Raw genomic sequence first — 115,343 nt, forward strand, 5'->3', positions numbered from 1 at the left:
GGTGATGCCGGGCGAAGAGCCGGGGCCGGATCAGATCATCGCCTCGAACACCTTCGGCCTCAAGGCGATGCTGGACGGCATGGGCGCAGAGGCCCGTATCCTCCCGATTGCACGCGACACGCGCGCCTCGCTGGAAGCCGCGTTCGATCTGGCGCGCGGGGCCGATCTGGTGGTGACCATCGGCGGGGCCTCGGTGGGCGATCACGATCTGGTGGGCGACGTGACCGAAAGCCTCGGAATGCAACGCGCGTTCTACAAGGTGCGGATGCGCCCCGGCAAACCGCTGATGGCGGGCCGGATGGGCGGCGCGGCGATGATCGGCCTGCCGGGCAACCCGGTTTCGGCCATAGTCTGCGGGCATGTGTTTCTGGCCCCGGCGATCCGCGCGATGCTGGGCCTCGGGGCCGAGAGCGCGCCACGCCTGAGTGCGCGCCTAGCCCATGACCTGCCCCGTGGCGGCCCGCGCGAACATTACATGCGCGCCGATGTCCGCGACGGCACAATCGCGCCTGCCGAGCGGCAGGACAGCGCATTGCTGAGCGTGCTGGCGGGCGCCAACGCCCTGATGATCCGCCCCGCCGACGACGCCCCGCGCAAGGCCGGCGACGTGATCGACTACCTGCCGCTGTAAAGGGGGCGCTGCCCCCGTCGCCGCAAGCGGCGACTCCCCCGGAATATTTCTGGCAAGAAGAAGGGCGGAACGCGCCGGAGTTGACACAAAACGGGAACATGCGTAGAACAAAACAAAACGCATGGACCCGAGGTGCGCAAAATGCTGACGAAAAAACAGCTCGATCTTCTGAACTTCATCCACAAGCGCGTGCAGCGCGACGGGGTGCCGCCCAGTTTCGACGAAATGAAAGAGGCGCTTGATCTGCGCTCGAAATCCGGCATTCACCGGCTGATCACGGCGCTGGAGGAACGCGGTTTCATCCGCCGCCTGGCCCACCGGGCGCGTGCGCTGGAAATCGTCAAACTGCCCGAGGCGCTCGGCGGCGAGGCCTCCCATGGCTTCACCCCCCGCGTGATCGAAGGCGAAAAACCGGATGTGCGGCAACCCGCCAATGCGCAACCCGTCGAAGCGGTCGGGGCGATGGAACTGCCGGTGATGGGCCGGATCGCCGCCGGTGTCCCGATCGAGGCGATTGCCCATGTCAGCCACAAGGTGGCCGTGCCCGGCGCGATGATCTCGGGCAAAGGCGAACATTACGCGCTCGAGGTCAAGGGCGACTCGATGATCGAGGCCGGGATCAACGACGGCGACGTGGTGGTGATCCGTGAAACCAGCACCGCCGACAATGGCGATATCGTCGTGGCCCTGGTCGAGGATCAGGAGGCGACGCTCAAGAAATTCTATCGCCGTGGCAACGCCATCGCACTGGAGGCCGCCAACCCGGCCTATGAAACCCGCGTCCTGCCCGAGGATCAGGTCAAGGTGCAGGGCCGTCTGGTCGGGCTGATCCGCACCTACTGAGCGTTCCACAACCGCGTGCCGGTGATCTGGCGCGCGGTCACGGTTTTCACCCCCTCCGCCGTGACATGCAGTGCCACCGCGCCCGAACGGCGCAGCATGCGCGGCTCGAACACGGTACAGGGCAGCTTGTGCTCCGGCGTTCTGTCGAAAACGATCCAGTCATGCCCGTTGCAATCGGTGGTGCCGCGCGCCGCGCGCTTGCCGCGCAGGGCAAGGATGCGCAGGCCGCCGGGAGGCGGATCGCGCCAGCGGCTGGCGGCGCTTTCCTGCACCGCGCCGTCGCCATCGTTCTCAAGCCAGTTCATCGCAACGAACCCGGCCCCGCGCGCCCGGCTCAGCGCGCGCCCCTGCGAGGTCATCACCCCGACCAATGCTCCATTGTCTGAGATCAGCACATCGGGCCGCTCGCTCTGCGCCCAAAGCAGCGCGGCCAACAGAATCGGCACAAGTCCGGCCAGCCGCGCCCGCCCCTGCCACAGCACCAGAAACAGGGCCCCCATCGCCATCAGCGGCAGAACCATCGGCGTGGGGCTGACCACCGTTCCGCGCGCCCCCTCGAGCGTGGCCACCCAATGCGCCACGCCGAGTATCCAGCCCAACCCCTGCCCCATGACCCACAGCGCCACACCCTCCAGCCCGAAGGGCAACAGGCAGGCGGCCAGCACCGCGGCGGGCATCACCAGCACCCCCATCAGGGGCACGCTCAACAGGTTGGCCAGCAAACCGTAATGCGCGATCTGGTTGAAATGCGCCGCCGCCACCGGCGCGGTGGCCAGCCCCGCCACGGCCGAGGAAATCACCACCGCCACCGCCGGGCGCAGCCAGCGCGGGCCAGGCGGCACTGCGGCATCGCGCAGCCAGCCGAACACCGCGACCAGCGCGGTCGTGGCGGCGAACGACATCTGGAACCCCGGCCCCAGCAGGGCCTCGGGGCGCAGGACCAGCACGATGACCGCCGCCACCGCCACGGCGCGCAGCGACAGCGCCCGCCGGTCGCTCATCACCGCCAACAGGGCCACCGCCACCATGACAAATGCACGCTCGGTCGCCACGCTGCCGCCGGACAGGCCCAGATAGGCCGCCGCCACCGGCAGGGCCATCAGCGCCGCCAGCTTCTTGGCCGGCACCCGCAGGCCGACCACCGGCACGGCGGCAAAGCCCAGCCGGAAGGCGGCAAAGACAAACCCCGCCAGCAGCCCCATATGCAGCCCCGAGATCGCCAGCAGATGCGCAAGGTTCGACACCCGAAGCGCCTCGAGCGTGTCCTGCCCGATACCCGAGCGATCCCCGGTCATGATCGCCGCCGCGAATCCGCCGGTTTCGCCGGGCAGCGCCGCCTGCACCCGCGCCGACAGCGCCATGCGCGCCCGGAACATCCCTTGCCCGGCCTCCGGCGGGGCAAGCGTCAGGACCGGGGTTCTCGTATAGCCCACGGCGCCAAGACGCAAAAACCATGCGTGACGCTGAAAATCGAAGCCGCCCGGCTCGACCGGGCCACCGGGCGGCGACAGATGCGCAGTCATCATCACCCGCAGGCCGGGGCGCGGAACGACAAAGCCCTGCATGCCATGCAGCGACACCCGCACGCGCGCCGGGGTCTTTTCCGGCGAAACCTCATGCAGCCGGACGCGATCCAGCGTCAGCCGCAGCGCATCCGACCCCGACCGGTCGATCCCCACGATCCGCCCTTCCACCGGCCCGTAATAGCGCCAGCCCAGAACCGGCCCGGACAGGTGATGCGCCCGCGCCCCGGCGATGCACAGCCCCGTGGCCACCATCGCCCCGGCCCAGAACAGCGGCGACAGCCCCGGACCCAAGCGCCCTGCCAGAACGGCGCACAGAACGCCCGCCACGACCAGCCCAAGGTACGCGCCCGCCCCCGGCTCGGCCCGCAGCGCGAAATATATCCCGACACCACAGCCCAGGCATACGGGCACCCAGGGAAACAGATGCCCGCGCTGGTTCAGCCATGCGGCCCACGCGTGTTGCCATAGCGCCAAGTCTTGTCACCCTTCCGCCGCGCCGATAGACAGGCCGCAACGCTAGGCCCAACCCGGTTACCGAAAGGTTAATGTCCCCCATGCCGCAAACAGTCGTGACCCGTTTCGCCCCCTCGCCCACGGGGTTCCTGCATATCGGCGGCGCGCGCACCGCACTGTTCAACTGGCTCTATGCCCGTGGCCGGGGCGGCAGGTTCCTGTTGCGCATCGAGGATACCGACCGCGCGCGCTCGACCGATCAGGCGACGCAGGCGATTCTCGACGGCATGGCGTGGCTGGGCCTCGATCATGATGGCGAGGTGATCAGCCAGTACGAGCGCGCCGAGCGACACCGCGAGGTGGCGCTGGACCTGCTGGACAAGGGCGAGGCCTACAAGTGCTTCTCCACGCAGGACGAAATCCAGACGTTCCGCGACACCGCCCGCGCCGAGGGCCGCTCGACCCTGTTCCAGAGCCCGTGGCGCGATGCCGATCCCGCCACGCATCCCGACGCGCCTTACGTCATCCGCATCAAGGCCCCGCGCGACGGCGCCACGGTGATCGCCGATCGGGTGCAGGGCGATGTCACCATCCGCAACGATCAGCTGGACGACATGGTGCTTTTGCGCTCGGATGGCAGCCCGGTCTACATGCTGGCCGTGGCGGTGGACGATCACGACATGGGCGTGACCCATGTGATCCGCGGCGACGATCACCTGAACAACGCCGCCCGGCAGATGCTGATCTATACGGCGATGGGCTGGCCCCTGCCCGTTTACGCCCATATCCCGCTGATCCACGGCCCCGACGGCAAGAAACTGTCCAAGCGTCACGGCGCGCTCGGCGTCGATGAATACCAGAAAATGGGCTATCCGGCGGCGGGCATGCGCAATTACCTGGCCCGGCTGGGCTGGAGCCACGGCGATGACGAATTCTTCACCGACGCGCAGGCGCAGGAGTGGTTCGACCTCTCGGGCATCGGAAAATCGCCCGCCCGGTTCGATTTCAAGAAGCTCGAAAACCTCTGCGGACAGCATATCGCGGCCAGCGACGATGCTGCGCTGCTGCATGAATTGCAGGGGTTTCTGGCAGCCACCGGACAACCCGCCCTGTCCGGTCCCAGACTGAGCCTGATGGAAACCGGCATGTACTGCCTCAAGGAGCGGGCCAGGACATTTCCCGAACTTCTTGAAAAGGCAGAATTTATCCTGGCCGAGCGCCCGATTCGACCGGACGAGAAGGCCGCCGCGCAGCTCGATGATGTATCCCGTAGTATACTGAAAGAATTGACGCCGCATTTGCGAAATGCTAGGTGGTCGCGCGAAGATTTGGAGGCAGCCGCAATGCAGTTCGCCGAATCTATTGACGTGAAGTTCGGCAAGCTGGCAGGCCCGCTCAGGGCCGCTCTGGCAGGCCGCAGCGCAACACCGAGCGTATTCGACATGATGCTCGTGCTCGGGCGGGATGAAACGATCGCCCGGCTTTCCGATGCCGCCTGCGAGAGTGGTTAACCTACTCGAAAGGCCGACTGTTATAGGCAGCCCGTGACGCACAGCAAGTGCGGGCTTGAAAGGGAGAACCCGAATGGCTGAAAGCACTAAAACCGCGAAGCTGACCATCGACGGCAAGGATTACGACCTGCCCGTTTACGCCGGAACCTCCGGTCCCGACGTGATCGACATTCGCAAGCTCTATGGGCAGGCGGGCGTTTTCACATACGATCCCGGCTTTACCTCGACCGCAAGCTGCGACAGCACCATCACCTATATCGACGGTGACAGGGGCCAGTTGCTGCACCGCGGCTATCCGATCGACCAGCTGGCCGAGAAATCGCATTACCTCGAAGTGTGCTACCTGCTGCTGTACGGCGAACTGCCCTCGCCCGCGCAGCTGGAAGATTTCGAATCGCGCGTCACTAACCACACCATGATCCACGAACAGATGATGTACCTGTTCCGGGGCTATCGCCGCGATGCCCATCCAATGGCGATCATGGTGGGCGTCGTCGGCGCGATGTCGGCCTTCTACCATGACAGCACCGATATCTCCGACCCCTGGCAGCGCGAGGTCGCCTCGATCCGCATGGTCGCCAAGATGCCGACCATCGCGGCCATGGCCTACAAGTATTCCATCGGTCAGCCCTTCGTCTATCCGCGCAACGATCTGGACTATGCCTCGAACTTCCTGCGCATGTGCTTTGCCGTGCCCGCCGCCGATTACGAGGTGAACCCGATCCTCAGCCGTGCGATGGACCGGATCTTTACCCTGCACGCCGATCACGAACAGAACGCCTCGACCTCAACGGTGCGTCTGGCGTCCAGTTCGGGGGCGAACCCGTTTGCCTGTATCGCCGCCGGCATCGCCTGCCTCTGGGGTCCCGCGCATGGCGGCGCCAACCAGGCCTGCCTCGAGATGTTGCAGGAAATCGGCACGCCCGACCGCATCCCCGAATTCATCGCGCGCGCCAAGGACAAGGACGATCCGTTCCGCCTGATGGGCTTCGGCCACCGGGTCTACAAGAACTTCGATCCGCGCGCCAAGGTGATGAAGCAATCCGCCGACGAGGTGCTGGATCTTCTGGGCATCGAAGACAACCCGACCCTTCAGGTCGCCAAGGAACTGGAAAAGGCGGCGCTGGCCGATCCCTATTTCGCCGACAAGAAACTGTTCCCGAACGTCGATTTCTACTCGGGCATCATTCTCGAGGCGATGGGCTTCCCGACCTCGATGTTCACGCCGATCTTCGCGCTCAGCCGCACCGTCGGCTGGATTTCCCAGTGGAAGGAAATGATCAGCGACCCGCAGTTGAAGATCGGGCGTCCCCGTCAGCTGTATCATGGCGAAACGCTGCGCGATTACGTCGATATCGAAAACCGCTGACGCAAGCGGATCAAGCCGAAAACCGGGGCCGGGATGCAGCACGCATTCCGGCCCTTTTCTTATGAGAAACAGATCGAATTTTACGGAAATTCACCATGACCGGCCGGGAAGGCATTCACCCGGTCTTTACCACCGCCCTGCGATCAATGACCCGTCGTCAATGATCGCACAGGAAACACTGTCATGGCCTTCCTCGCTCTTTTCCTCCTGGTCGGTGCCTCCCTTGCCGGAATGGTGGGGTTGTCCGCCGGTGATATCGACATCGCCGGGGGGGCCGTGGATGACGATGACGTCATGGACGGCACCGACGGGCAGGATACGCTCTCGGGCGGCAGCGGGAACGATCTTCTGATCGGGCGGGGCGGTGATGATGTCCTGTCAGGCGGGGCCGGAACGGACTGGCTGCTGGGGCTGGAGGGCGATGACCTGCTTGCAGGCGGCGCCGGGGCGGATGTTCTGATCGGCGGCGCGGGTTTCGATACCCTGATCGGCGGCGCGGGCGACGATTTCATCGAGGCCGCCAATGTGGTGGACGAAACCGCACTGGTGGCATCGCTGGACGGGCTTGAAAACCTGGGTGATATCGCCTTTGGCTATGCCCTGCCCGGCCCTTCCGACACCGGCGATATCGTCGATCTGGGGCCGGGGGACGATACCGTCGTCGCGGGCAGCGACGACTCTGTGACCGGCGGCGAAGGATCGGATGAATTCGCCCTTGGCGACTGGATCGAAGGCGGCCGGCCTGTCGTGATCGAAGATTTCGATCTGGCCGAGGATCTGATTTCCTTCGTGCATGCCGACGATCGGCCCACCCCCGACATGACGCTGGAGGTGGACAGGCAAACCGGCATGACCACGATCAAGGCCGATGGTCAGGCCGTGGCCGTGCTGCGCAACGCCAGCCCCGAATTTTCCCTGCGCAACGTCGCTGTGGGCCGCTATGCCGCCTGATGACGCGCGGTTTTCGTTTCCAGTCGGGAACCGAAAGTAGAAAAGATCATAAAAAGAACCGAAAACAGAAACAAAAACACCCCCATAGCGTGACCGCGGCGTCGAAAAATCATGGTACGATCATACCTCGTGCTCTACAAATTTCAGAGTGGATTCGGTGTGTTCCTGGGGGAATTAAAATGATCGGTTACGTGCTTTTGAGCCTGCTCGGCATCGGTGCTGCGGCGGGTATTATTATTGGTCTCGATGACGATAACGACGACGAAACCTTTTTCCGGCCCTTCGTTCCCGGCGGGGACGATCCGGCAGAGGAGCCGGACGAGATAACGACCGGCACGGAAGATGACGACATCCTGACCGGCGATGACGACGGTTCGGTGATCGAGGCGCGGGCCGGCGACGATACCGTCGAAGGCGGCGCCGGAATCGATCGGCTCAGCGGCGAAGACGGCGATGACCGGCTGAGCGGCCTTGCAGGCGACGACGCGCTGGCCGGTGGCGACGGAAACGACAGCCTTTTTGCCGATGACGGCACCGACCTGGCCTTTGGCGGCGCCGGAGATGACCTGATCTGGGGCGGGTCGGGCGACGACCTGCTCGTCGGCGGCGCGGGCGAGGACACCATGAACGGCTCGACCGGCGCGGATGTCCTGATCGGCACGCAGACCGACCTTGGCGAGGGCACCGTGGCCGATATCGAGGCCCAACTCGCCGCCTCCGGCGAAACCGACCCCGCGGCGGCGCTTCTGGCATCTCTTGCCATCGGCGGCGCAGGCAGCGACGGCGATGCCGGGGACGTGATGAACGGCGGCTATGGCAACGACAACCTGATCATCGGCAGCGACGATTCGGCCACCGGCGGCGCGGGCTCCGACAGCTTCGGCCTCGGCGACTGGATTCAGGCGGGCCGCGCGGCGGAAATCACCGATTACGACCCGGAATCCGATCAGATCGCCTTCAACTATGACGCGGCGGACAACGTGCCCGAACTGACCGTCACCGACGACGGATCGGGCAATGCCCTGATCCGGATGAACGGCGAAACCGTGGCCAGCGTTCAGGGCGCGGCGGGCAATCTGACCGCGGACGATATCGCGCTGGTGAGCTACAGCGCCGAGGCCGATACCGGCCAGGCCGTCACCGGCACGGACAATGCCGAAAGCATCGAAACCACGCCCAACGACGATCTGGTCGAGGGCGAAGGCGGCAACGACACGATCAGCGGTCTGGCGGGCAACGATATCCTGCGCGGCGGCACCGGCGACGACGAGATCGACGCTGGCGACGGCGATGACCGGGTCTTCGGCAACGAGGGCGCCGATACCGTCCTTGGCGGCGCAGGCGACGATTTCATGCGCGGCAGCGCCGGTAACGACCTGCTGATCGACGGCGACGGCGCCGACACCTTCCACGGCGACACCGGCGACGACACCATCTTCGGCAGCGGTTTCGGCGATCCGTCGGCCCCCGACCTGTCGGCCGACACCGACACCACCGGCGACCTGATCGACGGCGGCACCGGTAACGACACGCTCTATTTCGGCTTTGACGACACCGTCACCGGTGGCACGGGGGCCGACAGCTTTGTCACCACTGATGCCATCGCGGGCGACAATGCCCCGGTGATCACCGATTTCGACAATGCCGAGGACGCGCTGATCGTCTCGACCGCTGCGGGCGCGCCCCCATCCATCGCCATCGCCTACAGCCCCGGCGCCACCGCCACCGAGGGCGACGCCACCGTCCTGCTGGACGGTGTGGCCGTCAGCGTGGTTCAGGGCGTCGGCACCGGCTTTACCGCCGCCAATGTCCAACTGACCCCGCGCGCGGCGGCCACGCCCTGACGCACAAGCAAAAGGCGCGACCCCCGCTGGCCGCGCCCACATGTCCGGCGACGTTGCGCGCCGCCCTCAGCGCCCTTCGTATTTCGCCGGGCGCTTTTCGAGAAACGCCACCACGCCTTCCTTGAAATCGCGCGTCGTCCCGCAAATGCCCTGCGATTTGGCCTCGAGGTCCAGCTGCCCGTCGTAATCGTTGCTCCAGCTCTGCCGGATCGCCTGTTTCAACTGCGCGTAGGCCACGGTCGGCCCCTTGGCCAGATGCGCCGCCCGCGCCTGCCATCTGGCCTCGAACCCGTCATCGGCCACCGCCTCCCAGATCATGCCCCAGTCGCTGGCTTGCCGGGCGCTCACCGGCTCGGCGAACAGGGCCGCCCCCATCGCCTTGGCCGCCCCCATCTGGCGCGGCAGCCAATAGGTGCCCCCGGCATCCGGGATCAGCCCGATCCGCGTAAAGGCCTGTAGGAAATAGGCGCTCTCGGTGGCGATCACCACATCGGCGGCCAGCGCCAGATTGGCCCCCGCCCCGGCAGCGGCGCCGTTCACCGCGCTGATCGTCGGGATCGGGCATTCGCCAATGGCGCGCAGCATGGGTTCGTACTCGTCGCGCAGCACACGTTCCAGGTCCAGATTGGCGGCATTGCCGCCATCGCTCAGATCCTGCCCCGAGCAAAAGCACCTGCCAATGCCCGTCATCACCAGCACCCGCGCCGATTTCCCCGCCACGCCAACGGCATCGGTGATCTCGGCGCGCATCTGGGTGTTGAGCGCGTTCATCTTGTCCGGGCGGTTCAGCCGCAGAACGGCAACGCCGTCCGCAATCTCCAGCGTGATGGTCTGATAGTCTGTCACCGGGCCTGTCCCCCTGCATCCTGTTGCGATTTGCGGCGATCAAACCCGATTTCGCCCGGCAGGGAAAGCAGAACGGCGCGTCAGTCCTTCATGATCTCGCGCAGGCGCTCGGCCTCCTGATCGCTCAGCGGCTCAAGCCGGCCTTCCTCGGCCCGTTCCCGGCGGCGCAGATAGGTCCAGCCCAGACCGGCCCCCACCAGCAGCATCGCAGGCCCCGCCAGCCACAGCACGAGGTTCGATCCCGTCGCCCGCGGATTCAAAAGCACATATTCACCATAGCGATCCACGATGAATTCCACGACCTCATCGTCGCTGTCCCCCGCGACCAGACGCTCCCGCACCAGCAGCCGCAGATCGCGCGCCAGCCCGGCATTGGAATCGTCGATGCTTTCGTTGCGGCACACAAGACAGCGCAGCCCGGCGGAAATATCGCGCGCGCGCTGTTCGAGTTGCGGGTCGTCCAGCACCTCGTCGGGCTGCACCGCCCAGACCGGCGCGGCCAGCAGGCACAGGGCAAGGCTCAGGATCAGGCGTTTCATTCGGCGGGCACTCCGGCGGCGGGGGTGGATTTGCGCGCACCGGCCGCCACGCGATAGCGCCGGTCGCTCAGGCTCAGCGCGCCGCCGATCGCCATCAGGATCGACCCGCCCCAGATCCAGTTTGCCAGCGGCTTGTGATAGGTCCGCACGGCCCAGCCGCCATTGTCCTGCGGATCGCCGATGACGACATAGACATCCCGCAGGAACCCGTTATCCAGCGCCGCCTCGGTCGTCGGCATCCCGGCCACCGGGTAGAATCGTTTTTCCGGCTGCAAGGTCGAGATCACACTGCCGCCGCGCGACAGGATCATATCCGCCTGCGTGGCCTCATAGTTCGGTCCCTTGATCTCCCGCACCGCATCCAGCGTGACGGTATAGCCCGCCAGATCGAGGCTTTCGCCCACCTGCAACACGCGGATATCCTCGGCCTCCCAGGCCATGACCCCGGCAACCCCGGCCATGGTCACCCCCAGACCGGCATGCGCCACCGCCTTGCCCCAGTCGGCGCGCGGCAGGCGCGTCAGACGGCTCAGGCGGTTTTCGCCGCGCCCGGTGCGGCTCCACAGATCCACCGCCGCGCCGGAAATCAGCCATGCCCCCAGAAACAGCCCCACAGGGCCAAGCGCGCTGCGCCCGGTCTGCATCGCAAAGGCCAGCGCCCCCACCGCCACGGCCAGCAGGAACGCGCCGCGCAAGGGCCGGATGACGCGCGCCAGATTGCCCCGTTTCCACGGCAGCATCGCCCCCACCGGCAGGATCAGCCCAAGCGCCACCATGAAGGGCGTAAAGGCCATGTTGAAGAACGGCGCCCCGACCGACAGCTTGCGATCGAACGCCATTTCACTGACCAGCGGCCAGATCGTGCCGACGAACACCACGAAGGCGGCGACCGCCAGCAGCACATTGTTGATCACCAGCACCGATTCCCGGCTGACCAGCGAAAACACCCCCTTGGCCTGCAACACGTTGCCCCGCGCGGCGAACAGCGTCAGCGCGCCCACCATGAAGACCGCGAGGATCAGCAACAGGAACACGCCCCGCTCGGGGTCGCTGGCAAAGGCATGGACCGAGGTGATCACCCCCGACCGGGTGATGAACGCCCCCACCATCGAAAAGCCGAAGGCGATGATCGCAAGCAGGATCGTCCAGCTTTTGAGGCTCTCGCGCTTTTCCACCACGATGGCCGAATGCAACAGCGCGGCGGCGATCAGCCACGGCATGAAACTGGCGTTTTCCACCGGGTCCCAGAACCAGAATCCGCCCCAGCCCAGCTCGTAATAGGCCCACCAGCTTCCCAGCCCGATCCCGACGGTCAGGAAAATCCACGCCGCCAGCGTATAGGGCCGCACCCAACGGCCCCACGCCGCATCCACGCGCCCCTCGATCAGGGCCGCCACGGCAAAGGAAAACGTCATCGAAAGCCCGACATAGCCCAGGTACAGGAACGGCGGATGGAAGGCCAGGCCGGGGTCCTGCAACAGCGGGTTCAGGTCCTGCCCGTCAAAGGGCGGCACGCCCATCCGCAGGAACGGGTTGGACGTGAACAGGATAAAGGCAAAGAACGCCACGCCGATCATCGCCTGCACCGACAGCACCCGCGCCTTCAGCGTCGGCGGCAGGTTGCCCCCGAACCACGCGGCGAACGCCCCGAACAGGGTGACGATCAGCACCCATAACAGCATCGACCCCTCGTGATTCCCCCAGACGCCGGTGATCTTGTAGAGCATCGGCTTGGCCGAATGGCTGTTCACCGTCACCAGCCGCACCGAGAAATCCGAGGTGACAAAGGCATAGGTCAGCGCGGCAAAGGCCGTCGCGGTCAGCAGGAATTGCACATTCGCCGCCGGTTCCGCCACGGCCATCCAGCCGGGCCAGCGTTTATGCGCCCCCACAAGGGGCACGACCGCCTGAACGCAGGCAACGAAGAAGGCGAGGACGAGGGCAAAGTGGCCGAGTTCTGTAATCATGGGCGCATGATACGCGTTTTCACCGTGGCGGGCCAACGGGATTCGGCACGCCGCGGTGATCACATTGTCGCGGGGTCAGCGGTCGCGCCGGGTGTCGCGCCGCCGCCACTCCGCCAGCGCCGGGTTGTTTGCCGGGCGCACCGCCTCCAGCACCGTGCGCGCATCCGGGCCGGGATCGGCCACGCCGGGGCTGTCCGCGCGCAGGCTCTCGAGCCGGGACAGATTCTCCACCACCGCCGGTGTCTGCGCCAGCGTGCGCACGACCGAGCGCTGGAACTCCTGCCCTTTCAACTGATGCCGCGCCCCGAAATAAAAGCTCACGATCGCGCCCAGCAGCCACCACAGCGGCTCGGGCACCAGCGCGATTCCCTGCATCCGCGCGGCAAACCATACCGGGTCGACCATCGCGGCCACGAACAATCCCAGAGTCCCAAGCGCCAGCGCCGGGCGCGGCACCCGGTTCAGCCCGTCCATGACCCGGTCGAACCGGCCGCGCGGCGGCTGGCCGAACTCGGCGCCGAACTGGTCCACCGCCGCCGCGCGCTGTTCGCTCTCGCGCGCCGCCCCGGCCTCGGCGTTTTCGCGAAACACTTCGGCGGTCTGCGCCACCACGTTGCGCCCGTCGCCGAAGAACAATGTCACGATCCGCTCGATCATCCCCATGCCGCCACCCTTTCACGAAAGTCCTGTTCGCTCAGATGAAACCGGGGCGAAATGAAGTCCTCGGCCCGCCTGATCCAGCCCCCCTTGCCGCCCGCGCGGGTGCGGGCGTATTTGCGGCTGGCGGGCCGCCGGTCGGCCAGGGCAAGGTAATAGTTGCGCCGCGCGATCCCGTAGGCATCGGCGATATGATCCGGCGCGCTGCGCGCCACCCGTTGCGCGACGGCGATGGTTTGCGGCCCGATCACGCCGTCCACCGTCACCTCCTGCCCCATGTCGCGCAACAGCCGTTGCAGGATCTTCACCGCATTCGCCCCCGCGTTCACATACATGTCGAACACGCTGGCGCGCAGCACCGGGGGCAGCTCGTCAATGCGGGGGCGGTGGTAATACTGCGCGACAAAGATATCCTCGGCCTGCGCGCGGCTCAGGCGGCGCACATCCGCGACACCGACCGCCCCGTCGCCATCCAGATCCAGCCCAAGGCGGCGCATGGTGTGAATGGTGACGCCGTATTTCGTCGCCCCGCCCGGATCGTCCGGGTCATCCACGAATCCCCCCTCGCGGGCGATGATCTGTTTTGCGATATCCGATACGCTGAGCATGATCCGGTCCTTCCTGCCGCATGACGGGGCAAGACTGACCGTGAAAGGTTAACGACTGGCTTGAACAGCGTGCGCAGCGTGCGCTCAGCTACCGCTGGCGTGCCCGTTATACTCGCCACCCGGCTCCTGATAGACGCCCTGTTCCTTGAGCGCGTCCACCACTTCCTTGGGCATGTAATCCTCGTCGTGCTTGGCAAGAATCTCGGTGGCGCGGAACACCTCGCCGTCATAGGTGCCCATGCCGACCATGCCCTGGTTCTCCTCGAACAGGTCGGGCAGAACGCCCTTGTAGGTCACCGCCACGATAGCCCCGCCATCGGTCACGTTAAAGCGGATTTCCTCGCCCTGCCCGCGCACAAGGCTGCCACCCTCGACCAGCCCGCCGATGCGGAACACCTCGGTCGGGCCGGGCGGTTCGGCAACGATTTCACTGGGCGAGCGGAAAAAGTTGATCCCGTCGCGCATCGCGTATCCGATCAGCGCCGTCGACACGATCAACGCCAGGGCGGTCACGGCGATCACCTGCACCCTGCGTTTCTTCTTCAGCGATTTCATGGCCTTGCTCCGATCAGATCACGGGAATACCGGGGCCAGCATCAGACCTTCGGTTTCCTGAATATCTAACATCAGATTGGCATTCTGCAATGCCTGTCCGCTGCTACCTTTTGTCAGGTTATCCAGCGCCGCGATCACGATGGTCTTGCCGGGGATACGGTCGGCCACCACGCCGATATGACAGAAATTGCTGCCCCGCACATGGCGCGTGCTGGGCGCCTCGCCCATCGGCAACAACTCGATGAACGGCTCGTCATCGTATTGCGCGGCCAGCGCATCGTGAATCGCCCCGGCCTCGCCCCTGACATACCCTGTGGCCAGAATACCCCGGTTCGCCGGCACCAGGTGCGGCGTGAACTGGATGCGCACATCCCGCCCGGCAATCGCGCTGAATTCCTGATCGAACTCGCCCAGATGCCGGTGCGTGCCGCCCACCGCATAGGCGTGATAGCCCTCGGACAGCTCCGCATGCAGCAGGTTTTCCCTGAGGCTGCGCCCCGCCCCGGACACCCCGCATTTCAGGTCGAGGATGATGTCCTCGAGGTCGATCACCCCGGCAGCGATCAGCGGGCGCAGAAGATACTGCCCCGTCGCCGCGTTGCACCCCGTCCCGGCCACCAGCCGCGCGGCGCGGATCTCATCGCGGTAAAACTCGGTCAGGCCGTAAACCGCCTCCTTCTGCAATTCGACCGCCGCATGCGGATTGCCATACCATTTTTCATAAGCCGCCGGATCGCGCAGCCGGAAATCGGCGCTCAGGTCCACGATCCGCAGATCGCGCGGCAGGGCGCTGATCACCTCCTGGCTGGTCTTGTGCGGCAAGGCGCAAAAGCACAGGTCGATGTCCGCAAAGCCGATCTCGTCGATTGTCACCAGATCGGGCAGGTCCAGATGCCGCAGATGCGGAAACACCTGCGCCATGCCCTGCCCCGCCTTGGAATTCGCGCCCAAGGCCGCAATCTCCATTCCCGGATGGGTGGCGATCAGCCGGACAAGCTCGGCCCCGGTATACCCGCTGGCCCCCAGAATCGCGATTTTATGGCTCATCTCCGCCCCCGATATTGATCGGCCTGTGCCTACATGCTGGACACGCGATTGCCAAGAGCGGGCAAAACCGCGCCAGCCCCCATTGCTTCACGACAGGACACAGGCTTTACTCCCGCGCAACACAGCAAGCGCAAATCACACCCGAGCGTCGGATCGGCCAATCGCGGCCCGCGATCCTCTCCGCCCCGGAAACAGGATACCCTCATGCCCCTTTCCCAAGATCTCAAGGACACGATCGTCAAGGCGGTGAACGACGGGTTCGATGAACAACTCGACTTCACCCAAACCCTGATCCGTTTCCCCTCCACACGCGGGCAGGAGCACGAGATCGTCAAATTCATCACCGGTCAGATGGCCGACCGCGGATACCAGATCGACCAGTTCGACATGGACCGCACGGCCATCGAAAACCACGAAGGCGGCGGCAAATACAGCGACAGCCATTCCGACGCCCCCATCGTCGTGGGCACCCACCGGCCCCGGCAGGAACGCGGACGTTCGCTGATCCTGCAATCGCATGTCGATGTCGTCCCCACCGGCCCCGAGGACATGTGGAGCGCCCCACCGTTTGAGCCCCGTATCGAGGGCGACTGGCTCTATGGCCGGGGCGGGGCCGACATGAAGGCCGGTCAGGCGCAGATATTCTTTGCCCTCGATGCCCTGCGCCGCGCCGGGGTCGCCCCTGCCGCGCGGGTCCACCTGCAAACCGTGGTCGAAGAGGAATCCACCGGCAACGGCGCGCTGATGACCTATCTGCAAGGCTATACCGCCGATGCGGTCTTCATCCCCGAACCCGAAGAGGAAATGCTGGTGCGGGCCAATGTCGGCACGCTCTGGTTCCGGGTCGAGGTGCGCGGCACGCCGGTGCATGTGCGCGAGATGGGCAGCGGCGCCAACGCCATCGACGCCGCCTATCGCGTGATCGCCGCGCTGCGCGAGATCGAGAGCGACTGGAACGCCGAAAAAGCCGCTCACCCGTTTTTCGAGGACGAGGACCACCCGATCAACCTCAATATCGGCAAGATCGAAGGCGGAGACTGGGCCTCGTCGGTGCCCGCATGGTGCCGCTTCGATTGCCGCATCGCGCTCTATCCCGGCACGAAGGCCGCCGAGGCCGCGCAGGAGATCACGGACCGCATCGCCGCCTTCGCGGCGCAGGATTCCTACCTGTCCAAATCGCCGCCCACCGTCACGTTCAACGGCTTCTTTTCCGAAGGCTACGTGCTGGAGCCCGGCACCGAGGCCGAATCCGTCCTGCACTCCGCCCATCGCGGCGCCACCGGCGAGGATCTCAAATCCTTCGTCACGCCGGGCTATCTCGATACCCGCGTCTACCAGCTCTACAATCGCATCCCGTCTCTGTGCTACGGCCCGAAATCCGAAAACATCCACGGCTTCGACGAACGCGTCAGCATCGAATCGATCCGCCGCACGACCATCACCATGGCCCTCTTCATCGCCGAATGGTGCGGAACCGAGGCGCTCGGGGGGTAAGGGAAATGTTAATGCCCGGTATTCTCGCTGGCCCCGAGAACCGCGATTTTATGACTCTCCTCCGCCAGCGGTTTTATCGGCATGTGCCTGCTGCTGGAGGCGCCAGTGTCAAGAGCGGGTGGTGGCCGTCCCCCAGTTCGATGGTCTGCCTGCTCACTTGTTTTCTGTGGCATCGCGCTCGGCAGGGAAAAATACCCACAGTATGAACATGACAGCAAACGGAGACCACGCCAGCGACAGCAACCACCAAGGCCACGGATTATGTCCACGCCGCAAAGACATTTCTCCAACAATGACAAACAGCTGATAAACCAGCCAGATCATTGAAATGATCATCAAGATCACAAGAATTGCTTTAAAAGCATCGACCAAATCATGTCTCCGAGCTATTGAATTACTTAGTCAATACTCTCTCACAAACTCGAAACAGGAGCACAGAATTGTAAAGTGCTTTCACTTGTTGAAAACGTGCATATGCCCGCGTTGTCTCGCGGCTGCTTTCCAATGCTTTTTACGCACGCCCTCCGGCTCCAAATGAGAATATTTTCCACCAGAGAATTTCGGCCAATCCAGTGCCAGCCCTATTCGAACCATTTCCGCGCTCAGGTCACGACCATCGGGAAGATAACACGTAGCAACCACACGATCATATGACATTTCTGGCTCGATCTCCGCGGTAATCACCTGCCCTTTGCAAAGTTTCACCAACTCCCATTTCGCCTTTTTGCCCCACGGATGTTCCAGCTCTGGCGCGTCAATACCCGCCAACCGCAAACTGACTTTTCCGATCCGTATTGTATCCCCGTCCACCACATAGCATTTGCCTGTGAGTGTCGTTTCAAGCACGGGACTTACCGCAGGCGGCGGCGTGACGACTGGCTGCGGCGGTCTTGTGGGCCTCGGAACACTCGACTGATTGGCGCGGCGTGTTATATGCGAAACGGAAACAGAACGTGTATAGGTCTCAGTTCTTCGTTGCGTAGGACTGCTACGAAACAGCGCGCGAAATATAAGCTTAAACAAATGATTATCTCTCAACTGCAATCGCTTGATTTGTTAACATGATAAAAATTTTCGTCAAAATTTTGGCTTGAGGCCATTTTCTCTGAATACTACGTCTCATTGATTTGACTCCTCAGAACAGAGAAGCTGCCAAATCGAAGAGATTTCAGAATAGATAGTTTCGCACCGCCTCCTCACAGGCAAAGGCGGCACCATTCTCAAAAATCCGAAACATATTGAACTATCCCCCGGTTCGCGCCCTGCACGTTTCCTGATGCATTTTCAGACTTTCGCAGCAAACCATCTATTCTTCCGCCAAACGCGAAACTCACATCCCGACACCGAACATCGAAGAATGGATTACAACTCGGAATGCCGGACAGAGCATATCATTTGCGCCCCTCATGGACGCAACTCTCCCGGACACCCCCGATTTTCGTACAAAACCCGCGTACACATCGTACAAAACGTACGAAACGCTCAGGCGGCGGTAAAGGTGATCTCGCGGCGCAGGAATTGCGTGGCGCGGCTCGAGACCCGCTTGGGGTCGCCCGTGGTCAGAAACGCCGGGTCCGTCCCCTCACCCATCATGTCCGGGTGGCGCGTCAGGTAATCGGCAAGGCTCTCGGCCACCAGGTTGGCCTGGCTATAGACCTGCACATCCGGCCCCAGGGCATCCTGAAAAACGTTTTGCATCAAGGGGTAATGGGTGCATCCCAGGATCGCCGCCTCGGGGGTCGGCATCTTGCGCTTCAGCGCATCGACATGCGAGCGCACCAGCGCCTCGGCCAGAATCATGTCGCCCTCCTCGATGGCGTCCACCACGCCCCCGCAGGCCTGCGCCTCCACATCCACACCGATGGCACGAAACGCCAGCTCCCGCTGAAACGCCCGGCTGCTCACCGTCGCCGGAGTCGCAAACAATGCCACATGCTTGACCGCCACCTCGCGCGGCGGCGAATTATCACCCCACTGACGCTCGGTAAGTGCTTCAATTAATGGCACAAAAACGCCCAGAACCCGTTTGTCGCGCGGCACCCAGCTTTCCTGCATCCGGCGCAGCGCGGCGGCGCTGGCGGTGTTGCAGGCGAGGATCACCAGATCGCAACCCGCCTCCCATAACCGGGCGACCGCCCTGGTGGTCAGATCGTAAACATCATCGGCATCGCGCACCCCGTAAGGCGCATGCGCATTATCGCCGTAATAGACGAACGGCACGTCGGGCAGGCGTTTCTGCACCGCGTCCAGCACCGTCAGCCCGCCAAGCCCGCTGTCGAAAATCCCAACCGCCATGATGATCCGCGCCCCTGCGCCGCTATTCGAACTCGAAGCCGACTGCCCGTGGATCAACCGGCCTTGGGCTAAGCTCATACGTCTTGTGCCGCAGGAACGCCATAAGGGATTTGCTGTCTCCGGCACGGGCCTTCAGGGCATCGCGCCCGATGGGCTCACCCACCACGACCCGCACCGAGGTATCCATCCGCTTGCGGAACTCCTTGATCAACAGGCCCATACGCAGCGTGGTATGCAGATGGCTGGCCACCTGGAACAACCGGCTGGTATGCCCGTCAAAGAACACCGGCACCACCGTGGCATCGGATTTCGCCACCATCCGCGCCGTAAAGGCGCGCCAGCCGGGGTCCATCGGCTGGGCAAAGGGTTTCGCCGCCGTGCTGACCGTACCACCGGGGAAAATCCCGATCGCCCCGCCCTGGCCCAGATACTCCAGCGCGCGCTTACGGGTCTCGAGGTTCAGTTGCACGGCCTCTTTGGTTTCGTCGAAACTGATCGGCAGGATGATGCGGCTGACATCCTCGGCCTTGCGAAACACCTGATGCGCCAGAATACGGAAATCGCCGCGCGTCCGGCTCAGGATATGGCCCATCATCAGCCCGTCCAGAATACCGTAAGGATGATTGGCGATCAGGATCAGCGGCCCCTCGCGCGGGATACTGTCCAGCGAGCCGCCCACGACATCCAGCGTCAGGCCATAGCGTTCCACCATCACCTGCCAGAAATCCCGGCCCTGCGCGATCTCGTGCTCATATCCCCGGGCACGCTTGATCAACCCGATCCGCCCCGTCAGGTTTTCCATGGTACGGATCATCGCCCGCCCGCTGCGGGTGCGGGCGGAATGGGCATAGCTGATATCGCGCGCGATGTGCCGCTCCTGGCGCATGGGTCAATCCTGTACGATTCGGGCCTTGCGGTAGATCATCGCGACAGGAGTGACCAGATACGGTTACAGTTTTGCGACAAATGCGTGACGATCACTCCGCCGCCCGCGCCATCGGCGCGCCGCCCTGCCGGATCACCGCCAACAGTTCCTCGCGCCGCTTGGCCGCCTTTGCCTCGTTGGCCTGCTTGACCGGACCAAAACCGCGAATCTGCAGGGGCAACCCGGCCAGCGCGACCACCGCATCATGCGTGGCGTCGTCCAGTTTCGGCAGCACCTCGGCCATGTCGCGCTCGTACTGTCTGATCAGCGCGCGCTCCATCTTGCGCTCGGCGGTATAGCCGAACGGGTCCAGCGGCGTGCCCCGCAGGCGCTTCATCTTCGACAGCCACCGCAGCGGGCGTTCCAGCCACGGGCCGAACTCGCGCTTTTTCGGGCGGCCATCGGCACCGGCCTTGGCCAGCAGCGGCGGCGCCATATGGAAGGTCATCTCGAAATCGCCGTCGAACTCGGCTTTCGCCTTGTCACGGGTCGACAGAAGCAACCGCGCGACCTCGTATTCGTCCTTGTAGGCCAGCAGCTTGTGATAGCCCCTGGCGGCGGCCTCTTTCACCTCGGCGTCGTCGATCCCGTCCAGCAGCTTGCGATAGCGCTTGGCCAGCCCCTTGCCCTGATAGTCGACCAGTTGATCGGCCCGGAACGCGATCTTGTCGTCCAGCGTTTTGGGCTTTTCCACCACGTTGGGCGTCAGCAAGGCCTCCGCCTCTTCGGGAAAGGCCGCGGCCCACCGGCCCACGTCGAAGGCGCGCAGGTTGCGCTCCACCGCCGCGCCGTTCAGCGTGATCGCATCGCGGATCGCTTCCAGCGACAGGGGCACCAGCCCCCGCTGCCACGCCGCGCCGAACACGATCATGTTGGAAAAGATCGAATCCCCAAGCGTCGCCGTCGCCAATTCATGCGCATCGAACAGTTGCACGTCGTCGCGCAAACGTGCCTCGAGCGACAGTTTCAGCCGATCCGTCGGCAGGCGGAATTCGGTATTGCGGGTGAACTCGCCGGTGATGATCTCGTGGCTGTTCACCACCGCGCCGGTGCGCCCCGTACGCGTCAGCCCCAGGGTCTTGGCCCCCGCGCTCACCACCAGATCGCCCCCGATCAGCGCATCCGCCTCGCCCGTGGCCACGCGGATCGCGCTGATATCGGCAGGGTCGTTGGCGATGCGGCAATGGATATGCACCGCGCCGCCCTTCTGCGCCAGCCCGGCCATTTCCATCATGCCGGCGCCCTTGCCGTCCAGTTGCGCCGCCTGTGCCATGATCGCGCCGATGGTCACAACGCCGGTCCCGCCAACGCCGGTAATCACCACGTTATGCGTGCCGTCGATGTCGGGCAGTCTCGGCAGCGGCAGGTCGGGCAGATCGAACCCCTTGACCGCCTCCTTGCGGATTTTCGCGCCTTCCAGCGTCACGAAAGACGGGCAAAACCCCTTGAGACAACTGAAATCCTTGTTGCAGGCGGATTGGTCGATCGCCCGCTTGCGGCCCAGTTCGGTTTCTTCCGGCACCACCGCCACGCAGTTCGACTGCACCCCGCAATCGCCGCAGCCCTCGCAGACATCGGTGTTGATGAACACCCGCTTGTCCGGGTCCGGGAAGGTGCCCCGCTTGCGGCGGCGGCGTTTCTCGGCGGCGCAGGTCTGGATGTAAACAATAGCCGATACACCACTGATCCTGGTGAATTTTTCCTGAACCTCGGGCAGGTCCGCCCGCTCGTGCCAGGTGATTCCACCGGGGAACACGCTGCGCTCGGGTTCTTCCTTGGCATCATAGACCACGGCGATGTCCCTGACCCCCGCCGCCTGCAATTCGCGCACGATCCTTTCGGGCGTCAGATCGCCCTCGTTGGCCTGCCCGCCGGTCATGGCCACGGCATCGTTGTAAAGGATCTTGTAGGTCATCGTGACACCCGAGGCCACGGCCGCCCGGATCGCCAGAATGCCGGAATGGTTATACGTCCCGTCGCCAAGGTTCTGGAACACGTGATCGCGGGTCGAGAACGGCGCTTCGCCGATCCAGTTCGCCCCTTCGCCGCCCATATGGGTAAAGCCGCTGGTGCCGCGATCCATCCACAGCGACATGATGTGACAGCCGATCCCGGCATAGGCGCGCGACCCGTCCGGCAGCCTGGTCGATGTATTGTGCGGACACCCCGCGCAGAAATACGGCAGGCGCGCGGCGATCTCTTCTGCATTGTCGGATTTTTTATCTTTTTCAATGGCTTGCAAACCGGCTTTCACCCGATCCGTGCCGCGCCCTTCCTCAATCAGGATCGTGCCGATCTTTTCGGCGATCATCACCGGGTCCAGCGCCATGCGCGTCGGGAACAGCTCCTCGGAATGCATGCCGCCCGCGCCGCCCTTGTACCAGCCATAGACGCGCCGCCCGCGCCGGTCGTCGAAAATCGCTTCCTTGATCTGCACCTCGATCAGCTTGCGCTTTTCCTCGACCACGACGATCAGGTCCAGCCCTTCGGCCCAGTCGTGAAACCCCTTCATGTCCATCGGGAAGGTCTGCCCGATCTTGTAGGTGGTCAGGCCCAGCCGTTCGGCCTCGGCCTCGTCGATGCCCAGCAGGTCCAGCGCATGCACGAGATCCAGCCAGTTCTTGCCCGCCGCGACAAAGCCGATCTTCGCGCCCGGTTTTCCCCAGACACGTTTGTCGATTTTATTCGCGTTTGCAAAGGCTTCCGCCGCGAATCTCTTGTGGTCGATCATCCGCGCCTCTTGCGGAATCCAGTGATCGTTGAGGCGAATGTTCAGCCCGCCCTCGGGCATGTCGAACTCGGGCTCGACAAACTGCATCCGGTCGGCGCGGCCATCGACGACGCTGGTCACCTCGACCGTGTCCTTCATCGTCTTCAGCCCCGCCCAGACCCCGGCAAAGCGGCTCAGCGCAAAGCCGTACAGCCCGTAATCCAGGATTTCCTGTACACCGGCAGGCGACAGCACCGGCATATAGGCATCGACCAGCGCCCAGTCGGACTGGTGGCACACGGTCGAGGATTCGCCGGTATGGTCGTCCCCCATGGCCATCAGAACGCCGCCGTATTTCGAACTGCCCGCCATGTTGGCATGGCGCATGACATCGCCCGAGCGGTCCACACCGGGCCCCTTGCCGTACCAGAGGCCGAACACCCCGTCATGCTTGCCCTCGCCGCGCAACTCGGCCTGCTGCGTGCCCCACAGCGCGGTCGCGGCAAGGTCTTCGTTCAGTCCCGGCTGGAACAGGACACCGGCCTCTTTCAGGGGTTTCTCGGCGCGCATCATCTGCATGTCGACCGCCCCCAGGGGCGAGCCGCGATATCCCGTGACATAGCCCGCGGTCTTCAGCCCCGCCGCCCGGTCCCGCGCGGCCTGCATGATCATCAGGCGAACCAGCGCCTGCGTGCCGTTCAACAGAACAGGTGATTTTTCCAGGTCGTAACGGTCGTTCAGGGATACTGTATGCTTGCTCATCGCTCGCGCCCTCCCGTGCGATTGGTATGCTTATATATAGGGCGATAATAGGTCATAATTAATGACCTACAAAGGGATATTTCACGAAATTGATCAGGTAAGCCGGTGGCCATAAATGAATTTTCTGGTATTGCGTGTCCCTGTCGCCAGTGAATCGAAAGTTGCAGGAATGGATTGGGATAAACTCAGAATATTTCACGCCGTGGCAGATGCCGGCAGCCTCACCCATGCGGGCGATCAGCTGCACCTGTCGCAATCGGCGGTCTCCCGCCAGGTCCGTGCGCTCGAAGAATCGCTCAACGCCACCCTGTTTCACCGCCATGCGCGGGGGCTGATTCTCACCGAGCAGGGCGAATTGCTGTTCGACGCCACGCGCGCCATGATGAAGCGGCTCGATGCCGCCACCGCGCGCATCCGCGACAGCGAGGAAGAGGTGTTCGGCGAATTGCGCGTCACCACCACTACCGGGTTCGGCTCGCTGTGGCTGGCGCCGCGCCTGCCGCAGCTTTACAATAAGTACCCCGATCTCAAGATCGACCTCATGCTGGAAGAACGCGTGCTGGACCTGCCGATGCGCGAGGCCGATGTCGCCATCCGGATGAAGGAACCCAGCCAGGCCGACCTGATCCGCAAGCGGCTGATGAGCGTGCATATGTGCCTCTACGCCTCGCCCGAATATCTGGCGCAGCGCGGCACACCCGAAACGCCCTCCGATCTGCATCATCACCGCCTGGTCTGCCAGAATCCGCGCTCGGCACAGGTGGGCGCGGGCGCGATGCTGATCAACGAACTGATGACTCACGACATCCCGTCGCTCCTGACGGTGAACAATTATTTCGGCGTCTTGCAGGGCGTTCTGCATAATCTGGGCATCGGCGTGCTGCCCGATTACCTGACGCAGGACTTCCCCAACCTCGTGCGCGTCCTGCCCGATGTCCACTCCGTCGATGTGCCTGTATTCCTCGCCTATCCCGAGGAATTGCGCCACTCCAAACGCATCGCCGCCTTCCGGGATTTCGTCCAGAACGAGATCATCACCTACCGCAAAAAGCTCAAGGAACAGGCGGAAAGCTGACGATTTGGGCGCTTTTCAACTGAGGCATGCATGCAACGCATATCGGGCATGATGCGCTCGCAGCAATATTACCCTTGATTGCACCGCACGATCCCCCTAAATCCCGCTCGTGACGGTGATTGCTTCTGGCGTCACCATCATACCTCCCTGTTGGACTATGGCCGAGCTTAGTGCTCGGCCTTTTTTTGTGCAAATGCTGCACGTGGCTTTTCAAACCGCCCATTTCATGATCGTTGCGCCCATCGCCCGAACAGGCGTTTCAGATCACCGGCAGGTCCGGCCCCGCCATCGACGACAACAGGCGCGGCGCGCCTTCGGTGATCGCGATATTTTCCTCATGCACCATGATCCGCCCCGGCGCGGTGTCGATCCCCGGCTCCAGTGTGATCACCATGCCGGGGCGCAGTTCGGAATGATCCTTCGCCGTCAGCGACAACCCTTCTGTCAGTTGCATGCCCAGACCGTGCCCCAGACGCCCCGCCCCCTCGCCGCCGCCCACGATATCGGCCATGACACGCCAGACATCGCTGGCCCGCGCGCCGGGGCGCGCGGCCTCCAGCCCCGCCTGAGTGGCCTCGATCAGCCGTGCATGGGCGTGCCTTTGCGCCGCACTGGCCCCGCCAATGGCGAAGTTCCGGTCATAATCGCAGAAATACCCGTCACGCACCGCGCCCGTGTCCAGCATCAGCACATCGCCCACCGCCAGCGGCGCATCGGTAGCCGGTGAAATCACGTCGGCATAGCCCTGCGCCCCCGCACCGCCCGCCAGATAAGGCACCCAATCGGCCCCTTCCTCCAGCAACAGCCGCTGGAAATCCCGGAACACCCGGCTCAGCGGCACACCGGGCGCGGCGATCTCGCCGACGCGCGCGAACGCCCGCCCGGCAATCGCGCAGCTTTCGGCGATTTTCGCAATCTCGGCCCCGGACTTGATCGCACGGCACCCCGCCACGATCCCCCGGTCATCGGTGAACTCCAGCCCACTCGCGCGCCTGACCCGCTCGAAATCCGCCAGCGGCATGCGCAGGTGGGTTTCCGGCCCCGACGGCACGCCCACCGGGCCGCCCGCCTCCTGCAACGCCTCGACCAGCAGGCTCACCCCGTCATCCTCGGGGTCCGGCGCGGCCCATGTGCGGATATCCCCGACCCATGTCGCCCCCATCAGCGCCGCGCCGATCGACGGGATCACCGCCACCGGATCGCCGCTGACCGGCAGGATCAAAAACCACGGGCGGCTCGGGCTTTCCCAGAAGCGCGTCAGGAAGCCGGTGAAATAGCGCAGCTCCGGCTCGGTCGTCAGCAACAGCGCGCCAAGCCCTTCCTCCCCCATCCGCGCCTGCGCGCGGGCCAGCCGCCTGCGATACTCCCCAACCGGAAAACCCCGGCTCACGCCCCGGCCTCTTCGCTCAGGATGCAAAGAACCCGCGCCTCCTGCGACAGGTCCATCAGCCGCAGCGCCGCCAGCCCCGCCCCGCCCGACTCGGTCGTGGCAAGGCCCTGCGCGGCCAGTTCCGGCAACACCGCGCTCGCCTCGGCATCGCTGATCGTCACGAACGCATCCGCATCGCGCGCCAGCCCTTTCAGCGCGATCAGCGAGGGCGCCTTGCAATCCAGCCGCCCCATGTTCGACACCGGCCCGGCGCTCTCCTCGGGCCGCCCCGCCCGGATCGAGCCCATCAGCGCAGGCGCGGCCTCGGGTTCCACCACGACAATCCGGGGGCTGTCGCCCCAGACATGGCGGAACCACGCGGCACAGGCCCCGGCCAGCCCGCCGACACCGGCCTGCAACAGGATATGCGTGGGCGCTTGCGGCATCTGGCGCGCGGCCTCGGCAGCCATCGCCAGATAGCCCTCCATCAACCGGTGCGGCAGGTCGAAATATCCCGGCCAGGAACTGTCCGACAGCAAGGTCCAGCCCTTGTCCTGCGCCGCATCGGCGGCGGCCTGCATGCTGGCCTCGTAATCGCGGCCCGCGCGCACCACCTCGGCCCCCTTGCCGCGCAAGCGCTGCGCAAAGCCCTCGGGCACGGTATCCGACAGGTACACCACCGCCTGCGCTCCGAACACATGCGCCCCGGCGGCCACCGACAGGCCATGATTGCCCGCACTCGCCGTGACATAGGTGCGCCCGTTCAGCGCATTCGCCATGTCCCCGGCCCCGGTTGCGCCAGCCTCGTGGGCAATGACATAAGCCGCGCCAAGCGCCTTGAAGCTGCCCAGCCCCATGCGCCCGCGCTCGTCCTTGATCCAGACCCGCGCGCCGAACCCCTCCGCCTCGACCAGCGGCGTTTCCCCCGCCACCGGGCAGCGCGCCAGCAGCGCCTCGACCGCGCCCGCGTCGATACCGGGGGCCGGTGCGCCGTGCAGCACGTCTTCGGGGAGGCGCTTGCCCCGCCACGGATTGTCCAGACTGTCCATGATCCCTCCCGATGCGTCGCATCATAGCAACGCCATTCCCCCCTTCCGGTCAAGCAGGATCGCGCGGCCCCTTCCCCCGGCCCGCGCCATGCACTAATAGAGACCCCAACCGGACCACCCAGGGGGAATCCATTCACATGCAGGACCCGGCAATCACGCCCGAACTGATCGAGGCCCATGGCCTCAAACCCGACGAATACCAACTGATCCTCGATATCATTGGCCGCGAGCCCACGTTCACCGAACTGGGCATTTTCAGCGCCATGTGGAACGAGCATTGTTCCTACAAATCGTCCAGGAAATGGCTGCGCACCCTGCCCACCGAAGGGCCGCAGGTGATCTGCGGGCCGGGGGAAAACGCCGGGGTCGTGGATATCGGCGACGGTCAGGCGGTCATCTTCAAGATGGAAAGCCACAACCACCCCTCCTACATCGAGCCCTATCAGGGCGCGGCAACAGGTGTGGGCGGCATCCTGCGCGACGTGTTCACCATGGGCGCGCGGCCCATCGCCTCGATGAACTCGCTGTCCTTCGGCGAACCCGACCACCCCAGGACACGCCAGCTCGTGCATGGCGTGGTCGAAGGCATCGGCGGCTACGGCAACTGCTTCGGCGTGCCCTGCGCCGGGGGCGAGGTGCGCTTCGATCCGGCCTATAACGGCAACTGCCTGGTGAACGCCTTTGCCGCCGGTCTCGCGGATGCCGACAAGATCTTCTACTCCGCCGCCTCGGGCGTCGGCATGCCGGTGGTCTATCTCGGTGCCAAGACGGGCCGCGACGGTGTCGGCGGGGCCACCATGGCCAGCGCCGAATTCGACGAAACCATCGAGGAAAAACGCCCCACCGTTCAGGTCGGCGACCCCTTCACCGAAAAGCGCCTGATGGAGGCCACGCTGGAACTGATGGCCACCGGCGCGGTGATCTCGATTCAGGACATGGGCGCGGCGGGCCTCACCTGTTCCGCCGTGGAAATGGGCGACAAGGGCAACCTCGGCGTGCGCCTCAACCTCGAAGACGTGCCCTGCCGCGAAGAGAACATGACCGCCTACGAGATGATGCTCTCGGAATCGCAGGAACGCATGCTCATGGTCCTGCGCCCGGAAAAAGAGGCCGAGGCCAAGGCGGTGTTCGACAAATGGGATCTCGATTTCGCCATCGTCGGCGAAACCATCCCCGAGGATCGCTTCCTCATCATGCATAACAACACGGTCAAGGCCGACCTGCCGCTCAAGGCGCTCTCGGGCAACGCCCCCGAATACGACCGCCCCTGGGTGGAAACCCCGGCGGCCGATGCGCTCGACAGCGATACCGTGCCGGGCGTCGATCCCATCGACGGGCTGCGCGCGCTCATTTCCTCGCCCAATTACTGCTCGCGCCAGTGGGTCTACGAACAATACGACACCATGGTCATGGCCGACACCGCCCGCACACCGGGGCAAGGCGCGGGCCTGATCCGCGTGCACGGCACCGACAAGCTGCTGGCCTTCACCTCGGACGTGACCCCCCGCTACGTCAAGGCCAACCCCGTCGAGGGCGGCAAACAGGCCGTGGCCGAGGCCTATCGCAACCTCACCGCGCTTGGCGCGGTGCCGCTGGCCACCACCGACAACATGAATTTCGGCAACCCCGAAAAGCCCGAGATCATGGGCCAGTTCGTCGGCGCGATCAAAGGCATCGGTCAGGCCGTCGCGGCGCTGGACATGCCCATCGTGTCGGGCAACGTGTCGCTCTATAACGAAACCGACGGTCAGGCGATCCTGCCCACCCCCACCATCGGGGCCGTGGGCCTGATCCGCGATCCCGAAACCGCGATCACCGGCGAGGTGCGCGAGGGCCATGTCGCCCTCCTCGTGGGCGACACCACCGGGCATCTGGGCCAGTCCGCCCTGCTGGCCGAGGTCTATAACCGCGTCGAAGGCGATGCCCCCGCCGTCGATCTCGACACCGAGAAACGCCACGGCGATTTCATCCGCGCCAACCACGCGCTGATCAAGGCCTGTACCGACCTGTCCGATGGCGGGCTGGCGCTGGCCGCGTTCGAACTGGCCGAATCCGCGGGCGTCGGCGTGCATCTGGACAGCGACGACACCGCCTTCCTGTTCGGCGAGGACCAGGCGCGGTACCTGGTGGCCTGTAACTTCGATCAGGCCGAGGCACTGATGATCGAAGCGGGCCGCGCGGGCGTGCCGGTGCAGACCGTGGGCCGCTTTACCGGCGATACGGTGCGCTACGGCGGGTCCGAGGCCCCGCTGGACGAGCTGTCGCAACAGTTCCGCTCCAGCTTCGGCGCGCATTTCGCCTGACGATGTGATACAGTTGACGGCGGGCGGTTCTGCCGCCCGCTCTTGCGCCGCCCCCGACCGCGCTCTACATCTTCGGGAGTAGACCAACAGGAGATGCCCGCATGCCGATGCAAGCCCATGAAATCGAGGATCTGATCCGCGCGGAATTTCCCAATGCCCAGATCACCATCACCGATCTGGCAGGCGACGGAAATCACTACGCCGCCGAGGTGGTGGATGCCTCGTTCAAGGGGATGAACCGCGTCCAGCAGCAACGCGCCGTCTATGCCGCCCTCAAGGGCAAGATGGACGGCTCGACCGGCGAATTGCATGCGCTGGCCCTGACCACCAAGGCCCCCGGCTGATCCGATGGGCGCGGGCACGGTCATCGTCAGCGTGATCGCCATCGCCGTGGTCACTGCCGTGCTGGCGGTGCTGCGGGCGAAAACCGACACTCTCTCGCCGCGCGGCTGCGAACCCGGACAGGGCGATCAGCTGATCGACATCGCCTATTGCTCGGGCGGGCTGGGCGGCGGTCATGGCGGCGTCATGCGCGTCACCCGCGACCCGCAGCAATATGCCCGCGCCTTCGTGCCGCGGCATGCCAGCGGGAAACGGCACCAGACCGGAAAGTGAGCGTAACGTGCAAGCCAGCGACAGTTTCACCATCTCCCCGTTCGGACTGCCCGAAGGCCACATCCTGAGCGGGCACCCCATCATCTTCCTGCTGATCGCCCCGTTTGCCATCCTGTTCCTCTGGGCCGCATGGCTGGAATTCCGGCGCTGGTATCGTCACGGGCCTTCCATGAACCGCCGGGCGGATTTCCCGATCGACAAGACCGCGCCCAGCTACGAGCCGCCCGAACCCAAAACCCGATCCTCCCGCGATGCCGGGAAAGGACAGTCCTGAAAGGTAAACAATGACCGACGTGAAAACCCGTATCGCCGACACCGTGAAAGCCAATGACGTGGTGCTTTACATGAAAGGCACCAGGGACATGCCGCAATGCGGCTTTTCCAGCCGCGTTGCCGGGGTGCTGAATTTCATGGGCGTCGACTATGCCGACGTGAACGTGCTGGCCGACGAGGAAATCCGCCAGGGTATCAAGGATTATTCCGACTGGCCCACCATCCCGCAGCTTTACGTCAAGGGCGAGTTCGTGGGCGGCTGCGACATCATCACCGAAATGACGCTGTCGGGCGAACTGGACCAGCTGCTGGAACAGAACGGCGTCGCCTTCGACAAGGACGCCGCCGACAAGATCCGCGAAGCCAACGCCTGAAGTGTGCCGGGGGACGATGGGGGCATTCGCCATTGTCTCTAGGACCAATGGCGCACTACCCTGCCCCCGCCGCCCGATGGGCGACTCCCCCGGGCAAGAAAGAAAGGGGCGGCAAGGCTCAGAGCGGCCAGAGCACCGCCGCCAGCCCCGCCGTAAAGGCGCCCGCGCGTAGCAAGGGCGCCTTTTTGCGCACCAGGGCCCAGCTGATCAAGGCCAGTCCGAGGGCGATCTTCCCCGCCGCCAGCAGCGCGGCCCCCGGCGTGGCGGCCAGAGCGATCAGCGCCGGGTTCGCCACCATCCCGAGCGGGATCAGATAAAGCCCGATCCCGAGCGTCATCGCCGTCAGCGCCACCTTGAGCCAGTTCTCCCCGATCATGCCCGACGCGATGAACACCGCGCCGCAAACCGGCGGCGTGATGGTGGACAGGAGCGCATACCAGAAGACGAACAAATGCGCCTGCAACGGCTCCAGCCCCAGCTGGGTCAGCGCCGGACCGGCAACCGACACGCAGATCACATAGGCCGCCGTCGTCGGCACCTCCATCCCCAGCACAAGGCAGGCGATGGCGGTCAGCAGCAGCGACGGCCAGAGCATCCCGCCCGAGGCCGAGAGGATCAGCGACGTCAGCTTGACCCCAAGCCCCGTCACCCCCAGCACACCGATCACCAGCGACGCGCAAAAGATGATCGACCCGATCAGCGCCACCTGCCGCGCCGCCGTCAGCACGGCGTTTTCCGCCCGTGTCACCGCGCGGCGCAGGTCGATCCGCAGATCGCCCCCCAGCATCAGCAGACACGCCGCGCCGAGGATCGCCAGACAGGCGGCATATTGCGGCGTCACCCCCAGCCCGAACATCCCCCATAGCAGGATCGCGAAGGGCACGAGGAAAAAGGCCGAGGTTATGGCCACATCCCGCCCCGCCGGGCGATCCTCGGCGCGCAGGCCGCGCAGGTCGAAGCGGCGGGCATAGCCGTCGATCCCGATCCACACCGCCCAGAAATACAACAGCGCAGGCAGTGCCGCGGCGGCCATGATGCCCGTATAGGGCGTGCCTGTCAGCTCCACCATCACGAAGGCGCCCGCCCCCATCAGCGGCGGCATGATCTGCCCGCCCGACGAGGCCACGGCCTCGACCGCGCCAGCGATGCGCCTGGGATAGCCCAGCTTTTCCATGGCGGGCAGCGTGATCGCCCCGGTCGAGGCCACATTGGCCGAGGCCGACCCCGAGATCGACCCGAACAGCGCCGAACTGAGGACCGATACCTTGGCCGCCCCGCCCCGCAACCGGCCCGCCGCCGCCGCCGCCACGTTCATGAAGCCCTGCCCGGCCTCGCCCGCATTCAGCACCGCGCCGAAGATGACAAAGATCGACACCACGTTCACCGACACCGCGGTCAGGCTGCCCCACAGCCCGCCTTCGGCGATCACCAGCGTGCCGAGGAAACTTTCCACCGGCGTGCCCGAATGCCCGAAACGGCCCGGAATATGCTGACCATAGAGCCCGTAAAGCAGCGCCAGCGCCGCCACCAGCGGCAAGGGCCAGCCGATCGCGCGGCGCGCAGCCTCCAGCACCACGAGGATCAGGACGGCGGCGATGGCCACCTGTCCCTGTCCTTCCAGAAACCCGTACTGATCGGCCAGCGCGTTCTGGTTCCACACCACCCAGAGCGCCGCTGTGCCGCCCAAAGCCGTCAGTACCGCGCCCGAGGCCAGCGACCACCCGGCCCGGCCCCGGATCAGCACCCAGGGCAGCACGAACACCAGATGCAGCGGGCGGCTCACGAGGTTCGGCACCAGCCCGGAAAACACCAGACCGATGTGAAAAACGACAGAGGCCAGCGCGAAGCTGGCCCAGATCGCCCGCGCAGGCCCGGCCTGCGCGGCGGTGTCGGAGGTTGCCGTGCTCACTTCTGCGCGTCGGTCAGGGCGATGCCCGCCTCCTCGTAATAGCGCACAGCGCCGGGGTGGATCTTGCCGGTGATGTTCTCCATCAGCCCGGTATCCACACCGGCCCACCATTTGGCGGCCTCCGCCATCCTGTCCTTTTCCTCCCAATAGGTCTTGGTCAGCAGATAGGCGGTCTCGTCATCCATCCTGGTGGTGGTAAAGGCCACGACCGGCAGCGAGGTGGTGGTGATATCCGCCTCCTGCCCCGCATAGGTGCCCGCCGGGATCACCAGCCTGGCGCGCTCGGTCCGGGCGATTTCCTCGTCGCTCAGCGACAGAATGGTCACCCCGGTCGAGGCTGCGGCCTCGACCACGTTGGGCGCGGGCCACGACCCGGAAGTCACGAACCCGTCGATCTGCCCGTTCTTCAGCGCCGGAACCGCGTTCGACAATTCCACATCGGCAATGTTCACCTGATCCGCGATCCCGAACAGTTCAAGGTATTTCTCGCCCTCACGGGCACCGAAACTGCCCTTGCCCAGCAGGATCGTCTTGCCCGCCATATCGGCAAAGCCGGTCGCGCCACTGTCCCTGGACATCACGAAATGCATGGTCAGCGACGGGATCGGAAACAGTGCGCGAATCTCGTCAAAGGCCGGATCGCCCTTGCCTTCGAACATCGCCTTGCCGCCCTGCGCCAGCCCGACAAGGGCCGGGGGCGTGGTGAACACGTAATCCGCGCCGCGCGCACGCACCTCCATCACGTTCTGAACCGAGCCCTGGCTTTCCTCGACCGTGACGCTGATCTCGCCGCCCGAGGCCTCCTGCATCGCCTCGGCGATCTGCACGCCCATCTGGTAATAGGACGAAGCCGTCTTCGCCGACTTGTAGGTAACGCGGGTTTCCGCCTGCGCAGGCAGCGCGGCAGTGGCCGCCAGCAGAACGGCAGCGGTGATGCAACGGATTTTCATGAGGACCTCCCTGAGATTCGGCGCCATCAAACCGCTGTCGATGCGGATGGTCAATGCCCCGCGCCCCCGAAAAACCCAAGGACGCCGGGGAACGGTCCGAAAGTCTCAGGCGCGTTCCCGGCCGCCCTCACCGTCCAGCTGATCGGCCAGGGATTCCGCCCGCGCGGCGATCTCGGCCATGGCATCGGAAACCGTCTGCGGCACCACGGGCACCTCGATCTGCTGCGGCTCGGGCGCGGGGGCGTTGCGCAACTGGTCCAGTTCGGCCTCTTTCTCGGCCATCCTGTCCTCGAGCGCGCGCAGCTTGTCCTGAATGCCCGCCGTCTTGTCGGCGAGCATCAGCCCCGCCATCAGCAACATGCGCGGCTCGGGGATGCGCCCGATCTGCGCCGTCAGCACCGAGGCCTCCTCGTTCAGCATCCGGGCCGCGGCCTTCAGGTAATGCTCTTCACCGTCCTGGCAGGCCACTTCGAACATGCGGCCGCCGATTTCCACTTCAACCTCGGGCATCAGGCCTCCTCCGACTGGGTTTCGTCACTGTCCGCCGCGCCGCCTTCCAGAATCCGGGTCAGCTCGGCCAGAATGGCATCGGCCTCGGCCCGGTCTGCGGCATGTGTGGCGCGCAGCCCCTCGAGCTCGGCCAGCATGGCCTTGTTGATCAGATGCGGTTCCGCCAGGCCCCTGGCATTGGCCTCGCGCAGGGCGGCGTTGTTGTCGCGCAACTGCTGGTTGGCCTTGCGCAACGACTGCAAATCGCGGTCCAGCGCCTCGATCTTTCCGGCCATCTCTTGGCGCGCCCTCGCCGCGACCTCATCCTGCGCGTCATGCTTTTCGTGCAGCTTTTTCAGGCGCTCTTCCAACTGGGCGCAGGCCAGCCGTTCGTCTTCCAGCTGCTGCCTGAGCGTTTCCACCTCCTGCACATCGGCCCCGGCCTGGCGGTCTTCCAGGCCCTGCCCGATGCGGTCCAGCGCGGCAATGATCCGGCGCTGCAATTCGTCGATCTGGCTCATCTTGGCGATTCCCCTGCTTGCCTCGGGTCGCGGCCCTGCGAATCGCATTCGGGCCGCTTTGCAGGTAAGTCTATCGAATGGCGATGGGAAATGCGCCCCCCTATGCCGATCCGCCCCATGACAGGCCGCACCGCGCTTGATCTTTGACCCCGGCCTGATATTGAGCGCCTCAGACGCTGCCAATCAAAGGATGACCCCGTGGATATCGCCGCTCTGCGCTCTGCCAATCCCGATCACTGGAACAAAGCCACCGCAATCCGCGCGCTGACGCTCGATGCCGTCGCCGCCGCCAATTCCGGCCATTCCGGCATGCCCATGGGCATGGCCGATGTCGCCACCGTACTGTTCGAGAAGCACCTGAAATTCGATGCCGCCAATCCCGACTGGCCCGATCGCGACAGGTTCATCCTGTCCGCCGGGCACGGCTCGATGCTGCTGTACTCGCTGCTGCACCTGACCGGCTATCAGGACATGACGCTCGAGCAGATCAGGAACTTCCGCCAATGGGGCGCGATCACGGCGGGCCATCCCGAATACGGCCACGCCAAGGGCATCGAAACCACCACCGGCCCGCTCGGTCAGGGGATATCCAACTCGGTCGGCTTCGCCATGGCCGAGGAAATGCTGCGCGCCCGCTTTGGCCGCAAGCTGGTCGATCACTACACCTATGTCATCGCCGGGGACGGCTGCCTGATGGAGGGCGTCAGCCAGGAGGCCATCGGCCTCGCCGGACGTCACAGCCTCGGCAAGCTGATCGTCTTCTGGGACAACAACAACATCACCATCGACGGCAAGGTCGACCTGGCCGACCGCACCGATCAGGTGAAGCGCTTCCGCGCCTCGGGCTGGCAGGTTCTGGAAATCGACGGCCACGACCCGGCCGCGATCGACGAGGCCATCACCGCCGCCAAAAAGTCACGCAAGCCCACCATGATCGCCTGTGCCACCCATATCGCGCTTGGCCACGCGGCGCAGGACACCTCCAAGGGTCACGGGGCGCTGACCGACGCGGGCCAGCTGGCCGCCGCGAAAGAGGCCTATGGCTGGCCCTACGGCCCGTTCGAAGTGCCCGCCGAGGTGAAATCCGCATGGGAAGCCATCGGATCGCGCGGCGCAGAGGATCGCAAGGCATGGGAAACCCGCCTCTCCGAGGCCTCCGAGCGCCGGCAAAAGGACTTCGCCCGCATCTTCGCCCGCGACGTGCCGAAAAACCTGTCGGCCCGCATCAAGGCCCTGAAAAAGCAGATCGCCGAGGAACAACCCAAGGTCGCCACCCGCAAATCCAGCGAAATGGTGCTTGAGGTCGTCAACCCGATCATGCCCGAAACCGTGGGCGGCTCAGCCGATCTGTCGGGCTCGAACAACACCCAGACCGGCGACATGACGGTGTTCGACGTGGACAACCGCAAGGGCCGTTACGTCCACTGGGGCATTCGCGAACACGGCATGGCGGCGGCCATGAACGGCATGGCGCTGCATGGCGGCATCCGCCCCTATGGCGGCACCTTCATGTGCTTCACCGATTATGCCCGCCCCTCGATGCGCCTTGCTGCGCTGATGCGCATTCCCACCGTGTTCGTCATGACCCATGACAGCATCGGCCTTGGCGAAGACGGCCCGACCCACCAGCCGGTCGAGCATCTGGCGATCAGCCGCGCCACCCCGAACACCTGTGTGTTCCGCCCCTGCGACACGGTCGAAACCGCCGAAGCCTGGGAAATCGCCCTGCGTTCCACCGAAACGCCGTCGGTCCTGTCGCTCACCCGTCAGGGCGTGGCCACCCTGCGCACCGAGCACAGGAACAAGAACCTGACCGAACAGGGCGCCTATGTCCTGGCCGATGCCGAGGGCAAGCGTCAGGCGATCCTGATGGCCACCGGCTCCGAGGTCGAAATCGCCATGAAGGCGCGCGACCTGCTTCAGGCCGAAGGCATCGGCACCCGCGTGGTCTCCATGCCCTGCATGGAACTCTTCGCCGATCAGGACGAGGCCTATCGCAAACGCATCCTGCCCGCCGGCCCGGTGCGCGTCGCCGTCGAGGCGGCAGTGCGGCAAGGCTGGGATCGCTGGCTCTGCGGCGAACGTGGCCGCGAGGCCAAAGCCGGTTTCGTCGGCATGGACAGCTTCGGCGCCTCCGCCCCCGCCGGCACGCTCTACGAAAAATTCGGCATCACGGCCGAGGCCGTGGCCGACAAGGTCAAATCCCTGCTCTGAGCACGGCGCACCGATAAACAGCAAGCCCGGACGGTCCCCCGTCCGGGCTTTTTCGTTCGCTCCACGGCACGAGAACGTGCCGCTATGCCAACGATATCGCCAATCATGCAAGCCGCGCATCGCCTTCGGCGCTGTTTCGCGCACGGGAAGACCTCTCCGGTTCAATTCAAACAATAGCCGGAGGTGGTGCCGACGGCTGATTTGCCGGACAAACCGAACTTTCGCTGCGGGGTTGCGCCAATATCTGCTTTTCTGAGATACTCATTCATGCAATGTGATCACCATCGGGCCTGAAAGCCCGGGAACACCGGAGTCACATCTGATATGCCCTCTTGTCTCATTATCGGTGTCGGCAGCGGTCTGTCACACGCCATCGCAAGCCGCTTTGGGCAAGAGGGATATAACATCGGATTGGTTGCGCGGCGATCCACCGTCATAGAGCCGTTGAGCGCCACGTTAAATGGGCTTGGGGTTCAATCGGCCTGGGCTCTCGCCGACGCAGGCGATGAGGCAAGTCTGCTCGATGCGATCAACTCCATCGAAGACCAACTCGGTCCAACTGACGTGCTTATTTACAATGCCTCTGTCATGCGTCCCGCTTCCCCATCCGACCTTACAACCGACGCGTTGCGCCGCGAGATGGAGGTCAACGTTGTAGGCGCTTTCGCCGCGAGCCGCGCAGTGGCGCCCGCCATGCTTCACAAGGGATCCGGTGCAATTCTCTTCACCGGTGGTGGGCTCGCGTTGGAGCCCTACCCGGAATGGGCATCTCTGGCAGCAGGAAAAGCGGCGTTGCGCAGTCTCGCGTTCTCGCTATTCAAGGACCTTTCGCCCAAAGGGGTACATGTATCGGTAATCGCGGTGTGCGGGATCGTAGAACCCGGCGGCCCGTTTGATCCGGACAAAATCGCCCAGGAATACTGGCGACTTGCCAGCGAACCGAACGGGCTCGAAGATCGAGAGCTGATCTTTCAACCTCAGGGCACCGACCCACACTACAATGACCCTGAACGAGTGCATGAAGCGACAACCATCGTGCCGGCGCATGTTCAGGACTAGTGACCGCGCAGTTACGGGACAATTTCAAAATAGAAATACAACGTGGCGAGCGCCCCAAAGCGGCCTGCCATGCTTCCCACAGCATCCGTTACTCCGGGCTCAATCCAGACATCTGCCCTTAATCCCGCCAACATATCACCACGCGCCCCATCGCCCGGCCTCACCCCGTAATCCATCCATTTCACCTCGCTCGTTCACGGCCGTCACACCTCGCACCGACACCCCGGTTATGACGCAAATTGATTAACCGGGCGTTACCCCGATGCGCGCCGGTCTCGGCATGGCCCATGACCCGCCCGGTTTGCGCCCCTCATGGACGCAAATTTCTCCGCAGCCCCCGATTTTCGTACAAAACCCGCGTACACTTCGTACAAAACGTACGAAACGCCGCGCCAATCTCAGGCGGGCATCAGGCGGGTCCAGACGGGTTTGACGATCTTCACCCCGACGGGGATCAGGATCACCCCGAGGATCAGCCCGAACACCCCGTCCAGCCCCGCCGTGACCAGCCATTCCACCGCCCCGCGCCATTCGCCCGCGCCGTCTGCGGCGGCCACGGCCACATGGTGAATCCCGTCATAGGGCGCGGACCACCCCATCTGGTCCAGCCCGTGCAGGATGATCGACCCGCCCACCCACAGCATCGCCGCGGTGCCCACAATCATCAACAATTTCATGAAGGTAGGCATGGCATGCACGATCCCGCGCCCGATGGCCCGGGTCACGCCCAGACGTCCCCGCTCGGCCATGAACAGCCCGACATCGTCGGCCTTCACAATCAGCCCCACCGCACCATACACCAGCGCGGTGATGCCCACCGCCACCAGCGCCAGAGTCGCCGCTTCCATCCAGAAATTGCTCTCCGGGATCGCCGCCAGGGCTATCGTCATGATTTCAGCCGATAAAATGAAGTCCGTCTTGATCGCCCCGGCCACCTTGGTCTCTTCCAGATGGGTCGCGTCCACCTCCGCATGGCTCCCGTCCGGCCCCCCATGCCCTTTGCCGAATCCCAGGGCATGCGCGATCTTCTCCGCCCCCTCGAAACACAGATACGCGCCCCCCAGCATCAACAGTGGCGGAATCAGCCAGGGCGCAAAAGCCGACAAGGCCAGCCCGGCAGGTAACAGGAACACCAGCTTGTTGATCAGCGACCCGCGCGCAATGCGCCACACGATCGGCAATTCCCGTGCAGGCGCAAAGCCTTGCATGTATTTCGGGGTCACCGCGGCATCGTCGATCACCGCCCCCGCCGCCTTGGACCCGGCCTTGGCCGCCTGCCCGGCAACATCGTCGATCGAGGCGGCCGCCACCTTGGCCAGCCCCGCCACATCGTCCAGAAGCGCCATCAACCCGCTCATACTCGTCCCTTTCCTTGTCCCACACCTCTAAGTTCTTCGTTAGCGCCACCATGTCAAGCCCCGACGGGTTTGCGATAACAGTTATCGCTAACATGTTGGAAAACCGCCGAAAACGCCGTTTTTCACCTTTCAGCCAAACCTTCCCCCGTCTATATCGCGGGCAACCCGAACCCGCAGGAGATACGCATGACCATCACCGTCGGCATCAATGGTTTCGGCCGCATCGGCCGCTGCACCCTCGCCCATATCGCCGCCAGCACCCGCAACGATATCAAGGTGGTCAAGGTCAACGCCACCGGCCCGCTCGACACGGCTGCGCATCTCATCAAGTACGACAGCGTCCATGGCCGCTTTCCCAACGAGGTCACTCTTGGCGACGGCACGATGGATCTGGGCCGTGGTCCGATGCAGATGTATTCCACCTACGACATGGACGAGCTGGACTGGTCCGGCGTCGACGTGGTTCTGGAATGCACCGGCAAGTTCAACGACGGCGAAAAGGCCAAAAAACACCTCGAGCGCGGCGCAGGCAAGGTTCTGCTCTCGGCTCCGGGCAAGAACGTGGATCGCACCGTGGTCTACGGCGTCAACCACGAAGACCTGCAAGCCGGTGAGCGCATGATCTCGAACGGCTCCTGCACTACCAACTGCCTGGCCCCGCTGGCCAAGGTGCTGCACGAGGCGATCGGCATCGACTCCGGCATCATGACCACGATCCATGCCTACACCGGCGACCAGCCGACGCTGGACCGCCGCCACAAAGATCTGTACCGCGCCCGCGCCGCGGCGATGTCGATGATCCCCACCTCCACCGGTGCCGCCAAGGCACTGGGCGAGGTGCTGCCCGACCTCAAGGGCAAGCTCGACGGCTCGGCCATCCGCGTGCCCACCCCGAATGTCTCGGCGGTGGACCTGACCTTCATCGCGCAGAAAGACGTAACCGAGGCCGACGTGAACGAAGTCGTCGCCGAAGCCGCCGCAGGCCGCATGAAAGGCGTTCTGGGCTATGAGCCCGAGCCGCTGGTCAGCATCGACTTCAACCACACCGAAGAAAGCTCGATCTTCGCGCCCGACCAGACCAAGGTCACCGGCGGGCGTCTGGTGCGCGTGCTGGCATGGTACGACAACGAATGGGGCTTTTCCTGCCGCATGGCCGACGTGGCCGTGGCCATGGGCAAGCTGTCCTGAGGCACGAACTTCCCCAAGGCAATCGAAACCCCGGCGCACCCGCGCCGGGGTTTTTCATTTGCGATACGCGAAAATACGCCATCAACCCCGGTTATACGCGCCACGAATGAACCCCAGATCAATGGCCAGAGTCTCGCTCCTGCCCCATTCCTTTCCTCATCGCAGGCTACTCCCGGCCCGTGACCAACCACATGACTCAGGAAAGGACTCCACCATGACACGCATTATCGCACTGGCCCTTGCCATCACCGCGGGCACCATGGCCCAGGCCTCGGACAATTACATCAAAATCGACCCGGCCAAGATCCAGCAGATCGAGACGCTCCTCACCGAACAAGGCTACGATGTGCGCAAGATCGAAATGGATGACGGCCTGTACGAGGCCGACGCCCTCAAGGACGGGGCCCGCTACGAATTCAATCTGCTTCGGGACCTGTCTGTCATGGAGACCGAACTTGCCAAAGCCGAACAGATCAGGACTCTCCTGACCGAACAGGGCTATGACTTGCAAAAGGTCGAAATGGACGACGGCAGATACGAAGCCTACGCCCTCAAAGACGGGGTCCGTTACGAGATCGACCTCAGCCGGGACCTGACTGTCGTGAAAACCGAAATCGACGACTGACGTTATCGGGGCCGGCCTGTCCGGCCTCAACCGTCTCGGGTAAAGGACAATCCGGGGGGGCGAAAACAGAGTCCGTTTCACCGGTTGCTGACAATCGGGTTTATCGCCAATGCCATTTTTGAGCGACGACAACCGCAACCTGCGTGACTTGGGCGGCGTGCTCTGGCATCTAGGACGCAAGAATGACCGCAAAGGACAGCCGCACCATGACGAACGCCACCTCTATCGGCCTTGGCCTCCTGATCGTGGCGGGGCTGACCGTGGACGCGACGATGTATGACTGGTCCGGCACGCTGTTTCTGGCCCGCAAGCTGGCCGACCTGATTGAATGGCTGGCGTTCTGGCGCTGATTGCGCCACCTGTCCGACGCTTCTGTTGACGCATGCCCCGCTTTCCTCCTATACACGCGCCATATGATTCATGTTAGCGCTAACAGGAATATTAAAGGGAGGGTCACCATGCCGATCAGACTGGCCATCAACGGATTTGGACGGATCGGGCGCAACGTTCTGCGCGCCATTGTGGAATCGGGACGCACCGACATAGAGGTGATCGCGATCAACGATCTGGCCCCGGTCGAAACCAACGCCCATCTTCTGGAATTTGACAGCGTACACGGTCGCTTTCCCGCGACGATCACGACCACCCCGGACAGTATCGACGTGGGGCGTGGCCCGATCCGGGTGACCGCCCTGCGCGATCCGGCCACCCTGCCCTGGGGCGACGTGGATATTGCGCTGGAATGCACCGGCATCTTCACCGACCGCGACAGCGCCGCCGCACATCTGGAAAACGGGTCCAGCCGGGTTCTGGTATCCGCCCCCTCCAAGGACGCGGATCGCACGGTGGTCTATGGCGTCAATCACGACACGCTGACCAGCAACGACCTGATCGTCTCCAACGCCTCCTGCACCACCAACTGCCTCGCCCCGGTGGCCAAGGCCCTGCATGACGCCATCGGCATCACGCGCGGCTTCATGACCACGGTTCACAGCTACACGGGCGATCAGCCAACGATGGATACCGCGCACAAGGATCTCTATCGCGCCCGCGCGGCTGCCCTCAACATGATCCCCACCTCCACCGGTGCGGCGCGCGCTGTGGGGCTGGTGCTGCCCGAACTGGCAGGCAGGCTGGACGGCACCGCCATTCGGGTGCCCACCCCCAATGTCAGCGCCGTGGACCTGACCTTCGAGGCCGCGCGCGAAACGAGCACCGAGGAAATCAACGCCGTCATCACCCAGGCCGCCGCCGGGCCGCTGGCCGGCGTGCTGGACCTGACGGGCCGCGAGCTGGTGTCGTCGGATTTCAACCACAACCCGGCCAGTTCGGTCTTTGCCACCGATCAGACCCGCGTGATGGACGGCACCATGTGCCGCGTTCTCAGCTGGTATGACAACGAATGGGGCTTTTCCAACCGCATGGCCGACACCGCCGCCGTTATGGGCGCGCTACTGGCCAATGGCGGATCGGGCGGCGCCAAAACCACACGCGCCCCGGAATACGCCTGATCCGGCGCAGGACGGGCGGCACAGGCCGCCCAACCGCTTCGGTTACCTGAATTTCGCCATCAACTGCGTTTGCACGGCGGGGGTCACGAACTTGCTGGAATCGCCTCCCAGACGGGCGATTTCCTTGACCAGCTTGCTGGCAATCGCCTGGTGACTGGCATCGGCCATCAGGAACACCGTCTCGACGGAACTGTCCAGCGTCCGGTTCATCCCGACCATCTGGAATTCGTATTCGAAATCCGCCACCGCGCGCAACCCGCGCAGGATCACCTGCGCGCCCACGTCATGGGCACAGTCGATCAGCAGGTTTTCGAACGGATGGGCGACGATCTCGGTGCCGGTTTCCTCGGACAGTTTGGCGCATTCCGCCTCGATCATGGCGACCCGCTCTTCCAGAGAAAACAACGGCCCCTTGTCGCGGTTGATCGCCACCCCGATCACCAGCCGGTCCACCAGAGCGGCGGCCCGCCGGATGATGTCGATATGTCCCAGGGTGATCGGGTCGAAGGTGCCGGGGTACAATCCTATGCGCATGGGGCGGCTCCGTTATTTCGAACTGAAGGCACGCAACAATATTGCGCCCCGGATTGCAAGCCGTAGAAATACGTGGCCGGTATTGCAAGCGCCTATGTCGCAGATCGCCGGGGTCAGTGCCCCATGATCATGCCTTCCAGCGCGTCCTTTTCCATCGCCAGTTCCTGAAGCCGCGCCTTGACCACATCGCCGATGGTCACGATCCCGACCAGCTTGCCGTCCTCGACCACCGGCATATGGCGAAAGCGCCCCTCGGTCATGCGCGTCAGCACCTGATCCGAACTGTCCTGCCGGGTGCAGCAGACCGGGTTGCGGGTCATCATCGTGTCCACGGTTTCCATCAGGCACCCGGGGCCCTTCAGCGCAAGGGCGCGCACGATGTCGCGCTCGGACAGGATGCCCTCCGCGGTATCGCCTTCGCGCGACACGATCACCCCCCCGATCCGGCGCTCCGCCAGAATCCGCGCCGCGTCGGAAACCGATGTGCCGGGCTTGACCGTGATCACCCCATCGTCGCCCTTGGATTTCAGGATTTGCTGAACCAGCATACTCGGATCCTCCGCAAGAAAATGCCCATATCCTCAGCGTTTACGATCTGCGGCATTCTGTCAAGTCAGCGCCTCCAGCCGGGCCACCTCTGCGCGGGTCTCCTCGACCAGTGCGGCGGCAAAGCGATTGAGCCGCTCCAGCCGCCGGTCATCGGCATGACGCACAAGGTAGAAACTGCGCGTCAGGCTGAAATCGTCGGCCAGAATCTTGCGCACCCCGCGAAACCACGGGATCGAGAAATCATGCACCACGCCGATCCCGCCCCCCTGCCGCACCCAGTTCACCTGCACGGAAACCGAATTGGACGCCAGATTGACCCGCTCCACCCCCGCCTCGCGCATGTAGTCCAGTTCCTTGTCGAAAATCATGTCCTGAATATAGCCCACCATACGGTGGCCATGCAGGTCTTCCCGCCGCTCGATCGGCGGATGCTGGCGCAGATAGGAGCGGTGCGCCGCCAGATGCAGGTGATAATCGGTGATCTTCTGCACGCTCAGCCGCCCGGCGGTGGGCGGGCTGACCGCCACCACCATGTCGGCCTCGCGCCGGGTCAGGCTGAACAGGCGCGGCAGCGCCACGATCTGCACCTCAAGGTCAGGATTGTTGCGCGCGATACGCGCACACACCTGCGGCAGCACGAAATTCGCCGCCCCGTCCGGCGCACCGATACGGATTTGCCCCGTCAACCCGCCTGAGCGCCCGGCCATTTCCTCGGACACGCCCTCCACCGCCTGTTCCACCCGCACCGCATGGGTCATCAGGCGCTGGCCCGCATCGCTCAGCGCATAGCCCATGGGCGATTTGGCGAACAGCGGCGCGCCCAGGTCGGTTTCCAGCCGGGCAATGCGCCGCCCCACCGTCGCCGGGTCGATCCGCAGAACCCGCCCCGCGCCCGACAGGCTTTCGGCGCGGGCCACGGCCAGAAACACCCGAAGATCGTCCCACTGCATATCCATCGTCCCACCCTTTGCATTTTTGCATGACCCTTTTGAAATATTGCCCCTTTTACCGCAATATTTGCAAGACTACACTCCGCCCGAACCTGAATGGAGGGAGGATTCTCATGAAAGAACTCACGCATTACATCGGCGGCGAACATGTCAAAGGCACGTCTGGCCGTTTCGCGGATGTCTTCAACCCCGCGACCGGCGAAGTGCAGGCGAAATGCCCGCTCGCCTCGACCGAAGAACTGAACAAGGCTGTCGAAGTGGCCGCCGCCGCGCAACCCGCATGGGCCGCCACCAACCCGCAGCGCCGCGCGCGGGTGATGATGAAATTCGTCAGCCTGCTGAACCGCGACATGGACAAGCTGGCCGAGGCCCTGTCCGCCGAACACGGCAAGACCTTCCCCGACGCCAAGGGCGACGTTCAGCGCGGTCTGGAAGTCGTGGAATACTGCATCGGGGCACCGCAACTGCTGAAGGGTGAATTCACCGACGGCGCAGGCCCCGGCATCGACATGTATTCGATGAAACAGCCGCTCGGCGTGTCGGCGGGCATCACGCCCTTCAACTTCCCGGCCATGATCCCGATGTGGATGTTCGCCCCGGCCCTGGCCTGCGGCAACGCCTTCATCCTCAAGCCGTCCGAGCGTGATCCCTCGGTGCCCTTGATGCTGGCCGAACTGATGGAAGAGGCCGGCCTGCCCAAGGGCCTGCTGCAAGTCGTCAACGGCGATAAGGAAGCGGTGGACGCCATCCTCGACAACCCGGTGATCCAGTCCGTCGGCTTCGTCGGCTCGACCCCGATTGCCGAATATATCTATGGCCGCGGCTGCTCGAACGGCAAGCGCGTTCAGTGCTTCGGCGGGGCCAAGAACCACATGATCATCATGCCCGATGCCGACATGGATCAGGCCGCCGACGCACTGGTCGGGGCTGGCTACGGCGCGGCAGGTGAACGCTGCATGGCGATTTCCGTGGCCGTACCGGTGGGCGACGAAACCGCCGACCGCCTGATCGAAAAACTCGTGCCACGCATCGAAAAGCTCAAGGTCGGCCCCTACACCGCAGGCGACGACGTGGATTACGGCCCCGTCGTGACCGGCGCCGCCAAGGAAAAAATCCTCGGGCTGGTGCAGTCGGGCATCGACCAGGGCGCGGAACTGGTCGTCGATGGCCGTGACTTCCAGCTTCAGGGCTACGAAGACGGCTTCTTTGTCGGCCCCCACCTGTTCGACAAGGTGACCCCCGACATGGACATCTACAAACAGGAAATCTTCGGCCCGGTCCTCAGCACCGTGCGCGCCGCGTCCTACGAAGAGGCGGTCAGCCTGGCCATGGATCACGAGATGGGCAACGGCACCGCGATCTTCACCCGCGACGGCGACGCCGCCCGCGATTTCGCCAGCCGGATCAACATCGGCATGATCGGCGTCAACGTGCCGATCCCCGTGCCGCTGGCCTATCACACCTTCGGCGGCTGGAAGAAATCCATGTTCGGCGACCTGAACCAGCACGGCCCCGACGCCTTCAAGTTCTACACCCGCACGAAAACGGTCACCTCGCGCTGGCCCTCGGGGATCAAGGAAGGCGGCGAATTCAACTTCAAGGCCATGGACTGATCTGCAAGCCCCCGCCACGCATTGGTGGGGGCTTTTCCTTTACACCCGATGCAGGCTCTATCTGTGCGGCAGGCCGCCGCCGCTCCCCGAGGCTTGGAGATAGGCCTTGCAAGCACGGGCCTCCTTCCCTCTGGCAACCGGCAGCGCCATCTTGTACTTTTCCGGCTCCCGTCCGCCAGCCAGTTCCGGGAACAGCCCCAGCAATTCATCGCGCGCCGCGTCACTGATCCCTTCCAGGGCGACAACCCCGGGAAACAAACTTTCCGCTGGCATGCCATTGGCAATCAGAACCACGTGACGATCACACATCAGGTGATGATACTTCACTTCGGTCAGGGATCGGTTGATCCGGATATCCGTGTCATTCACCAACTGGACCGCAGGCACCAGAACCTCGTCCAGCCCGGTCAGTAACTGCACCCGCCAATCCCCCAGCATCACCCGATGCTGCTGCGAAACCCGCGTCCGCCTGTAAGGGCGCCCCTCGCCCAGGGAATCACGCTCAAGATCGACGGGACGCCATTTGTCGAAATACGGGTGTCTTGGAAGTTGCAAGGCACGCGCACCCGTCCAGATGATTTCATGCATCTCGCCATGAAAATCGGTGACCATGTCCCCAGCCCCGAGTTCCTGCACCGCACGTTCCCCGCTCGGGGTCAATATCCGTGTATCCGCAGCAAAGCAGATTGGCGTGAAAACCTGATAGGGAGCCGGCGAAATGTCGATGTTAAGCAAGAGTTCGGACAAGGCCGGCTTGCCAGCCGGGTAGTGAAAATAAACCTGCCCGCCCGCTTCGAAAACCACGACATCAACCGACGGGCCGATCCTCACGAACAGGCCGAGAATCTCCAGCCCCCCAGCGGCCGTGCCGCTGCCGATGTAGTTGACCGGCTGACCGTCGAAGGTCGAAGTTCCGTCATCGGCATTCTCCAGGAAACCGTCGTTATCCGACAACGTGCCAGCCTGTTCAGCGCCGAAAGCGGACAACACGAGGGTCGTCGATCCGGCAAGCAAATCTGCCGCAACCAGCGATCCGTCATAGGGGATAACAGATATGTCCGACGAGGCCATCAGGCGTGCCTCCCAAGCAGCTCATTCGCGATGCATCTTATTTAAATTATTCAGAACAACTAAATTACCCGTATATGGCGAAAGCATGACGAAAAGAGGACAGCCCCCACAGCGCGCTCCTCCGGTCCATGCCTTTTCTGTCGGTATTCCCTTGCCCGGTCCGGGCGGGTCGTGTTCAACTGCCTGTCAGGTCCGTTCTGCAAGGGGGGCGTGCCATGGCCCTGATCCATCCCGATTTCACCATCGGCATCGAGGAAGAATACCTTCTGGTCGACCGCGACAGCCTTGCGCTGGCCGACACCCCCGAGGCCCTGATGGAGGACTGTAAGACGCAATTACAGGATCAGGTCAGTCCGGAATTCCTCAATTGCCAGATCGAGATCGGCACCAAGGTCTGCCGCACCGTGGCCGAGGCCCGCGACGATCTCAAGCGCCTGCGCTCCTGCGTGGCGGCCTGCGCCGCCAGGCACAACCTCGCGCCCATCGCCGCCTCGTGCCATCCGTTTGCCGACTGGCGCAATCAGACCCACACCAACAAGGATCGCTACAACATGCTGGCCGGGGATCTGGCTGGCGTGGTGCGGCGCATGCTGATCTGCGGCATGCACGTGCATGTGGGCATCGACCCGCCCGACCGGCGCGTCGACCTGATGAACCAGTTGTCCTATTTCCTGCCGCACCTTCTGGCGCTCAGCTGTTCCTCGCCCTTCTGGCAGGGGCAGGACACCGGGCTCAGCAGTTACCGGCTGACCGTGTTCGACAACCTGCCGCGCACCGGCCTGCCCCCGCGCATGGAAAGTTTCGGGGAATTCGAACGCTCGGTTCAGGCGCTGGTCGATCTGGGCGTGATCGAGGACAGTTCGAAAATCTGGTGGGATCTGCGCCCCAGCCACCGGTTTCCCACGCTTGAATCGCGCATCTGCGATGTACAGCCCCGGCTGGAACACGCCCTGACCCTGGCCGCGATCACCCAGGCGCTGGCCCGGATGCTGTGGCGGCTGGCCGTGAAAAACCAGCGCTGGCGCATCTATGATCGCTTCCTTCTGGCCGAAAACCGCTGGCGGGCGCAGCGCTATGGCGTGCGCGAAGGCCTGATCGACTTCGGCCTCGGCGAAATCACCCCTATGGGCGATCTGGTCGAGGAACTGATCGAATTGCTGACCGAGGACGCCGCGTTTTTCGAATCCGTGTCCGAGATCGAAGGCGCGCGCGACATGCTGCGCTCGGGCACCAGTTCGGGGCGTCAGCGTCAGGTCTATTCCGACGCCCTGCACGCCCAGGACGATCATGACCATGCACTTCAGGCGGTGGTGCGCCATCTGATCGAAGAATTCCACGCCGATCTGTAGAGCGAACACGCAAAGCCGACCCTCCTCGCGCGGTGCAAAAGACCGACGCGATACCGACAGGTTACCGACACGGTACCGAGGCCGGTTTTCCCTGTTAAAAAAGGGCGACGGCCAAGCCTTGCGCTTGCCTGCAACACTCCTGTAAGAATTGGTTATTAAACACGCGTTCAATTCAATTCGGGAGGAGGAGGCCGCGTCATGGATTTTGCCCTGACAGAGGAACAAACCGCCATTTTCGACATGGCCCATGCCTTCGGGCAGGACAACATCGCACCCCATGCCAAACAATGGGAAAGCGACGGCACCATCCCGAAAGAGCTGTGGCCGCAAGTCGGCGAGCTCGGTTTCGGCGGGCTCTATGTCAGCGAAGAGGGCGGCGGGTCCGGCCTGACACGTCTGGACGCGACGCTGGTTTTCGAAGCCCTGTCAATGGCTTGCCCCTCGGTTGCCGCCTTCCTGTCGATCCACAACATGTGCGCCAAGATGATCGACACCTTCGCCAGCGACGACATGAAGGCCCGCGTCATGCCCGGCGTTCTGTCGATGGACACGGTCCTGTCCTACTGCCTGACCGAGCCGGGCTCGGGCTCGGACGCCGCCGCGCTGAAAACCCGCGCCGAGCGCACCAATGAGGGTTACACCCTGAACGGCACCAAGGCCTTCATCTCGGGCGGCGGATATTCCGATGCCTACGTGGTCATGGTCCGCACCGGCGCAGACGGCCCCAGGGGCATCTCGACCGTCTATGTCGAAGACGGCACCGACGGCCTCAGCTTTGGCGGGCTCGAAGACAAGATGGGCTGGCGCAGCCAGCCAACAGCGCAGGTGCAGTTCGACAATTGCAATATTTCCGCCGACAATCTCGTGGGCGAGGAGGGCAAAGGGTTCACATATGCCATGGCCGGCCTCGATGGCGGGCGGCTGAACATCTCCGCCTGCTCGCTCGGTGCGGCGCAACAGGCGCTGAACCTGACCCTGCAATACATGTCCGAGCGCAAGGCCTTCGGCAAGTCCATCGACCAGTTCCAGGCGCTGCAATTCCGCCTCGCCGATCTGGAAATCGAACTTCAGGCCGCGCGCACCTTCCTGCGGCAGGCCGCATGGAAACTGGACACCGGCGCCCCCGACGCCACCAAGTTCTGCGCCATGGCCAAGAAGTTCGTCACCGAAACCGGCAGCCATGTCGTCAATCAGTGCCTTCAACTTCACGGCGGCTACGGCTACCTTGCCGATTACGGGATCGAGAAACTGGTGCGCGACCTGCGCGTGCACGAGATCCTTGAAGGCACCAACGAAATCATGCGCCTGATCGTGGCGCGTCAAATGCTGGCCGACAGATGAGCGACGAAATCAATATCCGCAAAGAGGGGCGCGCAGGCCGGATCACCCTGACCCGCCCCAAGGCCCTGAACGCGCTCAGCTACGACATGTGCCTCGCGATGGAGGACGCTCTGGATGCTTGGGCAACAGATGACAGCGTCGAACTGATCCTCCTGGACGCCGAAGGCGACAAGGCGTTCTGCGCGGGCGGCGATATCCAGAAACTCTATGATACGGGCCGCGCGGGCGATTTCGCCTTTGGCCGCCGGTTCTGGCGCGACGAATACCGCCTGAACGCGAAAATCGCCGAATATCCCAAGCCCTACATCGCCTTCATGCAGGGCTTTACCATGGGCGGCGGCGTGGGCATTGCCTGCCACGGCAGGCACCGCATTGTCTGCGACAGCAGCCAGATCGCCATGCCCGAATGCGGCATCGGTCTGGTGCCGGATGTGGGCGGGTCGCTTTTGCTGGCAAAGGCACCGGGCCGGTTGGGCGAATACCTTGGCCTGACCGGCGCCCGCATGGGCCCCGGCGATGCGATCCATGCAGGGTTTGCCGATCATTACCTGCCGGACACCGGATGGGACGCCCTCAAGGCCGAACTGATCGAAACCGGCGACGCCACGTTGATCGAACGCGCCGCCTCGCCCGCGCCCGACAGCCCGCTTGCGGCGGCACAACCCGCGATCGACACGCTGTTCACCGCTGAAACCCTGCCCGACCTCCTCAAGGCGCTCGAATCCGACGACACGGAGATCGCGCAAAGCACGCTCAAGAAACTGTCGCGCAATTCGCCCCTGTCGCTGGCCTGCACTCTGGACATCATCCACCGCCTGCGCGCAACGCCCTCCGCCGATATCCGGCACGCGCTGGACCTCGAATACCGTTTCACGCACCGCGCCATGGAACACAGCGACATTCTGGAAGGCATCCGCGCCCAGATCATCGACAAGGACCGTCAGCCGAACTGGCAGCACGATCCGACCACCCTGCCCGATGCGGCGGTCAGCGACATGCTGGCCCCTCTGGGACAAGACGCTCTGACATTCGACAAGGAAGGATAGGCCATGAAAATCGGATTTATCGGACTGGGCAACATGGGCGGGCCGATGGCCGCCAATCTGGCCAAGGCGGGTCATGACGTCACCGGGTTCGACGCCGCCGGCGTCACCATCGAGGGCGTCACCCCCGCCGCCAGCGCAGAAGAGGCCGTCAAAGGCGCGCAGGTGGCGATCACCATGCTGCCCAACGGCAAGATCCTGCGCAGCGTGGCCGATCAGATCATCCCGGCGATGGACAAGGGCGCGGTGTTTCTGGACTGCTCGACCGTCGATGTCGACAGCGCCCGCGCCGTGGCCGAACAGGCGCAGACGGCTGGCCTTTCGGCGCTGGACGCCCCCGTTTCGGGCGGTGTCGGCGGCGCACAGGGCGGCACGCTGACCTTCATGGTCGGCGGTGACGAGGCCGGGTTTAATACCGCAAAGGAACTCTTTGATATCATGGGGCAAAAGGCCGTCCACTGTGGCCCTTCGGGCAACGGCCAGGCCGCCAAGATCTGCAACAACATGATCCTCGGCGCCACGATGATCGTCACCTGCGAAGCCTTCGCCCTGGCCGACAAGCTGGGTCTGGACCGGCAGGCGATGTTCGACGTGGTCAGCACCTCGTCGGGGCAATCCTGGTCGATGAACACCTATTGCCCCGCCCCCGGCGTCGGCCCGAGCAGCCCCTCCGACAACGATTACAAGCCCGGTTTCGCCGCCGAACTGATGCTCAAGGACCTGCGCCTCGCACAAGAGGCCGCAAGCTCGGCAGATGCGGATACCCCCATCGGCGAAGCGGCGATGAAGCTCTACGCGCAGTTCGTCGAAGACGAAGACGGGCTTGGCCGCGACTTCAGCGCCATGCTGCCCCGCTTTGAAAAACGCACGCGGAATTGATCTGAATCATATTCGCAAATCCCGATTTATCGTTAAGCTGTCCGACAGATAAACCTTTTCGGGAGTAAACCGATGTTTACAAAGAATATGGGCAAAACAGATCGCACAATTCGCGCGATCGTGGGCGTTGTCTTGCTGTTCCTCGCCCTGACGTCAATGTCGGGGGGCTGGGCTTGGGTTGCCGGGATCGTCGGCGCGGTCCTTCTGGTCACGGCCGCCATGGGCAGTTGCCCGTCCTATACGCTTCTGGGGATCAACACCTGCAAGAAAGAGTCCTGAGACTCTTCAGCACTCACGAACCGACCTCACAAGGCCGCCCCATCCGGGCGGCCTTGATCGTTTCAGCCCCATAGAAAGGAAAACAGCAGAACTCCGCCCATCCCCTGCGCCTGCCCTTGAATACCCTGCGCCACCGGCCCATTCTTCACCCCAGGAACAGGAGGCAACCATGCGCAAAACAACGCTTTTTCTGGCCATGCTGGCAACCGGCCTGACCGTATCGGTCGCTCAGGCCGATCAGCCGGGGCGCAAGGGCTGCCCTCCGGGCCTCGCCAAGAAACACAATGGCTGCCTGCCCCCCGGCATCGCCAAGAAACGCTATGGCCGTGGCGATTACATCAACGGCGACTACGTGGTGATCCGCCATCCCGGTCGTTACGGGCTGGACCCCGGCCAGACATATTACCGCGTGGGCGATTACGTCTATCGCGTCGATCGCGACACGCGCGAGGTGCTGGACCTGATCGGCGCCGTCGCACGGGTTCTGGATTAACTCAGCTCATCCATTTCAGACCGAGGTGGTCGATCGGCGACGCACAATACCCCATCCAATCGCGGTAATCCTGCGTCAGGACATATCGCATCCCCCTGGACTCCCATTTGTCCGCCTTGGCAATGGCCAGATCGGCAACATACAGTTCCGCCGCGCCCCGCCTGACGGTCGATCCAGATACGCCTACCCGGCCATTTCAGGGCGGTTATTCGGCAGCCACCCTGCGTGCGGACAGCATGTCTTTCAGGTAACGCCCGGTATGGCTGCGCTCGACCCCCGCCACCTCTTCGGGCGTGCCTTCGGCCACGATCTCGCCACCGCCATCGCCCCCCTCGGGGCCGATGTCGATGATGTGATCGGCGGTTTTCACCACATCCAGGTTGTGCTCGATCACCACCACCGTGTTCCCGGCATCGACCAGTTCGTGCAGCACCTCCAGCAGCTTCTTCACATCCTCGAAATGCAGCCCCGTCGTCGGCTCGTCGAGGATATAGAGCGTCCGCCCCGTGGATCGTTTCGCCAGTTCCTTGGACAGTTTCACGCGCTGCGCCTCGCCGCCCGAAAGCGTGGTCGCCTGCTGGCCCACCTTGATATATCCCAGACCGACACGCGCCAGCGCATCCATCTTGTCGCGGATACTGGGCACCGCCTTGAAGAACTCCTGCGCATCCTCCACCGTCATGTCCAGCACATCGGCGATGCTCTTGCCCTTCCACCGGATTTCCAGCGTCTCGCGGTTGTAGCGCGCGCCGTTGCAGGTTTCGCAGGTGACATAGACATCGGGCAGGAAATGCATCTCGATCTTGATCACCCCGTCGCCCTGACAGGCCTCACAGCGCCCGCCCTTGACGTTGAAGGAAAACCGCCCCGGCTTGTAACCCCGCGCCTGCGCCTCGGGCAGCCCGGCAAACCAGTCGCGGATCGGGGTGAATGCCCCGGTATAGGTGGCCGGGTTCGAGCGCGGCGTGCGCCCGATGGGCCGCTGGTCGATGTCGATCACCTTGTCCAGATGTTCCAGCCCCTTGATCGTCTCACAAGGCGCCGGCGTCTGGCGCGCCCCGTTCAGGCGCATGCTGGCGGTCTTGAACAGGGTTTCGATGGTCAGCGTGGACTTCCCCCCGCCCGACACGCCGGTGACACAGACGAATTTGCCCAAGGGAAATTTCGCAGTAACATTTTTCAGGTTGTTGCCCGTGGCCTTGACCACACTCAGCATTTTGCCATTGCCCTTGCGCCGTTCGGGCGGAATGGCGATCTCGCGCGCGCCTGACAGGTACTGCCCGGTGATCGAGGCCGGATCGGCCGTGATCTCCTCGGGCGTGCCGCGGCTCACCACCTGCCCGCCATGCACCCCGGCGCCGGGGCCGATGTCATAAACGTAATCGGCGGTGCGGATCGCCTCCTCGTCATGTTCGACCACGATCACCGTATTGCCCTGATCCCGCAGGTTTTGCAGCGTCTGCAACAGGCGGCCGTTGTCGCGCTGATGCAGCCCGATGCTCGGCTCGTCCAGCACATAGAGAACCCCGGTCAGCCCACTGCCGATCTGGCTGGCCAGCCGGATACGCTGGCTCTCCCCGCCCGACAGAGTCCCGGCATTGCGGCTCAGCGTCAGGTATTCCAGCCCCACATTGTTCAGAAATCCCAGCCGCTCGCGGATTTCCTTCAGGATCGCGCGGGCGATCTCGTTCTTCTGCGCCGTCAATACCTCGGGCACCCCCGCGCACCAATCATGGGCCTCGCGGATCGACATCTGCACCACCTGCCCGATATGCAGACGCTCGTCCTGCCGGCCTCCGGCGGGACCGATCTTCACCGCCAGCGCCTCCTGGCGCAGGCGATACCCCTCGCAAGTGCCACAAGACCGGTTGTTCTGATAGCGCTCGAACTCCTCGCGGATCCAGTTGCTGTCCGTCTCGCGATAGCGCCGCTCCATGTTGGGGATCACCCCCTCGAAGCTGCGCGTCACCTGATAGACGCGCCCGCCCTCGTCATAGCGAAACGGGATTTCCTCGTCGCCCGACCCGTACAGGAACACCTGCTGCACATGTTTCGGCAGGTCCTTCCACGGGGTGTTCTGGTCGAACTCGTAATGTTTGGCCAGCGCCTCGATGGTTTGCAGGAAATAAGGTGATTTGCCCTTGCGCCACGGTGCAATCGCCCCGTCGCTGATCTTCAGGGTCGCATCCGGCACCACCAGCCGTTCGTCGAAAAACAGCTCGGCCCCCAACCCGTCGCAATCCGGGCAGGCCCCGAACGGCGCGTTGAAGGAAAACAGCCGCGGCTCGATCTCGGGGATGGTGAACCCGCTGACCGGACAGGCGAAATTCTCGGAAAAGGTGATCCGCTCCGGCTCACCCTCCTTCGGCGCGGTTTCCAGAACGGCGATCCCGTCCGCCAGATCCAGCGCCGTGCGGAAACTGTCCGCCAGCCGTGTCTCGATCCCCTCTTTCACCACGAGGCGATCCACCACCACGTCGATGTCATGGCGGTATTTCTTGTCCAGCTTGGGCGGATCGTCCAGATCGTGAAACGCCCCGTCCACCTTGACCCGCTGGAACCCCTGCTTGCGCAACTCCAGCATTTCCTTGCGGTATTCTCCCTTGCGGTCGCGCACGATGGGGGCCAGCAGATAGGCGCGCGTACCCTCTTCCATGGCCATCACCCGGTCGGCCATGTCCTGCACCTGCTGCGCCTCGATGGGCAGGCCGGTGGCGGGCGAATAGGGCGTGCCGACACGGGCAAAGAGCAGCCGCATGTAGTCGTAAATCTCGGTCACCGTCCCGACGGTCGAGCGCGGGTTCTTGCTGGTGGTTTTCTGCTCGATGGAAATCGCCGGGCTCAACCCGCTGATATGGTCCACATCCGGCTTTTCCATCATGTCCAGAAACTGGCGCGCATAGGCCGACAGGCTTTCGACATAGCGCCGCTGCCCCTCGGCATAGATCGTGTCGAAGGCCAGCGACGACTTGCCCGAGCCGCTCAGCCCGGTGATCACCACCAGCTCGTTGCGCGGAATATCCACGTCAATGTTCTTGAGATTATGCTCGCGCGCGCCGCGCACCTCGATATGCTTCAGCTCAGCCATCAGGACCCCCGTCAACGGTGGTTAACAGATAGTGGACGATGCGCCGGGTTCCAAGAAAATTCTGCGAACATTGCGCGAACATTCGCCGGGCCTGCCCGCTATTTCCGCGCCAGAGCCCAGGAACAGATCGGAAAATCCGGCTCGTCCGTCAGATCGTCGCGCCCCCGCTCATAGGCGGGCGGCCAGGGCGTTTCGAAATTGCGCAGCGCGGCGGCCCGGTTACCCCACTGCCGGGCCGTGATCCTGTCCTCGTCGAACCCCGCTTCGATCAACAGGTTCTTCAGACCCCGCGCGCTCCAGCGCGAACAATCCACCGGATCGCCGTGATAGGGGATGAAGAACGGCACCGCGACCCAGAAATACCCGCCGGGGCGCAGCATCTCCAACACGTTGCGCGTGGCGGCATAGGGCCGGTCCAGATGCTCCCACACCTGATTGGCGAGGATCAGATCGAAACTCAGAACGTCGCCATCGCGCCCGCGATAAGGACCCGCACAAACATCGTATTTCGGATAGCGAAACCGCTCATAGCTGCGAAACGTAAACCGCCGTCCGAACTTGCCCGACACTTCGGCGGCGTCCATATCGGCCAGCGGCAACTCTTCCAGCCAGTTGCGCGACATGCGCTGCATCACGACCCTGTTCACACTCGGCACAATTCACCTCTGACTGACACGGAAAGGGGGCGCTCCCCCTCCCTTTCTTCTTGCCCGAAATATCCCGGGGGAGTCCGGGAAAATCCCCGATTTTTCCGGACGGGGGCAGCGCCCCCGAGACCCGGTTCAGATATGGATCACCCGGTCATAGGCGTCCAGCACCGATTCATGCATCATTTCGCTCAGCGTCGGGTGCGGGAACACAGCCTGCATCAGGTCTTCCTCGGTGGTCTCCAGCTGGCGGCCCACCACATAACCCTGGATCAGCTCGGTCACTTCCGCGCCGATCATATGCGCGCCCAGCAACTCGCCGGTCTTCTCGTCGAACACCGTCTTGATCATGCCCTCTGGCTCGCCAAGCGCTATCGCCTTGCCGTTGCCGATGAACGGGAATCGCCCCACCCTGATCCTGTAACCGGCCTCTTTCGCCTGCGCCTCGGTCAGGCCGACGCTGGCCACCTGCGGCTGGCAATAGGTGCAGCCCGCGATGCTGTCGGGTTTGACCGGATGCACCGTCTGCCCGGCGATCATCTCGGCCACCATCACACCCTCGTGGCTCGCCTTGTGCGCCAGCCACGGCGCCCCGGCCACGTCACCGATGGCATAGAGCCCCTCGACACCGGTACGGCAGTATTCGTCGGTCACCACATGGGTGCGATCCACCTTGACGCCCAGATCCTCCAGGCCCAGCCCCTCGGTATTGCCGACGATCCCGACAGCGGAAATCACCGTGTCGAAATCGTGCTTTTCCACCTTGCTGCCCGCTTCGATATGGGCGGTTACCTTGCCCTTGGCGCGGTCCAACTGCTTGACCATGGCCTTTTCCATGATCTTCATGCCCTGTTTCTGGAAGGATTTCTTCGCCATGCCGGAAATCTCGGCATCTTCCACCGGCAGGATACGCTCCATCACCTCGACAACGGTCGTCTCGGCGCCGAGCGTGTTGTAGAAACTGGCGAATTCGATGCCGATGGCGCCCGATCCGATAACCAGCAGTTTCTTCGGCATATGCGGCGGCATCAGCGCGTGCTTGTAGGTCCAGACCTGTTCGCCATCGGCTTCCAGCCCCGGCAGTTCGCGGGCGCGCGCGCCGGTGGCCAGCACGATATGTTTCGCCTCCAGCTCCTCGGCCCCCTTGTCGGTCTTGACGCTGACCTTGCCTTTGGCGGGCAGGCTCGCTTCGCCCATGATGATCGTGACCTTGTTTTTCTTCAGCAGGTGCCCGACGCCCGAGTTCAACTGCTTGGCCACCCCGCGCGAGCGTTTGACCACCGCCTCCAGATCGTATCCGATCTTGTCGGCCTTCAGCCCGAACTCCCCGGCGCGGTGCATCAGGTGAAACACCTCCGAACTGCGCAACAGCGCCTTGGTCGGGATGCAGCCCCAGTTCAGGCAGATACCGCCCATATGTTCGCGCTCCACGACGGCCACGTTCAGGCCCAGTTGCGCCCCCCGGATCGCGGCGACATAGCCGCCGGGGCCCGCACCGATCACGATCAAATCAAAACTTTTCGCGGCCATGACCATCTCCGTTTTCAAATTTAGTTTGATATTAAACTATCTCCGCAACGATCACAACGCAGGCCGCACCCGGCCACGTCCGATCCCGGCTTGCAGGATGGCAAACCGTTGGCGCAGGGCAAGATTTTTTTGCATGTCACAGCAAAACACCGCCTGCCATGGGGCGCAGAGGCGCTGCCATGGGGCGCAGAGGCGGCGTTTTCAGGGTGGTCACACCCTCTTTCCCGGTAAAACGGCGGCCCCCAGGCTCAGGCCGCAGCCCTGGCCTGCAATTCGCGCAGCGTGGCGGCATAGCCCCCATCGGCAACATAGGCCCGCTCCGGCGAGGTCGATGCGCGCTCCAGCGCCTCGTTGCGATAGGGGAAACGGCCGAACTTGCGGATCACCTCGCGATGCGCACGGGCATGCAACAGGTTGCTTTCGCCGGTCTCGGGCATCCGCTGGCAGATCAGGCGCACGCAATGCTCCTGGTCGCACAGGTTCTCCGAATGCATCAGCGGCAGGTAAAAGAACTGGCGCGCGGGCTCGTCGATGCGCAGATCCCACTTGCGTTCGATCGCCGATTTGGCGGCGGCCAGTGAGGCGCGGTCGCTGGCAAAGGCACGCCCCTGCCCCCGGAACATGTTGCGCGGAAACTGGTCCATCAGGATGATATAGGCCAGCGTCCCGCTGGGATAGGTCAGCCACAGCGAATACGCGCCCTCGCAAGCCTTGCGCCAGGCCTCCTCGAACCGATCGCGAATTCTGGCATCCAGCTCTTCGGACACCTCGTACCAGCCCTTGGGGCCGACGTCATCCAACCAGAAACTCAATACGTCCTCGGGCGCGATCATCGGTTTTCCTCCCTGCCATGGGCGCACTGCACTGTTACAAAAATGTTAACTGAAGATTCGCGTTCAGGGACAGTCACTTATTGCTACAGTCACAACAATACCGTGACGTTAGCGCAATCAACTGCCCGTTTGCGTGCTTTCCTCGTCCTCCTGGGCGGTTTCGATGGCATATTCCTGCGCAAATTCCACCGCCACCGGCGTGGCCGAGGCGACAACCGGCGCATAGCTTTCGGTCTCGCCCACCGAAGGCGCGGCACGCTGCGTCATCCGATAGGCGGCATAGCCCGCCATCGCCAGCATCAGCACCGCGATGAACAGGAAAAAGCCCTGCGGCCCCACCACCTCCATGATCCAGCCGGTGATCAGCGGCCCGGCCACCGCCCCCAGCCCGTTGATGAACACCATGCCACCGGCGGCGGCGGCCATGTCGTCATGCTCCAGAAAATCGTTGGTATAGGCGATCAGCAGCGAATAGAGCGGGTTCGACATCCCCCCGATGGCGAAGGCCGACACCAGAAGCATCGGGTAAAAACCCCCCAGCAGAAACCCGAGCATCCCGCCCAGGCCACAGATCAGCGCCGCGGAAAAGATCAGGACGCGCCGGTCCATGCGGTCCGACAGCCAGCCGATGGGATATTGCAACAGCAGCGAGCCCACAAAGAACGCCGAAACAAAGGTCGAAATCTGCACCACGCTCAGCCCGGCCTCGGCGCCGAACACCGCGGCCATGCCGAACTGCGCCGAAAACACGCCTCCCAACAGGAACATGCCCACACAGCCCAGGGGCGAGGTTTCCAGAATTTCCCGCAATGTCATGGGCTTGGCCGTCCCAAAGGCCGGGGTCGGGCTGACCGACAGCAGGATCGGCGCAAACGACAAGGACACCAGAACCGACGGGATGATGAACAGGATGAATCCCCCCGGATCGCCCACCAGCATCATCGCCTGCGCGCTGACGATCCCGACCATCTGCACGATCATGTAAAGCGAAAGCGCCTGCCCGCGCGTCTCGTTGGTCGAGGAATTGTTCAGCCAGCTTTCGGCGGTCACGTACACGCCGGAAAAACAGAACCCGATCACGATGCGCCCCGCCCCCCATGCGATGGGGTGCGTCAGCGTCGGATACAGGATCATCACCGCCGAGATCATCGAGGCCAGTGCCGCGAACACCCGCACATGCCCCACCCGGCGGATCATCTCGGGCGCCATGCGCGATCCGAACAGGAAGCCGACGAAATAGCCCGCCATGACCAGCGACATGTGAAAGGTCGAAAACCCTTCCATCGCGCCGCGAATCCCCAGCAGCGTCCCCTGCATGCCATTGCCCACCTGCAACAGCATCATGCCCAGCAACAGCGCCCATGCGCCCGACAGCACCTGAATCATCGCGTTTTCCTTCCACAAGACGGCCCCGGCCTTATCCGGGGCTCCCTGATCGCGCGCCCGCCGTGCCAGCAAATCAGCCGGGGATCAACAGTGAAGCATCCCCATAGGAAAAGAAGCGGTAATCCCCGCGCACCGCATGATCGTAGATCGCCCTGATCCGCTCGGGGCCCATCAGGGCCGACACCAGCATCATAAGCGTCGATCTGGGCAGATGGAAATTGGTCATCAGCGCATCGGTGACGCGAAATTCGAATCCCGGATAGATGAAAATATCCGTCTCGCCCCGCCACGGGGCGATCTGCCCGGTGCCGCGCGCCGCGCTTTCGATCAGGCGCAAGGCCGTGGTGCCCACCGGGATCACCCGTCCGCCCGCGGCCTTCGTCGCGGCGATCTCGGCGGCGGCGGTCTCGCTGACCTCGCCCCATTCGGCATGCATCTTGTGGGTGGTCACATCCTCCACCTTCACCGGCAGAAACGTGCCCGCCCCCACATGCAGCGTCACGTGGCTGAACGCCACGCCCATCTCCCGCAATTCCGCCAGCAGCGCATCGTCGAAATGCAACGAGGCCGTCGGCGCGGCCACCGCGCCGGGGTTGCGCGCCCAGACAGTCTGATAATCGGTCTTGTCCTGCTCGTCCGCCGCGCGCCGCGCCGCGATATAGGGCGGCAGCGGCATCGCCCCCGCCTCTGCCAATGCCGCGTCGAACGCCGCGCCCTCAAGGTTGAAGCGCAGCCGCGCCTGCCCGTCTTCCCTGGCCAGCAGTTCGGCCTCCAGCCCGGCGGCAAACTCCACCACCTCGCCCTCGCGCAGCTTTTTCAGCGGCTTGACCATCGCCGTCCACGTGCCGTCGCCCCCCGGCTCCAGCAGCGTGACCTCGATCTTCGCGCGGGTCTCGCCCTCGGGGCCGAGCCGACGGCGCGCCCCGCTCAGCCGCGCGGGGATGACGGCGGTATCGTTCAGAATCAGCCGGTCGCCGGGGCGCAGCCACTGCCCCAGATCGCGCACCACCGCATCGGTGATCGCATCCCCCTCGGCCACCAGCAGGCGCGCCGATGTGCGGGGCCGCGCGGGCCGCGTCGCGATCAGCGCCTCGGGCAGGTCGAAATCAAAATCGCTCAGCTTCACCGGTCGTTCTCCCGCAACGCGGGGCTTCCGGGGCCGTCCTCGCCCGGCGGCGGGCGGCGGAACAACTGCCGGAACACGCCCGGTGTCAGCACCGACAGCGGATTCACGTCGACATCGGGGTTTGCGGCGGTTCCGCGCAGGGTATAATTCATGCCAACCAATCCCTCGCCCCGCCGGGTGAACAGCCCGCCCATCCCGTTCAGCATGAAGAACGGCGACACGACGCCCTGCATATCCATGCGTCCGCTGTTCAGGTCGTAATATCCGTCCATCGAAATCCCCATCGACGCGCCCACCGCGCTGCCCGACAAAAGCGTCAGGTGATCCGGTGTCAACTTGAAACGCGCGATCACCTCGCTGAAATGGATGCCCTCACCCGACAACTGCTCCAACAGGCCGATCACGCTGATCGTGTTCAGCAGTTCGGCCATCGCGGGGGCATCCTTCAGCCGCACGTTGCGCACGGTCAACTGCCCGTCATAGACCCCGGTTTCGCCCGTCGGCACCAGCGCCAGGTCCATGCGCCCGTCACGCGCCTGTTTCAGCAATCCGGCCGCCGCCATGACGCCCCCGGCATCCCCGGACAGGATGCGAATCGCGCTGTCCCCCGCCTTGGGCAAAATCGCGCCCTGCACCGCCGGGCCGCCATTGACCCTGCCGGTAAAGCTGCCGCTGGTGCCCTTGCTCATATCGAAATCCGCGCGGAACCCGGTCAGGGCGATCCCGTCTGAAATCTGCAACCGATCCAGCACCAGCGAGACCGGCCCCGCCCTCTGCGCGGGATCAGAGGAGGAACCGCCCCCGCCGCCACCCGCCCGCGGGCCGAAACTGCTTTTCCGCAAATCCAGCGTGCCGCCGCTGACCAGAACCTGCGGCACGCGCGCCGCGCCCCGCCCCACCAGTTCGACCGGCGCGCTGAACCACTCTTGCAGCCGCACGCGGTTGAATCGGGCGCGCTCCAGCGTGCCATCGGCATTCAGCACCACGTCGCCCTGCGCCTGCAACCCGCCCGCATCCAGTGCGATCCGGTCGATCTGCGGCGGCTGGCCCAACTGCCCGGTCACCTCCAGATTGCCGCGTGCACCCTGCGCGAAATTCCAGCCAAGCGCAGGCAGCGCCAGCCCCACGCCCGCAAGGTCCGAACGCAGCTCGAACGCCCCCGGCGCTCCCCGCTGCAATGTTATGTCGAGATCCGCCCGCCCCGCTCCGCTCAGACTGCCGGGCGGCAGGCCGATGCCGAATTCGTCGGCAAAGCGTTCCGACAATTCGATGTCCCCGGTCAGGTGACTTTCCCCGCCGCCCTCCGGCCCCAGAGCACTGCTCCACAGCGCCGTCACCGGCACCCGGCCGATCCGGCCCTCGCCTTCGATGCTCAGCCCGTCATTGGCGGCCCTCAGCGTCAGCTCCGGCGCGGCCAGCACCCGCCCCTCGACCAGCGTTTCACTGCGCACGTCGCGCAACGTCCCGGCCACGTCAAAGGCCACCTCGTCGGGCTGCAAATCGGGCTTGAGCAGGAAATCCAGCCGCCCCGCCACCTGCGCCCGCCCATCGGCCAGCGTAACCGGCATGCCCGCCTTGGTCATGAAGCGGAACGGCTCTTCGTCCAGCAAGGACAGCGCGGCGGTGATCGTGCTGTCCGTCCTGATCCGCGCTTGCGCCGGACCGCGCTTGATATGCACGTCGGGGATGATGAAACTGGTGCCCGCAATGTCGATCCGCCCGCCCTGCGCGGCACCGATATGCCCCTGATCGGCGGTGATCGCGAAGCGGTCGGCAAACAATGACGCATGCCCCGACGCCCCGACGATATGCGGCACCTCCTTGATGAACCGGGTTTCCAGCCCCTCGTAATCGAACCCCAGAAACAGGTCCGGGCGCTGTCCCGGCTCGATCCGCAGGGCGAATTGCGCATTGCTCACCGACGCGCGGCGCACGTTTTTACCGACCCATTCGCGCGCCTTCGGGGCCACGTCGCGCAGCGGCCACAATTCCAGCAACCGCTCCAGCCCCAGATGATCGCGCCATCCGTCCAGCGCCACGCGCCAGCCCTCGGGCCCGGCCGACAACTCGCCCTCGAACAGCAGCCGCTCCTCGCCATCGCTCAGCGCAAGCTGCCCGATACTCAACTGAAACGGATTCATCCGCAGCCGCAGATCCATCATCGCCGCGTCCAGTGAAACCGGCTGCGCAAAATACCGCTCCGGGCTGGCGGTCAGGTCCGACACCCTGAACTGGCCCAGCAATTCCCTTGGCCAGCCCTCCTCCATCCCCACCAGATGGGCCTGCCCGTTGATCCGCGCCTTGACCCACTGGCTGTCCACCGTCACCTCGTCGAAACGCAACAGCTGTTGCGCGGGATCGTAGGTGAAATAGGTCCGCGCCTCGCTGAAGGCCACGGGCCTGGCCCCGGCATGGGGCTGAACCGCCCCGGCCCCGATATCCAGTGTGGCCGACAGCCGCGACAGCGCCCCGCTGTCGTTCACCGAGGCCCGCACCGATCCCGAAATCGGCGCATCCAGCGCCGCCAGCCAGCTCAGCGCCGGGTTCTGCCCGGCAATGTCGCGCGCCGGCATATCCTCGAAACTGACGCCAAGTTCACCCGCGACATGGCCGATCCGCCCCTGGTAATTCATCTCCAGGGTCGTGGCATAGGCGCGCGCGCCCAACAGGGCGAACCCCCCGCGCAGGGTCAGGTCCTCCCCGTCGCGCGTCAGGGTCACGCGCCCGCCATCCACGCTCCAGGCCCGCCCGGCGCGGGCATCTTCGTAGCGCAGGCTCAGATTGTCGGCATCGACAATCCTCAACTCGGCGAAATGCGGGCGCTGCAACAGATCGTCCATATGCCCGACCAGCGCGGCCATGTTCGGCGCGCGTTCGACGGTCGGGGCGGCCTCGCCCACGGTCAGCCCCACCGCCCCGTCGGTGGATCGGCGCAGCGTCAGGCGCGCCCCCGACAGGGCGATTTCGGCGGGTTGCAGCTTGCCCTGCAACAATGGCCCAAGCGCCACCCGGCTGCGCGCATTCGACAGGCTGGCCAGCGTCACGCCGCTCGCATCGCGCAGTTCGACGCCCCGCAGGCTCAGGCGCGGCACCCAGTCGCTGTCCATCAGAATGGCCATGTCGGCAAAGTGCAACGACATCCCGTCCATATCCCGGTTGATCTTGTCCGTGATCCGGCTGCGCAGCCAGTCCGGCGCGGCGATCTCGCGGCCCACCGCGAAATTCAACGTCAGCCCGGTCGCCAGCATCACCACCAGCAGCACGCCAAGCAGCCACGGACGGGCCCGCCGGGCCCGGCTCTTGCGCTCGGTTCTGTTCAAGGGGTCGTCCATCTGTTTCAGAAATCCAGGCTGTGTCGCCTGCTGCCTGCTTGTTGCCTTTTCTCCGGCGCGTCCTGCTCTAATATGACGGGGACGGCAACGCATAACAAGGAGAGCCCATGCCCGACACCGGCCAGACCGCCCCCGATTTCACGCTGCCCCGCGACGGCGGCGACCAGATCACCCTGTCCGCGCTGCGCCCCGCGCCCGTGGTCCTGTTCTTTTATCCCCGTGACGACACGTCCGGCTGCACCAGGGAGGCCATCGCCTTTACCGCCCTGCAAGGAGAATTCGAGGCCGCCGGGGCCCATATCCTGGGGATTTCCAAGGATACCGTCGCCAGGCACGACAAGTTCCGCGACAAGCACGATCTCGGGGTGCCGCTGTTGTCGGACGCCGAGGCCGACATTTGCGAACAATACGGCGTCTGGAAGGAAAAGAGCATGTACGGCAAGAAATTCTGGGGAATCGAACGCTCGACCTTCCTGATCGACGGGTCCGGCCAGATCGCCCGCGTCTGGCGCAAGGTCAAGGTGCCCGGCCACGCCGAAGAGGTTCTTCAGGCGGTGAACGCCCTGTGACCGGGACAACGCTGACGCAAATGGCGGTGGAGGTTCTGACCACCGCCGACGGGCGCGAGAAAACCGCGCTGTCGCGCCGCCATGCCGCCGCGTGGTTCGCGGCGCGCGAGGCTGGCCATGACATCCCTGTCGGCACGGCCACCCCGCCCTTGCGCCCCGCCCGGCCCGAGCGCCCCGAATTGCTCGATCCGCGCGACGTACCGCGCCGCCGCCCCGGCAGCCCGCAGGGACGGCTGGCGATCCTGCACGCCGTCGCGCATATCGAACTCAACGCCGTCGATCTGCACTGGGACATCATCGCGCGTTTCGGCCATGTCCCCATGCCCATCGGCTTCCATGACGACTGGGTGAAATCCGCCGATGAAGAATCCAAGCATTTCAACCTGATATGCGACTGTCTTGAAGCGAACGGCAGCCATTACGGCGCCCTGCCGGCCCATGCCGGCATGTGGCGCGCCGCCGAGGACACCGCCCAGGACCTGATGGGCCGCCTGGCCGTGGTGCCGATGGTGCTCGAAGCCCGCGGGCTCGACGTCACCCCCGGCATGATCGGGATTTTCGACAAGGCGGGCGACACCCGCGCGGTCGAGGCGATGAAGGTGATCTACGCCGAAGAGGTCCACCATGTCGCCTATGGCTCCAAATGGTTCCACTTCCTGTGCGGCCGTCACGATCTGGACCCCAAAGAGGTGTTTCACGATCTGGTCCGGCGCTATTTCCACGGCCCGCTGAAACCGCCCTTCAACGAGGAAAAGCGCGCCGAGGCCGGATTGCCCCCGGATTTCTACTGGCCCCTGGCCGATGGGCCAGCCGCAGAAAGCTAGTCAATCCCTTGCGGATCGGCGGTTTTTCGCCGGGACAGCGACATTTGGCCCAAATCCGCGAATCAGCCGGGCAAAAACCTTGCTCTAACGTAAAGCACTCGGTAATCCATCCGGCGAAGGCGCGTGGTCACAGAAGATGACCAATCACTCAGAACAGCGCCGCGCGTGAGAAGGGTTGAATAGGGACTGGGAACTTGCGGACACGAATGGCGATCAGGGTACACACCCTGCTTGAGAGATATTTCCCCGAACGCCGGGTTTTCCTGAAATCCGATACCGACACCCGCTTCATCCGGCTCCGGCCTCTTCCGCAACTTCTGGCCTCCCTCGGCGCATCCGCCATCGTCGCCTGGGCGATCATCGCCACCGCCGTCCTGATGATGGACAGCATCGGGTCTGGCAATTTCCGCGAACAGGCCAAGCGCGATCAGCGCACCTATGAAAACCGCCTGAACGCGCTGGCCTCCGAACGCGACATGCGCGCCTCCGAGGCGCTGGCCGCACAGGATCGCTTCAACTCGGCGCTGGAACAGATTTCGGTCATGCAGTCCGAGCTTCTGGCCTCCGAAACCCGCCGCCGCGAACTGGAAACCGGGATCGACGTGATCCAGAAAACCCTGCGCCGGACGATGAAGGAACGTGAAACCGCCCGGCAGGAAGCCGAACAACTGGCCCTCGTACTCGAAGATCAGGGCGCAACCCCCGGCGATCAGGACGAAACCGCCGCCGACGGCACGCTCGATTTCCTCGCCGCCGCCCTGGCCGACACCGCCACCGAGCGCGACATGGTCACCGAAAACGCGCAGACCGCCCTGCTGCAAGCCGATGAAATGGCCGCGCAGATCAGGTTCCTCGAAGACCGCAACGATCAGATCTTCCGCCAGCTCGAAGAGGCGATGACCATCTCGGTCGAACCGCTGGACAAGATGTTCCGCGCCGCGGGCCTCAACACCGACAGCCTGCTCGACACCGTGCGCCGGGGCTATTCCGGCCAGGGCGGGCCGCTCGTGCCGCTCAGTTTCTCGACACGCGGCGAAGACCCCTCGCCCGACGCCATGCGCGCCAACCGCATCCTCAACCAGATGGACCGGCTGAACCTCTATCGCATCGCCGCGCAAAAGGCGCCCTTCTCGATTCCGCTCAAGGATTCGTTCCGCTACACCTCGGGCTACGGCATGCGGTGGGGCCGGATGCACAACGGCACCGATTTCGCCGCCCCGCACGGCACCCCGATCTATGCCACCGCCGACGGCGTCGTGACGCATGCGGGCTGGCTTTCGGGTTATGGCCGGCTGGTGAAAATCCAGCATGAATTCGGTATTGAAACGCGCTATGCTCACAATTCACAGATCTTCGTGAAAAAAGGGCAAAGAGTTTCCCGCGGGCAGAAGATTTCTGCTATGGGCAATACTGGACGTTCCACGGGCACGCATCTACACTATGAGGTCCGTGTCGGCGGCAAGCCCGTCAACCCCATGATCTATATCAAGGCTGCTAAAGATGTTTTCTAAGAGCAAAATCAACGAACCCGGCCCCAAGGCTGACGACAGCGCCCGCAAAGCACCCGGCGCCGAAGCCGCGCAGGCCGCACGCCCCGAAAGCGCCGGCACCGAATTCAAGGCATCGGCTCCCAAGGCCAAGCCCCCCGCATCGGTCCTCTCCTCGGACCTGCATGTGACCGGCAACCTCAAGACCACCGGCGACATCCAGGTCGAAGGCACGGTCGAGGGCGATATCCGCGCACACCTGCTGACGGTCGGCGAAACCGCCACCGTCAAAGGCGAAGTGATCGCCGATGACGTGGTGATCAACGGCCGCATCGTCGGCCGTGTGCGTGGCCTCAAGGTCCGCCTGACCTCGACCGCCCGCGTCGAAGGCGACATCATCCACAAGACCATCGCCATCGAGTCCGGCGCCCATTTCGAAGGCTCGGTACAGCGTCAGGACGATCCGCTCAACGCCAACAAGCCCGGCCAGAAGCCCGCCCAGGGTCAGGCGCAGGCGCAACCGAGGCCCGCAGGCGAAGCCGCCAAAGGCTGACGCCCGCCGCGATACGCGCATCAAAGGCGCCCTGCCCCGGCAGCGGCGCCTTTTTCATGTCCACTTGCCCCTTGCGCCGCCCCGCCGCAACCCGCATTCTGCCGCCCATGAGCCAGCCCACCTGGGGCCTTGTCGCCACGATCAAGGCCGAGACCACCGATATCCTGAACTTCGCCGCGCACCATCTCGATCTGGGCGCGCACCGCCTGCATATCTATCTGGATGCCGACAATCCCAGGGCCTTCGCCGCGCTCAAGGCGCATCCCAAATGCCGCGTCACCCTGTGCGACGACGGCTACTGGAAACGCCGGGGCAAACGCCCCGAGGCGCATCAGCCCCGGCAATCTATGAACGCCACCCATTGCCTCAACAAACGCCCGCAGGTCGATTGGCTGGCCCATATCGACGTGGACGAGTTCCTCTGGCCCGCGCCCGCCACGCCCCTGCCCGATCAGCTCGCCGCCCTGCCTCCCGGCACCCGCAGCGCCCGCATCCGCCCGGTCGAGGCCATGGCCCCCGATCCCGCCGATCCCCCCGCGCCGGGGCATGCATGGTTCAAGGGCTGCTCCCGCTATCAGGGCGAACGCCGCGACCAGACGGCACAGATCTACCCCACCTACGGCCCGCACCTGCATGGCGGATTTCTCAGCCATGTGGCGGGCAAGGTGTTCATCCGCACCGGCCAGCCCGACGCCGCCCTGCGAATCCACAACGCCTTTTTCGACGGCGCCAGGGATTCGGACCCAGCCACCCTGACCGATACGCTCCTGTGTCATCTGCACGCGCCCGACTGGAACCGCTGGCGCGCCGCCTACCGGTTCCGGCTGGAACAGGGATCGTATCGCGACGGGCTGAAACCGCCGTCCTCGCCCACCGGCGATGGGCTCAGCATGAACGCCCTCTTCACCCTGCTCGAATCCGATAACGGCGAAGCGGCGCTCGAATCCTTCTTCACCGAGGTCTGCACCGCCACGCCGGACCTGCGCGACCGGCTGGCCCGGTTCGGTCATCTGCACGACATCGCGCTCGATCTCGATGCCAAACGCGCCCGTCATTTCCCGAAATACGTCTGAACTGTTGCCTTTTTCGCAACAATACCTACATCCTGCGCAGGATCGTATCCTTGATCCGAGGTCGCATTGACCCACCCCCCCGCTTTCCGGTAAACGCAGAGTCAAGGGTCACAGATGTGACAAACCACAGGGCCACACGGGCCCGACCCTGAACAGACGTGCGGGCCAGGAAAGTGTCCGCAAACTACGGACACACATGACAAAATTTTCCGATCTGAACCTGAACCCCAAGGTCCTCAAAGCCATTGAAGAAGCCGGTTACGAAGAACCGACACCCATTCAGGCCGGCGCGATTCCCCCGGCCCTCGAAGGGCGCGACGTTCTGGGCATCGCCCAGACCGGCACCGGCAAGACCGCCAGTTTCACCCTGCCCATGCTGTCGCTTCTGGCCCGTGGCCGCGCCCGCGCCCGGATGCCGCGCAGCCTCGTGCTCTGCCCCACGCGGGAACTGGCCGCACAGGTGGCCGAGAATTTCGATACCTATTCCAAACACCTGAAACTGACCAAGGCGCTGTTGATCGGCGGGGTCAGCTTCAAGGAACAGGACAAGCTGATCGACAAGGGCGTCGATGTGCTGATCGCCACACCGGGCCGCCTGCTGGATCATTTCGAACGCGGCAAGCTCTTGCTGACCGGCGTGCAGATCATGGTGGTGGACGAAGCCGACCGCATGCTCGACATGGGCTTCATCCCCGACATCGAACGCATCTTCAGCCTCACGCCCTTCACCCGGCAGACTTTCTTCTTCTCGGCCACCATGGCGCCCGAGATCGAACGCATCACCAACACCTTCCTGCAAGCGCCCGAACGCATCGAAGTGGCCCGTCAGGCCACCGCCAGCGAAACCATCGAACAGGGCGTGGTGATGTTCAAACCCTCGCGCCGGGATCGCGCCGACAGCGAAAAGCGCAAGGTGCTGCGCGCCCTGATCGACGCCGAGGGCGACAAATGCACCAACGCCATCGTCTTCTGCAACCGCAAGGTCGATGTCGATATCTGCGCCAAGTCGCTCAGGAAATACGGCTATGACGCCGCCCCGATCCACGGTGATCTCGACCAGTCGCAGCGCACCAGAACGCTCGATTCCTTCCGCAACGGCGAGTTGAAGATTCTCGTCGCCTCGGACGTGGCCGCACGCGGGCTCGATGTGCCCTCGGTCAGCCATGTGTTCAACTACGACGTTCCCGGCCATGCCGAGGATTACGTTCACCGTATCGGCCGCACCGGCCGCGCCGGACGTGACGGCAAGGCGATGATGATCTGTGCGCCCCGTGACGAAAAGAACCTCGAAGACATCGAGCGCCTGATCCAGAAAGAGGTGCCGCGCCTCGACAATCCGGTCAAAGGGGCCGCGCCCCAACCCGACACCACGGACGAGGCCAGGGGCGACGACAAACCGCCGCGCAAAACGCGCAGCCGCCGGAAACCCAAAACCGACGAGGCCGCGGCCCAGACGGTCGAAGCGACAGACAACAACGCCCCGGCGGCCCCCGACACCAAACCCGCAGAGGACAATTCGTCCTCCAAACCGCGCCCGCGCCGGAGCAGCGGCGGTCGCGGCAGGTCGGACGCTGGCGGCAAGCCGGTCGTCGGGATGGGCGATCACATGCCCAGCTTCATCGCCCTCAGTTTCGACGAACGCCGCACCGGCTGAGCCTGCGCACCGCACCTCACCCCAAGCGCATCACGATTAAAAAAACCAGCCGCAAAAACGGCTGGTTTTTTGTTTTGCGTCCATGATGGATGCACGTTTCGCGATGAGGGCCGAGTTTCGTACAAAACCCGCGTACACTTCGTACGTTTTGTACGAAACTACGCGCTCAACCGGCTGATGATCACCGTCACCTCGGGGCGCTTGCCAATCTCGGTCTGCGCCGACTGCCGCGTGATCTTGCGCAGCCCCTCTTCCAGCTTCTCATCGTCGGTCATGGTCTTGCGCCCGGCCCGGCCCATGAACTGGCTCAGGTCTTCCTCCAGCACATCCACCAGCGGCGCGCGGCTGCGCCCTTCTTCCGGTAAGCCTTTGATTTCACACCAGGGTTCGCCAAGCGGCTCGTCATCCTCGTCAAGAATGACATTGACCATCACATGCCCGTTCAGCGCCATGCGAATGCGGTCGCGCACGATCCCGTCCAGCGCCCCGATCTTGATACTGCCATCCAGATAGACGCGCCCGGTCTCGACATAATCGCAGATCTCGGCCCGCTTGCCCGTCAGGTCCACCATCGTCCCGTTCACCGCCAATATCCCCTGACGCCGTTTTTCCTTGGCCAGTTTGACATGCTCACGCAAGTGACGGTGTTCGCCATGCATCGGAACCACAACATCTGGTTGCAACAGATCCTGCAACGCCTCCAAATCGGGGCGGTTGGCATGGCCGGACACGTGGTACTTCCCATCGGAATCGTCCACCACATCGACGCCCATCTCACTGAATTGATTGATAATTCTGATGACGCCACGTTCGTTTCCAGGGATCGTTTTCGAGGAAAACAGGAACGTATCCCCCTCTTTCAACGTGATCCCCTGATACTTGCCCTGCGCCAGTTGCGCACTCGCCGCGCGCCGCTCACCCTGACTGCCAGTGACGATCAGCATCACGTTCTCGCGCGGAATTTCCTTTACTTCCTCGGGGCTTATGGTCTTCGGAAAACTGGTCAGAACGCCGGTTTCGACGGCGGCCTCGATCATCCGCCGCATCGCCCGCCCCAGCAGACAGACCGAACGCCCGGCCCTGTCCGCCGCCTCGGCCAGCGTCCTGACCCGCGCCACGTTGCTGGCAAAGGTCGTCGCCACCACCATCCCCTTCGCGCCTGCAACCAACGCCTCGATATCCGGCCCAAGGGTACTTTCAGAACGCCCTTCATGTGCATTGAAAACATTGGTAGAATCGCACATCAGCGCCTTGACGCCCGACTCGGCCAGACTGCCCCACAGCTCGGGATCGAACGCCTCTCCGACCACCGGGTTCGCGTCGATCTTGAAATCCCCCGAATGCACCACACGGCCCGCAGGCGTGTCGATCACCAACCCGGAACTCTCTGGAATCGAATGGGAAATCGGTATGAACCCCACGCTGAACGGCCCCGCCTGCGTCACCTCGGGCCAGGCCGAAACCGTGCGCACGGATTTTTCGGAATAGCCGAACTCCTCCATCTTGCGCCTTGCTATATTGGCCGTAAACGCCCGCGCATAAACCGGCGCACCGAGATCTTCGTAAAACTGCGCCACCGCGCCGACATGATCTTCATGGGCATGGGTGATGAACACCGCCTCCAACTGGTCGCGCCGCTCGGCCAGCCATGTCATGTCGGGAAAAATAAGGTCGACACCGGGGCTTGTGTCCATATCGGAAAAGGCCACCCCCAGATCGACAAGGATCAACCGTTCCTGCCCCGGTTTGCCATATCCGTAGACATAGGCATTCATGCCGATTTCGCCCGCCCCACCGAGGGGCAGGTAGATCAGTCTGTCACTGCTCATATAGTCTCTGCTTTCTTGTTATAGTCGTGAATCACGGTCAGGCCGTGCATCGTCAGGTCGTCTTCGATGAAATCGAACAGCATCTCGCCCTGCGCAAACAGCGGTGCCAGCCCACCGGTGCCGATGATGCGCATCGGCTTCTCATATTCGGCGCGGATACGGTCGCAAATTCCGTTCACAAGGCCCACATAGCCCCAGAACACACCTGATTGCATGCAATCGACGGTGTTGGTGCCGATCACCTTTTGCGGTTTGGTCACATCCACATGCGGCAGCGCCGCCGCCGCCATGTGCAAGGCTTCAAGGCTCAGGTTCACTCCCGGCGCAATCACCCCGCCCACATAGGCCCCGTCATGCGCCACGACGTCAAAGGTCGTTGCGGTGCCGAAATCCACAACGATCAGATCCCCGCCATGCCGGTCGAACGCCCCGGCCGAGTTCACCAAACGGTCAGGCCCCACCTGCGTGCCCGGATCGACGCGCGGCGCATGCGGCAACCGGCATTCCGGTTTGCCCACCACCACCGGACGGCACCCAAAGAACCGGTCGGCGAAAACCCTGAGGTTGAACACCACCCTTGGCACAGTGGACGAAATGATCACATCCGTGATGTCCGCGTCGATCCCGTAATGTTTCACCAATGTGGAATACCATGTGAAATAGGCATCCGCAGTGCGTGCATGATGGGTCGAGGTGCGCAAGGTGCACAGAAATTTCTCTCCGTCCCAGATCGAAAAAACAGTGTTCGTGTTGCCGCAATCGATGGCCAGAAGCATGGCGCGTCCCTCAGAAAAAGACCTCAGCCGCCGGGATGGCATGCCGGGATTTCGCTGTTGTTAGAACAAGATTACCGGCCTCGTCCACTGTCTCGAACGTACCGGTGAATTCGTCCCGCGCCGTGCGCGCGGTAATGACCTCCCCCAGTTTTGCGGCGCGATCCAGCCAAGCGGTGCGAATGGGCGCAAAGCCGTAGGTGGTGAATTGCGCCTCGTAACGGGCATAGGCCGGGGCAAGCAGGTCGAGGAATTCCTCGGGGGTTACCTCTGCCCCGGTCTCGGACAGCAACGAGACAGGCCGCAACGCCTGCGGCTCGACCTGGTCCGGGGACGGGGCCTGCGCCAGGTTCACGCCGATCCCGATCGCGAAATACGACAGGCCCGCCGCGCTGCCCGCGCTTTCCAACAGGATACCGGCCAGCTTGCCACCGTTCAGCAAAACGTCATTCGGCCATTTCAGGGTAAACCCTTCGGCACGGCCCGTGGCGGCGACAAAAGCGTCATAGAGCGCCAGCGAGGCCACGAAAGACCGCAGCGCCACCTGATCCGGGCTTTCGGTAGGGCGCATCACCAAAGTCGCGGCAAAGTTGCCTTGTGGGTTTGTCCATGCGCGCCCACGTCGCCCGCGCGCCGCGGTCTGGCGCAGGGCGAGTATCCACTCCGGGCCGGTCAGATTCGGGGCGATACGCGCGGCCTCGGCATTGGTGCTGTCCACTTCGGCCAGCACCCTGCGGCCCACCCCATGCGGCCAGGCGGCCATATCATGCGCCATGTTCATCGTTCTCCCGATGCTGGCGCCCCAAAGGGACGCCCACAAACAAAGCGACGCGCCCGAGGCGCGTCACCTGTTCAATCCACCCAGTGCAAGCGTCAGTTGACAAGGGTCGCTGCCGCAGCCTGAGCCATGCCTTCGACACCGAACATGTTGATGATCCCCAACAGCATCAGCGCCGCCGACACCATCAGGAAACTCCATTGCACGGGCGACCGGGAGGTTTCCAGCGGCTCTCGTTCTTCGCCGAAATACATGTAGTAGACGATGCGCAGGTAGTAGAAGGCACCGATCACCGAAGCAATCACGCCAGCCACCGCCAGCCAGGCCAACCCGCCCTCATAGGCGGCGCGCAGCACGTAGAGCTTGCCGAAGAAGCCCAGAAGCGGCGGCACACCAGCCAGGCTGAACAGCAGGATCAGCATGGCAAGGGCGCGGGCCGGATGGGCGCGCGAATACATGTTCAGGCTTGCGATCTCGGTGATCGGCTGGCCGTCACGCTCCATCGACAGGATAAAGGCGAAGGTGCCGATATTCATGGTCACATAGATCGCCATATAGATCAGCATCGCCTGCACGCCAAAGGCATCGCCCGCCGCCAGCCCCATCAGTGCATAGCCCATATGCGCGATCGAGGAATAGGCCATCAGGCGTTTGATATCGGTCTGCCCGATTGCCGCCACGGCCCCCAGGAACATCGACAGAAGGCTGAGCAGTGCAAGCACCTGCTGCCAATCGCCTACGACGCCGCCAAAGGCATCGTGCACCACACGGGCAAACAGTCCCATGGCCGCAACCTTGGGCGCGGTCGCAAAGAAGGCCGTGATCGGCGTGGGCGAGCCTTCGTAGACATCCGGCGTCCACATATGGAAGGGAACCGCCGACACCTTGAAGGCCAGACCGGCGATCACGAAGACCAGCCCGAACAGCAAGCCAACCGGCGCCTGCCCTTCGGCCGCTTCGATGATGCCCGAGAACAGCGTCGTTCCGGCATAGCCATAGGTCAGCGATGCACCGTAAAGCAGCAGCCCCGAACTGAGCGCGCCAAGCACAAAGTATTTCAGGCCCGCCTCGGTGGATTTGGCACTGTCGCGGCGCAGCGAGGCGACGACGTAAAGCGCCAAGGATTGCAGTTCCAGCCCCATGTAAAGCGCCATCAAGTCCCCGGCGCTGACCATCAGCATCATGCCGACGGCAGACAGCGCGATCAGGATCGGATACTCGAAGCGCAGGATTTTCCGGCGCATCATGTATTCCTGTCCCAGCACCATGACCGCGGCAGCCGACAACAGGATCGTCACCTTGGCGAAGCGGGCAAAGCCGTCATCGTTGAACATGCCGCCGAATGCAGTGCGCGAGCCATCTCCCGTCACGCCGATCCAGATCGCCATGGCGCCCAGCAAACCGGCGGTCAGCCACAGTAGCATTCCTGCCATCCGGTCCTTGCCGGTATAGGCCGTGAACAACAGCGCGGCGATCGCATAGACCGAGATCACGATCTCGGGCAGGATAATATTCAGATCAGCCTGCATGTCTCAGGGCCTCCGTTAATGCGACACTTCGGCGATCTGGCTGGCGGCGTGCGCCTCAGCCAGGGCCGTGTCGTAGTTGGAAATCAGGGCTTCGACCGAGGGGCCGATGATGTCGGTGACAAGGCTCGGATAAACGCCGAGCAACAGTGTCATGACAACCAGCGGCGCAAAGATCGCACGTTCGCGGGTGGTCATGTCGGTGATCGAGCGCAGGCTCTCCTTGATCAGGTCGCCCAACACGACACGGCGATAGAGCCACAGCGCATAGGCCGCCGACAGGATCACGCCCGAGGCCGCCACCAGTGCCACCCAGGTATTGACCTGGAAGACACCGATCAGCGTCAGGAATTCACCGATGAACCCGGACGTGCCCGGCAGGCCGACATTAGCCATGGTGAACAGCATGAAGATCAGCGCATAGGCCGGCATCCGGTTGACCAGACCGCCATAGGCGTCGATCTCGCGGGTGTGCATCCGGTCATAGATGACGCCAACACAAAGGAACAGCGCACCCGAGATGAACCCGTGGCTGATCATCTGGAAAATCGCACCGTCGATCCCCTGCTGGTTCGCCGCGAAAATACCCATCGTGACATAGCCCATATGCGCGACCGACGAATAGGCGATCAGCTTTTTCATGTCTTCCTGCGCCAAGGCGACCAGCGAGGTGTAAACGATGGCAATGGCCGACATCCACAGGATCAGCGGGGTCATGATCTCGGCCCCGACCGGGAACATCGGCAGGCTGAACCGCAGGAAGCCATAGCCCCCCATCTTCAGCAGGATCGCCGCCAGAACGACCGAGCCCGCCGTGGGGGCCTGAACGTGCGCGTCCGGCAGCCATGTGTGCACCGGCCACATCGGCATCTTGACCGCGAAGCTGGCGAAGAAGGCGATGAACATCAGCGTCTGCATGCCGCCCACGACATGCACACCGAGGATGCTGAAGCTTTCCGACCCGAACTGGTGGTTCAGCAAGGTCACGATATCGGTGGTCCCCGCGTCCGAGAACATCGCCACCATCGCCACCAGCATCAGCACCGAGCCAAGGAAGGTATAGAGGAAGAACTTGAAGGAGGCATAAATGCGTTCCTTGCCGCCCCAGATGCCGATGATCAGGAACATCGGGATCAGGCCCGCCTCGAAGAACAGGTAGAACAGCACCAGATCGAGCGCCATGAACACGCCCAACATCAGCGTTTCGAGGATCAGGAAGGCGATCATGTATTCCTTGACCCGCTTGGTCACGTTCCACGACGCGGCGATGGTCAGCGGCATCATGAAGGTGGTCAGCAGCACGAACAGAACGCTGATCCCGTCCACACCCATCTTGTATTTGAGGCCCAGAAGCCACTGATGCTCTTCCACGAACTGGAAGCCCGTATCGTTCGGATCGAACCCGGCCAGGATGAACAGCGACACGATAAAGGTCAGCGTCGTGGCGATCAGCGCAACCCACTTGGCATTGCGCTGTGCCGCTGCATCCTCGCCGCGCAGGAAGATCGCGAGGATCGCTGCCGCGATGGCGGGGATGAACGTGGAGATGGAAAGAAGGTTGTCCATTATTCAGCCCCTCCGATGAAAGTCATCCAGGTCACCAGGACCGCGATCCCGATCACCATCGCGAAGGCATAGGTGAAGATGTAGCCCGATTGCGCCCGCCCTGCGAGGCGGGTGAAGAAGGGAATGATCCCCATGGCCACGCCATTGATCGTTCCGTCGACGACATCCCCGTCGCCGCGTTTCCACAGGAACCGGCCAAGCGCCTTGGTGGGACGCACGAACAGGAAGTCGTAGATTTCGTCGAAATACCATTTGTTCAGCAGGAACTGATAAAGCGGGCGCTGGTTTTCGGCCAGTTTGCGCGGCATCGACGGATCCCAGATATAGAACCAGAGTGCAACCACGAAACCGATCACCATGGCGATGAACGGGCTGATCTTGACCCAGGTCGGCGCGTGGTGCGCATCGTCCATCACATGATTGTCGGGGCCCATGAAGATCGCGCCTTCGGGAGCCATTGCATGGATCGCGGCGGCGGGTTCGCCACCCTCTTGCACAGCCGCCTCATCATTGCTGGCGTCAGCAGCAGCCTGATCCTCGGTGGCGGTCTCTTCTCCATGCCCGGCATCGGCCTCGGCATGGTGAACCGGAATACCGAAGAACTTGTTCACCTGGGCATGGTCCCCGAAGAAGCTGTTGTACCACACCATCCCCGAGAACACCGCGCCAAGCGCCAGAACACCAAGCGGCACCAGCATGACCGTCGGGCTTTCATGCGCGTGATCATGCGTGTGCTTGTCGCCGCGCGGTTTGCCCCAGAAGGTCAGGAACATCAGCCGCCAGCTGTAGAAACTGGTGAACAGCGCCGCGATGACCAGCATCCAGAAGGCATAACCGCCTGCCGTGCCTGCGTAAGCGGATTCGATAACGGCATCCTTGGACAGGAACCCGGCAAAGCCGAAATGGGTCAGCGGGATACCGACGCCGGTAATGGCCAGTGTCCCGATCAGCATCGCCCAGAACGTATAGGGCAGTTTCTTGCGCAGGCCGCCATAGTTGCGCATGTCCTGCTCGTGATGCATCCCGTGGATCACCGACCCAGCCCCGAGGAACAGCATTGCTTTGAAGAAGGCGTGCGTGAACAGGTGGAACATCGCCACCGAATAGACGCCCACACCGGCCGCCACGAACATGTAGCCAAGCTGCGAACAGGTGGAATAGGCGATCACGCGCTTGATGTCGTTCTGAACCAGCCCCACCGTGGCCGCGAAAAACGCCGTGGTGGCCCCGATGAAGGTGACAAAGCCCATGGCCTCGGGTGCGTATTCCATGATCGGCGACATGCGGCAGACAAGGAACACACCTGCCGTCACCATCGTGGCGGCGTGGATCAGCGCCGACACCGGGGTCGGGCCTTCCATCGCGTCGGGCAACCAGGTGTGCAGGAACAGCTGCGCCGACTTGCCCATGGCCCCCACGAACAGCAGGAAGGCGATCAGGTTGGCCGCATTCCACTCGGTCCACAAAAAGCTGAGCTGCGTTTCGGCCAGTTCGGGACCGGCGGCGAAAATATCCTCGAACCGGATCGAGTCGGTCAGGAAATAAAGCGCCATGATGCCGAGGATGAACCCGAAGTCGCCGACGCGGTTGACCACGAAGGCCTTGATTGACGCGGCGTTGGCGCTTGGCTTGCGGAAATAGAACCCGATCAGCAGGTAGGATGCGAGGCCTACGCCCTCCCAGCCAAAGAACATCTGCGCAAGGTTGTCGGCCGTGACCAGCATCAGCATCGCGAAGGTGAACAGCGACAGGTAGGCAAAGAAGCGCGGCTTGTAGCTTTCGCCCTCGCGGAAATTCTCGTCATGAGCCATGTAGCCCATCGAATAAAGATGCACGAGCGCCGAAACCGAAGTCACGACGATCAGCATGATCGCGGTCAGCCGGTCCAGCCGGATTGCCCATGACGTGCTCAGTGTACCGGATTCGATCCAGTCCAGAATATGGACGATATGGGTTTGCCCGTCATGGCCCAGAAACACGATCCACGACAGAATACAGGACAGGAACAGCAAGCCGGTGGTCAGCCACTGCGCCCCGGTCTCTCCGATGATGCGCCAGCCGAAGCCGGCGATGATGGCCCCGATGAGAGGCGCGAAAAGAATGGTCAACTCCATCGGATCAGCCTTTCATCACGTTGACGTCTTCCACGGCGATAGTGCCGCGGTTGCGGAAGAAACAGACAAGAATGGCCAGCCCGATCGCCGCCTCGGCGGCGGCGACGGTCAGGACGAACAGCGTGAAAATCTGCCCCACCAGATCGCCCAGATGGGCGGAAAAGGCCACGAGGTTGATGTTGACCGAGAGCAGCATCAGTTCGATCGACATCAGCAGGATGATGACGTTCTTCCGATTCAGGAAGAGGCCGAAAATCCCGATGACGAACAGCGCCGCCGCCACCGTCAGGTAATGTTCAAGTCCAATCATGCGTGTCCCTCCGGGCTCTGCCCGTCCGTCTTTCTTTTCAACGCGTCCCGGGCCTGACCCGGGACCTCTTCCTGTTTGCCCCGGCGCTTTTGGCCGGGAGGCCCCGGATCGGGTCCGGGGCGGGTCAAAAGCTCAGAGCCCCTGCCCCGGCTTCACGTCCTTCAGTTCCATCGCCTTTGCCGGATCGCGATACATCTGCGCCAGAACGTTCTGGCGTTTGATATCCGTGCGATGGCGCAGCGTCAGGACGATTGCCCCGATCATCGCCACCAGCAGGATCAGGCCCGCCGTCTGGAACAGGAGGAAATACTTGTCGTAAATCAGCAGCCCCAGGGCTGCTGTGTTCTCGACCCCGTCGGGCGCGACCGCACCGCGCGCCGTTTCGGCGGTTTCGGCCATATGCCAGTTGCTGTAGGCCAGCCCGAACTGCATCAGCAGGATCACCCCAATCAGCAGCGCCAGAGGCATGTATTTGGCCATCTCGGCCTTGAGTTCGGCGAAATCCACATCCAGCATCATCACGACGAACAGGAACAACACGGCGACCGCACCGACATAGACGATGATCAGAAGCATCGCCACGAACTCGGCTCCCAGCAGAACGAACAGCCCCGCCGAACTGATGAAGGCCAGGATCAGCCACAGCACCGAATGCACGGGGTTGCGGCTGATCACGGTGAACAGCCCCCCGGCCAGCGCCGAGACCGCAAACAGATAGAATGACAGTACCGTCAGGCTCATGTCTCGTTATCCTTTCCCTCGTTCTCGTCCATGACTTCACGGGCGAAATCCATCGCCCGGTTCATCGACGGAATGCCGGCGAACATCGCCATCTGCGCGATGGTTTCGGCAATCTCTTCCTTAGTGGCACCCGCTTCCAATGCGTGGCGCACCGTCATGCGAATCTGTGTATCGCTTTGCGCACCCAGCATGGTCAGCCCCGCCAGCGTCAGCAAAAGCCGCGTCTTGGCATCGAGCCCGTCCTTACTGAAGCCCTTGCCAAAAGTCATCTCCATGATGTCCTTGGGCATGGTCGGCCACAGTTTTTCCATTCCCTTGGGCGAAAACGACTCGAGCGCAGGATTCATGGCCTTCGCCATTTCCTGTGCCTGCGCCATTAAGGCCGCAAAGGGATTACTGTGATCGCTCATCGGTACGGCGCGTCCAGTTCCAGGTTGCGGGCGATCTCGGCCTCCCAACGTTCACCGTTCTCAAGCAGTTTTTGCTTGTCATAGAACAGCTCTTCGCGGGTTTCCGTTGCGAATTCGAAATTCGGCCCCTCGACGATGGCATCCACCGGGCATGCTTCCTGACAGAAGCCGCAATAGATGCATTTCGTCATGTCAATGTCGTAACGCGTGGTGCGGCGGCTGCCGTCATCACGGGGCTCGGCGTCGATGGTGATGGCCTGCGCCGGGCAGATCGCTTCGCACAGCTTGCAGGCGATACAACGCTCTTCGCCGTTGGGATACCGTCGCAGCGCGTGTTCGCCACGGAACCGCGGGCTGAGCGGCCCTTTTTCATGCGGGTAATTCAAGGTGGCCTTGGGAGCGAAGAAGTACTTCAGCCCCAGCCGGAAGCCTTTGAAGAAATCCTTGAGCAGGAAATAGCCTGCGGCGCGTCCATAGTCGATTTGCGTCATGGGTCAGCTCCTGGCGTCTTCGAACCGGGTTTGCCCGGCGGTATCGTGGCCCTGCCACTTGGTTTCATAGTCGCTTTGCAGCGCAATCTTCGGCAGGCGGGATTTCGATGTCTTTTCGATCTCGTAATAAAGATAAGTCCGTCCCGGCCCGATCTTCTTCTTCAACCGCAGGCGGCGGCCCGTGTCGGCGGGATCGCCGAAAACGACTTGCTCGTAAGGCTCTGTCGGATCCTCGGGAATGGCACGGCAGTCGATGACTTCGCAATTGCACGCGCGTTTCCAGAAGGTCCAGACCAATTCAGGATTGAACTGGTACATACCGTGCCCATACCAGCCGTTCAGCCCATTCAACGACACCAGGCGCCCACCTAGCTTCAACATCCGATAAAGCCCTTCAAGCGCCACCGGCACGTTGAAAACATGTTCCACCGTACCACCGTCAAAGATGAAGTCGAACTGGTTCTCCAGTTCTTTCGGCGGTCTTTTGTTGAGATCGTGCAAGATGCTGGCGCCCTCGTAATCCGAGAAGTCCATCGTTTCCATCTCGCCAAAGCCCAGTTTACGCATCAGGGTTTCGGCATAGCCGTCTTCCTGAAGGAAATCGAAACGCCGTGCCTCAACCCCGTTCTTTCTCAGGCTTGCCTCATAGCGTTTGGCGTCGCGACGCTTGATCTTGAACCCCTGACGGCCAAGCATGAGCGTACGGCCCTCCGGCTTGAACCGGGTAGACAGATCGACCAGCCTGTCAAATGTGACGTAGTCGACGCCCATAGTTCATCAGCCTCCGATTGCCCAACGGGCCCACATACCACCAAGCACTTCGAACTTGGCAAGGAACGACACGATCACCACCCAGGCCAGCGATAGCGGCAGGAACACTTTCCAGCCAATGCGCATCAACTGATCATAGCGGTAACGCGGGGTGATCGCCTTGACCATCGCGAAGATGAAGAAGAAGAACGCCATCTTGGCCACCATCCACAGGACGCCATCGGGCAGCCCCGGAATGGGCGACAGCCATCCTCCGAAAAACAGCAGCGAGGTCAGCGCGCACATCAGGAAAATGGCGATGTATTCACCGGCCATGAACAACAGGAAAGGCGTTGCGGAATATTCCACCTGATATCCGGCAACCAGTTCCGATTCAGCCTCGGGCAAATCGAAGGGCGGGCGGTTGGTTTCAGCCAGGGCCGAGATGAAGAACAGGAAAACCATCGGCAAATGCGGCAGCCAGTACCAGCCGAAGAATCCATACCCCGTATCTTGCGCAGCAACGATCGCACTGAAATTCATCGAGCCGGTCGAGATGATAACCCCGATGATGATCAGGCCGATGCTGACCTCATAGGAAATCATCTGCGCCGCCGAACGCAGCGATCCAAGGAACGGATATTTCGAGTTCGAGGCCCATCCCCCCATGATTACGCCGTAAACCTCCAGCGAAGACACGGCAAAGACGAACAGGATCGCAACGTTGATATCGCTCAGCACCCAACCGTCATTGAACGGGATCACCGCCCAGGCAAGGATTGCCAGCACGAAACTGGTCATCGGGGCCAGCATGAACACCGCCTTGTCGGCCCCTGCGGGAACGACGACCTCTTTGACGACATATTTCAGTGCGTCGGCCACCGATTGCAGAATGCCGAATGTCCCCACCACGTTCGGTCCGCGGCGCATCTGGACAGCGGCCCAGATCTTACGGTCTCCATAGACCAGAAACAGAAGCGAGATCATGACAAAGCCGACCACTGCAAGGCATTGCGCCACGATAATCACCGCGATCCCAAGTGGGGTTGTAAAGAATTCAGCCATCAGGTCCTCACACCATCGGTATTCCGTTTTCCGCGCAATCGGCGGCGACGACTTCTGCGTCGATTGTCTTCAATCCCTGGGGCAGCGCCGGCGAGATCGTATAAACCGCATCGCCACTCCAGATACCACCCGCTTCCTCGACATTTGTGCGCAAATGCCGGGCAAATCCGTATCCCCGGATCAGGGTATATTGCGCCGCCGCGCATTCGGCGTAGCGGCTGACATCTTCTGCATTGCGCGCACCGCCCATCGAGACCTGAAAGCTGACCAGATCATTGTCCAGCAAACGCGTCTCGACCCCCCTGTAGTCAGGTGAGAAACCGGCACCCCCGTTCGGGTCGGGCATTTCACAGCCCGACACCGCCCCGGCAAAGGCCAGCGTCATCGGCGATATGAGCGCCACGCGCCGCATCACTCGGCGGCCACCGGCGCGCTGCTGCGGGCCTTGGCGTTGGCACTGAGTTCCGCCATCAACTCGCTGGCCCGTGCGATCGGGTTCGTCAGATAGAAATCCCGGATCGTCAGGCGGAAATCGGCAGTGCCCAATTTGCCCTGCGGCAATGCCTGCCAATCGTTCTCGGGAACCTGATCGATTTTCGCCAGATGCGGCACCTCGGCCACGAGAGCCTTACGAAGCTGAACCAGGCTGTCATAGGGCAACGCCTGCCCCATCTCACCCGACAACGCACGCAGGATCGCCCAGTTTTCCTTGGCCTCACCCGGCGCGAACCCGGCGCGCAGCGCCAGTTGCGGACGGCCTTCGGTATTCACGAACAGGCCCTGTTCCTCGGTGTAAGCGGCGCCCGGCAGGATCACATCGGCGCGATGCGCGCCGCGGTCGCCATGGCTGCCCTGATAGATCACGAAGGGGCCGTCCTGAATCTCGACCTCGTCCGCGCCGAGATTGTAAATCACGTCGGCCCCGTCGATTGCCGCCGTCATGCCGCCTTCGGTGACGCATCCCGCATCCATCGCGCCGACACGCGCCGCAGCGGTATGCAGAACCATGAGTTTCGATTGCGTGTCCCCGGCCAGCTTCATGGCCGCCGCCAGAACCGCCTCGCCATCGGCTTCGTTGAGCGCGCCCTGGCCGACGATCACCACGGAAGGTGCGTCGAGAACTTGCCCATAGTCCTTGTCGAGCAGTGATTTCAGCGACTCGCGGCCCGTCCCGACATGCTCGTATTCATAGGTCAGGTCAACAGCTTCGCCCACAAGGCCAACCTGTGCCCCCCTGAGCCACGCCTTGCGAATGCGTGCGTTCAAAACCGGCGACTCGACCCGCGGATCGGTGCCGATCAACTGAATGAACTTCGCGCTGTCGATGTCATCGATAGACGCCGTGCCGACATACCCCGAACGATTGCCCGCAGGCAGGCGCGCGCCGTCAGTACGGCATTCCACGGAACCGCCCTGCCCCTCGATCAATTGCCTCAGGGCAAACGCGGCCTCGACCGGGGCAAGGTCACCCACCAGACCCGCCAGTTTGGACGCACCCTTGACTGCTTCTGCGGTCTTGGCCAATGCCTCATCCCAGGTGGCGGCGCGCAGCTTGCCGTTTTCACGCACATACGGACAGTCCAGACGTTGCCGGCGCAGCCCGTCCCAGACAAAGCGCGTCTTGTCGGAAATCCATTCCTCGTTCACGGCATCATGGTTGCGCGGCAGGATACGCATGACTTCGCGCCCCTTGGTATCCACCCTGATATTGGCACCAAGCGCATCCATCACGTCGATGGTCTCGGTCTTGCGCAACTCCCACGGGCGGGCCGTGAAGGCGTAGGGCTTGGAGACAAGCGCCCCGACCGGGCACAGGTCGATAATGTTGCCCTGCATGTTGCTGTCCAGCGTTTCCCCCAGATAGCTGGTGATCTCGGCGTCTTCGCCCCGTCCCGTCTGACCCATCTGGTTAATGCCCGCCACCTCGGTGGTGAAACGCACGCAACGGGTGCAGGAAATGCAGCGCGTCATGTGGGTTTCGACCAGCGGGCCAAGATCCAGATCATCGACCGCGCGCTTGGGTTCGCGGTAACGGCTGAAATCCACGCCATAGGCCATGGCCTGATCCTGCAGGTCGCACTCGCCGCCCTGATCGCAGATCGGGCAATCCAGCGGGTGGTTGATCAGCAGGAATTCCATCACCCCTTCGCGGGCCTTCTTGACCATCGGCGAATTCGTCTTGACCACCGGCGGCTGGCCCTCGGGCCCAGGCCGCAGGTCGCGCACCTGCATCGCACAGGAGGCGGCCGGTTTCGGCGGGCCGCCGACCACCTCGACAAGGCACATACGGCAGTTGCCGGCAATCGACAGCCGCTCGTGATAGCAGAACCGCGGGATTTCGATCCCGGCCTCTTCGCAAGCCTGGATCAGCGTCATGGCGCCGTCCACTTCCAGTTCCTGATCGTCGATGATGATCTTGCGCAGGTCAGACATGATTTCTCACTTCGCTTTCAGCAGCAGGCCAATCTGGCTCTGCTTCCGGATTTCGTCGCGGCCAAGGCTACACAGGCTGGCAGGGTCCAGATTGCTTGCGCCGCGCGCCTTGAAATAGGCGTTGCGCTTCATGCGCATCTTGGCCTTTTCCACGTCGTTGTTGATGTAGGAGTCGATCTCGGCTTCCGAATACCCCCGCTCGGCAGCCCGATCCTTGAGATCGGTCAAATAGGCGCGCGCGGTGAACAGCCGCGCCGAAATGGCATCGCATTCGCGGCGTATCTTGTCGGCCACCGCAACCACCAGAAGACCATCGTTGATTTCTTTCTCGGCGGGCAGGCCGGATTTTGCAGTGGCTTGGGCAGTGGCGGCGGTGGCCACCATCACGGCACCGAGAATCAGGGATTTCATCATACGCATGGCACATATCCTTTCATTGCATCAGCAGGCCGCGCATGACGCGCCGCCCCATCTGCGGCGCAGATGGGGACCAGGGCGGATGCTATACAATAGCAAGCCTCCCAAGCCGCTGATATCAAAAGGAGTTTCACCATAGAGCGCAGCGCCCCCGGAATGTCAGACTACCGCCCGACAGCATCACGGTTCCGTCCTCGGCATCGGGGCCCTGGCTCCAGTCGATCTCGGAGGTTCCGAAATTCTGGAGGCAATACCGTGTGCCCTCGTACCGTCCCGCTTCCCGTGCGAGTTCCAGGTTCTGCTCGGCCTTGCGGACCGTCACGACAAAATCCTGACGGTCATCCGAAGCCTTCTTGGATTTCAACGGGAAATAAACACCGTCAAACGTCACCCGTTCGGTCTTCTTCGCACAGGCCCCAAGGGCCAATGCCGCCAGCAAAATGAGAGTTGTCCTGCGCATACCGCTTACTCCGCCGCCACTGCGCTGACACGACCGGATTTCTGGGCCTTGATACGGTCCTCGATCTCGTCGCGGAAGTTGCGAATCAGGCCCTGGATGGGCCAGGCCGACGCATCGCCAAGCGCGCAGATCGTGTGCCCCTCCACCTGTTTGGTCACATCGAACAACATGTCGATCTCTTCGACTTCGGCCTCGCCACGCACCAGCCGGTCCATGACCCGCATCATCCATCCGGTGCCTTCCCGGCATGGGGTGCACTGGCCACAGCTTTCGTGTTTGTAGAACTTCGACAGGCGCCAGATCGCCTTGATGATATCGGTCTGCTTGTCCATGACGATCACAGCCGCCGTACCGAGGCTCGATCCGACCTCGCGCAGGGCGTCGAAATCCATAACCGCATCGCGCATGTTCTCGCCCCGCACACAGGGCACCGACGAACCGCCCGGAATCACGGCCTTGAGGTTGTCCCACCCCCCGCGAATACCGCCGCAATGCTTGTCGATCAGCTCTTCGAAGGTGATCGACATCGCCTCTTCGACGACGCAGGGATTATTGACATGGCCGGACACCGCGAACAGCTTGGTCCCCGCATTGTTGGGCCGCCCGAACGAAGCGAACCAGTCCGGTCCGCGCCGCAGGATCGTCGGTACGACGGCAATGGATTCCACGTTGTTCACCGTGGTCGGGCAACCGTAAACGCCAGCCATTGCCGGGAACGGCGGCTTCATGCGCGGCATGCCCTTCTTGCCTTCGAGGCTTTCCAGCAGCGCGGTTTCCTCGCCGCAGATATAGGCCCCGGCCCCGTGATGCAGGTAAAGATCGAAATCATAGCCCGATTTGCAGGCGTTCTTGCCGATCAGCCCGGCCTCGTAAGCCTCATCGATCGCGGCCTGCAATGCCTCGCGCTCACGAATGTACTCGCCGCGGATGTAGATATAACAGGCATGCGCGTTCATCGCGAAAGACGCGATCAGACATCCTTCGACCAGGGTGTGCGGATCATGACGCATGATTTCGCGGTCCTTGCAGGTGCCCGGCTCGGACTCATCCGCATTGACCACCAGATATGACGGACGCCCATCACTTTCCTTGGGCATGAACGACCATTTGAGACCGGTCGGGAACCCCGCACCGCCACGGCCCCGCAGCCCGCTGGCCTTCATCTGTTCGATGATCCAGTCGCGACCGTTTTGCAGGATTTTCGCCGTCCCGTCCCAATGTCCACGTGCCTTGGCCCCGTTGAGGGAGCGGTCATGCATCCCGTAGAGATTGGTAAAGATACGGTCTTCGTCCTTGAGCATCCGTTATCACCCTCGGTTATCCCGGCGCGTGCGCCAGATTTGATAAGTTACCACCAAGGCCCAGATCAGGGCCGCGATGGCAGCAAGATCGAACAGAAAGACAAAGCGCACCGGCCAGCCCATCTGCCCTCCCAGCCATTGGGCGCCCATCCAGACCAGCATCGTCACGGCAATCACCACACCCACGGCGCGGCCCTTGCGTGCCAGATGCATATCGGTCGAACGGTCTCCCATCGTTTCGTTTCACTCCGTCAATATACGTCGCCGTCTTCGACGCGCTTGGAGAATTCTGTGTCACTGCCCCCGGCCAGAATCCGGGCCTGTTCGACCCAGTTGTCGCGGCTGACGCGCCCGCGGAAACCCTTGAGGTTGGCATCGACCCAAGCCACCTCATCCACGCCCCAACCGGCGATCTGGTCGAAGTGGTAGAACCCCAGTTCATTACACAAGAGTTCCAGTTTGGGGCCAATCCCCTTGATCTGCTTGAGATCATCGGCATTTCCACCGCGCGGCGCGGACAAACCTTCGGGGCGGCTGCCCTCTTCGGTGCCTTCCTTGACGCCGTCGCCGTCATAATCGGGAATGGCGTCTTTCCCCGAAGCTTTGGTCGTTTCGACCGCATCGCCCGCCGTGCCCTTGGCCGACTTTGCCGCCTCGGCGATATCGCCGGTTGCATCTTTCGCGGCGCCTGCGGCTTTCTCACCGGCGTCCCTGGCCACTTTTGCTGTATCGGCCGCAACGGTCCTGGCCTTGTCGGCCACATCGGTCGCCGTGTCCTTGACCGCGTGCGAGGTCGCGACAGGCTGTCCGGCTGCCGCGCAGAAAAGGCGTGTCAGGACCAAACCCAGAAATACCGCGATGGCCGCACCGGCCAACACCGCCGCCACGAAACCTACCGCCGACGTCGTGCCCCACAGCACCAGCACGCCAACAATGGCGGCGATGGCCCAGCAAACGATGCGGCACATGCTCCAACCTTCCGAATTCGACATCACTAACTACCCCCTATTGGTGTCTAGACGGGCGCCTTCAATAGACGCCTCCTTTCTTGACCTTGGAGGAAAACTCCGTCTCCTTGCCCTCGGCCAGCAGTTTCGCCTGTTCGACCCAATTGTCGCGGCTGACGCGGCCCTTGAATCCTTCAAGGTTCTGGTCAACCCACTGCACCTCGTCCTCACTCCATTTCGCCACCTGGTCGAAATGGAAGAATCCCAGCTCGTGAAGCAGTTTTTCGAGTTTCGGTCCGACGCCCTTGATCTGCTTGAGGTCATCGGCCCCCGCTTTGCGGGGCGCTTTCATTGTACGTGGTTTCTTACCCGGCCCGGCGGCCTTGGGTTCCGCGGCAGGTTTGACTTCGGGTTTGGCCTTGGTTTCGGCCTGCGCCTCACGCTTGGAAATCCCCGTTTTATCAACGCTGGCATTGCCCGCAACTTTCGGTTTCGCGGCTCTGGCCCCCACCTCTTGGGGAGAGGCGTTCAGCTTGACGGCCGGGTCGGCGGGCTGATGGTTGGCCCCACGGTCACGCCACGGGGACAATAGCGGCACCTCGGTACCGTCGATACGCTTGATCGTGTCGCCGATATCGGTGGCCCGCTGCACGCTGGCATTGTACTGGTGCCGACCGCTTTCGAAATCCTTGAGGCTGGTCAATCCCGACGCCGGTTCACTTGCATAACGGCCATTTTGCGGGCCCGGCGTGGGCACCTTGCCTGCGGCCATCTCGTCGATGAGGCGTGCGAAACTCTCGGCGGTCAGGTCTTCGTAGTAATCCTTGCCGATCTGCGCCATGGGCGCGTTCGCGCAGGCGCCAAGGCACTCCACCTCTTCCCAGCTGAACTTACCATCCGCTGAAAGTTCATGTGCGTTCGGCGCTATCTTTTCACGGCAAACCGCGATCAGGTCTTCGGCGCCGCAGATCATGCAAGAGGTCGTGCCGCAGACCTGAATATGCGCCACACTGCCGACCGGCTGTAGCTGGAACATGAAATAGAAGGTCGCGACTTCGAGCGCGCGGATATATTGCATCCCCAGCATCTCGGCGACATATTCGATCGCCTTGCGGGTCAACCAGCCTTCCTGCTCTTGCGCGCGCCACAACAGCGGAATCACCGCACTGGCCTGACGGCCCTCGGGATACTTGGTCATCTGAGCCTCGGCCCAGGCCTGGTTTTCAGGCGTGAAGGCAAAGCTGTCGGGCTGCTCGTGGTGGAGACGTCTCAGCATCTAGGCACAGGCTCCTGTCGTCAGTTTCACACCGCCTTGGGGCAAGCGTTCGGCCTTGCCCGTGGCCAGCATGTATGAGGTGATCGCCTTGGACTGCTCGCGGGTCAGCCCCGCTTGCAGCTCGACCGGCTGATAATCGGCTTCGGTCACCATCTGGCAGCCGATGGTCGATACGGCCAGTTCATATTCCGAAATATCGGCAGGTTCGACACCTTCGGGCGGCACATCACAGGCCGCCAGCGGAAGGATACTCAGCACAGCGACGGCTTTCGTCACATAATTGATCACCGGTCGATCTCCCCGAACACAACATCCATGGTCCCGATAATGGCTGCCACATCGGCCAATTGATGCCCGCCAGCCACATGGTCCATTGCCTGAAGGTGCAGGAAACCGGGCGCGCGCAGCTTGGCGCGATAGGGCTTGTTGGTGCCATCGGCCACCAGATACACGCCGAATTCCCCCTTGGGGGCCTCGACGGCGGCATAAACCTCGCCCTCGGGCACGCGGAACCCTTCGGTATACAGCTTGAAGTGATGGATCAATGCCTCCATCGAGGTCTTCATCTCACCACGGGCTGGCGGGGTCAGCTTGCCACGCGCCAGAATATCGCCCTGCCCTTCGCGCGCACGCAGTTTTTCGATCGCCTGATGGATGATCGAAACCGATTGGCGCATCTCTTCCATCCGCACCAGATAGCGATCATAGCAATCGCCGTTCTTTCCTACGGGAATCTGGAATTCAAACTCGTCATAGCACTCATAGGGCTGCGCCCGGCGCAGATCCCACGCCAGACCGCTGCCGCGCACCATCACGCCCGAGAAACCCCAGTTCTGGATATCTTCTTCGGTCACGACACCGATATCGGCGTTGCGCTGCTTGAAAATCCGGTTCTCGGTCAGCAGGCCGTCGATATCGTCAAGAGCCTTGGGAAATTCATTGGCCCAGGTTTCGATATCGTCGATCAGGGCGGGCGGCAGATCCTGATGCACCCCACCGGGGCGGAAATAAGCCGCGTGCAGGCGCGCGCCGCAGGCCCGCTCGTAGAATTCCATCAGCTTTTCGCGCTCTTCAAACCCCCAGAGCGGCGGGGTCAGCGCGCCAACGTCCATCGCCTGCGTGGTGACGTTCAGCAGATGGTTCAGGATACGGCCGATTTCCGAAAAGAGCACCCGGATCAGCTGTGCCCGGCGCGGCACCTCGACGCCCGTCAGCTTTTCGATGGCCAGACACCAGGCATGCTCCTGATTCATCGGCGCCACGTAATCGAGCCGGTCGAAATAAGGCAGGTTTTGCAGGTAAGTGCGGCTTTCCATCAGCTTTTCGGTGCCGCGATGCAGCAGGCCGATATGCGGATCGCACCGCTCGACAATCTCACCGTCGAGTTCCAGCACCAGCCGCAACACCCCGTGCGCCGCCGGGTGCTGAGGACCGAAATTCAGGTTGAAATTGCGGATTTTCTGTTCGCCCGTCAGGGCATCGTCAAACTTGGAGCCGTCCATCACGCACGCCCTCCGTCAATCTTGTCGCGAAACGCCATGACCCACAGCAGGATCAGCGCGCCGAGAGGGATGATAGAAACCAGAGCCACCCAGCTTGGAATGCCGAATTTCGGCAACAGCCGCCAGAACGGCACCACGACCAACACGGCCATGACAACGAGGAACAGAAAACCGCCGCCGCCCATTCCGTAACCTCCGCCCATCATTTCGCCTCCTCCTGCTTTTCATCACCCGGAAGGATGTATTCCGCCCCTTCCCACGGCGACATGAAGTCGAACTGCCGGTATTCCTGAACAAGGCTGACGGGCTCGTAAACGACGCGCTTCTGCACCTCGTCATAGCGCACCTCGGTATAGCCCGTGGTCGGGAAATCCTTGCGCAGCGGATGCCCGCGAAATCCATAGTCGGTCAGGATGCGGCGCAGGTCCGGATGGCCCGAAAACAGGATACCGAACATGTCGAACACTTCGCGCTCGAACCAGTTGGCCGAAGGGTGCACATCAGTGATCGAGGGCACCATATCCTCTTCGCGCACGGCAACACGCAGGCGAATACGCTGGTTCTGGTACATGCTCAGGAAATGGTAGACCACATCGAACCGCTTGGCCCGCTCGGGGTAATCGACGGCGGTGATGTCCACCAAAGTAGAGAAACGACAGGTCTGGTCGGTTTTCAGAAACTCCACCAGTCCCACGATATTGGCCAGCGCGACATCCACGTTCAGTTCGTCATGGGTGACATCCCAACCCAGCACGCAATCGGGGCGTTTGACCTCGATATGGGCGCCCAGTTCTTTCAGCGCGTTGCTCATCGTTTTCGTCCTTTCGCGCGGCCCGTATTGGCGCGCCGTTATCTGTCAGGCGCGCTTAGCGCACGATCGTCCCGGTCCGGCGGATTTTCCGCTGCAATTGCATGATGCCGTATACCAATGCCTCGGCGGTCGGCGGGCAGCCCGGCACGTAGACGTCGACCGGCACGATCCGGTCGCATCCCCGCACAACCGAATAGCTGTAGTGATAATAGCCGCCCCCGTTGGCGCAGGACCCCATCGAGATCACATAACGCGGCTCGGGCATCTGATCGTACACCTTGCGCAGCGCCGGGGCCATCTTGTTGGTCAGCGTGCCGGCCACGATCATCAGATCCGACTGGCGCGGGCTGGCGCGCGGCGCGGTGCCAAAGCGTTCGAGGTCATAGCGCGGCATCGAGGAGTGCATCATCTCGACCGCACAACAGGCCAGGCCGAAGGTCATCCAGTGCAGGCTGCCGGTCCGCGCCCAGTTGATGATGTCCTCGGTCGAGGTGACAAGGAATCCCTTGTCCTGCAACTCGCGGTTCAACTCCTGCGTGGCGACCTCGCGGTCGACCCCGGCAGTGTTCAGTCCGGTCGCTACTCCCATTCCATTGCCCCTTTCTTCCATTCATAGGCAAAGCCGGCGGTCAGCACGGCCAGGAACACCATCATCGACCAGAAGCCCACCATCGACACGTCCTTGAAGGCCACGGCCCATGGGAAAAGCATCGCGATCTCCAGATCGAAGATGATGAACAGGATCGAAACCAGGTAGAACCGGACATCGAATTTCATGCGCGCATCGTCGAAGGCGTTGAAGCCACATTCATACGCGCTCAGTTTTTCGGGGTCGGGGTGGCGGACCGCAGCGACAACCGCCGCAAGGATGAGCACCAGACCAAGACCAATGGCAATGGCCAGAAGAACCAGAATGGGAAGATATTCCCTCAGCATCTCGTCCACGGGATGGCTCCTTTCATGCGCGTCGCGCACGCATTCAGATGGCTGTACAGACTATCGCAGGGTTTACCCCCGCCCCCGATCAGGGTCAACCGACGCAGAACATATTCCAATTTGTGAAACTGTTTGTCGTAATCAATGTATTCTACAGTACACAAATAAGGCGAATACGCTGAAGTTATACGCAGAAAACCCAGGCAGGCCTGGCTTTCAGGACAGTTGAACAGGACAGGCGCACACGCCCTGTCCGCGGGCCTGCCGAATCTTTCAGCTTGTCCAGGACGGTTTGCTCTTGCCGAAAAATGCGCCGATCCCTTCCGGTGCTTCCTCGCCCCGCCAGCACGCCGCCAGTTCCTCCACCGTGTGAGCGATAACCGAGTCGTCGATACGCGGGCCGAGATGGCGCAGCAACGCCTTGGCCCGCGCAACCGCCCCCGGCGCACATTCAAGATACGGGGCGACTTCGGCTTCGATGGCCGTATCCAGTTCGACCTCGGGCACGGCGCGGGCCAAAAGGTTCAGCGTCACCCCCTCATCCGCACCGAACCGGCGGCCCGACATGAACACGCGCCGCGCCTTGTCTTCGCCCATCCGGGCGCAGACATAGGGCCCGATGGTCGCCGGGATCAGCCCCAGCCGGGTTTCCGTGAATCCCAGCAGGATATGATCGGCCCCGATGGCCACGTCGCATACGCTGGCCATGCCCAAACCTCCGCCAAAGGCATTGCCATGCACCCGCCCGATCATGGGTTTCGGCAGGGTATTGAGCGCCTGCAACATATGCGCCAGCTTGGCGGCTTCGCTCGAACGCGTTTCGGAGTCGGCTTCGAACTGCTCGCGCATCCAGCCCAGATCTCCGCCCGCACAGAACGTCTTGCCCTTCGCGGCCAGAACGACCACGCGCACTGCCTCATCCGCAGCCAGTTGTCCTGCGGCCTGCGTCAGTTCCGCAATCATCTGCGCCGACAAGGCATTATGCTTTTCCGCCCGGTCCAGCCAAAGGGTGGCCACACCACGCGCGTCGCACTCGATACTGATGGTTTCAAACATTCCTTACCCTCCTGCAATCCCGACGTTGAGCGACCGGCTTCAACCGGTCCGCATCGCACGCGCCATGTCCGCCGCCATGTCCAGAACCGCGCGGTCAAGGCCGGTCGCATACCCAAGCGCGGTCAGACAATCGTGCACAGCCTCGGTCGCGACATTCCCCGCAGCACCAGGGGCGTACGGACATCCGCCCAGCCCCCCCACAGCGGCATCGAAAACCCGCAAACCACGCGCCAGCGACGCCTCGATATTCTCCAGCGCGCGACCGCCGGTGTCATGATAGTGTCCGGCCAGCCGGTCCGCCGGAACCGCCTGACAGACAGCGCGCAACATCGCGTCGATGCTTTCGGGGGTGCCCTGCCCGATGGTGTCACCCAATGACACCTCGTAACAGCCCATCTCGAACAGCCTGGCCGCCACACGCGCCACATCGGACGGGGCGACCGGCCCGTCATAGGGGCAATCCGTCACACATGACACATACCCCCGCACCGGCAAGCCGACGGTTTTCGCGGCCTCCATGACCGGCGCGAACCGTTCAAGACTTTCCTCAATCGTCGCGTTGATATTGGCCTTCGAAAACCCTTCCGAGGCCGATCCGAACACCGCCACCTCATCGGCTTTCGCCGCCACCGCGCCCTCGAACCCGCGCAGATTGGGGGTCAGCGCCGCATAACGCACGCCCGGTGCACGGGCGATCCCGGCCAGAACATCCGCCGAATCCGCCATTTGCGGCACCCATTTCGGGCTGACGAAACTGGCCACCTCGATACGCCGGAACCCCGCCCCGCTCAGGCAATCGACCAGGGCGACCTTGTCCACCGTCGGGATCTGGCGCTTCTCGTTCTGCAACCCGTCGCGCGGGCCTACTTCGAAAATCTCGACCGTTTCAGCCATCCCATGCCTCATAGAAATCCTGTTCATAAATCAAGGAACTCTCCGGCCTCGGCAACGACGCCTGAAATCCCTCGCGTTCGGTAATCCGCTCAAACCATTTTCCGGTTTCAGGGAAGCCCTCCAGCCGCGCGAAGCGACGCGCCATATACACAGCCTGACCGACAGCGATATCGCAGGCCGAGAACCCGCCCGTCAGCAGGTAGTCGCGATTTTCCAAAGGCGTGGACAGGCGCGCCTCGATCGCCTCATAGCATTTGCGCAATCGTGCGGCCTCAAGCTTCATGACGATCGGGCTGCGCATCGAATCTTCGTAGAGCATGATATGCTGCTGCGTCAGCGCCGCCACATGCTGACTGACGGTTTCGGCAAAATGCACCCAGACCAGCCACGCCATGCGATCCATGCTGCCCGGCAACCGGCCAAGCCCAGCCTCGGGGAAGCGTTCGCAAAGATATTCGACCATCGCGCCGGATTCGAACATCCGCTCGCCTTCGATCTCAAGCGCGGGTACCCGCCCCGCCGGCGACAGCGACAGGAATTCGGGCGCGCGCAAGGATTTATCGAAGGCATGTTCGACCACCTGAAAATCTACACCCAGTTCGTGCAGCAACCACAAGACCCGCATCGAACGGCTTTGCGGAACATGATGCAGGGTGATCATGCCGCCTCTCCTTCCTCGTCCTCGCTGGCCAGCCGGATCAGGGCCGCTCCGGCCTCGACCTGCGCGCCCTCTTCGACCAGCACCTCGTCAACCGTGCCGTCCCGCGCGGCCAGAAGCGAATGCTCCATCTTCATGGCCTCCAGCACCGCCAGCCGGTCGCCTTCTCTGACCTCCTGCCCCGGTTTGGCCAGAACCGCCTTGACCAGTCCGGGCATGGGCGCCTCGATCACATCACGATCCCCGCCAGCCATGGCCGCGCGATCCAGTGGATCGACGATATCGAAGTCCAGACCGTAATCGTCGAACACCGTCACCAGATGCCCCGACACCGCCACGTTCGCGGCCGCCTGCCCATCGAGTTGCCATCGCCCACCCACGCGCCGCGCTTCCACCGTGGTGTCACCGATCTGCACATCATGGGCCTCCGCCGACAAGCTCTGAACACGCACGGCAATCTCATCGCCCTGACGATGCAGGTGCACCGTACGGGTCAGCGGCGACCACAGGGTGAAGCCCGTCGCGCCTTCTGTTGCATCCAGCACGCCCATGGCGGCAAGGGCTGCCAGGGCGATATCGCGCGTATCCGGCGCGGGCTCAACCACCAGCATATCCAGATCGCGCGCGATCAGGCCCGTGTCGACTTCGCCGGCGGCAAACCCCTCATGCGCGGCCAAAGCCCCCAGAAAGCCGAGATTGGTCACCGTCCCCGCCACCTCGCAATCCCGCAACGCCGCTGACAGGCGGCGCAACGCGCCCGCACGGGTTGCCCCGTGAGTGATCAGCTTGGCGATCATCGGATCGTAATGCGGCGATATCTCATCACCCGCACGTACCCCGGTATCGGCGCGCGCCCCATCGGGGAACCGCAGATGCGCCAGCCGCCCCGTGGCGGGCAGGAACCCCTTGGGCACATCCTCGGCATAAAGCCGCGCCTCGAAGGCATGACCGTTGATCTGCAACTCATCCTGACACTTGGGCAGCCCTTCACCGCTGGCCACGCGCAACTGCCACTCCACAAGGTCAACGCCGGTAATCGCCTCGGTCACCGGATGCTCGACCTGCAAGCGCGTGTTCATTTCCATGAACCAGAACCCATCGGGGCGCAGCCCGCGGCTGCCATCCACGATGAACTCCACCGTCCCGGCCCCGGCATAGCCGATCGCCTCGGCGGCGCGCACCGCCGCCTGCCCCATCGCCGCGCGCATCTCATCGGTCATGCCCGGTGCGGGGGCCTCTTCGATGACCTTCTGGTGACGGCGCTGAAGCGAGCAATCGCGCTCGAACAGATGGACGGCGCCTTGCCCGTCGCCAAAGACCTGCACCTCGATATGGCGCGGCTTCTGGATGAACTTCTCGATCAGCACCGCATCGTTGCCAAAGGCGGTCCTGGCTTCGCTGCGCGCGCTGTCCAGCGCATCGGCAAAATCGCCTGCACGTTCCACCAGCCGCATGCCCTTGCCGCCGCCGCCCGCAACGGCCTTGATCAGTACCGGATAGCCAATCGCATCGGCAGCCCCCGAGAGGTGCTCGGGGTCCTGGTTGTCGCCGTGATACCCCGGCACCACCGGCACGCCCGCCTCTTCCATCAGCACCTTGGCCGCATCCTTGAGCCCCATGGCACGGATCGCCCTGGCCGACGGCCCGATAAAGGCCAGCCCCGCCGCTTCGACCGCCTCGACGAAATCGGGGTTCTCGGACAGGAACCCATAGCCGGGGTGAATGGCCTGCGCCCCGGTCTGTAACGCCGCCTCGATGATCGCATCGCCCCGCAGATAACTGTCGGCGGGGGCCGGCCCACCGATATGCACGGCCCGGTCCGCCATTGCCACATGGCGCGCGGCCCGGTCGGCATCGGAATACACCGCCACCGTGCGCACTCCCATCTTCCTCGCGGTGTCGATCACCCGGCAGGCGATCTCGCCGCGGTTGGCTATCAGGATCGTTTCAAACATCGGTTTCTCTCCTGTCGGGCAGGTTTCGCCCGCTCTTCATCTTTCCCCAAATACTCCCGCCGGAGGCATCATGCGTCGGCCCCGAACGGACCGGCATCAGGATAGGCAGAGGGCACGTCACCACTTGCCCAAGGCCTCCTGCGCCTCTGCGACCATACGCACGACGATCTCGCCCGCCGGTCGCACCTCATGGATCAGGCCAACGGCCTCACCGGCAATGCCCGGCGCACCCGCCGCATCCCCATCGGCCACAGCCCTGGCATACCCCGCCTGCGCCTGCGCCGACGCGGGACCACCCGGCACGCCCTGCCAGTGATCGGTCCAGGCGTTGCGAAGCGTGCGGATCGTATATGGCTCGGGCCATTTCAGCCCCCGTGCGATATCCGGCAGGGACGAGCGCAACGTGCGATCCCCATCCGCATCCAATGCCGCACGGCGGAATCCCGGCGCGACAAGCGCCTCGTCGCTGGCCCAGAACCGGGTGCCCACCAGCACCCCGTCGGCGCCCAGCATCAGCGCCGCCGCCAATCCCCGGCCATCGGCAATGCCCCCGGCGGCCAGCACAAGCGCACGCGCGCCCACCGCATCCACCACCTCGGGCACAAGGCTGAACGTGCCGCGCGATGCGCCATGGCCGCCGGCCTCGCTCCCTTGCGCGACGATCACATCGGCCCCGGCCTGTGCAGCATCGCGTGCGCCCTGTACCGTCTGAACCTGCACGAATACCGGCACAGCTGCGGCTTGCGCGCGTTCGGCAAAGGGCGACAGATCGCCAAATGACAGGAACACCGCCGCAGGCTTGCGGGCAAGCACGGCATCGAACAGCCCCGGTGCTTCCGCCTCGCGCTCGGCCAGGGCCCAGGTGATAAATCCACAGCCCACCGCCCCATTCCCGGCCTCGGAAAACTGCTCATCGATCCAGTCGGCATCGCAATAGCCCCCGCCGATGAACCCAAGCCCCCCGGCCCCGCTGACCGCAGCCGCCAGACGCCCGCCCGCAGCCATCGCCATAGGGGCCGACACGATCGGAGCGTCCAGACCGAACCGCTCGGTCAATCGGGTTGTAAAAACTGCGCTCATGTCACCTGTCCTGTTGCATCCACTGAGAGCCATGCCCGATTACATACGGAACACACCAAACCGGGTTTCGTCGATAGGCGCGCACAGCGCAGCGCTCAGGCTCAGCGCCAGAACCTCGCGCGATTTGCGCGGATCGACGATCCCGTCATCCCACAGCCGCGCCGAGGCGTATAGAGGGTGCGACTGGCGCTCGAACATCTCGATGGTGGGACGCTTGAACTCGGCCTCTTCCTCGGCGGACCATGCGCCCCCCTTGCGCTCGATCGCGTCGCGCCTGACCGTGGCCAGCACACCCGCCGCCTGTTCGCCGCCCATCACGCTGATCCGGCTGTTGGGCCATGACCACATGAAGCGCGGCTGATAAGCCCGCCCGGACATGCCGTAATTCCCTGCCCCGAACGAGCCGCCGACCACCATGGTCACCTTGGGTACGCGGGTCGTCGCCACCGCCGTCACCATCTTGGCACCGTGGCGCGCGATGCCCTCGTTTTCGTATTTCCGGCCCACCATGAAGCCGGTGATGTTTTGCAGGAACAACAGCGGGATCTTGCGCTGGCTGCACAATTCCACGAAATGCGCGCCCTTCTGCGCGGCCTCCGAGAACAACACGCCGTTATTGGCCACGATCCCCACCGGACAGCCCTTGAGATGCGCGAACCCGCATACCAGCGTTTCCCCGAACCGCGCCTTGAACTCGTCAAAACGCGATCCATCCACCAGCCGCGCGATGACCTCGCGAATATCGTAGGGCGTGCGCAGATCGGCAGGCACGACGCCCAGCAATTCGTCGGGATCATAGGCCGGGTCTTCGGGGCTGGCCCAATCGACCGTCGCGGGTTTCACCCGGTTCAGACCGGCCACCGCCCGGCGCGCAAGGGCCAGCGCATGCGCGTCATCCTCGGCCAGATAATCGGCAACGCCCGACAGGCGCGTATGCACGTCGCCGCCGCCCAGATCCTCGGCTGTCACGACCTCGCCCGTCGCGGCCTTGACCAGCGGCGGACCGGCCAGAAAGATCGTTCCCTGATCCTTGACGATGATGGTCACATCCGACATCGCCGGAACATAGGCCCCGCCTGCGGTGCAGGACCCCATCACCACCGCGATTTGCGGAATTCCCTTGGCGGACATATTGGCCTGATTGTAGAAGATGCGCCCGAAATGATCCCGGTCGGGGAAAACCTCATCCTGATTGGGCAGGTTCGCACCGCCCGAATCCACCAGGTAGATACAGGGCAGATTGCATTCTTCGGCGATTTCCTGAGCGCGCAGGTGCTTCTTGACCGTCATCGGGTAATAGGTGCCGCCTTTGACCGTGGCATCGTTGCACACGATCATGCATTCCAGCCCCTGCACCCGGCCGATTCCCGCAATCACCCCGGCACAAGGCGCTGCGCCATCGTACAGGCCATGCGCCGCGGTGGCCCCGACTTCGAGGAACGGTGAGCCGGGGTCCAGAAGGTTGGCCACCCGTTCGCGAGGCAGCATCTTGCCACGGCTCAAATGGCGCTCGCGAGCCGCCTCGCCCCCGCCCGCTGCGGCCAGCGCCGCAGCCTCTTCCACCACGCGGATCGCTTCAAGATGACCGTCGCGATTGGCCTGAAACTCGGCTGACGACGGAATTGCCTTGGACTGAAGCTTCATGTTGCCCCCCAGAGTGGTCGGGGCCGGTATAAAACCGCCCCGAATGTTGCATTAATGCCGCATCGCGGCGAGCGTTTCGCAATTTGACCTGAATCAATGAGAAATTGCCGGGCGGCCACCATGTTCGCGAGCACTCGCATAGGAATGGAAAGACCATGAAAAAGATCACCGCATTTACACTCGCAACCGCCCTGGCCACGGCCGCCGCACCGGCGCTGGCGCAGGAACAAGGTGATATGACTCTCGGCTTCGGCCTCGCCGCGGTGATGCCCGCCGACAAAACCAACACCACGCTGGCCGGAGACCTCAGCGTCGACGACAACGTGCGCCCGACCCTGACCTTCGAATACTTCGTCGCGGACAATATCGGCGTCGAAGTTCTGGCGGCATGGCCGTTCGAACACACCGTCAGCCACCCGACGCTTGGCAATATCGTCAAAACCAAGCACCTGCCGCCGACGATCTCGGTCAACTATCACTTCACCAACAAATCGTCGGTCACGCCCTTCGTGGGTGTCGGTGTGAACTACACCACCTTCTGGGACGACAATGCCATCGGCCTGCTGACCGGCACCCCCGTCAGCCTCGATGACAGCTGGGGCATCGCCCTGCATGCCGGTCTGGACTTCAAACTGACCGAGCGTTCCTCGCTGCGCACCGACATTCGCTGGATCGACATCGACACCGACGTGACCGTCGGCGGCTCCGATATCGGCACCGTCTCGATCGACCCGCTGATTGTCGGCGTTTCCTACGTGATGAAGTTCTGATCCATATCGGGACAGTGAAGTCAGGGGGCCGGCCATTGCGCCGGCCCCTTTCACTATATGCATGAGCCAAGCCATCATGACGTGGCCTCGGCGGTTGCGCGCGCTTTCAGTTCGCGCCGGATCACCTTGCCGGTCACGGTCATCGGCAAGGCGTCGAGAAACCCGACCTCACGCGGGTAGGAATAGCTCGCCAACCGCGCCTTGACGAAGCCCTGCAACTCCTCCGCCAATTCGTCGGACGGCGCGACACCCGGTTTCAGCACCACATAAGCCTTGACGATCTCGGTGCGCAGCGGATCGGGCTTGCCCACTACGCCCACCGTCGCCACGGCCTCGTGCTGCAACAGGCAATCCTCGATCTCGGCGGGGCCGATGCGATAGCCCGCGCTGGTGATCACATCGTCATCACGCCCCACGAACCGCAAATAGCCATCGTCCCACACCCCGCGATCCCCGGTCAGCATCCACGCGCCCCGGAACTTAGCCGCTGTCTCGTCGGGTTTGTTCCAGTAACCCAGCATCATGCTGGCCGCGCCGCGACGCACAGCGATGTCACCTTCGCCATCCGTTTCCTCGCCGCTGTCGTCAATCACGCCGATCCCGAACCCCGGCGCCGGTTTCCCGATACACCCCGGACGCGGCGGAAACAGCTGGTTGCAGGAACTGGCCACCATGTTGCATTCGGTCTGGCCGTAAAATTCGTTGATCGTCACGCCAAAGGCCTGCCGCCCCCATTCCAGCATCTCGGCCCCAAGGGGCTCGCCGCCGCTGGCGATACTGCGCAGGCCCGCGATATGCTGATCGGCCGCCTTGAGCATGCGCAGCGCCGTGGGTGGGAAGAACACGTTGCGCACCCCGCCCTCGCGCACGATCCGCGCGCAATCCTCGGGCGTGAACTTGGGCAGGCGCGCGGCCACCACCGGCACCCCAAGCGCCAGCCCCGGCATCAATACATCGAACAGCCCTCCGATCCAGGCCCAATCCGCAGGCGTCCACAGGCAATCGCCCGGCTGCCCCAGGAAATCGTGGCTCATCTCGACACCGGGCAAATGCCCCGTCAGAACGCGATGTCCGTGCAGCGCCCCCTTGGGGCTGCCCGTGGTGCCGCTGGTATAGATCAGCACCGCCGGATCTTCCGGCCCGGTTTCGACCGGCTCCAGCGGGGCCACGTCCAACGCCAATTCTTCGGAGATCAACGGCGCGGCCCCCGCGATCCCGTACAGCATCCCCGCGCCCTCGGCATCGCAGATCACCCACGCCGCCCCGGCATCGCCGACCCGGCTGGCCAGCGCATCGTGACGAAACAGCTTGAACAGAGGGATCGACACCGCACCGATCTTCCAGATCGCCACATGCGCGGCCACGCACCACGCATCCTGACTGCGCAAGACGCCCACACGATCGCCGCGCCTGACCCCACGGGCCAGCAGATCGCGCGCCAGACCGTCCGACAGGCGTTTAAGCTCGCCATAGGGGGTCTCCCGACGCCCCTGCGTCAGGTCGATGACCGCCACCCGGTCCGGCTGATCCGCCGCCCAATCGTCGCAGACCTGCGCGGCCATGTTCAACCGCCCGGGCAAGTTCCAGCGGAACTTGCCGGTCAGCACGTCATAGCTGTCACCCCGGCTCAACATGGCCGCCCCGGCGATTCTATTCGTTCAGCGCGTAATAGAACTCCACCGCCCGTTTTGCCGTCAGGTCGCGTTGGCATTCCGCACCGTAGATCACCCGGATCGACCCGCCTCCGGCGGAATCGTAGGCGCGCTGACATTCGGCATCCCGCTCCTTGATCCATTGCCGTTGAACGGCCAATAGCTGATCCCAGTTGCCGTTGGCCTGCGCCCGCGCCTTCATGGGCTTCCACCAGGCATTGAGCAGATGGTCCCACGCTGCCGTTTCGCGCATGATGCATTCGGCGATTTCTATGGTTGTCTTGCTGCGGCATGCACCGTCGATGATTCCGACACATCCGCCGATCACCCTCTCCTGCGGAGCCCCTTTCGAATAGTTGCGAACGCAGTCCTCGATCTGTGCGACATCCGACCGGCTGGCGGATTGAGCATGAGAAATTGCAGGTAAAATCAAAGTGAAAAGCAGTGCGATCCAGCGCATGGCACCCCCCATAACAATGCGGCACGACAGGTGCCACACTATCACGGATCGCCCCGGACGCACAGATGCGGCCAGAATGGTTCACCCCATGGCTCCCATCAATTCGCGCCCCACCAGCATCCGGCGGATTTCCGAGGTGCCCGCCCCGATTTCCATCAGCTTGGCGTCGCGGAAAATCCGCGCCACCGGCGCATCGTTCAGAAATCCGGCCCCGCCCATGGCCTGCACCGCCTGATGCGCCTGCACCATGGCCTGCTCGCTGGCATATAGACAGCACGCCGCGGCATCCTGACGGGTAACATCGCCCCGGTCGCAGGATTTGGCGACCTCGTACACATAAGCCCGCGCAGAATTCATCGCCGTATACATATCGGCAATCTTGCCCTGCATCAGTTGGAAATTCCCGATGGGCTGCCCGAACTGTTTGCGCTCGGCCATGTAGGGCATGATCTCGTCCAGACAGGCGGCCATGATCCCCGTGCCGATGCCCGCCAGAACGACGCGCTCGTAATCCAGCCCCGACATCAACACGCGCACGCCCTTGCCCTCTTCGCCGAGAATGTTCTCGAACGGGACTTCGACATCGTCAAAGATCAACTCGGCGGTGTTGCTGCCGCGCATCCCCAGCTTGTCGAAATGCGGGCTGGTCGAGAACCCCTTCATGCTTTTCTCGATCAGAAAGGCCGTAATCCCCCTGGACCCGGCTTCGGGATCGGTCTTGGCATAGACCACCAGCGTGTCGGCATCCGGTCCGTTGGTGATCCAGTACTTGTTGCCGTTCAGCTTGTAATGGTCATTGCGCTTTTCGGCGCGCAGCTTCATCGACACCACATCGCTGCCCGCCCCCGCCTCGGACATGGCCAGGGCGCCCACATGCTCGCCACTGACCAGCTTGGGCAGGTATTGCGCCTTCTGCTCGTCACTGCCGTTCAGCTTGATCTGGTTCACGCACAGGTTCGAATGCGCCCCGTAGCTGAGCGACACCGAGGCCGAGGCGCGCGCGATCTCTTCGACCGCGATCACATGCGCCAGGTACGACATGCCCGCACCGCCATACTCTTCGGGTACCGTAATGCCCAACAGGCCCAACTCGCCCATTTCTTTCCACAGATCGTTGGGAAAAGCGTTGGATTGATCCACCTCCGCCGCCATCGGCTTGACGCGCTCCTGCGCCCATCTGTGAACCATGTCCCGAAGGGCGTTCACATCCTCCCCCAGGTCGTATTGCATCACCGCGTTGAACATCCGCCTTGCCTCCCGCTTCCGGCATTTATTGAACACTTGTTCATTTATAGGCGCAAGAGTCGAGTCGGGTCAATCCCATCGTGGCGTCCGGCCAGTTAACCCTGGCCGATCCGACCCCGCGCACCGACGCGATACCGATGCATTACCGACGTGATACCGACACGGCGATTTTGGGGTTTTGACCTTGTTAACAAGGGGAATTCCGGCGTGCCGACTCATCCGCGGCGCGGCGGCACAAGGTTTTGTTCATAGAGGTTAAGATCAGCCCTGCGCAGCCTGATACACAGCGCCCACCTCGGCCCGGATGATCCGCGCAATCAATGCGCAATCCTCTAGGGAGAAGGTCAAAGGCAGGCGCATATCCAGAATCCCGCGCAGAATACGGTCGGACTCGGGCATCGCCTCGCTCGGCGCATAGCGCCAACTGTCATAGCGGCTGGTAAAGCCCACCGGCTCGGCCCCGCCGAACCACTTCAGCTCGACCCCCCGCTTCAAACAGCGCGCGATGACTTCGTCAATCGCGCTATCCCCCCAATCCAAAAGAAGAAACTGGATCGACGACCCGACATAGGTTTCCTCTTCGGGGCGCTCCACCACGGTCAGGCCCAGCGTGCCGCGCAGGCCGTCTTCGACCACCTTGTAACGGTCGTTCCACGCCGCGCATTGCGCATCCAACCGGGCCAGTTGCGGTCGCAGGATTGCCGCGCGCAGATGGTCCATCCGCCCGGAAACATTGGGGGTTTCGTATTTCACCCGCTCGAACACGTCCTCAGGCGGCACCGTCCCGTTGCGCCCATAGAGCATGTAAGAGCCCGACAGGATCGTGGCGCGCGCCGCGATCTCGTCTTCATCGGTGATCAGCAATCCGCCTTCGCCGGAATTCATATGCTTGTAGGTCTGGGTGGAATAGCACCCCACCTTGCCCCACCGCCCCGAAGCACGCCCCTTCCACGCCGCGCCCATGGTGTGCGCACAATCCTCGATCACGGTTATCCCGGCATCATCGCAGATGCGCATCAGCCGCTCCATGTCGCACAGATGCCCGCGCATATGGCTCAGCATCAGGATATCGGCCAGATCCGCCTTGCCCTGCAAGTCGTTGAGGTCAATCGTCAATTCCTGGGTAACGCCGACAAATACCGGCACCGCGCCGACACTCGCGATAGCCCCCGGCACCGGGGCCAGCGTAAAGGCATTGGTCAGCACCCGGTCGTCCGGCCGGACGCCGACAGCCCGCAATGCGGTGGCCAAAGCATACCCGCCCGACGCCACCGCCAGCGCGTATGTCGCCCCGGTATAGGCGGCGAACTCCCGTTCCAGAAGCGCCGTTTCCCCCGGTTCGTCCGGGGCAAGGTTATAGCGATGCAACCGACCGCTGCGCATTACCTCGAGCGCCGCGGCAATCCCGTCCTCGGGGATCGGCTCCTGCTGGGTGAAATTACCTTTGAATATCTCAGTCATGGCCCTGTTCTGAGGGGCAAAACCTGCGCGGTCAATCCGTTTACCGCAAAGCGCATGCAGAGTTCGGTATTCCCGAACATTCCCTGCACAACCATCGAACGCCCTACCCGATCAACCGGCGGGTGATATCCGGCAACTCGCTGTAATCGCTCAACAACGCGTCCGGCATCAGATCGGCCACAGAGTGCCCGTCCGGCCCAAAGGTCACCAACACCGACGGCACCTGCGCCGCCCGGCTGGTTTCACGATCGGTCACGGTGTCCCCGACCAGCAAACAGCGCTCCGGGTTTCCACCCGCCCTGCGCACCGCCTCGCGCAACGGTTCGGGATCGGGCTTGCGCACGGGCAAGGTATCCGCTCCGATCAGCGCACCAAAGGCGTCCCGAACCCCCAGCCGGGTCATCAGCAAATGCGCCAGTTTCTCGGGTTTGTTGGTGCATATCGCCACCCTGTAACCCGCGCTGCGCAACGCCTCGACCGCGTCCATCGCACCGGGATACAGCAGCGTGTGCGTGTCGATAGCCGCCTCATAGGCCTGCAAAAGCAGCGGATACTGGCGGTCCACTTCGGTTTCGCATTCCGTGTGCCCCAGACGTTCCAGCCCGAGCTTGAGCATCGCGCGGCCCCCGCGAAACGCCGTGGCGGCGTCGTCCCGCACATCCAGCTGATCGCCCACACCCATGGCGCGGAAACAGGCATTTGCCGCCGCAATCAAATCAGCGCTGGTATCCGCCAAAGTCCCGTCCAGATCGAAAACAACCGTCCGCATCGCCACCTGCCCTTTTTTGCATAGATGCGCAGTTTTCCGCGCATGGCTGACATATACCGCAATTCAGTTTGATGCACTGCCTCCTTGCGTAGCGGTGGCAACCCGATAAAACGGTCAACGCAGGAATACAAAGAGAAACATCCATGAGTACAGCCTTGATCATCCTGGCCGCCGGTCAGGGCACGCGCATGAAATCGGACCTGCCCAAGGTACTGCATCAGGTGGCCGGTGCGCCGCTTTTGGTCCACGCGATGAAAGCGGGTGCAGCCCTTGCGCCGGACCGGACGGTGATCGTGGCCGGGCATGGAGCCGAGGCTGTGACCGAGGCCGCGCAGGACTATGATGGCGACGCGCAGATCGCCCTCCAGTCCGAGCAGAAAGGCACGGCGCATGCAGTGGCACAGGCGGCTCCACTGCTGGGCGGCTATGACGGCGATGCGCTGGTTCTCTATGGCGATACCCCGTTCATCCAGCCCGAAACGCTGGCCCACATGGCCAAAGCGCGGGAGCAGCACGACATCGTGGTTCTGGGGTTCGAAGCGGTGGACCCGGGCCGTTATGGCCGCCTGAAAATGACGAGTGAAGCCCTTGAGAAAATTGTGGAATTCAAGGACGCCGATGAATCCGAGCGTGCTATCACGTTCTGCAACTCCGGTGTTATCGCGGCCCCCGCGCCCCTGTTGTTCAGCCTGATTTCAGAGATCGACAACAACAATGCCAGTGGCGAATACTACCTGACAGACATCGTGGCGCTGGCGCGCAAGCGGGGCTTGTCGGCGACAGCCGTGGCCTGCGACGAATCCGAAACGATGGGCGTGAATTCTCGTGCCGAACTGGCCGTAGCCGAGGCCGCCTTTCAGACGCACGCACGGGCAACGGCCCTTGCCGACGGGATTACCCTGACCGCCCCCGAAACCGTGCATTTCGCCTATGATACGGTGATCGGTCGTGACACGGTTATCGAACCCAATGTCGTGTTCGGCCCCGGTGTGACCATCGAATCCGGTGCGCGGATCAGGGCGTTTTCGCATCTCGAAGGATGCCACGTGTCGCGCGGTGCGGTGGTCGGTCCCTATGCGCGCCTGCGGCCCGGTGCCGAGCTGGCCGAGGATACACGCATCGGCAATTTCGTCGAGATCAAGAATGCGGTGATCGACGCCGGTGCGAAGGTCAATCACCTCAGCTATATCGGCGACGCCCATCTGGGTGAGGCGACGAATGTTGGCGCGGGGACGATTACCTGCAACTACGATGGTGTCATGAAGCACCACACCGAGATTGGCCGCAACGCCTTTATCGGGTCGAACACCATGCTGGTCGCTCCGGTCAGCATCGGCGACGAGGCGATGACGGCCTCGGGGTCGGTCATCACACGCGATGTCCCGGATGGGGCGCTGGCTATCGCCCGGGGGGAGCAAACGATCAAACCCGGCATGGCACGTAAGTTGTTCGATATTCTAAAGTCTAAAAAAGCGAAACGCGACAAAGGGGCAGGATAATGTGCGGTATTGTAGGCATCCTCGGACAGCACGAAGTTGCCCCGACCCTGGTTGAGGCCCTGCGGCGACTGGAATATCGCGGCTATGACAGCGCCGGGATCGCCACGCTGAAAGATGGGCGACTGGATCGCCGCCGCGCGGTCGGCAAGCTGGTCAACCTGTCGGACCTTTTGGTGCACGAACCGCTGGCGGGAAAGGCCGGGATCGGGCACACCCGATGGGCTACGCATGGTGCGCCGAATCTGGCCAACACCCATCCACACCGTGCCGGGCCGGTGGCCGTGGTGCATAACGGCATCATCGAAAATTATCGCGATCTGCGCACCGATCTGGCGACGAAGGGGATCGGCCACGAAACCGACACCGACACCGAAACCGTTGCCCTGCTGACCCGGCATTTTATGGATCAGGGCCTGCCCCCGGTCGAGGCGGCGAAACGCACCATCGAACGGCTCGAAGGCGCTTATGCGCTGTTGTTCCTGTTCGATGGCGAGCCCGACCTTCTGGTCGCCGCGCGCAAGGGCAGCCCGCTGGCCGTTGGCCACGGCACGGGCGAAATGTTCGTTGGCTCGGACGCCATCGCACTGGCGCCGATGACCGACCGCGTGACCTATCTGGACGAAGGCGATATCGCCGTCGTGACGCGCGAGGGCGTCACGATCACCGACGAAAAGGGAAACACCGTCGACAGGCCGGTCAAGCGTATCCGCATCGGCAATACCCGCGTCGATAAGGCCGGGCACAAACATTTCATGGCCAAGGAGATCACCGAGCAACCCGCCGTGATCGGCGATGCGCTTGGGCATTACCTGTCAGCGGACGGGCGTGACGTGACCTTGCCCGGCGACGGGCTGGATTTCAGTGGGTTCGACCGGCTGACCATGGTGGCCTGTGGCACCGCGTATTACGCCTGCCTGACCGCGAAATACTGGTTCGAACAACTGGCCGGCATGCCTGTCGAGGTCGATATCGCATCCGAGTTCCGCTATCGCGAACCGCCCGTAACCCCCAGAACTTGCGCGGTTTTTGTCAGTCAGTCAGGGGAAACCGCCGATACGCTGGCCGCTTTGCGCTATTGCGAGGGGAAGGCCGATACGATCCTGTCGGTGGTCAATGTGGATGAAAGTTCGATCGCGCGGGAAAGCGATCTAGCGCTGCCGATCCATGCCGGAGCCGAAATCGGCGTTGCCTCGACCAAGGCCTTTACATGCCAGTTGACGGTGCTTCTGTTGCTGGCCCTGAAGGCCGCCAAGGATCGCGGTGCGATGTCGGCCGATGACATGGCCGACACGCTGTCGAGCCTGCGCGGGCTGCCCGCCACGATCAATCACGCGCTTGAACTGGACGATGATTTCGCCAAGGCCGCGCGCCGTCTGTCCGAGGCGGACAACGCGCTGTTCCTGGGCCGGGGGCTGATGTATCCGCTTGCCCTTGAGGGCGCGTTAAAACTAAAAGAAATCAGCTATATACATGCCGAAGCTTATGCATCCGGAGAGCTGAAACACGGCCCCATCGCGCTGATCGACAAAAGGATGCCCGTCGTGGTGATGGCCCCGCGGGACGCCTTGTTCGACAAAACCGTTTCCAACATGCAGGAGGTCATGGCGCGTGGCGGCAAGGTGATGCTGATCACCGATCATGCGGGCGCTGCGGAAACCGACGAAGGAGTATGGCGTCTGATCGAAATGCCCGAGGTCGATCCGGTTCTGGCGCCGATCCTCTATGCGATTCCGGCGCAATTGCTGGCCTATCACACGGCGGTTGCGAAAGGCACAGATGTGGATCAGCCGCGCAATCTGGCGAAATCGGTGACGGTGGAATAGCACCGGGGATTTCGTACGTTTTGTACGAAGTGGACGCGGGTTTTGTACGAAACGCGCACCGCGCCCCGAGTCAGTCGGGAAGGCGATACACCCGAAGCTCGGGCAGGCCGGTCAGATCGGCCTCGATCACGCGCATGGCGGCCAGCGATATCTGGCTGCCCCCCCCCGGCGCGCCGGCGAGCGGGATCAGGTCGACCATAACGGAAGTTCCCCTGTCGGGGTATTCGACACGTCCCCTGCCTGCTGTACCGGCCAGGGGCGTCTTGAGCCAGAACCCCGGTTCGCCCGGTGCGCCGAGCGATGCGACGGTCGTACCGAGATCGGTTTCACCGCCTGCGGGTGCGGCCCCGGCCACGGCCTCGGCGCGTTGCTGTTCGGTGGTGGTGTCGAATGCCTCGGCGGTGCGTGCGCCGGACACGGGGACCGGCGCGGTTTCCGGCGGGCGGATGCCGGATGGATCGGCCTCGGAGGGAACGACGGCGGAGTCTTCTGCTGCGGTTGCGCGGGAGCGGTCAAAAAGTCCCTCGACCTGGGCGCAACCGGCCAGGGAAATACCCAGAACGACACTGATCAATACGGGTTTCATATTTCGATCATACCGCCGCCCACGGCGCGCTTCAATCTGCAAGATCAGCCTTGCCCCATATCGCGTCACGCCTTAGGTAAATTCCTATGACCGCACCATTGATCGACCCTTTCCAGCGCGCGATTTCCTACCTGCGCGTCTCTGTCACGGACCGCTGCGATTTCCGCTGCGTCTATTGCATGTCCGAGAACATGACCTTTCTGCCCAAGAAAGAACTGCTGACGCTGGAGGAGTTGGACCGCATGTGTTCGACCTTCGTGCGCATGGGCGTTGAAAAGCTGCGCATCACGGGGGGCGAGCCCTTGGTGCGCAAGGGGATCATGACCTTTTTCAACGCCATGACCCGGCATCTGGACTCGGGCGATCTGAAGGAACTGACGCTGACCACCAATGGCAGTCAGCTGGAACGGTTCGCCGACGATCTGTATGCGGCGGGCGTGCGGCGGGTGAATATCTCGCTCGATACGCTGGACGAGAAGAAATTCGCCGATATCACCCGCTGGGGCCGCCTGCCACAGGTGATCAGGGGCATCGACGCGGCGCAACGCGCCGGTTTGCGGGTCAAGATCAACACCGTGGCGCTGAAGGGGTTCAACGAGAACGAGTTGTTCGCGCTGGTCGACTGGTGCAAAAGCCGCGACATGGACCTGACCTTTATCGAGGTCATGCCGATGGGCGATATCGGCAACGAGGACCGGCTGGACCAGTATTGGAAGCTGAGCGATCTGCGCAAGGATCTGGCGCAGCGCTACACGCTGACCGAATTGAGCGAGCGCACCGGCGGGCCTGCGCGTTATGTGCGGCTGGAAGAGACCGGGCAGAAGATCGGCTTCATCACGCCGCTGACCCATAATTTCTGCGAAAGCTGCAACCGGGTGCGCCTGACCTGCACGGGGGAATTGTACCTGTGCCTGGGACAGGAAGACATGGCCGACCTGCGCGCGCCCTTGCGCAACAATCCCGGCGACGACGCGCCGCTGGAGGCCGCGATCCGGCAGGCGATCACGCTCAAGCCCGAGGGGCATGATTTCGACTATTCCCGCCAGACGGTGGACGGGCGCGTGTCGCGCCACATGAGCCACACGGGCGGCTGAGGCGCGCATGGGCCGACGCCCCCTGCCCCTGCGGCTGTATGCGGCCGCGGCCAACCTGCTGGCCCCGGTGGCCTATAACCGGGTCAAGGCCAAGCTGCGTGCGCAGGGCATTCCCCCGGCCCGGTTCGGCGAGCGAATGGGCCGGGCCACGCAACCCCGCCCCGATGGAACGCTGATCTGGTTTCATGCCGCCAGCGTGGGCGAAAGCCTGTCGGTGCTGCGGCTGATCGCCCATATGGCGCAGGCGCATGACGACTGGCATTTCCTGATCACCTCGGGGACGGCGACATCGGGCAAGATTCTGGCCGACCGTTTGCCACCGCGTTGCACCCATCAGTTCGCCCCGCTGGACAGCGGCCCGGCGGTGGGGCGGTTTCTGAATCACTGGCATCCCGATCTGGCGGTGTTCGTCGAAAGCGAGTTCTGGCCGCAGATGCTGAACAAGACCCATGCGACGGGTATTCCCATGGCGCTGCTGAATGCGCGCATATCGGACGGCTCGGCGCGGAACTGGAAACGGTTGAGCACCACGGCGCGGCATTTGCTGAGCGTGTTTTCGATGATCCATTGTCAGGACAAGCGCACCGAGGGGCATTTGCGCGATATCGGGCTGACCCATGCGCAGGTCGGACAGAACCTGAAATCGCTGTCCGGGCCCCTGCCCTTTGACGCTGAAACCCTCGATCAGATGCGGCACAGTATCGGCGCGCGCCCGGTCTGGCTGGCCAGTTCCACCCATCCCGGCGAGGACGAGATCGTGCTGGAGGCGCATCGGCAGTTGCTGGAGACGCATCCCGAGTTGTTGCTGATCCTAGTGCCGCGCCATCCCGAGCGGGCGGGCGACATCGCGGCGCTGATCGGCAAGGCCGGGCTGCGCCATGCGCAGCGCTCTGCCGGGGCGCTGCCGGGCGCGGGCGATCAGGTGTATCTGGCCGACACGTTGGGCGAAACCGGGCTGTGGTATGCGCTGTCGCCCATCACCTGCCTGTGCGGGTCATTCAGCCCTGTGGGTGGGCACAACCCGTATGAGCCCGCCCATGCGGGATCGGCCCTGATCCACGGGCCGCTTTATGCGAATTTCGCGGATACCTATGGCGAGTTGAACACGGCGCGCGCAAGTACCGAGGTCACGGATGCCGGGGCGCTGGCCGGGGCCGTCGCCCAATGGCTCGATGATGCGGCGGCGTTGCAGGGTGCGCGGGATCGCGTTTCGGCCTTTGCCGCCGCGCAGGAGGATGCGCTGGACGCGCTGGCTCTGGACCTTTCCGCGCTGGTCGATCCGGTGTAAGAGCGCGCGAAACCAGTTCAGCCAAGGCCGCCGTCATGCCCAACCCCGCCGACGCCATCGACGTGATCGCCCCGAATTTCAAATCCCGGATGTCGGGCGTGACCTCGACCGTGTTCCGGCTGGTGCCGATTCAGGCGCGCAGCATGGCGGTGGCGACCTGCGGGCCGAACATTCCCGAAGACATCCCGCATATCCCGCCCGGCTGCCTGCCGACGATGAGCCGCCGTCGGCGGGTATGGCATGCGCGGCGCAACAACGAAATGCTGGCGGGGATCGCGCTCAAGCGCCTGTTGCGCAAGGATCTCAAGCTGATGTTCACCTCGGCGGCGCAGCGCGACCACAAGAAGCTGACCAAGTGGATGATCCGGCAGATGGACAAGGTGGTGGCGACCTCGGCGCGCTCGGCCTCGTTCCTGGAGGTCGAGGCGCAGGTGATCCATCACGGCATCGACGTGGAGCGGTTCGCCCCCGTGGCCGACAAGGCGGCGCTGAGGGCCGAACTGGGCCTGCCGCAGGATAAGGTTCTGGTGGGCTGTTTCGGGCGCATCCGCCCGCAGAAGGGCAACGACCTGTTCACCGACATGATGCTGCGCCTGCTGCCCGAGCGGCCCGATGCGGTGGCGGTGATGATGGGCGGGGTGACCGATCAGTTCCGCGACTTTCACAAGGCGCTGGTGGACAAGGTCGCGGCGGCGGGGTTGCAGGATCGGTTCCTGTTCCTGCCCGAAGACCCGCATTGGGACGTGTCGCGCTGGTTCAAGGCGCTGGATCTCTATATCGCGCCGCAACGCTGGGAAGGATTCGGCCTGACCCCGCTGGAGGCGATGGCCTGCGGCAGTCCGGTGGTGGCAACCCGCGCGGGCGCGTTCGAAGAACTGGTGCAGGACGGGCAGACCGGCACGCTGGTCGATATCGAGAACCTGGAGGCGATGACCGCGGCCACCGCGCGGCTGCTGGACGATGCGAACCTGCGCACCGAATGGGCCCGCAACGCCCGCGCCCATGCCGAAACCCATTGCCGGATCGAGCAGGAGGCCGAGGCGCTCTGCGCGATTTACCGGGGGTTGCTGGACGAGGTTTGAGGGGGGAAGCGCTGTTCCGAGCCCGTTGTGTTTTTCCGGGCGCGAAACAGCGGCCAAAGACCGCCTTCAGCCCAATGGCATGCGCTGTTCCACGATTCCGGCCCACCAGCTGCACCCGGCGGGGATCACCGCGTCGTTGAAATTGTAATCGGGGCTGTGGACCATTGCCGTGTCGCCGTTGCCGACAAGGATATAGGCGCCGGGACGTTCTTCGAGCATGAAGGCGAAATCCTCGCCGCCCATGACCAGCGGCGCGTCGGCGCATTGCCCCGAGACCGAGCGCGCCACGTCGGCGGCGAATTCGGTCTGGGCGTCGTGATTGACCATCACCGGGTAGTTACGCTCGTAGTCCAGCACCGCACGGCCACCGAACCCCGCCGGGATGCTGTCGCACAGCGCCTGCATGCGGCTCTGGATCAGGTCGCGCATTTCGGGGCTGAGGCTGCGGGCGGTGCCCAGCAGGTCCACCCGGTCGGGGATCACGTTGAACGCGTCCGAGCCGGTTTTCATCGCCGTGACCGACACGACGGCCTGTTCGGTCGGGTCGGCGTTGCGGCTGACGATGGATTGCAGGGCCAGCACCAGATGGCTGGCGATCACCACCGGGTCGATTGTGTCATGGGGTTTGGCGGCATGGCCGCCCTGTCCGGTCACGGTGATCTCGAACTTGTCGGTTGCGGCAAAGAACGGCCCCGGTCGGATGGCGAAGGTGCCTTCGGGCACGCCGGGCCAGTTGTGCATGCCGTACACTTCCTGAATACCGAAGCGGTCCATCAGCCCGTCGGCGCACATCTCGCGACCGCCGCCGCCGCCCTCTTCGGCGGGCTGGAAGATCACCACGCAGGTGCCGTCGAAATTGCGGGTTTCGGCCAGGTATTGCGCCGCGCCCAGCAACATTGCGGTATGTCCGTCATGGCCGCAGGCATGCATCTTGCCCGGTGTCTGGCTGGCATAGTCGAGCCCGGTGGTTTCATGGATCGGCAGCGCATCCATATCGGCGCGCAGCCCCACCACCTTGCCCGAGCCGGTGTTGCGCCCCCTGATCACGCCGACAACCCCGGTGCGGCCAAGGCCGGTGACGACCTCGTCACAGCCGAAGTCGCGCAGCCTGTCGGCCACCAGCGCCGCCGTGCGATGCGTGTCGAACAGGATTTCGGGATGGGCATGAAGATCGCGCCGCCATTCGGTGATCTGGTCGTGCAACTCGGCAAAGCGGTTCTTGACGGGCATCGAAGTATCCTTTCCTGCGGCGCGTGTGGCGTGACGCTACAGC

At 63.4% G+C, this 115,343-nt stretch carries 108 protein-coding genes (1 of these 108 cut by a window edge); 38 read left to right on the top strand and 70 right to left on the bottom strand.

What is annotated here, in order from left to right; translation table 11 throughout:
• A protein-coding gene (locus BUB53_RS02215) for a molybdopterin molybdotransferase MoeA (RefSeq protein WP_073032196.1) crosses the window boundary here: on the top strand, window positions 1-631 show its 3' portion. It extends 542 nt beyond the left edge of the window; 631 of the gene's 1,173 nt are visible here — the last part of the coding sequence; its start codon lies beyond the left edge, outside the window; its stop codon occupies window positions 629-631.
• 141 nt (window positions 632-772) lie between these two features.
• On the top strand, window positions 773-1,474 hold the full coding sequence (gene lexA, locus BUB53_RS02220) for a transcriptional repressor LexA (RefSeq protein ID WP_073033678.1): 702 nt from the start codon (window positions 773-775) through the stop codon (window positions 1,472-1,474).
• On the opposite strand, the gene BUB53_RS02225 is transcribed toward lexA, so the two are convergent.
• Window positions 1,468-3,474: a ComEC/Rec2 family competence protein gene (locus BUB53_RS02225; protein ID WP_073032199.1), complete on the bottom strand. Its 2,007-nt coding sequence runs from the start codon at window positions 3,472-3,474 to the stop codon at window positions 1,468-1,470. The genes lexA and BUB53_RS02225 overlap by 7 nt on opposite strands.
• Before the next feature lie 80 nt (window positions 3,475-3,554).
• Between BUB53_RS02225 and gltX the strand changes: the two genes are divergently transcribed.
• From gltX to BUB53_RS02245, 4 genes are all read left to right on the top strand, one after another.
• On the top strand, window positions 3,555-4,964 hold the full coding sequence (gene gltX, locus BUB53_RS02230; RefSeq protein WP_073032201.1) for a glutamate--tRNA ligase: 1,410 nt from the start codon (window positions 3,555-3,557) through the stop codon (window positions 4,962-4,964).
• Window positions 4,965-5,037: 73 nt separating this feature from the next.
• Window positions 5,038-6,333 carry a citrate synthase gene (gene gltA / locus BUB53_RS02235; protein ID WP_073032203.1) on the top strand — a complete coding sequence of 432 codons (1,296 nt, stop codon included), beginning with the start codon at window positions 5,038-5,040 and terminating at the stop codon, window positions 6,331-6,333.
• A gap of 183 nt (window positions 6,334-6,516) precedes the next feature.
• The gene (locus BUB53_RS02240; protein WP_073032205.1) at window positions 6,517-7,284 is read left to right on the top strand and encodes a calcium-binding protein; all 768 of its coding nucleotides are present in this window, start codon (window positions 6,517-6,519) and stop codon (window positions 7,282-7,284) included.
• Window positions 7,285-7,463: 179 nt separating this feature from the next.
• On the top strand, window positions 7,464-9,128 hold the full coding sequence (locus tag BUB53_RS02245) for a calcium-binding protein (RefSeq protein ID WP_073032207.1): 1,665 nt from the start codon (window positions 7,464-7,466) through the stop codon (window positions 9,126-9,128).
• A 66-nt stretch (window positions 9,129-9,194) separates the two neighbouring features.
• Here BUB53_RS02245 and BUB53_RS02250 read toward each other — a convergent pair whose 3' ends face one another.
• The 7 genes from BUB53_RS02250 to argC all read right to left on the bottom strand — a co-directional run bounded on the left by BUB53_RS02250 (window position 9,195) and on the right by argC (window position 15,347).
• The gene (locus BUB53_RS02250) at window positions 9,195-9,974 is read right to left on the bottom strand and encodes an enoyl-CoA hydratase-related protein (protein ID WP_073032209.1); all 780 of its coding nucleotides are present in this window, start codon (window positions 9,972-9,974) and stop codon (window positions 9,195-9,197) included.
• An 80-nt stretch (window positions 9,975-10,054) separates the two neighbouring features.
• Window positions 10,055-10,513, bottom strand: a complete 459-nt coding sequence (locus BUB53_RS02255; protein ID WP_073032211.1) for a cytochrome c-type biogenesis protein — start codon at window positions 10,511-10,513, stop codon at window positions 10,055-10,057.
• Window positions 10,510-12,480, bottom strand: coding sequence for a heme lyase CcmF/NrfE family subunit (locus BUB53_RS02260; protein ID WP_073032213.1), 1,971 nt, complete (start codon window positions 12,478-12,480; stop codon window positions 10,510-10,512). The genes BUB53_RS02255 and BUB53_RS02260 overlap by 4 nt, the downstream gene beginning before the upstream one ends.
• Before the next feature lie 75 nt (window positions 12,481-12,555).
• Window positions 12,556-13,143: a holin family protein gene (locus BUB53_RS02265; protein ID WP_073032215.1), complete on the bottom strand. Its 588-nt coding sequence runs from the start codon at window positions 13,141-13,143 to the stop codon at window positions 12,556-12,558.
• Window positions 13,134-13,745, bottom strand: a complete 612-nt coding sequence (locus BUB53_RS02270) for a holin-associated N-acetylmuramidase (RefSeq protein ID WP_073032217.1) — start codon at window positions 13,743-13,745, stop codon at window positions 13,134-13,136. Before BUB53_RS02270 ends, BUB53_RS02265 begins: the two co-directional genes overlap by 10 nt.
• An 84-nt stretch (window positions 13,746-13,829) precedes the next feature.
• Complete coding sequence (ccmE, locus tag BUB53_RS02275; protein WP_073032219.1) at window positions 13,830-14,300, bottom strand: cytochrome c maturation protein CcmE; 471 nt, start codon at window positions 14,298-14,300, stop codon at window positions 13,830-13,832.
• An 18-nt stretch (window positions 14,301-14,318) separates the two neighbouring features.
• The gene (argC, locus tag BUB53_RS02280) at window positions 14,319-15,347 is read right to left on the bottom strand and encodes an N-acetyl-gamma-glutamyl-phosphate reductase (RefSeq protein WP_073032221.1); all 1,029 of its coding nucleotides are present in this window, start codon (window positions 15,345-15,347) and stop codon (window positions 14,319-14,321) included.
• 204 nt (window positions 15,348-15,551) lie between these two features.
• Between argC and BUB53_RS02285 the strand changes: the two genes are divergently transcribed.
• Window positions 15,552-16,841: an ArgE/DapE family deacylase gene (locus BUB53_RS02285; RefSeq protein WP_073032223.1), complete on the top strand. Its 1,290-nt coding sequence runs from the start codon at window positions 15,552-15,554 to the stop codon at window positions 16,839-16,841.
• A gap of 153 nt (window positions 16,842-16,994) precedes the next feature.
• Here the strand turns inward: BUB53_RS02285 and BUB53_RS02290 are convergent, their stop codons facing one another.
• The 5 genes from BUB53_RS02290 to BUB53_RS02310 form a co-directional block, all read right to left on the bottom strand.
• Window positions 16,995-17,213 (bottom strand): hypothetical protein, encoded by a 219-nt coding sequence (locus BUB53_RS02290; protein WP_073032225.1) that lies wholly within the window; start codon window positions 17,211-17,213, stop codon window positions 16,995-16,997.
• An 81-nt stretch (window positions 17,214-17,294) separates the two neighbouring features.
• Complete coding sequence (locus tag BUB53_RS22215) at window positions 17,295-17,687, bottom strand: thermonuclease family protein (RefSeq protein WP_229709457.1); 393 nt, start codon at window positions 17,685-17,687, stop codon at window positions 17,295-17,297.
• Between the two features lie 636 nt (window positions 17,688-18,323).
• Entirely contained in the window at window positions 18,324-19,136 is an 813-nt protein-coding gene (gene murI / locus BUB53_RS02300) for a glutamate racemase (RefSeq protein WP_073032228.1), read from the bottom strand.
• A 22-nt stretch (window positions 19,137-19,158) separates the two neighbouring features.
• Complete coding sequence (locus BUB53_RS02305; protein WP_073032239.1) at window positions 19,159-20,022, bottom strand: lysophospholipid acyltransferase family protein; 864 nt, start codon at window positions 20,020-20,022, stop codon at window positions 19,159-19,161.
• A 91-nt stretch (window positions 20,023-20,113) separates the two neighbouring features.
• Entirely contained in the window at window positions 20,114-23,533 is a 3,420-nt protein-coding gene (locus tag BUB53_RS02310; RefSeq protein ID WP_073032242.1) for an indolepyruvate ferredoxin oxidoreductase family protein, read from the bottom strand.
• Window positions 23,534-23,702: 169 nt separating this feature from the next.
• Here BUB53_RS02310 and BUB53_RS02315 point away from each other — a divergent pair, with 169 nt between their 5' ends.
• Window positions 23,703-24,608 carry a LysR family transcriptional regulator gene (locus tag BUB53_RS02315; protein ID WP_073032244.1) on the top strand — a complete coding sequence of 302 codons (906 nt, stop codon included), beginning with the start codon at window positions 23,703-23,705 and terminating at the stop codon, window positions 24,606-24,608.
• A gap of 259 nt (window positions 24,609-24,867) precedes the next feature.
• Here BUB53_RS02315 and BUB53_RS02320 read toward each other — a convergent pair whose 3' ends face one another.
• Together BUB53_RS02320 and BUB53_RS02325 are read right to left on the bottom strand one after the other, a co-directional pair.
• A complete protein-coding gene (locus BUB53_RS02320) occupies window positions 24,868-25,998 on the bottom strand; it encodes a M24 family metallopeptidase (protein WP_073032246.1) in 1,131 nt (376 codons plus the stop codon).
• The gene (locus BUB53_RS02325; RefSeq protein WP_073032248.1) at window positions 25,995-27,026 is read right to left on the bottom strand and encodes a pyridoxal-phosphate dependent enzyme; all 1,032 of its coding nucleotides are present in this window, start codon (window positions 27,024-27,026) and stop codon (window positions 25,995-25,997) included. The genes BUB53_RS02320 and BUB53_RS02325 overlap by 4 nt, the downstream gene beginning before the upstream one ends.
• A gap of 137 nt (window positions 27,027-27,163) precedes the next feature.
• Here BUB53_RS02325 and purL point away from each other — a divergent pair, with 137 nt between their 5' ends.
• The 5 genes from purL to grxD all read left to right on the top strand — a co-directional run bounded on the left by purL (window position 27,164) and on the right by grxD (window position 30,591).
• Complete coding sequence (gene purL / locus BUB53_RS02330) at window positions 27,164-29,329, top strand: phosphoribosylformylglycinamidine synthase subunit PurL (RefSeq protein ID WP_073032250.1); 2,166 nt, start codon at window positions 27,164-27,166, stop codon at window positions 29,327-29,329.
• Between the two features lie 101 nt (window positions 29,330-29,430).
• Window positions 29,431-29,673 (top strand): BolA family protein, encoded by a 243-nt coding sequence (locus BUB53_RS02335; RefSeq protein WP_073032253.1) that lies wholly within the window; start codon window positions 29,431-29,433, stop codon window positions 29,671-29,673.
• A 4-nt stretch (window positions 29,674-29,677) separates the two neighbouring features.
• Window positions 29,678-29,944 carry a hypothetical protein gene (locus tag BUB53_RS02340; protein WP_073032255.1) on the top strand — a complete coding sequence of 89 codons (267 nt, stop codon included), beginning with the start codon at window positions 29,678-29,680 and terminating at the stop codon, window positions 29,942-29,944.
• A 7-nt stretch (window positions 29,945-29,951) separates the two neighbouring features.
• Complete coding sequence (locus tag BUB53_RS02345) at window positions 29,952-30,218, top strand: hypothetical protein (RefSeq protein ID WP_073032258.1); 267 nt, start codon at window positions 29,952-29,954, stop codon at window positions 30,216-30,218.
• 10 nt (window positions 30,219-30,228) lie between these two features.
• Complete coding sequence (gene grxD / locus BUB53_RS02350; RefSeq protein WP_073032261.1) at window positions 30,229-30,591, top strand: Grx4 family monothiol glutaredoxin; 363 nt, start codon at window positions 30,229-30,231, stop codon at window positions 30,589-30,591.
• 118 nt (window positions 30,592-30,709) lie between these two features.
• Here grxD and BUB53_RS02355 read toward each other — a convergent pair whose 3' ends face one another.
• The 4 genes from BUB53_RS02355 to BUB53_RS02370 all read right to left on the bottom strand — a co-directional run bounded on the left by BUB53_RS02355 (window position 30,710) and on the right by BUB53_RS02370 (window position 34,460).
• Window positions 30,710-32,500: a TRAP transporter permease gene (locus tag BUB53_RS02355; RefSeq protein ID WP_084728809.1), complete on the bottom strand. Its 1,791-nt coding sequence runs from the start codon at window positions 32,498-32,500 to the stop codon at window positions 30,710-30,712.
• Window positions 32,497-33,450 (bottom strand): TAXI family TRAP transporter solute-binding subunit, encoded by a 954-nt coding sequence (locus tag BUB53_RS02360; RefSeq protein WP_073033680.1) that lies wholly within the window; start codon window positions 33,448-33,450, stop codon window positions 32,497-32,499. Before BUB53_RS02360 ends, BUB53_RS02355 begins: the two co-directional genes overlap by 4 nt.
• Window positions 33,451-33,555: 105 nt before the next feature.
• Window positions 33,556-33,960: a cell division protein ZapA gene (locus BUB53_RS02365; RefSeq protein ID WP_073032263.1), complete on the bottom strand. Its 405-nt coding sequence runs from the start codon at window positions 33,958-33,960 to the stop codon at window positions 33,556-33,558.
• Complete coding sequence (locus tag BUB53_RS02370) at window positions 33,960-34,460, bottom strand: hypothetical protein (RefSeq protein ID WP_073032265.1); 501 nt, start codon at window positions 34,458-34,460, stop codon at window positions 33,960-33,962. Before BUB53_RS02370 ends, BUB53_RS02365 begins: the two co-directional genes overlap by 1 nt.
• Window positions 34,461-34,658: 198 nt before the next feature.
• Here BUB53_RS02370 and tkt point away from each other — a divergent pair, with 198 nt between their 5' ends.
• Window positions 34,659-36,674 (top strand): transketolase, encoded by a 2,016-nt coding sequence (tkt, locus tag BUB53_RS02375; RefSeq protein WP_073032267.1) that lies wholly within the window; start codon window positions 34,659-34,661, stop codon window positions 36,672-36,674.
• A gap of 324 nt (window positions 36,675-36,998) precedes the next feature.
• Window positions 36,999-37,733, top strand: a complete 735-nt coding sequence (locus BUB53_RS02380; protein WP_073032269.1) for an SDR family NAD(P)-dependent oxidoreductase — start codon at window positions 36,999-37,001, stop codon at window positions 37,731-37,733.
• Window positions 37,734-38,131: 398 nt separating this feature from the next.
• Here BUB53_RS02380 and BUB53_RS02385 read toward each other — a convergent pair whose 3' ends face one another.
• Window positions 38,132-39,091: a DUF808 domain-containing protein gene (locus BUB53_RS02385; RefSeq protein WP_073032271.1), complete on the bottom strand. Its 960-nt coding sequence runs from the start codon at window positions 39,089-39,091 to the stop codon at window positions 38,132-38,134.
• A 186-nt stretch (window positions 39,092-39,277) separates the two neighbouring features.
• On the opposite strand from BUB53_RS02385, the gene gap (BUB53_RS02390) reads away from it, so the two are divergent.
• The 4 genes from gap (BUB53_RS02390) to gap (BUB53_RS02400) all read left to right on the top strand — a co-directional run bounded on the left by gap (BUB53_RS02390) (window position 39,278) and on the right by gap (BUB53_RS02400) (window position 42,415).
• Window positions 39,278-40,279 carry a type I glyceraldehyde-3-phosphate dehydrogenase gene (gene gap, locus BUB53_RS02390; protein WP_073032273.1) on the top strand — a complete coding sequence of 334 codons (1,002 nt, stop codon included), beginning with the start codon at window positions 39,278-39,280 and terminating at the stop codon, window positions 40,277-40,279.
• A gap of 214 nt (window positions 40,280-40,493) precedes the next feature.
• Window positions 40,494-40,904, top strand: a complete 411-nt coding sequence (locus BUB53_RS22695; protein ID WP_073032275.1) for a PepSY domain-containing protein — start codon at window positions 40,494-40,496, stop codon at window positions 40,902-40,904.
• Window positions 40,905-41,086: 182 nt separating this feature from the next.
• Entirely contained in the window at window positions 41,087-41,254 is a 168-nt protein-coding gene (locus tag BUB53_RS22700; RefSeq protein WP_159437753.1) for a hypothetical protein, read from the top strand.
• Between the two features lie 108 nt (window positions 41,255-41,362).
• On the top strand, window positions 41,363-42,415 hold the full coding sequence (gene gap / locus BUB53_RS02400) for a type I glyceraldehyde-3-phosphate dehydrogenase (protein WP_073032277.1): 1,053 nt from the start codon (window positions 41,363-41,365) through the stop codon (window positions 42,413-42,415).
• A 42-nt stretch (window positions 42,416-42,457) separates the two neighbouring features.
• On the opposite strand, the gene coaD is transcribed toward gap (BUB53_RS02400), so the two are convergent.
• The 3 genes from coaD to BUB53_RS02415 all read right to left on the bottom strand — a co-directional run bounded on the left by coaD (window position 42,458) and on the right by BUB53_RS02415 (window position 44,454).
• The gene (gene coaD, locus BUB53_RS02405; protein ID WP_073032278.1) at window positions 42,458-42,949 is read right to left on the bottom strand and encodes a pantetheine-phosphate adenylyltransferase; all 492 of its coding nucleotides are present in this window, start codon (window positions 42,947-42,949) and stop codon (window positions 42,458-42,460) included.
• Window positions 42,950-43,062: 113 nt separating this feature from the next.
• Window positions 43,063-43,497: a CBS domain-containing protein gene (locus tag BUB53_RS02410; RefSeq protein WP_073032280.1), complete on the bottom strand. Its 435-nt coding sequence runs from the start codon at window positions 43,495-43,497 to the stop codon at window positions 43,063-43,065.
• A gap of 60 nt (window positions 43,498-43,557) precedes the next feature.
• Window positions 43,558-44,454 carry a LysR family transcriptional regulator gene (locus BUB53_RS02415; RefSeq protein WP_073032282.1) on the bottom strand — a complete coding sequence of 299 codons (897 nt, stop codon included), beginning with the start codon at window positions 44,452-44,454 and terminating at the stop codon, window positions 43,558-43,560.
• Between the two features lie 107 nt (window positions 44,455-44,561).
• Between BUB53_RS02415 and BUB53_RS02420 the strand changes: the two genes are divergently transcribed.
• Window positions 44,562-46,061 (top strand): CoA-acylating methylmalonate-semialdehyde dehydrogenase, encoded by a 1,500-nt coding sequence (locus tag BUB53_RS02420; protein WP_073032284.1) that lies wholly within the window; start codon window positions 44,562-44,564, stop codon window positions 46,059-46,061.
• Between the two features lie 57 nt (window positions 46,062-46,118).
• Here BUB53_RS02420 and BUB53_RS02425 read toward each other — a convergent pair whose 3' ends face one another.
• Entirely contained in the window at window positions 46,119-47,075 is a 957-nt protein-coding gene (locus BUB53_RS02425; protein ID WP_159437754.1) for a Hint domain-containing protein, read from the bottom strand.
• Between the two features lie 272 nt (window positions 47,076-47,347).
• Between BUB53_RS02425 and BUB53_RS02430 the strand changes: the two genes are divergently transcribed.
• The 6 genes from BUB53_RS02430 (at window position 47,348) to BUB53_RS02455 (ending at window position 52,516) form a co-directional block, all read left to right on the top strand.
• Window positions 47,348-48,481, top strand: a complete 1,134-nt coding sequence (locus BUB53_RS02430) for a carboxylate-amine ligase (RefSeq protein ID WP_073032289.1) — start codon at window positions 47,348-47,350, stop codon at window positions 48,479-48,481.
• 198 nt (window positions 48,482-48,679) lie between these two features.
• Window positions 48,680-49,822, top strand: coding sequence for an acyl-CoA dehydrogenase family protein (locus BUB53_RS02435; RefSeq protein ID WP_073032291.1), 1,143 nt, complete (start codon window positions 48,680-48,682; stop codon window positions 49,820-49,822).
• Window positions 49,819-50,868 (top strand): enoyl-CoA hydratase/isomerase family protein, encoded by a 1,050-nt coding sequence (locus BUB53_RS02440; RefSeq protein WP_073032293.1) that lies wholly within the window; start codon window positions 49,819-49,821, stop codon window positions 50,866-50,868. Before BUB53_RS02435 ends, BUB53_RS02440 begins: the two co-directional genes overlap by 4 nt.
• A gap of 3 nt (window positions 50,869-50,871) precedes the next feature.
• Window positions 50,872-51,744 (top strand): 3-hydroxyisobutyrate dehydrogenase, encoded by an 873-nt coding sequence (gene mmsB, locus BUB53_RS02445; protein ID WP_073032295.1) that lies wholly within the window; start codon window positions 50,872-50,874, stop codon window positions 51,742-51,744.
• A 72-nt stretch (window positions 51,745-51,816) separates the two neighbouring features.
• Window positions 51,817-52,023 carry a YgaP family membrane protein gene (locus BUB53_RS02450; protein WP_073032297.1) on the top strand — a complete coding sequence of 69 codons (207 nt, stop codon included), beginning with the start codon at window positions 51,817-51,819 and terminating at the stop codon, window positions 52,021-52,023.
• A 169-nt stretch (window positions 52,024-52,192) separates the two neighbouring features.
• A complete protein-coding gene (locus BUB53_RS02455) occupies window positions 52,193-52,516 on the top strand; it encodes an excinuclease ABC subunit A (RefSeq protein ID WP_073032300.1) in 324 nt (107 codons plus the stop codon).
• A gap of 205 nt (window positions 52,517-52,721) precedes the next feature.
• Here BUB53_RS02455 and uvrA read toward each other — a convergent pair whose 3' ends face one another.
• The 7 genes from uvrA to BUB53_RS02490 all read right to left on the bottom strand — a co-directional run bounded on the left by uvrA (window position 52,722) and on the right by BUB53_RS02490 (window position 64,446).
• On the bottom strand, window positions 52,722-55,604 hold the full coding sequence (uvrA, locus tag BUB53_RS02460) for an excinuclease ABC subunit UvrA (protein ID WP_073032302.1): 2,883 nt from the start codon (window positions 55,602-55,604) through the stop codon (window positions 52,722-52,724).
• Between the two features lie 98 nt (window positions 55,605-55,702).
• A complete protein-coding gene (locus BUB53_RS02465) occupies window positions 55,703-56,260 on the bottom strand; it encodes a methyltransferase domain-containing protein (RefSeq protein ID WP_073032304.1) in 558 nt (185 codons plus the stop codon).
• A gap of 126 nt (window positions 56,261-56,386) precedes the next feature.
• On the bottom strand, window positions 56,387-57,781 hold the full coding sequence (lpdA, locus tag BUB53_RS02470) for a dihydrolipoyl dehydrogenase (protein WP_073033682.1): 1,395 nt from the start codon (window positions 57,779-57,781) through the stop codon (window positions 56,387-56,389).
• Between the two features lie 248 nt (window positions 57,782-58,029).
• On the bottom strand, window positions 58,030-58,614 hold the full coding sequence (locus tag BUB53_RS02475; RefSeq protein ID WP_073032306.1) for a DUF924 family protein: 585 nt from the start codon (window positions 58,612-58,614) through the stop codon (window positions 58,030-58,032).
• Between the two features lie 117 nt (window positions 58,615-58,731).
• Complete coding sequence (locus tag BUB53_RS02480; protein WP_073032308.1) at window positions 58,732-60,000, bottom strand: MFS transporter; 1,269 nt, start codon at window positions 59,998-60,000, stop codon at window positions 58,732-58,734.
• Between the two features lie 73 nt (window positions 60,001-60,073).
• Window positions 60,074-61,126 carry a tRNA preQ1(34) S-adenosylmethionine ribosyltransferase-isomerase QueA gene (queA, locus tag BUB53_RS02485; protein ID WP_073032311.1) on the bottom strand — a complete coding sequence of 351 codons (1,053 nt, stop codon included), beginning with the start codon at window positions 61,124-61,126 and terminating at the stop codon, window positions 60,074-60,076.
• The gene (locus BUB53_RS02490) at window positions 61,123-64,446 is read right to left on the bottom strand and encodes a YhdP family protein (RefSeq protein ID WP_229709456.1); all 3,324 of its coding nucleotides are present in this window, start codon (window positions 64,444-64,446) and stop codon (window positions 61,123-61,125) included. The genes queA and BUB53_RS02490 overlap by 4 nt, the downstream gene beginning before the upstream one ends.
• 119 nt (window positions 64,447-64,565) lie before the next feature.
• Here BUB53_RS02490 and BUB53_RS02495 point away from each other — a divergent pair, with 119 nt between their 5' ends.
• From BUB53_RS02495 to BUB53_RS02520, 6 genes are all read left to right on the top strand, one after another.
• Window positions 64,566-65,027 carry a peroxiredoxin gene (locus tag BUB53_RS02495; RefSeq protein WP_073032315.1) on the top strand — a complete coding sequence of 154 codons (462 nt, stop codon included), beginning with the start codon at window positions 64,566-64,568 and terminating at the stop codon, window positions 65,025-65,027.
• A gap of 20 nt (window positions 65,028-65,047) precedes the next feature.
• On the top strand, window positions 65,048-65,851 hold the full coding sequence (locus BUB53_RS02500) for a ferritin-like domain-containing protein (RefSeq protein WP_073032317.1): 804 nt from the start codon (window positions 65,048-65,050) through the stop codon (window positions 65,849-65,851).
• A 194-nt stretch (window positions 65,852-66,045) separates the two neighbouring features.
• Window positions 66,046-67,362, top strand: coding sequence for a M23 family metallopeptidase (locus tag BUB53_RS02505; protein WP_188744967.1), 1,317 nt, complete (start codon window positions 66,046-66,048; stop codon window positions 67,360-67,362).
• Window positions 67,352-67,891: a bactofilin family protein gene (locus tag BUB53_RS02510; RefSeq protein WP_073032319.1), complete on the top strand. Its 540-nt coding sequence runs from the start codon at window positions 67,352-67,354 to the stop codon at window positions 67,889-67,891. The genes BUB53_RS02505 and BUB53_RS02510 overlap by 11 nt, the downstream gene beginning before the upstream one ends.
• A 56-nt stretch (window positions 67,892-67,947) precedes the next feature.
• Window positions 67,948-68,964 (top strand): glycosyltransferase family 2 protein, encoded by a 1,017-nt coding sequence (locus BUB53_RS02515; protein WP_229709455.1) that lies wholly within the window; start codon window positions 67,948-67,950, stop codon window positions 68,962-68,964.
• A gap of 196 nt (window positions 68,965-69,160) precedes the next feature.
• Window positions 69,161-70,618 (top strand): DEAD/DEAH box helicase, encoded by a 1,458-nt coding sequence (locus BUB53_RS02520; protein ID WP_073032321.1) that lies wholly within the window; start codon window positions 69,161-69,163, stop codon window positions 70,616-70,618.
• A gap of 158 nt (window positions 70,619-70,776) precedes the next feature.
• On the opposite strand, the gene BUB53_RS02525 is transcribed toward BUB53_RS02520, so the two are convergent.
• The 32 genes from BUB53_RS02525 to BUB53_RS02680 all read right to left on the bottom strand — a co-directional run bounded on the left by BUB53_RS02525 (window position 70,777) and on the right by BUB53_RS02680 (window position 100,341).
• Window positions 70,777-72,447, bottom strand: coding sequence for a ribonuclease J (locus BUB53_RS02525; RefSeq protein WP_073032323.1), 1,671 nt, complete (start codon window positions 72,445-72,447; stop codon window positions 70,777-70,779).
• Window positions 72,444-73,223 carry a type III pantothenate kinase gene (locus BUB53_RS02530; protein WP_073032325.1) on the bottom strand — a complete coding sequence of 260 codons (780 nt, stop codon included), beginning with the start codon at window positions 73,221-73,223 and terminating at the stop codon, window positions 72,444-72,446. Before BUB53_RS02530 ends, BUB53_RS02525 begins: the two co-directional genes overlap by 4 nt.
• A gap of 10 nt (window positions 73,224-73,233) precedes the next feature.
• The gene (locus BUB53_RS02535) at window positions 73,234-73,983 is read right to left on the bottom strand and encodes a biotin--[acetyl-CoA-carboxylase] ligase (protein WP_143163138.1); all 750 of its coding nucleotides are present in this window, start codon (window positions 73,981-73,983) and stop codon (window positions 73,234-73,236) included.
• A 110-nt stretch (window positions 73,984-74,093) separates the two neighbouring features.
• Window positions 74,094-75,527 carry an NADH-quinone oxidoreductase subunit NuoN gene (gene nuoN, locus BUB53_RS02540; RefSeq protein WP_073032330.1) on the bottom strand — a complete coding sequence of 478 codons (1,434 nt, stop codon included), beginning with the start codon at window positions 75,525-75,527 and terminating at the stop codon, window positions 74,094-74,096.
• A gap of 15 nt (window positions 75,528-75,542) precedes the next feature.
• Window positions 75,543-77,090 (bottom strand): NADH-quinone oxidoreductase subunit M, encoded by a 1,548-nt coding sequence (locus BUB53_RS02545; RefSeq protein WP_073032332.1) that lies wholly within the window; start codon window positions 77,088-77,090, stop codon window positions 75,543-75,545.
• On the bottom strand, window positions 77,090-79,204 hold the full coding sequence (gene nuoL / locus BUB53_RS02550; RefSeq protein WP_073032334.1) for an NADH-quinone oxidoreductase subunit L: 2,115 nt from the start codon (window positions 79,202-79,204) through the stop codon (window positions 77,090-77,092). The genes BUB53_RS02545 and nuoL overlap by 1 nt, the downstream gene beginning before the upstream one ends.
• A gap of 4 nt (window positions 79,205-79,208) precedes the next feature.
• Entirely contained in the window at window positions 79,209-79,514 is a 306-nt protein-coding gene (gene nuoK, locus BUB53_RS02555; RefSeq protein ID WP_073032336.1) for an NADH-quinone oxidoreductase subunit NuoK, read from the bottom strand.
• A gap of 132 nt (window positions 79,515-79,646) precedes the next feature.
• Window positions 79,647-80,255 (bottom strand): NADH-quinone oxidoreductase subunit J, encoded by a 609-nt coding sequence (locus BUB53_RS02560; RefSeq protein WP_073032338.1) that lies wholly within the window; start codon window positions 80,253-80,255, stop codon window positions 79,647-79,649.
• Window positions 80,252-80,665, bottom strand: coding sequence for a carboxymuconolactone decarboxylase family protein (locus BUB53_RS02565; protein ID WP_073032340.1), 414 nt, complete (start codon window positions 80,663-80,665; stop codon window positions 80,252-80,254). Before BUB53_RS02565 ends, BUB53_RS02560 begins: the two co-directional genes overlap by 4 nt.
• A complete protein-coding gene (nuoI, locus tag BUB53_RS02570; RefSeq protein ID WP_073032342.1) occupies window positions 80,662-81,156 on the bottom strand; it encodes an NADH-quinone oxidoreductase subunit NuoI in 495 nt (164 codons plus the stop codon). The genes BUB53_RS02565 and nuoI overlap by 4 nt, the downstream gene beginning before the upstream one ends.
• Window positions 81,157-81,159: 3 nt before the next feature.
• Window positions 81,160-81,927 (bottom strand): class I SAM-dependent methyltransferase, encoded by a 768-nt coding sequence (locus tag BUB53_RS02575; protein WP_073032344.1) that lies wholly within the window; start codon window positions 81,925-81,927, stop codon window positions 81,160-81,162.
• Between the two features lie 6 nt (window positions 81,928-81,933).
• Window positions 81,934-82,971, bottom strand: coding sequence for an NADH-quinone oxidoreductase subunit NuoH (gene nuoH / locus BUB53_RS02580; protein ID WP_073032346.1), 1,038 nt, complete (start codon window positions 82,969-82,971; stop codon window positions 81,934-81,936).
• Between the two features lie 7 nt (window positions 82,972-82,978).
• Window positions 82,979-83,383, bottom strand: coding sequence for a hypothetical protein (locus BUB53_RS02585; protein ID WP_073032348.1), 405 nt, complete (start codon window positions 83,381-83,383; stop codon window positions 82,979-82,981).
• Window positions 83,383-85,404: an NADH-quinone oxidoreductase subunit NuoG gene (gene nuoG, locus BUB53_RS02590; protein WP_073032351.1), complete on the bottom strand. Its 2,022-nt coding sequence runs from the start codon at window positions 85,402-85,404 to the stop codon at window positions 83,383-83,385. Before nuoG ends, BUB53_RS02585 begins: the two co-directional genes overlap by 1 nt.
• 6 nt (window positions 85,405-85,410) lie before the next feature.
• Window positions 85,411-85,824: a DUF5333 domain-containing protein gene (locus tag BUB53_RS02595; protein WP_084728815.1), complete on the bottom strand. Its 414-nt coding sequence runs from the start codon at window positions 85,822-85,824 to the stop codon at window positions 85,411-85,413.
• A 127-nt stretch (window positions 85,825-85,951) separates the two neighbouring features.
• Window positions 85,952-86,281 (bottom strand): hypothetical protein, encoded by a 330-nt coding sequence (locus BUB53_RS02600; protein ID WP_073032353.1) that lies wholly within the window; start codon window positions 86,279-86,281, stop codon window positions 85,952-85,954.
• A gap of 5 nt (window positions 86,282-86,286) precedes the next feature.
• Window positions 86,287-87,582, bottom strand: coding sequence for an NADH-quinone oxidoreductase subunit NuoF (nuoF, locus tag BUB53_RS02605; RefSeq protein ID WP_073032355.1), 1,296 nt, complete (start codon window positions 87,580-87,582; stop codon window positions 86,287-86,289).
• A 6-nt stretch (window positions 87,583-87,588) separates the two neighbouring features.
• Window positions 87,589-87,816 (bottom strand): DUF5337 domain-containing protein, encoded by a 228-nt coding sequence (locus BUB53_RS02610; RefSeq protein WP_073032357.1) that lies wholly within the window; start codon window positions 87,814-87,816, stop codon window positions 87,589-87,591.
• Between the two features lie 17 nt (window positions 87,817-87,833).
• The gene (locus tag BUB53_RS02615; RefSeq protein WP_073032359.1) at window positions 87,834-88,574 is read right to left on the bottom strand and encodes a hypothetical protein; all 741 of its coding nucleotides are present in this window, start codon (window positions 88,572-88,574) and stop codon (window positions 87,834-87,836) included.
• A 37-nt stretch (window positions 88,575-88,611) separates the two neighbouring features.
• Window positions 88,612-89,805, bottom strand: a complete 1,194-nt coding sequence (locus tag BUB53_RS02620; RefSeq protein WP_073032370.1) for an NADH-quinone oxidoreductase subunit E — start codon at window positions 89,803-89,805, stop codon at window positions 88,612-88,614.
• The gene (locus BUB53_RS02625; protein ID WP_229709453.1) at window positions 89,806-90,093 is read right to left on the bottom strand and encodes a hypothetical protein; all 288 of its coding nucleotides are present in this window, start codon (window positions 90,091-90,093) and stop codon (window positions 89,806-89,808) included. It abuts the gene before it with no gap.
• Window positions 90,090-91,307 carry an NADH-quinone oxidoreductase subunit D gene (locus BUB53_RS02630; RefSeq protein WP_073032372.1) on the bottom strand — a complete coding sequence of 406 codons (1,218 nt, stop codon included), beginning with the start codon at window positions 91,305-91,307 and terminating at the stop codon, window positions 90,090-90,092. The genes BUB53_RS02625 and BUB53_RS02630 overlap by 4 nt, the downstream gene beginning before the upstream one ends.
• The gene (locus BUB53_RS02635; protein WP_229709452.1) at window positions 91,307-91,513 is read right to left on the bottom strand and encodes a hypothetical protein; all 207 of its coding nucleotides are present in this window, start codon (window positions 91,511-91,513) and stop codon (window positions 91,307-91,309) included. The genes BUB53_RS02630 and BUB53_RS02635 overlap by 1 nt, the downstream gene beginning before the upstream one ends.
• Entirely contained in the window at window positions 91,510-92,118 is a 609-nt protein-coding gene (locus tag BUB53_RS02640) for an NADH-quinone oxidoreductase subunit C (RefSeq protein WP_073032374.1), read from the bottom strand. The genes BUB53_RS02635 and BUB53_RS02640 overlap by 4 nt, the downstream gene beginning before the upstream one ends.
• A 55-nt stretch (window positions 92,119-92,173) precedes the next feature.
• The gene (locus tag BUB53_RS02645; RefSeq protein WP_073032376.1) at window positions 92,174-92,707 is read right to left on the bottom strand and encodes a NuoB/complex I 20 kDa subunit family protein; all 534 of its coding nucleotides are present in this window, start codon (window positions 92,705-92,707) and stop codon (window positions 92,174-92,176) included.
• On the bottom strand, window positions 92,698-93,063 hold the full coding sequence (locus BUB53_RS02650) for an NADH-quinone oxidoreductase subunit A (RefSeq protein ID WP_073032378.1): 366 nt from the start codon (window positions 93,061-93,063) through the stop codon (window positions 92,698-92,700). The genes BUB53_RS02645 and BUB53_RS02650 overlap by 10 nt, the downstream gene beginning before the upstream one ends.
• Window positions 93,064-93,327: 264 nt before the next feature.
• Entirely contained in the window at window positions 93,328-94,110 is a 783-nt protein-coding gene (locus BUB53_RS02655; RefSeq protein ID WP_073032380.1) for a crotonase/enoyl-CoA hydratase family protein, read from the bottom strand.
• A 39-nt stretch (window positions 94,111-94,149) separates the two neighbouring features.
• Window positions 94,150-95,004: a hydroxymethylglutaryl-CoA lyase gene (locus BUB53_RS02660; RefSeq protein ID WP_073032382.1), complete on the bottom strand. Its 855-nt coding sequence runs from the start codon at window positions 95,002-95,004 to the stop codon at window positions 94,150-94,152.
• Window positions 94,997-95,665 carry a glutathione S-transferase family protein gene (locus BUB53_RS02665; RefSeq protein WP_073032384.1) on the bottom strand — a complete coding sequence of 223 codons (669 nt, stop codon included), beginning with the start codon at window positions 95,663-95,665 and terminating at the stop codon, window positions 94,997-94,999. The genes BUB53_RS02660 and BUB53_RS02665 overlap by 8 nt, the downstream gene beginning before the upstream one ends.
• Window positions 95,662-97,617 (bottom strand): acetyl/propionyl/methylcrotonyl-CoA carboxylase subunit alpha, encoded by a 1,956-nt coding sequence (locus BUB53_RS02670; RefSeq protein ID WP_073032386.1) that lies wholly within the window; start codon window positions 97,615-97,617, stop codon window positions 95,662-95,664. Before BUB53_RS02670 ends, BUB53_RS02665 begins: the two co-directional genes overlap by 4 nt.
• A 117-nt stretch (window positions 97,618-97,734) precedes the next feature.
• Window positions 97,735-98,697, bottom strand: a complete 963-nt coding sequence (locus BUB53_RS02675) for an NAD(P)H-dependent flavin oxidoreductase (RefSeq protein WP_073032388.1) — start codon at window positions 98,695-98,697, stop codon at window positions 97,735-97,737.
• A gap of 39 nt (window positions 98,698-98,736) precedes the next feature.
• Window positions 98,737-100,341 carry a carboxyl transferase domain-containing protein gene (locus BUB53_RS02680; RefSeq protein ID WP_073032390.1) on the bottom strand — a complete coding sequence of 535 codons (1,605 nt, stop codon included), beginning with the start codon at window positions 100,339-100,341 and terminating at the stop codon, window positions 98,737-98,739.
• Window positions 100,342-100,496: 155 nt separating this feature from the next.
• Here BUB53_RS02680 and BUB53_RS02685 point away from each other — a divergent pair, with 155 nt between their 5' ends.
• Window positions 100,497-101,111, top strand: coding sequence for an OmpW/AlkL family protein (locus BUB53_RS02685; protein WP_073032392.1), 615 nt, complete (start codon window positions 100,497-100,499; stop codon window positions 101,109-101,111).
• A 74-nt stretch (window positions 101,112-101,185) separates the two neighbouring features.
• On the opposite strand, the gene BUB53_RS02690 is transcribed toward BUB53_RS02685, so the two are convergent.
• The 5 genes from BUB53_RS02690 to BUB53_RS02710 form a co-directional block, all read right to left on the bottom strand.
• Entirely contained in the window at window positions 101,186-102,745 is a 1,560-nt protein-coding gene (locus BUB53_RS02690) for an AMP-binding protein (protein WP_073032395.1), read from the bottom strand.
• A 16-nt stretch (window positions 102,746-102,761) separates the two neighbouring features.
• Window positions 102,762-103,223: a lysozyme inhibitor LprI family protein gene (locus BUB53_RS02695; RefSeq protein ID WP_073033688.1), complete on the bottom strand. Its 462-nt coding sequence runs from the start codon at window positions 103,221-103,223 to the stop codon at window positions 102,762-102,764.
• A gap of 81 nt (window positions 103,224-103,304) precedes the next feature.
• Entirely contained in the window at window positions 103,305-104,468 is a 1,164-nt protein-coding gene (locus tag BUB53_RS02700) for an isovaleryl-CoA dehydrogenase (protein WP_073032397.1), read from the bottom strand.
• Window positions 104,469-104,729: 261 nt separating this feature from the next.
• The gene (locus BUB53_RS02705) at window positions 104,730-105,929 is read right to left on the bottom strand and encodes a DegT/DnrJ/EryC1/StrS family aminotransferase (RefSeq protein ID WP_073032399.1); all 1,200 of its coding nucleotides are present in this window, start codon (window positions 105,927-105,929) and stop codon (window positions 104,730-104,732) included.
• 103 nt (window positions 105,930-106,032) lie between these two features.
• Window positions 106,033-106,698 (bottom strand): HAD-IA family hydrolase, encoded by a 666-nt coding sequence (locus BUB53_RS02710; protein ID WP_073032411.1) that lies wholly within the window; start codon window positions 106,696-106,698, stop codon window positions 106,033-106,035.
• 143 nt (window positions 106,699-106,841) lie between these two features.
• Between BUB53_RS02710 and glmU the strand changes: the two genes are divergently transcribed.
• Both glmU and glmS read left to right on the top strand, forming a co-directional pair.
• Entirely contained in the window at window positions 106,842-108,197 is a 1,356-nt protein-coding gene (glmU, locus tag BUB53_RS02715) for a bifunctional UDP-N-acetylglucosamine diphosphorylase/glucosamine-1-phosphate N-acetyltransferase GlmU (protein WP_073032413.1), read from the top strand.
• Window positions 108,197-110,020 (top strand): glutamine--fructose-6-phosphate transaminase (isomerizing), encoded by a 1,824-nt coding sequence (gene glmS / locus BUB53_RS02720; protein ID WP_073032415.1) that lies wholly within the window; start codon window positions 108,197-108,199, stop codon window positions 110,018-110,020. The genes glmU and glmS overlap by 1 nt, the downstream gene beginning before the upstream one ends.
• 70 nt (window positions 110,021-110,090) lie before the next feature.
• Here the strand turns inward: glmS and BUB53_RS02725 are convergent, their stop codons facing one another.
• Window positions 110,091-110,606, bottom strand: a complete 516-nt coding sequence (locus tag BUB53_RS02725; protein WP_073032417.1) for a hypothetical protein — start codon at window positions 110,604-110,606, stop codon at window positions 110,091-110,093.
• 86 nt (window positions 110,607-110,692) lie between these two features.
• Between BUB53_RS02725 and moaA the strand changes: the two genes are divergently transcribed.
• From moaA to BUB53_RS02740, 3 genes are read left to right on the top strand one after another with little or no spacing between them, the layout of a single operon-like run.
• The gene (gene moaA / locus BUB53_RS02730) at window positions 110,693-111,700 is read left to right on the top strand and encodes a GTP 3',8-cyclase MoaA (RefSeq protein WP_073032419.1); all 1,008 of its coding nucleotides are present in this window, start codon (window positions 110,693-110,695) and stop codon (window positions 111,698-111,700) included.
• A 7-nt stretch (window positions 111,701-111,707) separates the two neighbouring features.
• Entirely contained in the window at window positions 111,708-112,988 is a 1,281-nt protein-coding gene (locus BUB53_RS02735) for a 3-deoxy-D-manno-octulosonic acid transferase (protein WP_073032421.1), read from the top strand.
• Window positions 112,989-113,023: 35 nt separating this feature from the next.
• Entirely contained in the window at window positions 113,024-114,070 is a 1,047-nt protein-coding gene (locus BUB53_RS02740) for a glycosyltransferase family 4 protein (protein ID WP_073032423.1), read from the top strand.
• 66 nt (window positions 114,071-114,136) lie between these two features.
• Here the strand turns inward: BUB53_RS02740 and BUB53_RS02745 are convergent, their stop codons facing one another.
• Window positions 114,137-115,300 (bottom strand): M20 aminoacylase family protein, encoded by a 1,164-nt coding sequence (locus BUB53_RS02745; RefSeq protein WP_073032426.1) that lies wholly within the window; start codon window positions 115,298-115,300, stop codon window positions 114,137-114,139.
• Window positions 115,301-115,343: the final 43 nt, after the last annotated feature.

The organism is Roseovarius pacificus (assembly GCF_900142665.1).
In the GTDB taxonomy this organism is placed as follows: Bacteria; Pseudomonadota; Alphaproteobacteria; order Rhodobacterales; family Rhodobacteraceae; genus Roseovarius; species Roseovarius pacificus.

Coding starts and splice junctions, on each gene's coding strand:
- lexA (WP_073033678.1), top strand. CDS start 773: ATGCTGACGAAAAAACAGCTCGATCTTCTGAACTTCATCCACAAGCGC.
- gltX (WP_073032201.1), top strand. CDS start 3,555: ATGCCGCAAACAGTCGTGACCCGTTTCGCCCCCTCGCCCACGGGGTTC.
- gltA (WP_073032203.1), top strand. CDS start 5,038: ATGGCTGAAAGCACTAAAACCGCGAAGCTGACCATCGACGGCAAGGAT.
- BUB53_RS02240 (WP_073032205.1), top strand. CDS start 6,517: ATGGCCTTCCTCGCTCTTTTCCTCCTGGTCGGTGCCTCCCTTGCCGGA.
- BUB53_RS02245 (WP_073032207.1), top strand. CDS start 7,464: ATGATCGGTTACGTGCTTTTGAGCCTGCTCGGCATCGGTGCTGCGGCG.
- BUB53_RS02255 (WP_073032211.1), bottom strand. CDS start 10,513: ATGAAACGCCTGATCCTGAGCCTTGCCCTGTGCCTGCTGGCCGCGCCG.
- BUB53_RS02260 (WP_073032213.1), bottom strand. CDS start 12,480: ATGATTACAGAACTCGGCCACTTTGCCCTCGTCCTCGCCTTCTTCGTT.
- BUB53_RS02265 (WP_073032215.1), bottom strand. CDS start 13,143: ATGGGGATGATCGAGCGGATCGTGACATTGTTCTTCGGCGACGGGCGC.
- BUB53_RS02270 (WP_073032217.1), bottom strand. CDS start 13,745: ATGCTCAGCGTATCGGATATCGCAAAACAGATCATCGCCCGCGAGGGG.
- ccmE (WP_073032219.1), bottom strand. CDS start 14,300: ATGAAATCGCTGAAGAAGAAACGCAGGGTGCAGGTGATCGCCGTGACC.
- argC (WP_073032221.1), bottom strand. CDS start 15,347: ATGAGCCATAAAATCGCGATTCTGGGGGCCAGCGGGTATACCGGGGCC.
- BUB53_RS02285 (WP_073032223.1), top strand. CDS start 15,552: ATGCCCCTTTCCCAAGATCTCAAGGACACGATCGTCAAGGCGGTGAAC.
- murI (WP_073032228.1), bottom strand. CDS start 19,136: ATGGCGGTTGGGATTTTCGACAGCGGGCTTGGCGGGCTGACGGTGCTG.
- BUB53_RS02305 (WP_073032239.1), bottom strand. CDS start 20,022: ATGCGCCAGGAGCGGCACATCGCGCGCGATATCAGCTATGCCCATTCC.
- BUB53_RS02310 (WP_073032242.1), bottom strand. CDS start 23,533: ATGAGCAAGCATACAGTATCCCTGAACGACCGTTACGACCTGGAAAAA.
- BUB53_RS02315 (WP_073032244.1), top strand. CDS start 23,703: ATGGATTGGGATAAACTCAGAATATTTCACGCCGTGGCAGATGCCGGC.
- BUB53_RS02325 (WP_073032248.1), bottom strand. CDS start 27,026: ATGGACAGTCTGGACAATCCGTGGCGGGGCAAGCGCCTCCCCGAAGAC.
- purL (WP_073032250.1), top strand. CDS start 27,164: ATGCAGGACCCGGCAATCACGCCCGAACTGATCGAGGCCCATGGCCTC.
- BUB53_RS02335 (WP_073032253.1), top strand. CDS start 29,431: ATGCCGATGCAAGCCCATGAAATCGAGGATCTGATCCGCGCGGAATTT.
- BUB53_RS02340 (WP_073032255.1), top strand. CDS start 29,678: ATGGGCGCGGGCACGGTCATCGTCAGCGTGATCGCCATCGCCGTGGTC.
- grxD (WP_073032261.1), top strand. CDS start 30,229: ATGACCGACGTGAAAACCCGTATCGCCGACACCGTGAAAGCCAATGAC.
- BUB53_RS02360 (WP_073033680.1), bottom strand. CDS start 33,450: ATGAAAATCCGTTGCATCACCGCTGCCGTTCTGCTGGCGGCCACTGCC.
- BUB53_RS02365 (WP_073032263.1), bottom strand. CDS start 33,960: ATGCCCGAGGTTGAAGTGGAAATCGGCGGCCGCATGTTCGAAGTGGCC.
- BUB53_RS02370 (WP_073032265.1), bottom strand. CDS start 34,460: ATGAGCCAGATCGACGAATTGCAGCGCCGGATCATTGCCGCGCTGGAC.
- BUB53_RS02380 (WP_073032269.1), top strand. CDS start 36,999: ATGCCCTCTTGTCTCATTATCGGTGTCGGCAGCGGTCTGTCACACGCC.
- BUB53_RS02385 (WP_073032271.1), bottom strand. CDS start 39,091: ATGAGCGGGTTGATGGCGCTTCTGGACGATGTGGCGGGGCTGGCCAAG.
- gap (WP_073032273.1), top strand. CDS start 39,278: ATGACCATCACCGTCGGCATCAATGGTTTCGGCCGCATCGGCCGCTGC.
- BUB53_RS22695 (WP_073032275.1), top strand. CDS start 40,494: ATGACACGCATTATCGCACTGGCCCTTGCCATCACCGCGGGCACCATG.
- BUB53_RS22700 (WP_159437753.1), top strand. CDS start 41,087: ATGACCGCAAAGGACAGCCGCACCATGACGAACGCCACCTCTATCGGC.
- gap (WP_073032277.1), top strand. CDS start 41,363: ATGCCGATCAGACTGGCCATCAACGGATTTGGACGGATCGGGCGCAAC.
- coaD (WP_073032278.1), bottom strand. CDS start 42,949: ATGCGCATAGGATTGTACCCCGGCACCTTCGACCCGATCACCCTGGGA.
- BUB53_RS02410 (WP_073032280.1), bottom strand. CDS start 43,497: ATGCTGGTTCAGCAAATCCTGAAATCCAAGGGCGACGATGGGGTGATC.
- BUB53_RS02415 (WP_073032282.1), bottom strand. CDS start 44,454: ATGGATATGCAGTGGGACGATCTTCGGGTGTTTCTGGCCGTGGCCCGC.
- BUB53_RS02420 (WP_073032284.1), top strand. CDS start 44,562: ATGAAAGAACTCACGCATTACATCGGCGGCGAACATGTCAAAGGCACG.
- BUB53_RS02430 (WP_073032289.1), top strand. CDS start 47,348: ATGGCCCTGATCCATCCCGATTTCACCATCGGCATCGAGGAAGAATAC.
- BUB53_RS02435 (WP_073032291.1), top strand. CDS start 48,680: ATGGATTTTGCCCTGACAGAGGAACAAACCGCCATTTTCGACATGGCC.
- BUB53_RS02440 (WP_073032293.1), top strand. CDS start 49,819: ATGAGCGACGAAATCAATATCCGCAAAGAGGGGCGCGCAGGCCGGATC.
- mmsB (WP_073032295.1), top strand. CDS start 50,872: ATGAAAATCGGATTTATCGGACTGGGCAACATGGGCGGGCCGATGGCC.
- BUB53_RS02450 (WP_073032297.1), top strand. CDS start 51,817: ATGTTTACAAAGAATATGGGCAAAACAGATCGCACAATTCGCGCGATC.
- BUB53_RS02455 (WP_073032300.1), top strand. CDS start 52,193: ATGCGCAAAACAACGCTTTTTCTGGCCATGCTGGCAACCGGCCTGACC.
- uvrA (WP_073032302.1), bottom strand. CDS start 55,604: ATGGCTGAGCTGAAGCATATCGAGGTGCGCGGCGCGCGCGAGCATAAT.
- lpdA (WP_073033682.1), bottom strand. CDS start 57,781: ATGGCCGCGAAAAGTTTTGATTTGATCGTGATCGGTGCGGGCCCCGGC.
- BUB53_RS02475 (WP_073032306.1), bottom strand. CDS start 58,614: ATGATCGCGCCCGAGGACGTATTGAGTTTCTGGTTGGATGACGTCGGC.
- BUB53_RS02480 (WP_073032308.1), bottom strand. CDS start 60,000: ATGATTCAGGTGCTGTCGGGCGCATGGGCGCTGTTGCTGGGCATGATG.
- BUB53_RS02495 (WP_073032315.1), top strand. CDS start 64,566: ATGCCCGACACCGGCCAGACCGCCCCCGATTTCACGCTGCCCCGCGAC.
- BUB53_RS02500 (WP_073032317.1), top strand. CDS start 65,048: ATGGCGGTGGAGGTTCTGACCACCGCCGACGGGCGCGAGAAAACCGCG.
- BUB53_RS02510 (WP_073032319.1), top strand. CDS start 67,352: ATGTTTTCTAAGAGCAAAATCAACGAACCCGGCCCCAAGGCTGACGAC.
- BUB53_RS02515 (WP_229709455.1), top strand. CDS start 67,948: ATGTCCACTTGCCCCTTGCGCCGCCCCGCCGCAACCCGCATTCTGCCG.
- BUB53_RS02520 (WP_073032321.1), top strand. CDS start 69,161: ATGACAAAATTTTCCGATCTGAACCTGAACCCCAAGGTCCTCAAAGCC.
- BUB53_RS02525 (WP_073032323.1), bottom strand. CDS start 72,447: ATGAGCAGTGACAGACTGATCTACCTGCCCCTCGGTGGGGCGGGCGAA.
- BUB53_RS02530 (WP_073032325.1), bottom strand. CDS start 73,223: ATGCTTCTGGCCATCGATTGCGGCAACACGAACACTGTTTTTTCGATC.
- BUB53_RS02535 (WP_143163138.1), bottom strand. CDS start 73,983: ATGGCCGCCTGGCCGCATGGGGTGGGCCGCAGGGTGCTGGCCGAAGTG.
- nuoN (WP_073032330.1), bottom strand. CDS start 75,527: ATGCAGGCTGATCTGAATATTATCCTGCCCGAGATCGTGATCTCGGTC.
- BUB53_RS02545 (WP_073032332.1), bottom strand. CDS start 77,090: ATGGACAACCTTCTTTCCATCTCCACGTTCATCCCCGCCATCGCGGCA.
- nuoL (WP_073032334.1), bottom strand. CDS start 79,204: ATGGAGTTGACCATTCTTTTCGCGCCTCTCATCGGGGCCATCATCGCC.
- nuoK (WP_073032336.1), bottom strand. CDS start 79,514: ATGATTGGACTTGAACATTACCTGACGGTGGCGGCGGCGCTGTTCGTC.
- BUB53_RS02560 (WP_073032338.1), bottom strand. CDS start 80,255: ATGAGCCTGACGGTACTGTCATTCTATCTGTTTGCGGTCTCGGCGCTG.
- BUB53_RS02565 (WP_073032340.1), bottom strand. CDS start 80,665: ATGAGCGATCACAGTAATCCCTTTGCGGCCTTAATGGCGCAGGCACAG.
- nuoI (WP_073032342.1), bottom strand. CDS start 81,156: ATGACGCAAATCGACTATGGACGCGCCGCAGGCTATTTCCTGCTCAAG.
- BUB53_RS02575 (WP_073032344.1), bottom strand. CDS start 81,927: ATGGGCGTCGACTACGTCACATTTGACAGGCTGGTCGATCTGTCTACC.
- nuoH (WP_073032346.1), bottom strand. CDS start 82,971: ATGGCTGAATTCTTTACAACCCCACTTGGGATCGCGGTGATTATCGTG.
- BUB53_RS02585 (WP_073032348.1), bottom strand. CDS start 83,383: ATGCGGCGCGTGGCGCTCATATCGCCGATGACGCTGGCCTTTGCCGGG.
- nuoG (WP_073032351.1), bottom strand. CDS start 85,404: ATGTCTGACCTGCGCAAGATCATCATCGACGATCAGGAACTGGAAGTG.
- BUB53_RS02595 (WP_084728815.1), bottom strand. CDS start 85,824: ATGCGTATGATGAAATCCCTGATTCTCGGTGCCGTGATGGTGGCCACC.
- BUB53_RS02600 (WP_073032353.1), bottom strand. CDS start 86,281: ATGCGCAGGACAACTCTCATTTTGCTGGCGGCATTGGCCCTTGGGGCC.
- nuoF (WP_073032355.1), bottom strand. CDS start 87,582: ATGCTCAAGGACGAAGACCGTATCTTTACCAATCTCTACGGGATGCAT.
- BUB53_RS02610 (WP_073032357.1), bottom strand. CDS start 87,816: ATGGGAGACCGTTCGACCGATATGCATCTGGCACGCAAGGGCCGCGCC.
- BUB53_RS02615 (WP_073032359.1), bottom strand. CDS start 88,574: ATGTCGAATTCGGAAGGTTGGAGCATGTGCCGCATCGTTTGCTGGGCC.
- BUB53_RS02620 (WP_073032370.1), bottom strand. CDS start 89,805: ATGCTGAGACGTCTCCACCACGAGCAGCCCGACAGCTTTGCCTTCACG.
- BUB53_RS02630 (WP_073032372.1), bottom strand. CDS start 91,307: ATGGACGGCTCCAAGTTTGACGATGCCCTGACGGGCGAACAGAAAATC.
- BUB53_RS02635 (WP_229709452.1), bottom strand. CDS start 91,513: ATGATGGGCGGAGGTTACGGAATGGGCGGCGGCGGTTTTCTGTTCCTC.
- BUB53_RS02640 (WP_073032374.1), bottom strand. CDS start 92,118: ATGAGCAACGCGCTGAAAGAACTGGGCGCCCATATCGAGGTCAAACGC.
- BUB53_RS02645 (WP_073032376.1), bottom strand. CDS start 92,707: ATGGGAGTAGCGACCGGACTGAACACTGCCGGGGTCGACCGCGAGGTC.
- BUB53_RS02655 (WP_073032380.1), bottom strand. CDS start 94,110: ATGTTTGAAACCATCAGTATCGAGTGCGACGCGCGTGGTGTGGCCACC.
- BUB53_RS02660 (WP_073032382.1), bottom strand. CDS start 95,004: ATGGCTGAAACGGTCGAGATTTTCGAAGTAGGCCCGCGCGACGGGTTG.
- BUB53_RS02665 (WP_073032384.1), bottom strand. CDS start 95,665: ATGATCACCCTGCATCATGTTCCGCAAAGCCGTTCGATGCGGGTCTTG.
- BUB53_RS02670 (WP_073032386.1), bottom strand. CDS start 97,617: ATGTTTGAAACGATCCTGATAGCCAACCGCGGCGAGATCGCCTGCCGG.
- BUB53_RS02675 (WP_073032388.1), bottom strand. CDS start 98,697: ATGAGCGCAGTTTTTACAACCCGATTGACCGAGCGGTTCGGTCTGGAC.
- BUB53_RS02680 (WP_073032390.1), bottom strand. CDS start 100,341: ATGAAGCTTCAGTCCAAGGCAATTCCGTCGTCAGCCGAGTTTCAGGCC.
- BUB53_RS02685 (WP_073032392.1), top strand. CDS start 100,497: ATGAAAAAGATCACCGCATTTACACTCGCAACCGCCCTGGCCACGGCC.
- BUB53_RS02690 (WP_073032395.1), bottom strand. CDS start 102,745: ATGTTGAGCCGGGGTGACAGCTATGACGTGCTGACCGGCAAGTTCCGC.
- BUB53_RS02695 (WP_073033688.1), bottom strand. CDS start 103,223: ATGCGCTGGATCGCACTGCTTTTCACTTTGATTTTACCTGCAATTTCT.
- BUB53_RS02700 (WP_073032397.1), bottom strand. CDS start 104,468: ATGTTCAACGCGGTGATGCAATACGACCTGGGGGAGGATGTGAACGCC.
- BUB53_RS02705 (WP_073032399.1), bottom strand. CDS start 105,929: ATGACTGAGATATTCAAAGGTAATTTCACCCAGCAGGAGCCGATCCCC.
- BUB53_RS02710 (WP_073032411.1), bottom strand. CDS start 106,698: ATGCGGACGGTTGTTTTCGATCTGGACGGGACTTTGGCGGATACCAGC.
- glmU (WP_073032413.1), top strand. CDS start 106,842: ATGAGTACAGCCTTGATCATCCTGGCCGCCGGTCAGGGCACGCGCATG.
- glmS (WP_073032415.1), top strand. CDS start 108,197: ATGTGCGGTATTGTAGGCATCCTCGGACAGCACGAAGTTGCCCCGACC.
- BUB53_RS02725 (WP_073032417.1), bottom strand. CDS start 110,606: ATGAAACCCGTATTGATCAGTGTCGTTCTGGGTATTTCCCTGGCCGGT.
- moaA (WP_073032419.1), top strand. CDS start 110,693: ATGACCGCACCATTGATCGACCCTTTCCAGCGCGCGATTTCCTACCTG.
- BUB53_RS02735 (WP_073032421.1), top strand. CDS start 111,708: ATGGGCCGACGCCCCCTGCCCCTGCGGCTGTATGCGGCCGCGGCCAAC.
- BUB53_RS02740 (WP_073032423.1), top strand. CDS start 113,024: ATGCCCAACCCCGCCGACGCCATCGACGTGATCGCCCCGAATTTCAAA.
- BUB53_RS02745 (WP_073032426.1), bottom strand. CDS start 115,300: ATGCCCGTCAAGAACCGCTTTGCCGAGTTGCACGACCAGATCACCGAA.